Annotated in this window: 103 protein-coding genes, 1 tRNA gene and 1 pseudogene (1 of these 105 cut by a window edge); 36 read left to right on the forward strand and 69 right to left on the reverse strand. The window is 65.9% G+C overall.

Annotated features, from left to right (window positions below):
• The first annotated feature begins 633 nt into the window (after positions 1-633).
• Both RCF13_RS12830 and RCF13_RS12835 read left to right on the forward strand, forming a co-directional pair.
• Positions 634-3,708, forward strand: coding sequence for a TonB-dependent receptor (locus RCF13_RS12830; protein WP_061477819.1), 3,075 nt, complete (start codon positions 634-636; stop codon positions 3,706-3,708).
• A 189-nt stretch (positions 3,709-3,897) separates the two neighbouring features.
• Entirely contained in the window at positions 3,898-4,092 is a 195-nt protein-coding gene (locus RCF13_RS12835) for a heavy-metal-associated domain-containing protein (protein ID WP_049438338.1), read from the forward strand.
• A gap of 79 nt (positions 4,093-4,171) precedes the next feature.
• Here RCF13_RS12835 and cueR read toward each other — a convergent pair whose 3' ends face one another.
• The 18 genes from cueR to hisS form a co-directional block, all read right to left on the reverse strand.
• Positions 4,172-4,627, reverse strand: coding sequence for a Cu(I)-responsive transcriptional regulator (gene cueR / locus RCF13_RS12840; RefSeq protein WP_061477821.1), 456 nt, complete (start codon positions 4,625-4,627; stop codon positions 4,172-4,174).
• A gap of 11 nt (positions 4,628-4,638) precedes the next feature.
• Positions 4,639-7,140 (reverse strand): heavy metal translocating P-type ATPase, encoded by a 2,502-nt coding sequence (locus RCF13_RS12845; RefSeq protein WP_134968757.1) that lies wholly within the window; start codon positions 7,138-7,140, stop codon positions 4,639-4,641.
• A 161-nt stretch (positions 7,141-7,301) separates the two neighbouring features.
• Positions 7,302-10,259 carry a TonB-dependent receptor gene (locus RCF13_RS12850; RefSeq protein WP_134968758.1) on the reverse strand — a complete coding sequence of 986 codons (2,958 nt, stop codon included), beginning with the start codon at positions 10,257-10,259 and terminating at the stop codon, positions 7,302-7,304.
• A 393-nt stretch (positions 10,260-10,652) separates the two neighbouring features.
• Positions 10,653-11,390 (reverse strand): copper homeostasis protein CutC, encoded by a 738-nt coding sequence (locus RCF13_RS12855; protein ID WP_134968759.1) that lies wholly within the window; start codon positions 11,388-11,390, stop codon positions 10,653-10,655.
• Complete coding sequence (locus tag RCF13_RS12860) at positions 11,387-12,385, reverse strand: N(4)-(beta-N-acetylglucosaminyl)-L-asparaginase (protein ID WP_134968760.1); 999 nt, start codon at positions 12,383-12,385, stop codon at positions 11,387-11,389. The genes RCF13_RS12855 and RCF13_RS12860 overlap by 4 nt, the downstream gene beginning before the upstream one ends.
• Before the next feature lie 51 nt (positions 12,386-12,436).
• Positions 12,437-13,459 (reverse strand): glucokinase, encoded by a 1,023-nt coding sequence (locus RCF13_RS12865; protein WP_061477826.1) that lies wholly within the window; start codon positions 13,457-13,459, stop codon positions 12,437-12,439.
• Positions 13,460-13,543: 84 nt separating this feature from the next.
• On the reverse strand, positions 13,544-13,828 hold the full coding sequence (locus RCF13_RS12870; protein WP_005409434.1) for a hypothetical protein: 285 nt from the start codon (positions 13,826-13,828) through the stop codon (positions 13,544-13,546).
• Positions 13,829-13,863: 35 nt separating this feature from the next.
• On the reverse strand, positions 13,864-15,453 hold the full coding sequence (locus RCF13_RS12875) for a calcineurin-like phosphoesterase family protein (RefSeq protein ID WP_134968761.1): 1,590 nt from the start codon (positions 15,451-15,453) through the stop codon (positions 13,864-13,866).
• A 127-nt stretch (positions 15,454-15,580) separates the two neighbouring features.
• Complete coding sequence (hisIE, locus tag RCF13_RS12880) at positions 15,581-16,201, reverse strand: bifunctional phosphoribosyl-AMP cyclohydrolase/phosphoribosyl-ATP diphosphatase HisIE (protein WP_061477828.1); 621 nt, start codon at positions 16,199-16,201, stop codon at positions 15,581-15,583.
• On the reverse strand, positions 16,191-16,967 hold the full coding sequence (gene hisF, locus RCF13_RS12885) for an imidazole glycerol phosphate synthase subunit HisF (RefSeq protein ID WP_134968762.1): 777 nt from the start codon (positions 16,965-16,967) through the stop codon (positions 16,191-16,193). The genes hisIE and hisF overlap by 11 nt, the downstream gene beginning before the upstream one ends.
• Positions 16,961-17,695 (reverse strand): 1-(5-phosphoribosyl)-5-[(5-phosphoribosylamino)methylideneamino]imidazole-4-carboxamide isomerase, encoded by a 735-nt coding sequence (gene hisA, locus RCF13_RS12890; protein WP_061477830.1) that lies wholly within the window; start codon positions 17,693-17,695, stop codon positions 16,961-16,963. Before hisA ends, hisF begins: the two co-directional genes overlap by 7 nt.
• Positions 17,692-18,294 (reverse strand): imidazole glycerol phosphate synthase subunit HisH, encoded by a 603-nt coding sequence (gene hisH / locus RCF13_RS12895; RefSeq protein ID WP_010482586.1) that lies wholly within the window; start codon positions 18,292-18,294, stop codon positions 17,692-17,694. The genes hisA and hisH overlap by 4 nt, the downstream gene beginning before the upstream one ends.
• Positions 18,291-19,364 (reverse strand): bifunctional histidinol-phosphatase/imidazoleglycerol-phosphate dehydratase HisB, encoded by a 1,074-nt coding sequence (gene hisB / locus RCF13_RS12900; RefSeq protein WP_061477831.1) that lies wholly within the window; start codon positions 19,362-19,364, stop codon positions 18,291-18,293. Before hisB ends, hisH begins: the two co-directional genes overlap by 4 nt.
• Positions 19,361-20,455, reverse strand: coding sequence for a histidinol-phosphate transaminase (gene hisC / locus RCF13_RS12905; protein ID WP_061477832.1), 1,095 nt, complete (start codon positions 20,453-20,455; stop codon positions 19,361-19,363). The genes hisB and hisC overlap by 4 nt, the downstream gene beginning before the upstream one ends.
• The gene (gene hisD, locus RCF13_RS12910; protein ID WP_134968644.1) at positions 20,452-21,747 is read right to left on the reverse strand and encodes a histidinol dehydrogenase; all 1,296 of its coding nucleotides are present in this window, start codon (positions 21,745-21,747) and stop codon (positions 20,452-20,454) included. The genes hisC and hisD overlap by 4 nt, the downstream gene beginning before the upstream one ends.
• On the reverse strand, positions 21,744-22,655 hold the full coding sequence (gene hisG, locus RCF13_RS12915) for an ATP phosphoribosyltransferase (RefSeq protein WP_049438529.1): 912 nt from the start codon (positions 22,653-22,655) through the stop codon (positions 21,744-21,746). Before hisG ends, hisD begins: the two co-directional genes overlap by 4 nt.
• A gap of 34 nt (positions 22,656-22,689) precedes the next feature.
• A complete protein-coding gene (locus tag RCF13_RS12920; RefSeq protein ID WP_088497315.1) occupies positions 22,690-22,998 on the reverse strand; it encodes a YerC/YecD family TrpR-related protein in 309 nt (102 codons plus the stop codon).
• Positions 22,999-23,438: 440 nt separating this feature from the next.
• Complete coding sequence (gene hisS / locus RCF13_RS12925; RefSeq protein WP_134968645.1) at positions 23,439-24,833, reverse strand: histidine--tRNA ligase; 1,395 nt, start codon at positions 24,831-24,833, stop codon at positions 23,439-23,441.
• Positions 24,834-24,959: 126 nt separating this feature from the next.
• Between hisS and RCF13_RS12930 the strand changes: the two genes are divergently transcribed.
• Positions 24,960-25,712, forward strand: coding sequence for a helix-turn-helix domain-containing protein (locus tag RCF13_RS12930; protein ID WP_005416324.1), 753 nt, complete (start codon positions 24,960-24,962; stop codon positions 25,710-25,712).
• A 129-nt stretch (positions 25,713-25,841) separates the two neighbouring features.
• Here RCF13_RS12930 and thrC read toward each other — a convergent pair whose 3' ends face one another.
• The 6 genes from thrC to RCF13_RS12960 form a co-directional block, all read right to left on the reverse strand.
• A complete protein-coding gene (thrC, locus tag RCF13_RS12935; RefSeq protein ID WP_134968646.1) occupies positions 25,842-27,131 on the reverse strand; it encodes a threonine synthase in 1,290 nt (429 codons plus the stop codon).
• A gap of 29 nt (positions 27,132-27,160) precedes the next feature.
• Positions 27,161-28,075, reverse strand: a complete 915-nt coding sequence (locus RCF13_RS12940) for a homoserine kinase (RefSeq protein ID WP_134968647.1) — start codon at positions 28,073-28,075, stop codon at positions 27,161-27,163.
• Positions 28,072-30,576 (reverse strand): bifunctional aspartate kinase/homoserine dehydrogenase I, encoded by a 2,505-nt coding sequence (gene thrA, locus RCF13_RS12945; RefSeq protein ID WP_134968648.1) that lies wholly within the window; start codon positions 30,574-30,576, stop codon positions 28,072-28,074. The genes RCF13_RS12940 and thrA overlap by 4 nt, the downstream gene beginning before the upstream one ends.
• A gap of 83 nt (positions 30,577-30,659) precedes the next feature.
• Positions 30,660-30,797 carry a hypothetical protein gene (locus tag RCF13_RS12950; RefSeq protein WP_181357886.1) on the reverse strand — a complete coding sequence of 46 codons (138 nt, stop codon included), beginning with the start codon at positions 30,795-30,797 and terminating at the stop codon, positions 30,660-30,662.
• A gap of 138 nt (positions 30,798-30,935) precedes the next feature.
• Positions 30,936-31,886: a DMT family transporter gene (locus RCF13_RS12955; protein WP_134968649.1), complete on the reverse strand. Its 951-nt coding sequence runs from the start codon at positions 31,884-31,886 to the stop codon at positions 30,936-30,938.
• Between the two features lie 167 nt (positions 31,887-32,053).
• Positions 32,054-32,749, reverse strand: a complete 696-nt coding sequence (locus RCF13_RS12960) for an AraC family transcriptional regulator (RefSeq protein WP_134968650.1) — start codon at positions 32,747-32,749, stop codon at positions 32,054-32,056.
• Between the two features lie 81 nt (positions 32,750-32,830).
• Between RCF13_RS12960 and RCF13_RS12965 the strand changes: the two genes are divergently transcribed.
• On the forward strand, positions 32,831-33,610 hold the full coding sequence (locus RCF13_RS12965) for a DUF6491 family protein (protein ID WP_061477841.1): 780 nt from the start codon (positions 32,831-32,833) through the stop codon (positions 33,608-33,610).
• Here the strand turns inward: RCF13_RS12965 and RCF13_RS12970 are convergent.
• Genes RCF13_RS12970 through RCF13_RS12980 form a run of 3 tightly spaced genes read right to left on the reverse strand, consistent with a single transcriptional unit; the run spans position 33,607 to position 35,574 of the window.
• Positions 33,607-34,659: a linear amide C-N hydrolase gene (locus RCF13_RS12970; protein WP_049413806.1), complete on the reverse strand. Its 1,053-nt coding sequence runs from the start codon at positions 34,657-34,659 to the stop codon at positions 33,607-33,609. The genes RCF13_RS12965 and RCF13_RS12970 overlap by 4 nt on opposite strands.
• Before the next feature lie 43 nt (positions 34,660-34,702).
• On the reverse strand, positions 34,703-35,140 hold the full coding sequence (locus RCF13_RS12975) for a DUF6691 family protein (protein ID WP_134968651.1): 438 nt from the start codon (positions 35,138-35,140) through the stop codon (positions 34,703-34,705).
• Entirely contained in the window at positions 35,137-35,574 is a 438-nt protein-coding gene (locus RCF13_RS12980) for a YeeE/YedE family protein (RefSeq protein WP_134968652.1), read from the reverse strand. Before RCF13_RS12980 ends, RCF13_RS12975 begins: the two co-directional genes overlap by 4 nt.
• A gap of 91 nt (positions 35,575-35,665) precedes the next feature.
• Here RCF13_RS12980 and RCF13_RS12985 point away from each other — a divergent pair, with 91 nt between their 5' ends.
• A complete protein-coding gene (locus RCF13_RS12985; protein ID WP_134968653.1) occupies positions 35,666-35,986 on the forward strand; it encodes a metalloregulator ArsR/SmtB family transcription factor in 321 nt (106 codons plus the stop codon).
• Between the two features lie 15 nt (positions 35,987-36,001).
• Here RCF13_RS12985 and RCF13_RS12990 read toward each other — a convergent pair whose 3' ends face one another.
• The 5 genes from RCF13_RS12990 to RCF13_RS13010 all read right to left on the reverse strand — a co-directional run bounded on the left by RCF13_RS12990 (position 36,002) and on the right by RCF13_RS13010 (position 42,147).
• Positions 36,002-36,430 carry a BLUF domain-containing protein gene (locus RCF13_RS12990; RefSeq protein ID WP_061477846.1) on the reverse strand — a complete coding sequence of 143 codons (429 nt, stop codon included), beginning with the start codon at positions 36,428-36,430 and terminating at the stop codon, positions 36,002-36,004.
• 83 nt (positions 36,431-36,513) lie between these two features.
• Complete coding sequence (locus RCF13_RS12995; protein WP_061477847.1) at positions 36,514-37,647, reverse strand: hybrid sensor histidine kinase/response regulator; 1,134 nt, start codon at positions 37,645-37,647, stop codon at positions 36,514-36,516.
• Positions 37,644-38,219, reverse strand: a complete 576-nt coding sequence (locus RCF13_RS13000; protein WP_049413816.1) for a chemotaxis protein CheB — start codon at positions 38,217-38,219, stop codon at positions 37,644-37,646. Before RCF13_RS13000 ends, RCF13_RS12995 begins: the two co-directional genes overlap by 4 nt.
• Positions 38,219-39,043, reverse strand: a complete 825-nt coding sequence (locus RCF13_RS13005) for a CheR family methyltransferase (protein WP_134969518.1) — start codon at positions 39,041-39,043, stop codon at positions 38,219-38,221. Before RCF13_RS13005 ends, RCF13_RS13000 begins: the two co-directional genes overlap by 1 nt.
• Entirely contained in the window at positions 39,040-42,147 is a 3,108-nt protein-coding gene (locus tag RCF13_RS13010) for a response regulator (protein WP_231352691.1), read from the reverse strand. The genes RCF13_RS13005 and RCF13_RS13010 overlap by 4 nt, the downstream gene beginning before the upstream one ends.
• 178 nt (positions 42,148-42,325) lie before the next feature.
• On the opposite strand from RCF13_RS13010, the gene RCF13_RS13015 reads away from it, so the two are divergent.
• Positions 42,326-43,462, forward strand: a complete 1,137-nt coding sequence (locus RCF13_RS13015) for a PAS domain-containing sensor histidine kinase (RefSeq protein ID WP_134967970.1) — start codon at positions 42,326-42,328, stop codon at positions 43,460-43,462.
• Entirely contained in the window at positions 43,452-43,811 is a 360-nt protein-coding gene (locus RCF13_RS13020; protein ID WP_134967971.1) for a response regulator, read from the forward strand. Before RCF13_RS13015 ends, RCF13_RS13020 begins: the two co-directional genes overlap by 11 nt.
• A 26-nt stretch (positions 43,812-43,837) precedes the next feature.
• On the opposite strand, the gene RCF13_RS13025 is transcribed toward RCF13_RS13020, so the two are convergent.
• Together RCF13_RS13025 and RCF13_RS13030 are read right to left on the reverse strand one after the other, a co-directional pair.
• Positions 43,838-44,302: a GNAT family N-acetyltransferase gene (locus RCF13_RS13025; RefSeq protein ID WP_134967972.1), complete on the reverse strand. Its 465-nt coding sequence runs from the start codon at positions 44,300-44,302 to the stop codon at positions 43,838-43,840.
• Positions 44,303-44,759: 457 nt separating this feature from the next.
• Positions 44,760-45,317 carry a hypothetical protein gene (locus tag RCF13_RS13030; RefSeq protein ID WP_134967973.1) on the reverse strand — a complete coding sequence of 186 codons (558 nt, stop codon included), beginning with the start codon at positions 45,315-45,317 and terminating at the stop codon, positions 44,760-44,762.
• A 685-nt stretch (positions 45,318-46,002) separates the two neighbouring features.
• Here RCF13_RS13030 and RCF13_RS13035 point away from each other — a divergent pair.
• Positions 46,003-46,278 (forward strand): tyrosine-type recombinase/integrase, encoded by a 276-nt coding sequence (locus tag RCF13_RS13035; RefSeq protein ID WP_231352690.1) that lies wholly within the window; start codon positions 46,003-46,005, stop codon positions 46,276-46,278.
• 93 nt (positions 46,279-46,371) lie between these two features.
• On the opposite strand, the gene RCF13_RS13040 is transcribed toward RCF13_RS13035, so the two are convergent.
• Positions 46,372-46,448 (reverse strand) — tRNA-Arg (locus RCF13_RS13040).
• A gap of 183 nt (positions 46,449-46,631) precedes the next feature.
• Here RCF13_RS13040 and RCF13_RS13045 point away from each other — a divergent pair.
• The 7 genes from RCF13_RS13045 (at position 46,632) to RCF13_RS13075 (ending at position 53,274) form a co-directional block, all read left to right on the forward strand.
• Entirely contained in the window at positions 46,632-48,164 is a 1,533-nt protein-coding gene (locus tag RCF13_RS13045) for an aldehyde dehydrogenase family protein (protein WP_134967974.1), read from the forward strand.
• Complete coding sequence (locus RCF13_RS13050; RefSeq protein WP_134967975.1) at positions 48,164-49,003, forward strand: SDR family oxidoreductase; 840 nt, start codon at positions 48,164-48,166, stop codon at positions 49,001-49,003. The genes RCF13_RS13045 and RCF13_RS13050 overlap by 1 nt, the downstream gene beginning before the upstream one ends.
• Positions 49,004-49,163: 160 nt before the next feature.
• On the forward strand, positions 49,164-49,448 hold the full coding sequence (locus RCF13_RS13055) for a DUF4190 domain-containing protein (RefSeq protein WP_005413144.1): 285 nt from the start codon (positions 49,164-49,166) through the stop codon (positions 49,446-49,448).
• Between the two features lie 4 nt (positions 49,449-49,452).
• A complete protein-coding gene (locus tag RCF13_RS13060) occupies positions 49,453-50,223 on the forward strand; it encodes a class I SAM-dependent methyltransferase (protein WP_134967976.1) in 771 nt (256 codons plus the stop codon).
• A gap of 8 nt (positions 50,224-50,231) precedes the next feature.
• The gene (locus tag RCF13_RS13065) at positions 50,232-51,287 is read left to right on the forward strand and encodes a quinone-dependent dihydroorotate dehydrogenase (protein ID WP_134967977.1); all 1,056 of its coding nucleotides are present in this window, start codon (positions 50,232-50,234) and stop codon (positions 51,285-51,287) included.
• Positions 51,288-51,295: 8 nt separating this feature from the next.
• A complete protein-coding gene (gene murB / locus RCF13_RS13070) occupies positions 51,296-52,357 on the forward strand; it encodes a UDP-N-acetylmuramate dehydrogenase (protein WP_005416296.1) in 1,062 nt (353 codons plus the stop codon).
• A gap of 29 nt (positions 52,358-52,386) precedes the next feature.
• Complete coding sequence (locus RCF13_RS13075; RefSeq protein ID WP_005416295.1) at positions 52,387-53,274, forward strand: DMT family transporter; 888 nt, start codon at positions 52,387-52,389, stop codon at positions 53,272-53,274.
• Positions 53,275-53,392: 118 nt separating this feature from the next.
• Here RCF13_RS13075 and RCF13_RS13080 read toward each other — a convergent pair whose 3' ends face one another.
• The 3 genes from RCF13_RS13080 to RCF13_RS13090 form a co-directional block, all read right to left on the reverse strand.
• Positions 53,393-54,397 (reverse strand): aminoglycoside phosphotransferase family protein, encoded by a 1,005-nt coding sequence (locus tag RCF13_RS13080; protein ID WP_061477860.1) that lies wholly within the window; start codon positions 54,395-54,397, stop codon positions 53,393-53,395.
• Between the two features lie 99 nt (positions 54,398-54,496).
• A complete protein-coding gene (locus RCF13_RS13085) occupies positions 54,497-55,531 on the reverse strand; it encodes a heparan-alpha-glucosaminide N-acetyltransferase domain-containing protein (RefSeq protein ID WP_134967978.1) in 1,035 nt (344 codons plus the stop codon).
• Positions 55,528-56,118, reverse strand: a complete 591-nt coding sequence (locus RCF13_RS13090; RefSeq protein ID WP_134967979.1) for a TetR/AcrR family transcriptional regulator — start codon at positions 56,116-56,118, stop codon at positions 55,528-55,530. The genes RCF13_RS13085 and RCF13_RS13090 overlap by 4 nt, the downstream gene beginning before the upstream one ends.
• 144 nt (positions 56,119-56,262) lie before the next feature.
• Here RCF13_RS13090 and RCF13_RS13095 point away from each other — a divergent pair, with 144 nt between their 5' ends.
• Positions 56,263-56,688, forward strand: coding sequence for a DoxX family protein (locus RCF13_RS13095; RefSeq protein WP_134967980.1), 426 nt, complete (start codon positions 56,263-56,265; stop codon positions 56,686-56,688).
• Here the strand turns inward: RCF13_RS13095 and RCF13_RS13100 are convergent.
• Positions 56,661-57,464, reverse strand: a complete 804-nt coding sequence (locus tag RCF13_RS13100; RefSeq protein WP_134967981.1) for an APH(3')-II family aminoglycoside O-phosphotransferase — start codon at positions 57,462-57,464, stop codon at positions 56,661-56,663. The two genes, RCF13_RS13095 and RCF13_RS13100, sit on opposite strands and share 28 nt — an antisense overlap.
• A 278-nt stretch (positions 57,465-57,742) precedes the next feature.
• On the opposite strand from RCF13_RS13100, the gene RCF13_RS13105 reads away from it, so the two are divergent.
• Both RCF13_RS13105 and RCF13_RS13110 read left to right on the forward strand, forming a co-directional pair.
• Positions 57,743-58,459 carry an SDR family NAD(P)-dependent oxidoreductase gene (locus tag RCF13_RS13105; protein ID WP_134967982.1) on the forward strand — a complete coding sequence of 239 codons (717 nt, stop codon included), beginning with the start codon at positions 57,743-57,745 and terminating at the stop codon, positions 58,457-58,459.
• 96 nt (positions 58,460-58,555) lie between these two features.
• A complete protein-coding gene (locus tag RCF13_RS13110; protein WP_134967983.1) occupies positions 58,556-60,502 on the forward strand; it encodes a GGDEF domain-containing phosphodiesterase in 1,947 nt (648 codons plus the stop codon).
• Here RCF13_RS13110 and RCF13_RS13115 read toward each other — a convergent pair.
• Positions 60,499-61,110, reverse strand: a complete 612-nt coding sequence (locus tag RCF13_RS13115; RefSeq protein ID WP_088497299.1) for a TetR/AcrR family transcriptional regulator — start codon at positions 61,108-61,110, stop codon at positions 60,499-60,501. The two genes, RCF13_RS13110 and RCF13_RS13115, sit on opposite strands and share 4 nt — an antisense overlap.
• A gap of 103 nt (positions 61,111-61,213) precedes the next feature.
• Here RCF13_RS13115 and RCF13_RS13120 point away from each other — a divergent pair, with 103 nt between their 5' ends.
• Complete coding sequence (locus tag RCF13_RS13120; RefSeq protein ID WP_134967984.1) at positions 61,214-62,290, forward strand: MBL fold metallo-hydrolase; 1,077 nt, start codon at positions 61,214-61,216, stop codon at positions 62,288-62,290.
• 83 nt (positions 62,291-62,373) lie between these two features.
• On the opposite strand, the gene RCF13_RS13125 is transcribed toward RCF13_RS13120, so the two are convergent.
• A complete protein-coding gene (locus RCF13_RS13125; RefSeq protein ID WP_134967985.1) occupies positions 62,374-62,670 on the reverse strand; it encodes a hypothetical protein in 297 nt (98 codons plus the stop codon).
• A gap of 225 nt (positions 62,671-62,895) precedes the next feature.
• Here RCF13_RS13125 and RCF13_RS13130 point away from each other — a divergent pair, with 225 nt between their 5' ends.
• Positions 62,896-66,015 (forward strand): discoidin domain-containing protein, encoded by a 3,120-nt coding sequence (locus RCF13_RS13130; RefSeq protein ID WP_231352689.1) that lies wholly within the window; start codon positions 62,896-62,898, stop codon positions 66,013-66,015.
• A 59-nt stretch (positions 66,016-66,074) separates the two neighbouring features.
• Here RCF13_RS13130 and RCF13_RS13135 read toward each other — a convergent pair whose 3' ends face one another.
• From RCF13_RS13135 to RCF13_RS13175, 9 genes are all read right to left on the reverse strand, one after another.
• Positions 66,075-67,052, reverse strand: a complete 978-nt coding sequence (locus tag RCF13_RS13135; protein WP_061477870.1) for an ABC transporter substrate-binding protein — start codon at positions 67,050-67,052, stop codon at positions 66,075-66,077.
• 16 nt (positions 67,053-67,068) lie between these two features.
• On the reverse strand, positions 67,069-68,814 hold the full coding sequence (locus RCF13_RS13140) for an amino acid ABC transporter permease/ATP-binding protein (protein ID WP_269217122.1): 1,746 nt from the start codon (positions 68,812-68,814) through the stop codon (positions 67,069-67,071).
• Positions 68,811-69,362: a GNAT family N-acetyltransferase gene (locus tag RCF13_RS13145; RefSeq protein WP_134967986.1), complete on the reverse strand. Its 552-nt coding sequence runs from the start codon at positions 69,360-69,362 to the stop codon at positions 68,811-68,813. Before RCF13_RS13145 ends, RCF13_RS13140 begins: the two co-directional genes overlap by 4 nt.
• Complete coding sequence (locus RCF13_RS13150; protein ID WP_134967987.1) at positions 69,359-70,579, reverse strand: M20 aminoacylase family protein; 1,221 nt, start codon at positions 70,577-70,579, stop codon at positions 69,359-69,361. The genes RCF13_RS13145 and RCF13_RS13150 overlap by 4 nt, the downstream gene beginning before the upstream one ends.
• Positions 70,580-70,583: 4 nt before the next feature.
• Positions 70,584-71,927: an LLM class flavin-dependent oxidoreductase gene (locus tag RCF13_RS13155; protein WP_134967988.1), complete on the reverse strand. Its 1,344-nt coding sequence runs from the start codon at positions 71,925-71,927 to the stop codon at positions 70,584-70,586.
• A 19-nt stretch (positions 71,928-71,946) separates the two neighbouring features.
• Entirely contained in the window at positions 71,947-72,924 is a 978-nt protein-coding gene (locus RCF13_RS13160; protein ID WP_134967989.1) for an MsnO8 family LLM class oxidoreductase, read from the reverse strand.
• A 14-nt stretch (positions 72,925-72,938) separates the two neighbouring features.
• Positions 72,939-73,301, reverse strand: coding sequence for a DUF3088 family protein (locus RCF13_RS13165; RefSeq protein ID WP_061477874.1), 363 nt, complete (start codon positions 73,299-73,301; stop codon positions 72,939-72,941).
• A 156-nt stretch (positions 73,302-73,457) separates the two neighbouring features.
• The gene (gene msuE / locus RCF13_RS13170) at positions 73,458-74,039 is read right to left on the reverse strand and encodes an FMN reductase (RefSeq protein ID WP_134967990.1); all 582 of its coding nucleotides are present in this window, start codon (positions 74,037-74,039) and stop codon (positions 73,458-73,460) included.
• 116 nt (positions 74,040-74,155) lie between these two features.
• A complete protein-coding gene (locus tag RCF13_RS13175) occupies positions 74,156-76,732 on the reverse strand; it encodes a TonB-dependent receptor (protein ID WP_134967991.1) in 2,577 nt (858 codons plus the stop codon).
• Positions 76,733-77,069: 337 nt separating this feature from the next.
• On the opposite strand from RCF13_RS13175, the gene RCF13_RS13180 reads away from it, so the two are divergent.
• The 3 genes from RCF13_RS13180 to RCF13_RS13190 all read left to right on the forward strand — a co-directional run bounded on the left by RCF13_RS13180 (position 77,070) and on the right by RCF13_RS13190 (position 79,175).
• Positions 77,070-78,071 carry a helix-turn-helix domain-containing protein gene (locus RCF13_RS13180; RefSeq protein WP_134967992.1) on the forward strand — a complete coding sequence of 334 codons (1,002 nt, stop codon included), beginning with the start codon at positions 77,070-77,072 and terminating at the stop codon, positions 78,069-78,071.
• 95 nt (positions 78,072-78,166) lie between these two features.
• Entirely contained in the window at positions 78,167-78,610 is a 444-nt protein-coding gene (locus RCF13_RS13185; RefSeq protein ID WP_134967993.1) for a BLUF domain-containing protein, read from the forward strand.
• 97 nt (positions 78,611-78,707) lie between these two features.
• Complete coding sequence (locus tag RCF13_RS13190) at positions 78,708-79,175, forward strand: chemotaxis protein CheW (RefSeq protein WP_134967994.1); 468 nt, start codon at positions 78,708-78,710, stop codon at positions 79,173-79,175.
• Between the two features lie 11 nt (positions 79,176-79,186).
• On the opposite strand, the gene RCF13_RS13195 is transcribed toward RCF13_RS13190, so the two are convergent.
• On the reverse strand, positions 79,187-79,687 hold the full coding sequence (locus RCF13_RS13195) for a hypothetical protein (RefSeq protein WP_061477880.1): 501 nt from the start codon (positions 79,685-79,687) through the stop codon (positions 79,187-79,189).
• A 92-nt stretch (positions 79,688-79,779) separates the two neighbouring features.
• Positions 79,780-80,367 carry a TetR/AcrR family transcriptional regulator gene (locus tag RCF13_RS13200; protein WP_134967995.1) on the reverse strand — a complete coding sequence of 196 codons (588 nt, stop codon included), beginning with the start codon at positions 80,365-80,367 and terminating at the stop codon, positions 79,780-79,782.
• A gap of 234 nt (positions 80,368-80,601) precedes the next feature.
• On the opposite strand from RCF13_RS13200, the gene RCF13_RS13205 reads away from it, so the two are divergent.
• Genes RCF13_RS13205 through RCF13_RS13215 form a run of 3 tightly spaced genes read left to right on the forward strand, consistent with a single transcriptional unit; the run spans position 80,602 to position 81,844 of the window.
• Positions 80,602-81,057 carry an SRPBCC domain-containing protein gene (locus tag RCF13_RS13205; RefSeq protein ID WP_134967996.1) on the forward strand — a complete coding sequence of 152 codons (456 nt, stop codon included), beginning with the start codon at positions 80,602-80,604 and terminating at the stop codon, positions 81,055-81,057.
• Between the two features lie 11 nt (positions 81,058-81,068).
• Positions 81,069-81,383, forward strand: coding sequence for a metalloregulator ArsR/SmtB family transcription factor (locus RCF13_RS13210; RefSeq protein WP_005416268.1), 315 nt, complete (start codon positions 81,069-81,071; stop codon positions 81,381-81,383).
• Between the two features lie 2 nt (positions 81,384-81,385).
• Positions 81,386-81,844 (forward strand): SRPBCC family protein, encoded by a 459-nt coding sequence (locus RCF13_RS13215; protein WP_134967997.1) that lies wholly within the window; start codon positions 81,386-81,388, stop codon positions 81,842-81,844.
• Between the two features lie 38 nt (positions 81,845-81,882).
• Here RCF13_RS13215 and RCF13_RS13220 read toward each other — a convergent pair whose 3' ends face one another.
• Positions 81,883-82,665: a 3-hydroxybutyrate dehydrogenase gene (locus RCF13_RS13220; protein WP_061477883.1), complete on the reverse strand. Its 783-nt coding sequence runs from the start codon at positions 82,663-82,665 to the stop codon at positions 81,883-81,885.
• Positions 82,666-82,751: 86 nt separating this feature from the next.
• Positions 82,752-82,940: a hypothetical protein gene (locus tag RCF13_RS13225; RefSeq protein WP_134967998.1), complete on the reverse strand. Its 189-nt coding sequence runs from the start codon at positions 82,938-82,940 to the stop codon at positions 82,752-82,754.
• A gap of 287 nt (positions 82,941-83,227) precedes the next feature.
• Between RCF13_RS13225 and RCF13_RS13230 the strand changes: the two genes are divergently transcribed.
• Positions 83,228-85,030 (forward strand): hypothetical protein, encoded by a 1,803-nt coding sequence (locus tag RCF13_RS13230; RefSeq protein ID WP_134967999.1) that lies wholly within the window; start codon positions 83,228-83,230, stop codon positions 85,028-85,030.
• Positions 85,031-85,119: 89 nt separating this feature from the next.
• Here the strand turns inward: RCF13_RS13230 and RCF13_RS13235 are convergent, their stop codons facing one another.
• The 4 genes from RCF13_RS13235 to RCF13_RS13250 form a co-directional block, all read right to left on the reverse strand.
• Positions 85,120-85,851, reverse strand: a complete 732-nt coding sequence (locus tag RCF13_RS13235) for a hypothetical protein (protein ID WP_134968000.1) — start codon at positions 85,849-85,851, stop codon at positions 85,120-85,122.
• Positions 85,852-85,958: 107 nt separating this feature from the next.
• Positions 85,959-86,141, reverse strand: a complete 183-nt coding sequence (locus tag RCF13_RS13240; protein WP_231352686.1) for a hypothetical protein — start codon at positions 86,139-86,141, stop codon at positions 85,959-85,961.
• Positions 86,122-86,754: an SDR family oxidoreductase gene (locus RCF13_RS13245; protein WP_231352685.1), complete on the reverse strand. Its 633-nt coding sequence runs from the start codon at positions 86,752-86,754 to the stop codon at positions 86,122-86,124. The genes RCF13_RS13240 and RCF13_RS13245 overlap by 20 nt, the downstream gene beginning before the upstream one ends.
• A gap of 81 nt (positions 86,755-86,835) precedes the next feature.
• Positions 86,836-87,675 (reverse strand): type 1 glutamine amidotransferase domain-containing protein, encoded by an 840-nt coding sequence (locus RCF13_RS13250; protein ID WP_134968001.1) that lies wholly within the window; start codon positions 87,673-87,675, stop codon positions 86,836-86,838.
• A gap of 96 nt (positions 87,676-87,771) precedes the next feature.
• Between RCF13_RS13250 and RCF13_RS13255 the strand changes: the two genes are divergently transcribed.
• The 6 genes and pseudogenes from RCF13_RS13255 (at position 87,772) to RCF13_RS13280 (ending at position 98,223) form a co-directional block, all read left to right on the forward strand.
• Complete coding sequence (locus tag RCF13_RS13255) at positions 87,772-88,689, forward strand: LysR family transcriptional regulator (RefSeq protein WP_231352684.1); 918 nt, start codon at positions 87,772-87,774, stop codon at positions 88,687-88,689.
• A 550-nt stretch (positions 88,690-89,239) separates the two neighbouring features.
• Positions 89,240-89,604 (forward strand): annotated as a pseudogene (locus RCF13_RS13260) (hypothetical protein).
• Between the two features lie 532 nt (positions 89,605-90,136).
• Entirely contained in the window at positions 90,137-92,221 is a 2,085-nt protein-coding gene (locus RCF13_RS13265; RefSeq protein WP_134968440.1) for an ATP-dependent endonuclease, read from the forward strand.
• A complete protein-coding gene (locus RCF13_RS13270) occupies positions 92,218-93,951 on the forward strand; it encodes a UvrD-helicase domain-containing protein (RefSeq protein WP_134968439.1) in 1,734 nt (577 codons plus the stop codon). Before RCF13_RS13265 ends, RCF13_RS13270 begins: the two co-directional genes overlap by 4 nt.
• Positions 93,952-94,265: 314 nt before the next feature.
• Positions 94,266-94,832 (forward strand): Hachiman antiphage defense system protein HamA, encoded by a 567-nt coding sequence (locus tag RCF13_RS13275; RefSeq protein WP_181357877.1) that lies wholly within the window; start codon positions 94,266-94,268, stop codon positions 94,830-94,832.
• Positions 94,819-98,223, forward strand: coding sequence for a DEAD/DEAH box helicase (locus RCF13_RS13280; RefSeq protein ID WP_134968437.1), 3,405 nt, complete (start codon positions 94,819-94,821; stop codon positions 98,221-98,223). The genes RCF13_RS13275 and RCF13_RS13280 overlap by 14 nt, the downstream gene beginning before the upstream one ends.
• Positions 98,224-98,488: 265 nt before the next feature.
• Here the strand turns inward: RCF13_RS13280 and guaA are convergent, their stop codons facing one another.
• From guaA to moeB, 6 genes are all read right to left on the reverse strand, one after another.
• A complete protein-coding gene (guaA, locus tag RCF13_RS13285; RefSeq protein WP_005413109.1) occupies positions 98,489-100,054 on the reverse strand; it encodes a glutamine-hydrolyzing GMP synthase in 1,566 nt (521 codons plus the stop codon).
• A complete protein-coding gene (locus RCF13_RS13290; protein WP_181357878.1) occupies positions 100,051-100,527 on the reverse strand; it encodes a hypothetical protein in 477 nt (158 codons plus the stop codon). The genes guaA and RCF13_RS13290 overlap by 4 nt, the downstream gene beginning before the upstream one ends.
• A 107-nt stretch (positions 100,528-100,634) precedes the next feature.
• Positions 100,635-102,092: an IMP dehydrogenase gene (gene guaB / locus RCF13_RS13295; protein ID WP_005409308.1), complete on the reverse strand. Its 1,458-nt coding sequence runs from the start codon at positions 102,090-102,092 to the stop codon at positions 100,635-100,637.
• 233 nt (positions 102,093-102,325) lie between these two features.
• Positions 102,326-103,204, reverse strand: coding sequence for a bifunctional methylenetetrahydrofolate dehydrogenase/methenyltetrahydrofolate cyclohydrolase FolD (folD, locus tag RCF13_RS13300; RefSeq protein ID WP_231352682.1), 879 nt, complete (start codon positions 103,202-103,204; stop codon positions 102,326-102,328).
• Positions 103,205-103,594: 390 nt separating this feature from the next.
• Positions 103,595-105,427: a monovalent cation:proton antiporter-2 (CPA2) family protein gene (locus RCF13_RS13305; protein ID WP_134968435.1), complete on the reverse strand. Its 1,833-nt coding sequence runs from the start codon at positions 105,425-105,427 to the stop codon at positions 103,595-103,597.
• Positions 105,428-105,749: 322 nt separating this feature from the next.
• Entirely contained in the window at positions 105,750-106,886 is a 1,137-nt protein-coding gene (moeB, locus tag RCF13_RS13310) for a molybdopterin-synthase adenylyltransferase MoeB (RefSeq protein ID WP_231352681.1), read from the reverse strand.
• An 89-nt stretch (positions 106,887-106,975) separates the two neighbouring features.
• Here moeB and RCF13_RS13315 point away from each other — a divergent pair, with 89 nt between their 5' ends.
• The 3 genes from RCF13_RS13315 to RCF13_RS13325 all read left to right on the forward strand — a co-directional run bounded on the left by RCF13_RS13315 (position 106,976) and on the right by RCF13_RS13325 (position 109,357).
• Positions 106,976-107,791 carry an AraC family transcriptional regulator gene (locus RCF13_RS13315; RefSeq protein WP_134968434.1) on the forward strand — a complete coding sequence of 272 codons (816 nt, stop codon included), beginning with the start codon at positions 106,976-106,978 and terminating at the stop codon, positions 107,789-107,791.
• A gap of 74 nt (positions 107,792-107,865) precedes the next feature.
• A complete protein-coding gene (locus RCF13_RS13320; RefSeq protein ID WP_100448379.1) occupies positions 107,866-108,501 on the forward strand; it encodes a LysE family translocator in 636 nt (211 codons plus the stop codon).
• Between the two features lie 94 nt (positions 108,502-108,595).
• On the forward strand, positions 108,596-109,357 hold the full coding sequence (locus RCF13_RS13325; RefSeq protein ID WP_134968433.1) for a lysine transporter LysE: 762 nt from the start codon (positions 108,596-108,598) through the stop codon (positions 109,355-109,357).
• Between the two features lie 132 nt (positions 109,358-109,489).
• Here the strand turns inward: RCF13_RS13325 and der are convergent, their stop codons facing one another.
• From der to pilW, 5 genes are all read right to left on the reverse strand, one after another.
• Positions 109,490-110,887: a ribosome biogenesis GTPase Der gene (gene der / locus RCF13_RS13330; protein WP_005413118.1), complete on the reverse strand. Its 1,398-nt coding sequence runs from the start codon at positions 110,885-110,887 to the stop codon at positions 109,490-109,492.
• An 18-nt stretch (positions 110,888-110,905) separates the two neighbouring features.
• Positions 110,906-112,114: an outer membrane protein assembly factor BamB gene (gene bamB / locus RCF13_RS13335; RefSeq protein ID WP_134968432.1), complete on the reverse strand. Its 1,209-nt coding sequence runs from the start codon at positions 112,112-112,114 to the stop codon at positions 110,906-110,908.
• Positions 112,114-112,752 carry a tetratricopeptide repeat protein gene (locus RCF13_RS13340; protein WP_061477900.1) on the reverse strand — a complete coding sequence of 213 codons (639 nt, stop codon included), beginning with the start codon at positions 112,750-112,752 and terminating at the stop codon, positions 112,114-112,116. The genes bamB and RCF13_RS13340 overlap by 1 nt, the downstream gene beginning before the upstream one ends.
• Positions 112,753-112,817: 65 nt before the next feature.
• On the reverse strand, positions 112,818-113,687 hold the full coding sequence (locus tag RCF13_RS13345; RefSeq protein ID WP_061477901.1) for a RodZ domain-containing protein: 870 nt from the start codon (positions 113,685-113,687) through the stop codon (positions 112,818-112,820).
• A gap of 18 nt (positions 113,688-113,705) precedes the next feature.
• Positions 113,706-114,472, reverse strand: the 3' portion of a protein-coding gene (pilW, locus tag RCF13_RS13350; protein ID WP_134968398.1) for a type IV pilus biogenesis/stability protein PilW. It continues 19 nt past the right edge of the window; 767 of the gene's 786 nt are visible here — the last part of the coding sequence; its start codon lies beyond the right edge, outside the window — the gene reads right to left on this strand; the stop codon is at positions 113,706-113,708.

Consider the following 114,472-nt stretch of genomic DNA (forward strand, 5'->3'; position numbering starts at 1 on the left):
TGCTTACATCCACGGCTTCTACAATCCAGCCCGGCTACACTCGGCGCTGGGCTACCACTCGCCTAACAACTACGCCCGGCAGCTCCGGGCTGCCGCCTGAAACGGCTTCATGGCGTCCGTTTTCAGGGGGCCAGATCACACTGCTTCGTAAGCGCCCGAACGCCCAGCCGCTAGCGGCTGGGCCGGCCTGGGGGTTTACGGCGTCCCCGCAATCCGACACCGTCCCGCCAAACCAGCAGAAAACCAGAGCCGCTTTGGCTTTGGCTTTAGCTTTGGCCGTTGCCCTGGCTTCAAGCAGGTGCAGGGCGCAGCCCTGCCGGCCCCCCTCCCCTGCGCACGAAAACGATTTCACTGTTTTCAGCAAACCGTCATCCCTTCGCCACGCCAGTACCATATTGCGGAGCAGCATGCGCCCAAGGGCGACCCATGCTAAAAATCGCCCGCCCATCGCTTAGATCGATCCAAGAACGACACTGCGATGGCCGGGAGTTGGGGGAGCAGCAACAGGACGTACCAGGCCACCACGCGCGGTGCTCTGCCACCCACATGGCGACACCCGTAATGTCACTTCAAATTAGATCGATTCAAGTTGTCCGAGCCACGTCACCGGATCAATCCAGGAGAGAGGGAGAGATGGGAATGAAGCATTCAACACGTACGCACGGCCAGGACGCATTGTCGCTGGCCATCGCGCTGGCCTTGGCCGCCGCCGTCATTCCGGCTGGCGCCGCCGCGCAACAGGCCACGTCCACCGGCGCGCAGGACGCCACCACCCTGGACAGCGTCCAGGTCACCGGCTACCGCTACGCCATTGAAAAGAGCCTCGAGCAGAAGCGCGACGCCAACGCGGTGGTCGAGGTGATCACCGCCGAGGACGTCGGCAAGTTCCCCGACAAGAACGTGGCCGACGCACTGCAGCGCGTGCCCGGCGTGGTCATCACCCGCAGCGGTGGCGAAGGCAAGAGTGTCAGTGTGCGCGGCCTTGCGCCGGACCTGACCCTGACCCAGTTGAACGGCAACTTCGTCGCCTCGTCAGAGACCAACAACGAAGCGACGCGCTCCTTCAACTACACCCTGCTGCCATCGAACATGTTGTCCAGCGCGGAGCTGTTCAAGTCGCCGGAAGCACGCATCGACGAAGGCGGCATCGGCGGCACGGTCATCCTGCATACCCGTCGCCCGCTGGACATGGAATCCAACTCCGGCTACGTGAATCTGGAGGGCACCACCTCCGATACCAGCCACGATGTCGATCCGCAGGCGTCCGCGCTGTACTCGTGGCACAGCAAGGATGAGCGCTTCGGCGTCCTCGTCGGCGTGACCCAGCAGAAGCGCACCACCCGCACCATGGAAGCCAGCACCGAGGACTACCAGTGGTACGGCAATGGCACCACGGCCCGCGATGCCAACGGCAACCTGCTGGAGCAGGATGGCATCCACTACTGGTGGGGCCAGTCCGGCTTCAACAACCAGGCTGGCAAGAACTACAGCGAATTCTTCATGCCGACCTCGGTGAACTTCGCGGTGAAGGAAGAGAAGCGCGAGCGCAAGGGCGGCCAGCTGACCTTCCAGTTCAAGCCGGTCGACAACGTCACGATGACCGCGAACTACTTCCGCTTCGAGCTGCAGGGTGACTACACCCAGAACATGCTGAAGGTGCCGGAGTGGAACCTGGCCCGCTACAACCAGGACGGCAACTGGGCCGGCGGCCGCCTGCTCAACGGCCTGGATTTCGACCCGAGTGGCAGCATCGTCACCGGTGCGCAGTACCAGAAGCTGGCCGGAAAGACCTATTACTGCAGTGAGGAAGAAGCAGCGGCAGCCGGCCTGGAACCCGGTGGCTGGGGCCCGGACGACTGCACCATCCCCACTCCGCAGCTCACCGGTGGATACAGCAAGGAAAAGGCACTGTCGCAGACCGCCGACCTGACCATCGACTGGGATATCAGCCCGCTGTGGAAGGCCTCGTTCACCGGCGGCCGCACCTGGTCCGAAGGTGGTCCGTCGATGAATTTCCGCATGTCGGCCAAGCCGCGCCGCAAGGTGGGCAACCAGTGGCAGTCCGGCAACCAGTACACCGCCTGGGACCTGACCGGCACGCCGTCGGTGCAGTTCTCGCCGGACCTGCAGCAGCAGTTGATGGCAGGCGTGGCCGAAGTCGATACCGGCTCGACCGATTCGTCCTGGATGCAGACCGAGGTCAAGCAGAACTACTTCCAGGCCGACGTCACCAAGCTGTTCGAGGCCGGCTGGCTGGATTCGATCCAGTTCGGCGCCAAGTACCGCGATGGCAAGGTCCACCGCAACACCGGCAACACCTATTGGGTGTGCCCGGGCCTGGATCCGTCCGACTATGACAACAATCGCTACCAGGCCGGTTGCGATCCGACCGCAGGCGATGCGCAACCGGGCTTCTTCCTGTCCAACCCGATCAGCAACATCACCGGCGCGTTCAACGCCAACGTGTTCCCGGGCATCAACTACCCGGCCTACATCGACTACCTGAACAAGACCTACGGTGGCTCGCACAACCGCACCGAAGAAGACTTCGTCTACGACGTCAACGAGAAGATCCATTCCGGCTACTTCCAGGCCAACTTCCGCACTGAGCGGGTACGCGGCAACATCGGCGTGCGCGTGGTGCGGACCAAGCAGTTCGCCCAGTCCAGCGATTCGGTCGAGCGCTTTAACGACTATTTCGTCGACAACGCCAGCGGCGCGCCGATGAGCTGCGATGATCCGGCCGCCGACCCGAACCTGCGCTGCCAGGGTGGCTTCGTCCGCCTGCCCGACCCGCAGGTGCGCGACAAGGTGTATGCCCTGTCGTCGCTGGAAAAGACCTATACCGACGTGCTGCCCAGCTTCAACATTGCCTGGGACATCACCGACAACCTGGTGCTGCGTGGCGCGGCATCGAAGGTGGTCGCGCGCCCGAGCTACACCAGCATCGCCTATCCCGGTGGCCTGCGTTACATCAGCGAAGAGTACGCCAACGACCGCCGTGTCACCGGCGGCACCGACACGCCCGGCTGGTACGGCTCGGGCAGCAACAAGGCGCTGGAACCGTTCAAGGCGGTGCAGTTCGACCTGGGCCTGGAGTGGTACTTCAAGCCGGGCGCGGTCGCAGGTGTTTCGCTGTTCCGCAAGAACGTGGACAACTTCACCGTGCCGGTGGTGCGCGACCAGCAGATGAACGTCGGCGGGCAGTCGGTCACCGTGCAGAAGTACGAGACTCAGGCCAACGGCCGCGATGGCGTGTCGCAGGGCGTGGAACTGTATGGCCAGTACACGTTCGACTTCGGACTGGGCGTGCAGGCCAACTACACCTACAACGACACCAACCTGGCCTCGATCGTGCTGGATGGCGAGGAAATCGGCTCCTCGCCGCTGGTCGGCAGTGCCAAGAACCAGGCCAACGTTACGGTGTTCTACGAGAACGACAAGTTCCTGGCGCGCGCCTCGTACAACCGTCGTGGTGAAGTGGTCGGCGGCCTGAACAATGGCATGACCACCTACACCAAGCCTTACAGCCAGCTTGACCTGAACGTGGCCTACAACCTCACTCCGGACTGGACGGTGACCGCCGCCGTACTGAACGCCACCAAGTCCGAGCTGCGCAGCTACATCGGCAACGACAGCCAGGCCCGCCTGCTGTCCAACCTGTACGCCGGCCGCCAGCTGTACTTCGGCGTGAACTGGAAGTTCTGAGGCAGCGCCGGGCCTGGCCCGGCGCCGTCTTGCCCGCCCCGGCGGGAATGGTCCTCCACGGCAGCCGCGCTGGTACAGGCGGCTGCCGTTTTCATGGGTGCCTGCGCCGCCGTTCAGCCACCTGCTTGACCCTGCCATCGTTGGAAGGTGCACACTGGTTTCACCTCACGAGCACCGAAGGAGCTACAGATGGAATTCCATGTTGACGGCATGACCTGCGGCGGCTGCGCGCGCAGCGTGACCCGCGCGATCCAGCAGATCGATCCGAACGCCAGTGTGGTGGCCGATCCGCCGACCGGCCTGGTCAAGGTGCAGACCACCGCATCACAGGAGCAGGTGTTCGCCGCGCTGAACGATGCGGGTTTCCCGCCGCGCACTGCCTGATCCCCTGCCTTCTGCCACCGCGGAGCCCGCCCCGTGCACACTGTCACCGAGCGGGCTTTTTTGCATGCGACATGGAAACTCAGCGCTTGCGCGCGCGCCGCCGCACCGCGCCGGTCTTCGCTGCATCGACCGGCAGCGGGGCCTCATCGTCTTCACCCAACCGCTCCAGGATCGGGCACTCCGGGCGCTCGTCGCCCGCACAGCAACGGATCAGCGATTTCAACGTGTCGGCCATCTGCCGCATGCTCTGGATGCGTTGTTCCAGGTCGGCAATGTGCTGCTCGGCCAGGTGCTTGACGTCGGCACTGTGCCGCGCGGTGTCGTTCCAAAGGCCCAGCAGGTCACTGATTTCGGCCACCTGGAAGCCGAGATCGCGCGCGCGGCGGATGAAGCGCAGGCGATGGATGTCCGCCTGCGAATACGCCCGGTAGCCCGATTCGGTGCGATCGGCCGCGGGGATCAGGCCGATCTGTTCGTAGTAGCGGATCATCTTCGCCGACACGCTGGAGGCCTTGGCGGCGTCACCGATGTTCATGCGGATCTCCTTCAGTGGGCGGCAGCGGCGGCATCGGCCATCGGCGGCTGGAAGCGGCGCAGGCGCAGCGCGTTGCCCAGCACGAACACACTGGACAGCGCCATCGCACCGGCCGCGAACACCGGCGACAGCAGCACGCCCCAAGCCGGGTACAGCACGCCGGCAGCGACGGGAATCAATGCGGTGTTGTAGGCGAACGCCCAGAACAGGTTCTGCCGGATGTTGCCCAGCGTCGCCTTGGACAGCGCAATGGCATTGGGCACGCCCTGCAGGTTACCCGACATCAGCACCACGTCGGCCGACTCTACCGCGATGTCGGTGCCGGTACCAATGGCCAGGCCGACATCGGCTTCAGCCAACGCAGGGGCATCGTTGATGCCGTCGCCGACGAAGGCGAGGTGCCCATGCGTGGCCTTCAGCCGGCGCACTGCCTCGACCTTGCCTTCCGGCAGCACCTCGGCCACCACTTCATCGATGCCGAGCTGGCGCGCGATCGCCTGTGCGGTCCCGGCGTTGTCGCCGGTGATCATCGCCACCTTCAGGCCCAACCGATGCAGTGCCGCGATCGCTGCCGGGGTGCTCGGCTTGATCGGATCGGATACCGCGATGATCGCGGCCAGGCGTCCATCGATGGCCACGTACATCGGTGACTTGCCCTGCGTGCCGAGTTCCGCCGCCAATGCTGCGAATTCAGTGATGTCCACGCCCAGGTCGCGCATGAAGCGATCGGCACCGACCTCCACGCGTGCACCCTCGACACTGGCCCGCACGCCCATGCCGGTGACCGATTCGAAGCCGACCATGCCCGGCAACGTGATGCCCTGCCCGGTCGCGGCATCAACAATCGCGCGGGCGATGGGATGCTCCGAGCGCGACTCCACCGCGGCCACTGCCGCCAGAACCCTGTTGCGATCGAAGCCAGCGGCAATCTCCAGATCGGTCAGGCGCGGGCGGCCTTCGGTCAGCGTGCCGGTCTTGTCCACCGCCACCACCTGCGCGTCCTTCAGCAGCTGCAGGGCCTCGCCCTTGCGGAACAGCACGCCCATTTCGGCGCCACGACCGGTTCCGACCATGATCGAGGTCGGCGTGGCCAGGCCCATCGCGCACGGGCAGGCAATGATCAGCACCGCCACCGCATTGACCAGTGCGAAGCTCAGTGCCGGCGATGGACCGAAGATCAGCCAGACTGCGAAGGTCGCCAGCGCGGCCAGCATCACCGCCGGCACAAACCACAACGTGACCTTGTCGACCACCGCCTGGATCGGCAGCTTCGAGCCCTGCGCCTGTTCGACCATGCGGATGATCTGCGCCAGCAGGGTCTGCGCGCCCACGGCCGTGGCTCGCACCGTCAATGCGCCCTTCTGGTTGACCGTGCCACCCACCACGCTGCTGCCCGGCAGCTTCTCGACCGGAATCGGCTCGCCGCTGATCATCGATTCATCGATGTAGCTGCGGCCTTCAACCACCTCGCCATCCACCGGCACGCGCTCGCCCGGGCGCACTTCCACCAGGTCGCCGCTCTGCACTTCATTGACCGGGATGTCGACCGCGCGGCCGTCACGGACCACATGGGCCACCTTGGCCTGCAGGTTGACCAGGCGCTTGATCGCTTCGGAGGTGCGGCCTTTGGCCCGGGCCTCCAGGAAGCGACCGAGCAGGATCAGCGCGACGATCACCGCCGCCGCTTCGTAGTAGACGTTCACCGTGCCCGGCGGCAGCAGCCGCGGTGCAAAGGTCGCTACCACCGAATAGCCGAACGCCGCGGCGGTGCCCACCGCCACCAGTGAATTCATGTCCGGCGCCAACCGCAGCAGCGCCGGGAAGCCCTTCTGGTAGAAGCGGCGCCCGGGGATGGCCAGCACCAGGAGCGTCAGTGCGAACTGCAGGTACCCGCTGGCCTGCATGCCGAGGGTGGACATCACCCATGCGTGCATGCCGGGAATCAGGTGCGAACCCATTTCCAGTACGAACACCGGCAGTGCCAGCGCGGTGGCCACGATCAGGTCGCGCTTCAGCCCGGCGCGCTCGGCATCCTTCTTTTCCGCAGCCTGATCATCGGACTGCACACCCGCCTCGATCACACGTGCGTCATAGCCGGCCTTGTCGATCGCGGCGACCAGCGCAGCCACGTCCGCCATGCCACGCACCGTGGCGCGCTCGGTGGCCAGGTTGACGCTGGCCTGGCTGACGCCGGGCACGGCCAACAGCGCGCGTTCGACACGGCCCACGCAGGAAGCGCAGGTCATGCCTTCGACCGCCAGCTCGGTGGTCGCCGCGGGCACGTCATAGCCCACCCGCTCCACTGCCTGGACAAGCGCCGCGCGATCCACCGGGCCCGACGGACGAATGTCCGCCCGCTCGGTGGCCAGGTTCACCGAGACACTGCCCACGCCCTCGACCTTGGACAGTGCTGCCTCGACCCGGCCCACGCAGCTGGCGCAGGTCATGCCCTCGATGGGCAGGCTGATGGTGGAGGGGCTGGCGGGGGCGGCAGCGGCGCGCGGCGTGCTCATGATCGGATTCCCGGGTTTCCTTCTGGATGCGGACAGGCTAAACCTTGCCATCGTGGGAAGGTCAAATCCAGCCTGTCCGCATGCCTGAAGGGAGCGCCGCCCCCGGCGTCCCGTTTCCGCATCCACGCATGGCGTGGATCTAGCGGCGGAGGTCGGTCTCCTCAGAAGGTGAACACATACTCCAATGCGAACTCGCGGCCGACCGCGCTCAGCAACCGGGTCGGGGCGAAGTCATAGTCCAGCTTGTACGGGTCCTTGTGGTTCCAGCTGGCCGAATTGAACACGTTGTTGACGTAGACATTGACCTTGGCGTGCTCGGTCACCTGGTAACCCACGTTGACGTTCCAGGTGATGAACGGCCCGACCCGGCCGAAGTAGCGCGAGGTCTGCTGGCCCGCGTTGGGGTTCGGGTTCACCGAGCCATCCGGCAGCTGTGCCGGTTCCAGGCAGTTCAGCGACGGGCTGTCACTGGGCACGTAGCCGTCGGCGAACGGCAGGCAGCCACCGGGGTTGTCCAGGCGATCGGTGCCCCAGTGGTAGCGCACGCCCGGCACCGAACCCACGCGGTCGGCATAGACGTTGGCGTTCCAGTTGCCGCGCTGCCAGGCCAGGCTCGCGCGCAGCTTGCTGCGCAGGTCCCGGTCGCGGCGTTCCGGGTTCGGGTCGTTGGCGTAGCGCTGTTCCTTGGTCGAGATCTGGTTGGTGTAGTTCAGGCCCAGCTGGAAGCTGCCCCACTGCGCGGTTTCCAGGCGATAGCGTGCAGTCAGGTCGATGCCGCGCACTTCCCGGCTGGCCAGGTTGAACGGGCCGCGCTCGATCGATACCAGGCGGCCGCTGCTGTCGCGGTTCACGCGGGCCAGGATGCCGGCGCAATAGTCGCCACCGGCCGGATTGGCCCACGGCGTGCCATCGATGTTCTTGCCGGTCAGGCAGCCGGCCTCGCTGGCCAGCACCTCGTCGGCGCCGACGTCGACGATCATGTCTTCCAGCTTGATCGCCCAGTAATCGGCGCTGACCGACAGGTTGGGCATCACGTCCCACACGAAGCCGACCGTCCACGAATCGCCGGTTTCCGAACGCAGCAGCGGCGTGCCACGCCGGTTCACGTCGAAGGTGTACCAGACATCGGTGTTGCCCACGCCGCAGTTGTTGACCAGGTAGGCCCCGCTCTGGATGCAGCGCAGGCGGTCATAGGTCTGCACTTCGGAACTGCTCGGCTGGCCCAGGAGGTAGTGCATGTCCGGCGCGTGGAAACTGGTGGCGTACGAGCCACGCACCAGCAGCGATTCGACCGGGCGCCATTCCAGGCCGACGTTCCAGGTGGTCTCCTTCTGGCTGCCGATATCCAGCGCTTCACTGCTGTCATCGGCCTTGTAGTTGCCGTAGCGGTCGTAGCGGGCCGCCGCGGTGGCCGTCACGCTCTCCAGCAGCGGGATCTTGAACTCGACGCCGGCCGAGTAACGGGTGCGCTCGCCGCCACCGCGATCGACGTTCTGCAGATCGAAGTCGATGCCGGCGCGCGGGTCCGGGCTGAGGTGATAGCCCTGCTGCGCGACTTCGGCCACGGCGGCGAACGAGATCGGGCCGGCCCAGCCCTGGAACAGCTCGCCGGTGATGTCCGCCGAGGCCTGGTTGACCCACGATGACGCGCGGTTCCTGGCCACCGTGCCCATCTGCCAGTACTGGTCAGGCGTCAGCGGGTTCCACCAGCGCGATTCGTTCAACGCATAGATCGCCTCGCCGTCAGCGGTGGTGCCCAGGCGCGGGCCGAGGAAGAAGTCGTACGACTTCTGCTCGTCCACCACGTTCTGCCGTTCTTCCACGCGATAGTAGGAACGCCCCACCGTGGCGCTCCAGTCGAAGCGGTCGGCAAGGCGGCCACGCAGGCCCGCGCTCCAGTCCCATGACAGCTCGCGGTTGGTGTTGCGCAGGGTGTCCAGGCCGCCGACTTCGTTCGGGGTGAACTGGCGCACGCCCAGGATCGGGCGGTTGCGGTTGGCATCCCAGTAATAGCCGTTGTCGTCGTCGATCAGCGAGACGCTGGGCGGGTTGGTGCCCCAGATCGCTTCGGAGCGGTACACCGCCAGGTTGGTCCAGGCCTGCAGGTCGCTGCTGAAATCGAAGGTGGCATACAGGTTGCCGGACACGTTCTCGGCACCACCGGTCAGCAGCCAGTTGGCGTAGTCGGCGCTCATGCCGCACAGGCGGCCGGTGTTGGTGATGCGGTTGGCGGCGTAGTTGTAGACCAGTCGATCGGCCGTGTAGTACTCACCGTCGAACTTCTCGCAGGTGCCGGCGGGTGGCGCCAGGCGCTGGCCCGTCGTCGGATCGATCAAGGCCAGGCCCGAGGTGGGGCGGAAGCCGACCTTGCGCTGCTCCATGTTCCAGGACGCATACGGCGCATCATCGGCATCGTCCATCTGCGGGCGGTCGCGGCCGAACAACGGATCGCGCTTGGTGTATTGCAGCGCATAGGTCACGCTCCAGTTGTCACCCGTCTTGCCGCCGGCCCATGACAGGTCCCAGGTGTCGCGCCCGCCTTCGGTGGAAGTACCGCCGCGCACGCGCACTTCGTCGCCGTCGTAGTTGGTCTTGAGGATGACATTGACCACGCCGGCGATCGCATCCGAACCGTAGATGGCCGAGGCGCCGCCGGTCAGTACTTCGATGCGCTCGACCGCTGCGGCCGGAATGTTGCCGTAGTTGGAGAAATTGGTTTCACCGCCATACGGCAGAGGGTAATCGGCCACGCGACGGCCGTTGACCAGCAGCAGCGAGCGGTTCGGGCCCATGCCGCGCAGGTTCAGCCCGCTGGCATTGGGCGTGTGCGAACCCCATTGCGAGGCGGCTTCGACGGTCCCGGTTGCTTCGGTGAGCGTCTTCAGCGCGTCATACACGCTGACGAAGCCCTCTTTCTGGATCTGCTGCGCGGTGATCACGTTGACCGGGGCCGGGCCTTCGACCGCGGCGCGCTTGATGCGCGAACCGGTAACGGTGACCGCATCCAAGTCCTTGGTGGACGAACTGGCCGCTTCCTGTGCACCCGCAGCCAGGGGCAACAGGGCCAGGACCAGTGCCTGGGACAGCAGGTGACGACGCTTGCGAACGGACTGAGCCATGGGTGGTTGCTCTTGGAAAGTGTGGACGCACGGACAGGTGGTGGCGTAGCACGACGGCTGATCCGGGTGCCGGGATCGGTTCACGACCGTCCCAGCCCCCTCCCCTGTGGATCGATCCAAACTAAAGCACAGCTGAACCGCGCCGGGCATGCGGCGATGCAGCAACACCCTACGCAATGCCGCTATCAGGCGCAGGTATCAAGAACAATCAAAGGGTTGCGAAACATCGCTGAGAGAACAGCGCACACGTCAATGACACGATCGCGACAACCGCGCGCGGAACGGTTTTGTCCGCGTCGTCGCGTGCGACTGTAGAGCCGAGCCCGTGCTCGGCTGATGTCGTTTGCCGCAAAGCGCAGCCGAGCGTTGGCTCGGCTCTACAGCAGAAGCGGGCTACCTTGCGCCGTCCAGCGCCTGCCGCAGCGCGGCCACGGTCGCGGTGGCGGTCTGGCTCCAGTCCGGGTCCAGGCCGCGCAGGGCCGGGTTCTGGAACTGCATGGCCGAGCGGCGCAGGCCTTTTGCGGACGCGTGCAGTTCGGTACAGCCCGTCTGCCGCGCGACGGTTGCGATGTTGCCCGGGGCCAATCCGGCACCTGCCATCACCGTGATACGCCCGGCCGCTTGGGTGACCAGCGCCGCCAGCAGATCGGCACCGGCCTCGGCGCTAACCTGGCCGCCCGAGGTCAGCACGCGCTGGCAACCCAGTCCGATCACCTGCTCCAGCGCCGCCGACAGGTCGCGGGCCGCGTCGAAGGCACGATGGAAAGTCACCTGCAGCGGCCCGGCGGCCTGCACCAGTTCACGGCACAACGCCAGGTCGATACCGCCCTGCACATCCAGCGCACCGATCACCACGCCATCGCAGCCCAGCGCGCGGCACTGCGCGATGTCACGCAGCATCAGTTCGGTTTCCAATGCGTCGTAGTGGAAGTCGCCCGGGCGCGGGCGCACCAGCACGAACAGCGGAATCGACAGGCGTTCGCGGGCGATCGCGATGGTGGCAAACGACGGCGTGGTGCCACCCTCGGCCAGGTTCTCGAACAGTTCGATGCGGTCGGCACCGCCGGCCTGCGCGGCCAGCGCCGAGGCCAGCGAGTTGCTGGCGATCTCCAGGGTCAGCCGCGTGCTCACGCCTGAGTGCTCGCATAGATCGACGGCGAATCGCGCAGGTCATCCTGGCGCTGCGCATCGCACACGGCGTAGACGAAGCCGCGATGCAACGCGTAGGCGCCCACCTCGCCCTGCTTGTTCATGGCCAGGAAGCACACCTGCAGGGTCTTGCTCGCCTCCGGCCGCTTGCGCACCACACGGTCGATTGCCTCGCGGCAGGCCTGGGCCGGCGAGCGCCCCTGGCGCATCAGCTCGACCACCAGGAACGAGGCGGCGTTGCGGATCATCTCCTCACCCACGCCCGACGCGGTGGCCGCACCCACTTCGTTGTCGACATACAGGCCGGCACCGATGATCGGGCTGTCGCCGACCCGGCCGTGCAGCTTCCAGGCCATGCCGCTGGTGGTGCAGGCACCTGCAAGATGGCCCTTGGCATCCAACGCCAGCATGCCGATGGTGTCGTGGTTGTCGCTGTTGCCGGGAATACCACGGCGCTCGGCATTGATCTGCGGCTGATACTTCTCGGTCTTCAGCCACTCGCGCCAGGCCGCTTCGGCCTGCGGCGTGAGCAGGTGCCTGCGCTCGAAACCCTGCTGCACCGCGAACTGCTGCGCGCCCTCGCCCACCAGCAGCACGTGCGGGCTGTTTTCCATCACTTTGCGGGCCACCGACACCGGATGCAGGATGTCGACCAGCGCGGCCACCGCGCCACAACGGCCATCGCCATCCATGATGCTCGCATCCAGGCTCAGCACGCCGTCGCGATCCGGGTTGCCGCAATGGCCGACGGTGGGGTTGCACAGCTCGCTCTCGGCCCAGCGTGCACCGGCTTCAACTGCATCCAGTGCGCTGCCACCCTGCGACAGCACCTTCCATGCGGCCTGGTTGGCCGGCACGCCGAAGTCCCAGGTCGAAACCACCCTGGCCCCACCCTGCGTGCGCGCCTGCACGCCCGGCAAGGCCACCATGCCTGCGGCCAGTGCGCCGGCCTGCAGGAACTGCCTGCGATCCACCATCTTCCCCTCCCAGTCTGCAATGCACGGCCGGCCCGATGCCGGCCACGCCGATCAGTCGTGTGTGGGCTGCCGTGCGGCGTACCAGACCGCTGCGCCGAGAACGCCCAGCTGGCCATGCTCCACGCGCCATACCGGCACCTGGCGCAGCACCTCGGTCAGCACGCCCTTGTTGAGGAAGCGCTCACGGAAGCGACCATCGGCCAGGAAATCCTGCACATGCGCAGAAATGCCCCCGGCCAGGTACACCGAACGCGCACCCACCGCGATCGCTGCGTCGCCGGCCAGGCTGCCCAGCCAGGCACAGAACACCTGCAGCGTTTCCACCGCCAGCGCATCCTCACCGCTGCGTGCGGCACCGATCAGTGCCTCGGTACTGCTCCACACCGGAGTGACGCCACGCAGTTCGCACAGACACGGATACAGGTTCATCAGGCCACTGCCGGACAGCACGCGCTCGTTGTCCACGTGCGGCCAGCGCTGCAGCAGCTTGTCCAGCACCTGCAGTTCCAGCGCGTTGCCGGCGCCGAGCGCGGCATGGCCGATCTCGCTGGCCAGCACCGGACGCTCGCCGTCGGCAAAGCGCAATGCTGCACCCAGACCGGTACCGGCGCCCAGCACCAGCGCCGGGAACGCCTGCGCCGGGTCAGCATCGCCATTGAGCGGCACCAGGGTGTCAGGCTGCAGGTAGGGAATGGCCAACGCCACCGCTTCAAAATCATTGATCAGCTGCAACTCATGCAGCCCGGACTGCAGCCGCGTGGCCGACAGCGAGACCGTCCACGGCAGGTTGGAATTGATCAACACATCGCCATCGAGCAGTCCGGCGATGGCGACCACGGCGGCCTGTACCGGCTGGCCGAGGCCAGCGGTGAAATCGGCCAGGATCGCGGCCAGGCTGGGATGCTCGGCGCAGGCATAGGTGCGATGGCTGCCCAGCAGTGGTGCCTGGCCGGGTTGCGTTTCAGCCAGCGCCAAACGGGCGAAAGTGCCGCCGACATCGGCGACAACGAGACTGCGCGGAAGACCGCCGCGGGCGGAGTCGGTGGAAACCGGGGACGCTGCTGCGATGGTCACGCTGGCCTGCTTGGATCGATTGAATCGCCCCGATTCTCAGGCATCGGGGCGGCTTTGCCTAGCGCGCCGGCGGTTCAGGTTGGCCTACATGCCTTCCTGTTCGGCCACCTGCACGCCATCCACCAGCACGCGCAGGCGCTGCGGGCGGAAGCCGGCGAACAACAGCGGCCGGGTGCGCTCGACCAGCACCTCATGGCCGGCGATGTGGCGCAGCCACGACTGTACCAGCGAGAACGAGAAGTGGGTGCCCGGATGCAGCGGATGCTGCACCCAGACCTTCTCGGTGGCGCTCTGCAGCAGCATCGCACCGGTGAACCAGTGGCGGCTGAGGGTGACTGGCGTGGTGCCGGCCATGAAGCGGATATCCATGCGGGGTCCTTTCGCTGGAGCGGAGATGCGGGGGATCAGGGCTGGGCCGTCTGCAGGCTGTAGCGGGTGGTGGCGGTGAACACTGCACCATCAGGCTGGGTAGAGCGTACTTCGACCTTGTGGCTGCCCACGGCCAGGTCGGTCGGCAGCGCGCCACGCCACAGGTGCGGCGACGCGGTGGCCTCCGGCGAGCGGTCATAGCCACGCAGGCTGCTGGCCAGATCATCGGCCACGTTCTCCACCATCAGGCGCGGGTCGGGCTGGCTGACCTGCTTCATCGGCTGCCAGGCACCGCCATCGACGCGGTACTCGACCACGCTGGCGTCCTCGCCCATGTAGACGTTGGCGTAGACACCCCACGCCGGATAGGCCCCCTGGCGCAGCACCTTCGGCGCATGCAGGCCGATCTGCTCGCTGGCCGGCTTGCCCGCAGCGCGGTACTGCAGCTTGTAACTGCCATTGGCGGCGACGTCCAGCAACGCGTAGCCCTTTGGCGTGCCATCACTCATGGTGCTGTCCGGCACGCCGGCGGCGTCCTTCACCCCCGACCAGAACGCGCCGCAGTTGGCACCGACGTTGTATTCGTGCAGCGGCTTGTCACCGTTCCAGCCGTCGGCCTTGCCGTGGTAGACGTGCTGCTGGGTGTGGCTGTGGCCACTGAGCACCAGCACGTTGCGGAAGTCCTTCAGCAGGTCGAACAGGCGCTGGCGGTCAGCATGACGGAAGGTCTCGCGCCCCGGCGCGGCGTCGAACAGCGGGATGTGCATGCCCAGCACCAGCAGGCGGTCCTTGTGCAGGCCCTTCAGGTAGCTGGCAAGGAAAGCGAACTGGTCTTCGCGCAGGCCACCGACATACTTCGGCCTTGCGTTGGGGTCATACACCACGTCGTCGAGGAACACGAAACTGGCACCGCCCTCTTCCACCGCGTAGGTATCCGGGCCGTAGATGTTGCGCCAGCTGTCCAGCGAATGCTCGTCGCTGGCTGCATCGAAATCGAGGTCGTGATTGCCCGGCACATGGAACCACGGCACGCCCAGCGACGTAGTGACCTTGTTGATTGCCGGATACAGGGTCAGATCGTCGTTGACGATGTCACCCAGGGTGGTGCCCATGCGCGCCTTGGTCTGGCCGACCAGCGGCGACACGATCGACTGCTGGTAGTAGCCGATGTCCTTCAGGCTGGCGGTCTGGGAGTCGGTGAAGACCAGCATCTGGAAGCCGCGACGGCTGTCACGGCGATCCGGCTGCAGCGCGAAATCCCAGTTGCGGGTGACATCGCTGGTGGCGGCGATGCCGCCGTACTTCAGCGCCGGCGAGCCGTTCGGGCGGAAATGGCGCCAGAACGAAGGCAGGCCGTCTGCCGCCTTCGGGAACGAATACGCATCGGGCTTGATCACGAACACGGTCTGGCCATCACGCACCGGCAGGCTGTAGCTGCCGTCGGCGGCGGTCTTGACGATGGCCTCGCCGTTGGAGACCTGCACCCCGGCCAGGCCCGGATCGGTCGCACCGCGGCCCGGCTTGCCGTCACGCTCCAGATAGACCTTGCCGGTGACCACGGTGCCCGCAGCCCAGGCCGGCGAGGTCAGCAACAGGCAGCACAGCCAGGCGGCAGGCAGTTTCATGGGAGGCATCCGGCAGAAAGAGACGCGGTATTGTAGAGCCGAGCCACGCTCGGCTGCATTCAAGAAAAACAGCCGAGCATGGCTTGGCTCTACAGGTAGGTGCGGAGCGCTGCTCCGCACGCCTTCTTCAACGATGGCGTTTTTCCAGCACCGCCCGCGCATCGTCCAGCGACAGACCGCGCGCGCGCAGCAGTACCAGCAGGTGGTACAGCAGGTCCGAAGCCTCACCGAGCAGTGCCTCGTCATCCTGCGCAACCGCCGCCAGTGCGGTCTCCACCCCCTCCTCACCCACCTTCTGTGCGATGCGGCGGATGCCGCCCTCGAACAGGCGGGTCGTATAGCTGCCCGGCGGGCGCTGCGCCTCACGCATCGCGACCAACTGGCCCAGCCCGCCCAGGAAGTCCTTCGGCGCCTGGTCGAAACAGCTCTCCGCACCCGTGTGGCAGGTCGGCCCCGCCGGGCGTGCCATCACCAGCAGCGTGTCGGCGTCACAGTCGACGCTGATCGATTGCACCACCAGCACGTTGCCGGACTGCTCGCCCTTGGTCCACAACCGCTGCTTGCTGCGGCTGAAGAAAGTCATGTGGCCGATGGCCAGCGTGGCCGCCAGCGATTCTGCGCTGACATAGCCCAGCATCAGCACCTGCAGGGTATCGGCATCCTGCACCACGGCCGGCAGCAAGCCGTCACCCTTGCCCCAGTCCAGTGCCTGCAATGCGTCCAACGAAGGCCTGACTTCAATAGACATCCCGCACCTCGATCTGCTGTCCGCGCAGGTAGCGCTTCAATTCTGGAATGGCGATGCCGCCGCTGTGGAACACGCTCGCCGCCAGCGCACCATCGACGTCGGCCTGGTCAAAGGCTTCGGCGAAGTGCTCCATCGCACCGGCGCCACCGGAGGCGATCAGTGGCACCTGGCACAGGGCCCTCGCCTGCTGCAACTGTGCGACATCGTAGCCGCGGCGCACGCCATCGCTGTCCATGCAGTTCAGCACGATCTCACCGGCGCCCCGACGTTGCACCTCGACAATCCAGTCCAGGGTGCGCAGTGGCACCGCCTGGGTCTTGTCCGGGTCTCCGCTGAAGCGGCGCACCCGCCATTGGCCATCCGCTTCGCGCACCGAATCGACACCGACCACCACGCATTGCACGCCGAACTCGTCGGCCAGTTCAGTGATCAGTTCCGGGCGGCCCAGCGCGGGGGAGTTGATCGACACCTTGTCGGCACCGGCGAACAACACGCGACGCGCGGTTTCCACGCTGTCGATGCCCCCGGCCACGCAGAACGGAATGTCGATCAGCCGCGCGATGCACTCGATCCAGGCAACGTCGACCGAACGCGCCTCGGGGCTGGCGCCGATGTCATAGAACACCAGCTCGTCCGCCCCTTGGTCGCGATAGCGCTGCGCCAGCTCGGCGATATCGCCCATGTCGACATGGTCGCGGAAACGCACGCCCTTGACCACGCGGCCATCGCGCACGTCCAGGCACGGAATGATGCGCCGGCTCAACATGCCAGTGCCTCCGCCAGGTCCATGCGCTGTTCCAGCAGCGCCTTGCCGAGGATCGCACCGCCGCAGCCAGCGGCACGCGCCTCGGCCACATCGGCCACGTCACGGATGCCGCCGGACGCCTGCACCGCCACCCCTGGCAGCAATGCCGACAGGTGCTGGTAGAGGCCGATATTGGGCCCGGCCAGCATGCCGTCGCGGGCGATGTCGGTGCACAAGAGGTGGCGCATGCCAGCGCGCGCGTAGCGCTGGGCCAGGTCATCCAGGGTCACCCCGGCGTTCTCGGTCCAGCCGTGCACCGGCAGCTGCCACTGCCCCTGTGCGTCCTGGCGCGCGTCCAGCGCAATCGTGATGCGCTCGGCGCCAAATTCCTCCAGCCAGCCCACCACTTCATCGGGGCGGCGCACCGCCAGCGAACCGACCACCACGCGGCCGGCGCCGGCATCGAGGATGCGCGCCACGTCGTCGCGGCCGCGCACGCCACCGCCGGTCTGCACCTGCAGCGGCGTGTGCGCGCGGATCGCCGCCAGCAGCGGCGCCAGCGTATAGCCACCGGCGCGTGCAGCATCCAGGTCGACCAGATGCATCCACTGCGCCCCCTGCGCGGCGAACGCCTGCGCGCGCGGCAGCGGATCGTCGCCGTAGGAGGTTTCCTGCGCGTAGTCGCCCTGGCGCAGCCGCACCACGCGGCCATCGCGGATATCCAGCGCGGGGTAGACGATGAAACTCATGCAGCAGTGCCCTCGAGGAAATTGCGCAGCATCAGCGAGCCGGTTTCGCCGGAACGCTCGGGGTGGAACTGTGCGCCGTAGTAACGCCCCTGCTCCACCACGGCAGTGAACAGGCCGCCGTGGTCGCAGGCAGCGACGGTGTGGGTATTGAGCGGCGCCGCATAGCTGTGCACGAAGTAGGCGCTGGCACGCTCCGGCACGCCGCGCAGCAGCAGCGATTCGCGCAGTGGCAGCAGCCGGTTCCAGCCCATGTGTGGCACGCGGATGCCGCAGGCCGGCACCAGCTTGCGCACCACGCCGGGAATCAGCCCCAGTGTCTCCACACCCGCTTCCTCGGAGCGCTCGAACAGCAATTGCATGCCGAGGCAGATGCCCATCAGCGGCACCTCCAGCCGCTGCAGCGGTTCCACCAGGCCCTGCGCGTGCAGGCGCTGCATGCCGGGACCGGCGGCGCCGACACCGGGCAGGATCACCCGCTGCGCGCCGATCAGGCCGTCCGCGTCGCGCACCAGCCGCACCGTCGCGCCCAGGCGCTCCAGTGCGTAGCGCACCGAGCCCAGGTTGGCACCTCCGGCATCGATCAGCGCGACGTCGCTCACAATGCCCCCTTGGTGCTCGGCAGTGCCGTGCCCTGCCGGGCCAGCGCCGGGCGCAGTGCGCGCGCCAGCGCCTTGAAGCAGGCCTCCACCTTGTGGTGATCGTTGTCGCCGCGCACCTGCAGGTTGAGGTTCAGGCCGCTGGCATCGCACAGCGAGCGGAAGAAATGCGGCACCAGCTCGGTCGGCATGTCCCCCACCCGCTCGCGCTTGAACTCGCCCTCGAACACGAAGTACGGGCGGCCGCTGAAGTCCAGCGCGGCGCTGGCCAGGGTCTCGTCCATCGGCAGGGTGAAGCCGTAGCGGCCGATGCCGCGCTTGTCGCCCAGCGCCTCGCGCAGGGCCTGGCCCAGGGCCAGCCCGGTGTCCTCGATGGTGTGGTGCTCGTCGATGTGCAGGTCACCCTCGGCCTGGATGTCGAGGGCGAAGCCGCCGTGCTTGCCGATCTGTTCGAGCATGTGGTCGAAGAACGGCAGGCCGGTGGCGATGCGCGCATCACCGGCGCGATCCAGGTCCAGCTCAACGCGGATTTTCGTTTCTTTGGTGTTGCGCTGGACCACGGCGGTGCGCGGCGCGTCGGCCAGCGCGTGCGCGATGCCCGGCCAGTCCCACTCGCCACCGAACTGTTCGGTACGCAACTGGAAGCCCCGGATGTTGAGGTTGTCGGCGAACTGCAGGTCGGTGATGCGGTCGCCAACCATGGCCGAGCGTGCCCAGTCGATGCTGCGGTCCTGCAGGTAGCCAGTCATCAGGCCGATGCCCGGCTTGCGGGTCGGCGCATTGTCCTGCGGCCAGCTGCAGTCGATCAGCACGTCACGGAAGGTGATGCCCTGGCTCTCGAAGATCTGCAGCATCAGGTCGTTCGGGCCATCGAAGCTGGCGCGCGGGTAGCTGTCGCTGCCCAGGCCGTCCTGGTTGGTGACAATCACGAACTGGTAGCCGGCATCACGCAGCTTCAGCAGCGCCGGGATCACCTGCGGCACGAAGCGCAGCTTCTCGTAGGCATCGATCTGGAAATCGGACGGCTCCTCAATGAGGGTGCCGTCGCGGTCGATGAACAGGATCGGGGTCATGCTGCGGCCCTCCGCGCCGACAGGGTCGCAAGCACGCGGTCATTCTCTTCGGGGCTGCCGATGCTGATGCGCAGCGCATCACCCAACTGCGGCGCGGCGCGCTGGTCACGCACCACCACGCCCGCAGCCAGCAGCGTATCGAACGCGGCCTGGGCATCGGCGAAGCGGACCAGCAGGTAGTTGCCGGATGAGCGGTAGACGCGACGCACGCCGGGCAGGCCCAGCAGCGCCACGCGCAGGCGTTCGCGCTCGGCAATCACCGTGGCTACGCGTTCGGCGGTCCGGGCCAGCGCGGCGGGTTGCAGCGCCTGTACCGCCAGTTCCGCGCACGGCGTCGGCACCGGGTACGGCGCCTGGCAGCGGCGCAGCACAGCAATCAGCTCCGGTGCGGCGATCAGGGTTCCAATGCGCGCGGCAGCAAGAGCGTGCGCCTTCGACAGCGTGCGCAGCACCGCCAGATTCGGGTTCGCGGCCAGCAGCGTGGTCGCCGACGGGCGCTGCGCGTACTCCACATAGGCCTCGTCCACCACCACCAGCGCCTGCCCGCGCAGCGCAACCGCCACACGCTCGACCTCCTCCAGAGCGATGTCACTGCCGGCCGGGTTCGACGGTGCGCACAGGAACACCAGCTTGGCTCCCTGCGCCTTGGCCGCGTCGATCACCGCATCCAGATCGGCGCGCAGGCCATCCTCGCTGTCCACCAGCGGCACTTCAATCAATGCGGCACCCTGCAGGCGCGCGCAGACGGCGTACATGCCGAACACCGGCGGCGTGACCAGCACGCCATCGCGACCCGGCACGCACAGCGCGCGTACCAGCAGATCAATGGCCTCGTCGCTGCCGCGGCCGACCAGCAGCTGCTGCGGCGTCACGCCGTACAGCGCCGCCAAGCCTTCGCGCAACGCCAACGGTTGCGGCTCCGGATAGCGCCGGCTGCTGCCAGCCGCATCGGCCGGATTGGCCCAGGCCGACTCGTTGGCATTCAACCAGACCTCGCCCTGCACCACCGCACTGCGCGCCGAGCTGTAGCCGGCGAAGGCCTGCAGATCCGGGCGCACCAGTGCCAGCACGTCATCAATGGCGGCGCTCATGCGGCGGACTCCATGCGCAATGCAACCGCACGCTCGTGGGCATCCAGGCCTTCGGCGCTGGCGATGATGCGCGCGCAGCCGCCGATCGCGGCCAGGCCGGCGGCACTGGCGCTCTGCACGCTGATCAGGTTCTGGAAGCTGGCAACACTCACGCCGCTGTAGGCAAGTGCGGCACCGGCGGTGGGCAGTACGTGGTTGGTGCCGCTGCAGTAGTCACCCAGTGCTTCGGGGGTGTAATCACCCAGGAACACCGAGCCGGCCGCCTGCACCTTGTCCAGCCACGCGCGCGGATCACGCAGTGCCAGGATCAGGTGCTCCGGCGCATAGCGGTTGCTGATCGCGAAGGCTTCCTCCAGCGAATCGACCTGGATCAGGCGCGAGGCCGACAGCGCCTGGCGCGCGATCTGCTGGCGCGGCAGCAGGGCCACCTGCCGCTCCACTTCGGCCTCGACCGCCGCCAGCATCGCGGCATCGTCGGTCAGCAGCAGCACCTGCGAATCCGGGCCATGCTCGGCCTGCGACAGCAGATCGGCAGCCACGAACGCCGGATTGGCACCCGCATCGGCGATCACCAGCACTTCCGACGGGCCGGCCGGCATGTCGATGGCGGCGGCGCCCTCCTGTGCGACCTGCTGCTTCGCTTCGGTCACGAAGGTGTTGCCCGGCCCGAACAGCTTGTCGCAGGCGGGAATGCTTGCGGTGCCATAGGCCATGGCAGCGATCGCCTGCGCGCCGCCCAGCTTGAACACGCGCTGCACGCCGGTCAGCCGCGCCGCCACAAGTACGGCCGGGTCTGCGCTGCCATCGGCTCGCGGCGGCGTGCACAGCACCACCTGCGGGCAGCCGGCCAGCTGTGCCGGAACGCCCAGCATCAGCGCGGTAGACGGCAGCGGCGCGCTGCCGGCCGGCACGTACAGGCCCACCCGACCGATCGGGCGCAGCATGCGTTCGCAGACTACGCCCGGCGCGGTTTCAACCGCGTACCCCTTGCCCATGCCGGCGGCGTGGAAGCGGGCGATGCGCTCGGCGGCGTCCACCATGGCCTGGCGCAGTTCGGCGGGGACAGCGGCCTCGGCCGCCGCGAACTCGGCTTCGCTCACTTCAAAGGACGACAGTTCGACACCATCGAAGCGTGCGGTGATCGCACGCAGCGCGTCGTCGCCCTGCGTGCGTACCTGTGCGATCAGCGTCGCCACCGCGTCGCGGGTCTGCTGCGCCACGGTCTGCACCGGGCGGGTCAATGCCGCGCTGCGCGCGGCCTCATCAAGTCGGGACCAGATCAGACGGTTCATGCCAGCGACCGCTCCACGCTCAGTACCATCAGGCCCTGCGCACCCGCGCGCTCGAGTTCCTCCATGCGCTGCCAGCTCAGCGGGCCAGGGCACATGGTCTGCAGGCGCAGCGCACCGCCATCGGCCGGCAACCGCACCAGCGGCTCGGCATCGGCCAGCAACTGCGCCAGCGCGTCGACGCGGTCCTCGCTGGCGCGGAACATCAGCAGCTTGCGGTCCTGGCGCTGCACCACGCCATCGAGGCGGCGCAGCAGCATCGCGCGCAGCGAAGCGCGTGCATCATCCGGCACCCTTACTGCACCGGCCAGCACCGCCTCGCTGTCGAGCAGGTTGTGTACCGGGGTCAACTGGTTGGCGCGCAGCGTGGCACCGCTGGAGACCAGATCACAGATCAGGTCGGCGGTACCCAGGCGCGGGGCGATTTCCACCGAACCGGACAATTCGACCACCTGCGCGTCCACGCCCTGCTCCGCCAGCCACTGCGTGAGGATGGCCGGGTAGCTGGTGGCGATGCGGGTACCGGCCAGCTGCGCCGGACCCTGCCACTGCCATTCCTCGGGCACCGCCAGCATCAGCCGGCACTGGCCGAAGCCCAGCCCGCGCAGCGCCTGATAGGCGTCAGGCAGGCCGATCTGGCGGCGTGCCGCGGCCTGCTCGTCCAGTTCATTGCGGCCGACGATGCCGAGGTCGCAGACGCCGTCAGCGATCAGGCCGGGGATGTCGTCGTCGCGCACCAGCAGGAGGTCTACCGGCAGCGATTCACCGTAGCAGAACAACTTGTCACGGCTTTCGCGCCAGCTCAGGCCACAGGCGCTGAGCAGGTTGCGGGCGGGCTCGGCCAGCCGGCCACTCTTCTGGATGGCGATACGCAGCCGGTCTCTTGCCGGCGCTGCCTGGGTTGCACTCATGGGGGAGGTCTCGAAGTTCGGAACGGGGCGCGGATCAGCGCGAAGCAAGGCGGTCGATGGCAGCGGCATAGCCTCGATGGCCATGCTCGAGCGTGCGCGCCACCCGTCCGGTGGTGGTCACGCTCACGCCGGTGCGCTCGTGGATCTCGCGATACGGCACGCCCTGCTGCAGCAACGGCACCACTTTCCAGCGGTCGGCCATGGCTTCCAGTTCGGCCGGCGTGCACAGATCGCGCAGGAAGGCTTCCACCTGCTCCGGCTCGCGCAGGGCGGCAAAGGCCAGGGCCAGGGCTTCCAGGTCGGCCTTCGGGTCTTTGGCGGCGATCTCGGGGCGGGCTTTCACGGGGCTGTTTCCATGCATCAATGTAATAGCGCGTTAGTACATTAGCGCATTCTTGCGCAGTGCGTCAAATCGTCAGTTGGGGTACGGCAGGGCTGCTGCCCTGCACCCGCAGAGGCAAGAGCCAGAGCAACAGCAAAGCTGGTTTCCGAGGGTTGGCGGGATGGATCCGCTTGAGGGGGGCGCTGCAAGTACCCCTCCGGGGCCCGGCCCAGCCGCTGGCGGCTGTGCGTTCGGGCGCTTGCGAAGCAGTGCTTCGCAAGCAAAGCGCCCTCACCCATGTAAGCTCGGTCGCCGCATTTATGCGGCTCACGCCCCCTCAACCGGACCCACCCCGCCTTCGACGGTTGGCCGCGAGCTGTCGGGACGGCCGGGGCCCGGAAACGAAAACGCCCACCGGTTGGTGGGCGTTTCCTTGAAGCGTTGCATGCTGCCAGTGGCCGTTACATCACCTTGGACTGCTCCAGCTCGACCTGCAGGGTGCTGGCCAGCTCGTCGCGGGAGACTTCGAACTGCTGCTCGCGCACCAGGTCCTTCACCGCCACCACGCCGCGCGCCAGCTCGTCCTCACCGGCCAGCACCACGAAGCGGATGCCCGCCTTGGCGGCATACTGGAACTGCTTGCCGATCTTCTTCGGCTCCATCTGCACTTCGGTATTGATGCCACCGGCGCGCAGCCGGCGGGCGATGTCCAGCGACTGCGGCATGCCCTGCTCGTCCATCAGCGCCACCAGCGCCTGCACGCTGCTGGCCTCGATGCCATCGATCAGGCCGGCCTCGCGCAGCTGCCAGAACAGGCGCGACAGGCCGATGGAAATGCCCACGCCCGGCAACTTGGACTTGCTGTAGTGGCTGGCCAGGTCTTCGTAGCGGCCGCCCGAGCAGATCGAGCCGATCTGCGGATGGTCGGTCAACGTGGTCTCGTAGACGGTGCCGGTGTAATAGTCCAGGCCGCGCGCGATGGAGAAATTCAGGCAGTACGCGCTCTCCGGCACGCCCAGCGCCTGCACCAGCTGCAGCACTTCGCGCAGTTCGGCCACGCCGGTGCGCAGGATTTCCGAAGAGCCGCCCTCGGCTTCAAGCGTGGCCAGCTGCGCCAGCGCATCGGCATGGCCCTGCGAACGCACGGCCACAAAGGCCAGGATCTTCTCGACCTGCTCGGTCGGGATGTTGAAGCCCTCGCCCACCAGCGTCTCGCGCACGTAATCGGCGCCGCGCTTGTCCAGCTTGTCCACTTCACGCAGCACCGCCAGCTGGCGCTCGCCTTCGGCCACGCCCAGGCTCTCGAAGAAGCCGCGCATGAGCTTGCGGTTGTTCAGCTGGATGCTGAAGTCACCGATGCGCAGTTCCGAGAACACGGCGTGGATGACCGCCAGCACTTCGGCATCATAGCGAACGCTCAGGCTGTCCTTGCCGATCACGTCGATGTCGCACTGGTAGAACTCGCGGAAACGGCCGCGCTGGGCACGCTCGCCGCGGTAAACGCGCTGCATCTGGTAGCGACGGAACGGGAAGGTGAGTTCGTGTTCGTGCTCGGCCACGTAGCGTGCCAGCGGCACGGTCAGGTCGAAGCGCAGCGCCATCTCCGGCAGCGAACGGTCGCCCGATTCGGCCGCATTGGCCAGCGCACCGGTGGACTGCACGAAGTACACCTGGCGCTCGGTCTCGCCGCCGGACTTGGTCAGCAGCACGTCGGACAGCTCGAACACCGGCGTCTCCACCGGCAGGAACCCGAAGCGCTCGTAGTTGCGGCGGATCACGTCCAGCATGCGCTGGAACGCAATCTGCTCGCGCGGCAGCAGTTCAAGGGTGCCGGGCGGGGTACGGGGCTTGATCACGGGCGGAACTCCTGCTGGAACGGGACGTGGGAGGGGGCGACATTCTAGCGCCCCCGCCTCGGGCAGGGTCGAACGGCCGCTTGAAGTATCATAAGGCCCTCCCCGCCCGCGATACGCCCCCGCAACATGTCACGGCCTTCCGGCGCTCCGCCCGCCACCAACGATCCCGCCTCGCCGTCCTGCACCACGCTGGACTGCCTGCACTGCTCGGTTCGCCACCTTGCGGTGTGCTCGGCGCTGTCGCCCGATGAAGTGCAGGCGCTGGAACAGGTCACCGTTTCGCAGCAGGTCAGCATGGGCAGCACGCTGGCCCGCACGGGTGAAGAACGCGACCATGTCTATACATTGACTGCCGGCGCACTGCGCCTGGTACGCACCCTGGCCGACGGCCGCCGCCAGATCAACGGCTTCGTGCTGCCCGGCGACTACCTGGGCCTGAGCGGCAGCGACCATCACCGCTACGACATCGAAGCCATCGCCGACAGCCGTGTCTGCCGCGTCGCGCTGCCACAGATGAAGGCGCTCCGCAGCCGCTTCCCGCACCTGGAGCGCAAGCTGCTGCAGCGTGCCTGCCAGGAACTGGATGCCGCACAGGACGCTGCACTGGCGCTGGCACGCCTGCAGCCGGCCGAGAAGCTGGCTGATTTCCTGCTGCGCCTGGCCGCGCGTGAAGCCAGGCTGGGCGGCGACGGCCTGCGCGTGTCGCTGCCGATGGGCCGAGGCGACATCGCCGACCATCTGGGCCTGACCATGGAAACGGTCAGCCGCACCTTCACCAAGCTGCGCCAGCAAGGGCTGATTGCCCTGCCCCACCTGAACGTAGTGGAGATCCTCGACGAGGACGGGCTGCGCACGCTGGCGGGTGAAGGGTTGATCTGAGGATTTCGCATTTCATGGGGTTGCCGGCCAGCGGCCGGCACTACCCGTGTTGCGCGAAGCGCATTGTAGAGTCGAGCCATGCTCGACTCATCGCGCCGTGCGCGAACAGCAGCCGAGCATGGCTCGGCTCTACATGGGAGCCAACACCTCACGCAACGCCGCGTAATCGGCGGCCAACGGTTCGGCGTGTGCCGGCCGCTGCAACAACGCATCCAATGCCGGCGGCACGGCCACAGGTTCGCCGATCAACGGCTCGACCACGGCCTCGAACTTGGCCGGATGCGCGGTGGCCACCACCGCCCAGTCGCCCTTGGCACCACGGGCGCGCAGGTCCTGCAGCACCTTCACCGCCGTAGCCGTATGCGGGCAGAACAGCTCGCCCCTGCTGGCATGCGCGGCGGCAATGGTGGCCCGGATGGTCACGTCATCCACCGCAAACGCCCGGAAGGCAGCACGCAGTTCGGCATCGTCGCCCTGGTAGAGCCAGCGCAGGCGCTCGAAGTTGCTGGGCGCCCCCACATCCATGGCATTGGCCACGGTCGCCACGCTGGCCTGCGGGTGGTACTCGCCACCGTTGAAGTACGCCGGCAATACGGCGTTGGCATTGGTGGCCAGCACGATCTGTCCGATCGGCACGCCCAGCGCGCGCGCCAGCACTGCGGCCATTGCGTTGCCCAGGTTGCCGGTCGGCACCACCAGGTTGAGCCGGCGACGATGCAACGCGTAGTGGCTCAGTGCTGTATGTGCGTAGTAACTCATCTGCGGCAGCAGGCGACCGAGGCTGATGCTGTTGGCCGAGCTCAGCGGCACCCGTGCCTGCAGTTCGCGGTCGGCCAGCGCCTGCTTGACCATGGCCTGGCAGTCGTCGAAGGCACCGGCCACGCGCAGCGCCTGGATGTTGTCACCGAAGCAGCCGAGCTGGTGCGCCTGGCGCGGTGACACGCGGCCATCGGGATACAGCACCACCACGCGTACGCCTGGCTGGCGATGGAAGGCCGCGGCAACGGCGGCGCCGGTATCGCCGGAAGTGGCGACGACGATGGTCAGATCGCGGTCCTTGCCGGCCTGCAGCCGCGACAGCGTACCGGCCAGGAAACGCGCACCAATGTCCTTGAACGCCGCCGTCGGTCCATGGAACAGTTCCAGCACGTGGTCACCGTCGCCGAGCGCGCGCAGCGGCACCGGGAAGTCGAACGCCTCGCGGCAGATCGACGGTAATCCGGCCTCCAGCGCATCCCCGGCGAAGAACGGTGCCAGTAGATCTGCGGCGGTATCGGCCAGGGTCGCACCGGCTTCCAGCTCACGTGGCGCCGGCAGTGCCTGCGGCACGTACAGGCCACCATCGGGCGCCAAGCCTGCAGCAATGGCCGCGCTGAGGCCAACGGCCGGGGACCGGCCGCGGGTCGAAACGAATTGCATGGGTTCAGTATCCAAAGAGGGAGAAGGATTCAGCACAGCCGGGCTCCCGGCGTATCCAGAGGCGACACCCAGGCATCGCTGTCAAAGCCGGCAGCAGCGAATGCGGCCTGCACCGGCGCCGCGGCAGCGTGGGCCTGGTCGGCATCTTCGAACCAGGCGAATACGCTGGGGCCGGCACCGGAGATGCCCGCGCCCATTGCGCGGGCTGACAACGCCGCATCGCGAGCCACCTCGAAGCCGCCGATCAGACCCGCCCGTCGCGGCTCCACCAGCACATCGCGCAGGCCAGCGCGCACCAGCGCCGCGTCGCTGCGATGGCAGCCGCTGAGCACCAGCGCAAGATTCGCACTCTGCGCCACGAATTCACCCAGCGCATAGCTGCCTTGCAGCGCCTGGCGTGCCAGACGGGTTTCCAGCACCGCGTGCGGGTGCACCAGCAGGCTGTGCCAACTGGCTGGCACAGGGATCGGCAGCAGGCGGTCAGCCGTGCACAACGCCAGCCCGCCGAGCAGCAGCGGCCCCACGTTGTCACCATGGCGGCCCCCACTGGCCACGGCCTCACCATCCAGCGCAAACGGATACAGCGCATCGCGCGAGAGTGGCGCATCCAGCAATGCGTTGGCAGCAACCAGCGCAGCGACGCACGAGGCTGCCGAGCCCCCCATGCCGGAGCCGAATGGAATGCCCTTGTCGATCTCCACCGCGAAGCCGAAGTCCAGGCCCAGCCCTGCGCGCAGCGACATCAACGCCGCACCTGCGGTGTTTCCGGCCGCCTCCAGTGGAAGTTCGACCGCACTGCCACGGATGGCCTCGATGCGCACCACCGGCTCATCGATACGCCGCACGCTCACCGTATCGCCAACGCCTGCAATGGCATGCCCCAGTATGTCGAAGCCCACCGCCACATTGGCCACCGAGGCGGGCGCAAATGCACGTGCGATCACAGGCGTGCTCCCTCGCCAGCGGCTACCCGCAGCAGGTCGGCGAACACGCCCGCCGCCGTCACTTCCGGTCCAGCGCCCGGTCCCTGCACCACCAGCGGGTTGTCGCAGTAGCGGCGGGTACGGAACTGCACCACGTTGTCGGTCAGCCGCAGGTTGGCGAAGGCATGGTCGGCCGGCAGTTCCTGCAGGCCCACCGAGGCGCCGTCGGTGCCCAGCCGTGCCACGTAGCGCAGCACCGCGCCACGCGCCCGCGCATCCTGCAGGCGCTGCAGCAGGCTGGCGTCGGACTCGCCCAGCCGCGCCATGAAGTCATCCACGCTGCCGTCGCGCAGCAGTGCCGGCACCAGGCTTTCCACCTGTACCTGTTCCAGGCTGAGCGCGTGGCCGGCCTCGCGTGCAAGGATCACCAGCTTGCGTGCCACGTCCACACCGGACAGATCATCGCGCGGGTCCGGCTCGGTATAGCCCATCGACCGCGCCTGCGCGACCAGCTGCGAGAACGGCTGGCTGCCATCGAAGCGGTTGAACAGCCAGGCCAGCGTGCCGGAGAAGATGCCCTCGATGGCCAGCACCTCGTCACCGGTATCGACCAGATCGCGCAGCGTGGTGATCACCGGCAGGCCCGCGCCCACCGTGGCCTCGTAGCGGAAGCGCGCACCACTGGCCGCTGCGGCGGCGCGGATGCGCTGGTAGCGCGGCAGCGGCCCGGCACCCGCCTGTTTGTTCGGGGTGACCACATGGATGCCCGCCGCCAGCCAGCCCTCGTAGCGCTCGGCCACCTCGGCACTGCCACTGCAGTCGATCACCACCGCATGCGGCAGGTGCGCAGCCAGCAGGTGCTCGGTGAAACGATCAAGGTCGCTGGATTCACCCGCGTCCCGCAGGGCCTCACGCCAGTCCGCATGCAGGCCGTCCACTTCCAGACGCATGCGCGAACGCGAGGCCAGCGCACGCAGGCGAAGATCCACATTGGCCTTGGCCAGCAGCTGCGGGCGCGCGGCCAGCAACTGATCCAGCAGTGCGGCGCCAACGTTGCCGGGCCCGATCACACCGACCGCGAAGGTCTGCGGCGACAGCCAGAAGCCTGCATGCGCCGCGCGCAACGCACGGGTGGCATCGGCACTATCCACGGCGACCGAGATGTTGCGCTCGGACGAGCCCTGCGCGATCGCCAGGATGTTCACCTGCGCACGCCCCAGTGCCTCGAACAGGCGCGCCGCCACACCTGGCTGCCCGGCCATGCCGTCACCGACCGCAGCCAGTACGCTGACGCCCTCACTGACCTGCACGCGCTGCACCTGTCCCGCTGACAACTCGTGCGCAAAGGCGTGCAGCAGTGCATCACGGCCACGGCCGGCTTCGGCAGCACGCACCACGCAGCAGATTGAATGTTCCGAGGAACCCTGCGAGATCATCACCACCGACACCTGCGCCTGGCGCAGGGCGGCAAACACGCGCTCGGCGGTACCCGGCACGCCGATCAGGCCGGTGCCTTCCAGGTTCAGCAGGGCCAGGCCGGGACTCAGGGTCAGGCCCTTCACCGGCCCGCGCGGTGAGCGCTCGGCGCTGATCCGCGTACCCGGATGCGCCGGCTGGAACGTATTGCGGATGAAAATCGGCAGGCCGAGGCGGATCGCCGGCGACATCGTCTGCGGGTGCACCACCTTGGCGCCGAAGTACGCCAGTTCGCAGGCCTCGTCGTAGCTCAGCGCTTCCAGCTGCACCGCCTCGGGCACCAGCCGTGGGTCCGCCGACAGCACGCCATCGACATCGGTCCAGATGTGCAGCTCGTCAGCGTTGAACAGCGCGGCAAAGATCGCACCGGAATAGTCGCTGCCGTTGCGGCCGAGGGTGGTGATGCGGTCATCGCGATCGCGTGCGACGAATCCGGTGGCAACCAGGCGCGGCTGCGGATGCTGCAGGCGCCACTTGGCCAGGCGGTCGGCACTGGCTTCCCAGTCGACATCCACGCCGAGTTCGCCATGCCCGACCACAAGCACATCGCGCGCGTCGAGTACCGCGCAGTCTTCGCCCAGCGCGCGCAGGTGGGTACCAAGCAGCTGTGCGGAAAACACTTCGCCCAAGCCCTGCACACGGTCCAGCACCTCGCGCGGCAGCTCGCCGATCACTGCCAGCGCGGCCAGTACTTCGGCCAACTGATCGAAGCGGGCGTCGATCCATTCAACCGTCTCGCCCACCTGCTCGCCCAGCAGCGCCACGGCAGCGCCGCGATGGCGTGCGCGCAGGGCATGCCAGGCCTCGCGCCAGCCTTGATCGCCCTTGGCCGCCAGCTGGGCCAGTTCGATCAGCGCGTCGGTGACGCCCTTCATCGCCGAGACAACAGTGACCTGCAACGATTCGGGACGGGCCAGCAGCAGGCCGCCCACATGGCGATAGCGTTCGGCATCGGCCACCGAGGTGCCGCCGAACTTGTGCACGACGGTGGACGGTGCAGCCAGGTCGGCCGGGGCAACGGAATGAGCGGGAGCGTGGGAAGACATGCAGACCTCGGTAGGAGGCCCCGTCGCATGCAGGTGTCGAGTTTCCCCGCCACCTGTAGGTGCGGGGCCGTGGTTTTCGGGAGTTACACGAAGACGACGGGCCGCACCAGGGCAGTGGTGACGGTGGTGGTGGTAATGGTGGTGATGGTCGCGACCGGCGCAGTCGTACTGCCCGCAATGGCGGGGGCGATCAGGCTGGCGTGGGCGGCATCAAGGACCATGGCGCACAGAAAACACCGTGCGCCCGGCCGCTGTCAAGTGCTGCGATGCAGAAAATCGATGCAGCGATCATCGGCCAACGTGCCGGCATTTGGTTGCATCTGAGACCAAGCCGGCATCAGCACGCTTGACGACTGCATTCAGCCGGCATGTTCGGCGATCGCCCGTGGCGTGCGGTGGGCATGCGCGCACAGCATCACACCGGCCACCAGGAACACGATTGCCAGGGCTTCCAGCAGCGAGGGCCAGCGCTGCTGCCATGCAAAGGCGTACAGCAGCGCGAACAGGGTCTCGAACACGATCATCTGGCCAGTCAGGGTCAGTGGCAGCAGACGGCTGGCACGGTTCCAGAATGCGTTGCCGAGGATCGAGGCCACCACTGCCACGCCGGCGCTGATCGCCCAGAACCCGCTCCATTGCGCCGCCGTATGGCTGCCGGTGTGCCCGATGAAGGCCATCGGCACCAGCAGCAGGGCCAGGCCGCCGGTGGTGACGCCGGTCAGCAGCGACCAGTCGTGGCTGGACAGATCCGGTCGGCGCGCCAGCCAGCGGCTGTTGCCGATCGAATACAGCGCCCACGAGAACAGCGCACCGAACGCGCACAGCAGCCCGATCAGGCGCTGCCGCCACGGGGTGGCCAGGTGCTCGGACATCAGCGCTTCCCAGCCAACCAGTCCCACGCCGAGCACGCAAAGGCCCAGCGCCGGCAGCAGCTGCCTCAGCGGCACCGCCCCCTGCTCGCGCACGCCAACGAGGGTGACCACCACCGGTATCAGGCCGACGATCAGCGATGCCGCAGCGCCACCGGCCCACTGCACGGCGGTCGCCAGCAGCAGGAAATACACCAGGTTGCCTGCCAGGCTCAGCCACAGCAGGCCGATCCATTCGGCACGGCCCAGCCGCGGTGCCAGCCGCTTCCACCGCGGCAGCAGCAGGGCGACTGCCATCAGGCCATAGACCAGGTAGCGGCCGGCGGACAGTTGCAGCGCATTGAACGACTGAAGCACGGCAGGCGCGAGAAAGACCACGCCCCATAGTGCGCCAGCGGCCACGCCATTGGCGATGCCCACGGCCATCGGGTTGTTGCGCATTCGGGTTGTCCGGGGGGATGGAACGGGCCGCGCAGTGTAAGCGCTGGCCGGTGGGCACTCTTGACCGAGGCTACTGCCTTGTCACCTCTGTAGAGCCGAGCCCATGCTCGGCTGCGATTCGCCGTTGTGCAGACAAGGGCAGCCGAGCATCGGCTCGGCTCTACAACTCAGCCGGCACCCCTGCGCCACGCAGCGGGGGTCTGGCCACATTCGCGGCGCAGCGCACGGGTCAGTGCGCTCTGCTCGGAATAACCTGCAGCCAGTGCGATATCGCTGATCGGCGCGGCAGTGGTGCGCAGCTGATGCTTGGCCCAACGCAAGCGGCACGCACTGAGCCAGGCCTGCGGGCTCAGCCCGAACTCGCGCTGGAACAATGCGTGCAACCGGCCCTCGCTGACACCGACAAATCCGGCCATCCGGGCAACCGGCCAGGCCCGGCCGGGATCGGCCTGCACCGCCACGCACAGGCCCTGCATGCGCGCCCCACTGCCCGCCGGTGCAAATACCTGCAGCAACTGCGGCAGCAGCGCCGGCATCGGCTGCCCTGCCTGCACGTCGGCCAGACGCTGACGCAATGCCAGCGGCAGATGCAGCCAGCGCTGGCGGCACAGATGCTCCTGCGTGCCGTCATCAAGCACGCCTGGAGGACAATCAACGATCACGAAACCATTGGGGCCGTCCGCCATCTGATCATGTGCTTCGCCGGCGGCGACAAATGCCCCCTGCAGCAGGTCCAGCCGGCCGCCGCGCCCTTCCATCTCGAACTGCAGTTCGCCCTGCAGCGGCAGCACCCACTGCGCGTAGTCATGGCGTTCCAGGCCGGTGGCCTGCCCGTAGTGCCGCAGATGGAAGATGGCGCCCATCCGGGCAGTGTGCGCGTGTAACAACGGCCGTGCAAACCGCTGCTATAGTCGATCCGTCATCCAACGCAGGGAGTGCAGGTCATGACCCATCAGCGGCTGTCCCTGGTGCTTGCCATCAGCCTCGGCCTGGCGCTCACCGCCTCGGCCTCCGCGCAGGAACGTACGCCACCGGCCCCGCACTGCATGGACGCGGTCGGCGTCCAGGAAGTGGAGCAGGCGTCATCGCGTTCAATCGCCCTGCGAGCCGCCTCCGGCCAGGCCTATCGGATCGACTTCAGCGAAGAGTGTCCCGGCGTCCGCAGTGCTACCACGCTGAAACTTGAAGCACCCGCCGGCTGGGCCTGCGGTCGCCCCAGCGAGCGTGTGGTGGTCGATGGCCGCAGCTGCGCGATCAGCGCGGTGACCCCCGTGCAGGATCGCGACTACGCCAGCGTGGCCCGCGACAGCGACCGCCTGCGCATGGCCACCCTGCCCGCCCTGACCATCCGCGAGCGCAGGGACATCCGCCGCAGTTTCGGTGGTTCGCCGTCGTACTGCTTTGCCACGCGCAACGTGCGCGCGTGGTCGTCCGACCCGCAGGGCATGCTGGTGGAGACCAATCCGCATCGCAATGGGGGTCACCGCTACTATCGCGTGGAGCTTGGCAGCCACTGCCGCCAGCTCGACCGTGCGCCACAGCTGAGCTTCCACTCCGGCATGCAGAACGGCCTGATCTGTGGCAATCCGGGCGATCGCATCCTCACCGCCGGATTCGAGAATGGTGACCTGCGCAACGACGCGCTGGCGCCGCTGCCGCAGTACACCCGCGGCGGCTGCACGATCCAGGCGGTCTATCCGGCGTCCAGCCAGGCGTCGAACTAACCGTCGACGCCGAGGAACGCGAACGGTGCGCTGGGCACGAAGTGGCCCAGCGCGTCGCCGGAAAAGGTATTGCGCTGGTCCGGACCGAGATCGAGCTTGAGCACCTTGCCGCCGAAATCGACCTTGTTCAGGTCGACCCAGAAGGTGTTCGGTGTCAGTGCCGATTCGAAGAAGTACAACCGCCGCTTGTGGTCGGCCACGGTGCGCCAGCGCGTGGATGAAATATTCGGTTCGCCCGGGGTGGTGATGCCATACGGTACCGAGGCGTTGCGGATCACGCTGAACACACTGGCCAGCGCCACCACCGGGTCTTCCGCCTTGGGAATGGCGTTGATGTAGAACGAGGCGCGCGCGAAACGGTCGGCTGAGCGGTTGGTGCCCGGCAGCATCACCGTGCCGCCGATCTGCTGCCAGTAGCTGTTGAGTGCCAGCTGCTGCTCGAAGATCGGTGAGTTGGTCATCACCTGGTAGCGCCGGTCATGGTGGATCACCTGGCGACCGCCGATGTATTCGACGATGGCGCTGTCGCCACTGGCATCTGACAGCGACAGATGCAGCGTGGCCTGGCGGTCTTCGCCCGGCACCTTGTCGGTGACGATCGAGTACGGCTCGCGCTGCAGCGCCGCGACCGCCTCGTCTACGGTGGCGAAGTTGTCCAGCACATACTGCGCCCATAGTGAGATGGCCAGGCCCGGCTTGTTGCCGCGCTGCTTCGGATACTCCGATTCGACCAGCCACAGCAGGTTGGCCACCAGGCCTTTCTCGTTCATGCCATCGGTGGTCGATACGTCATAACCGGTGGCCACCACCGAGCCGTAGCGCGCCGTCCAGGCCAGCGACTTCGGCCCGGCCTGGCCGGTGCGCGCGATGCCGCGCGGCAGCACGTAGAGGTTGGTCGCCACATCGACCTTCCAGTCCATGGAGCGAGCGGTGATCACATCACCGTTGTCGCCCAGGTAGACCGCGCGCGTGCAGGCCAGCGCCGGTGCCACTGCGGCAGCCAGCGCGACCGCCAGCAGTGCCCTTTCCTTCCACTTCATCCGTGCCATGTTGTTGCCCTCCTTTCCCCGTGATCCGTGGATATGACGCGATTCAGGGTGATACAGCGGTGAAGCCCCGGCGAACCAGGCGATCGTGCAGCCAGAAACCTGCAAGCATCGCCGGCACGAACCAAAGCGCTTCGCGCGATCCCACCGCCAGCCCGGCGATGGCAGGGCCCGGGCAATAGCCTGCCCAGCCCCAACCCATTCCGAACAATGCCGCGCCCAGCACCAGGCGCACATCGACAGCGCGCGCGGCGGGCAATTGGAAGCGCGTTGCGCATGACGGCCGCGGGCGCCGCAGCACCCAGCGCTGGCCGACCGCGCTGACCAGCAGTGCAGAGGCCAGCACCCAGGCCAGGGTGGGATCGAAATCGCCAGCGATATCGAGGAAACCGAGGATGCGGCGCGGATCGGTCATGCCGGCCAACGCCAGGCCTGCGCCGAAAAGCGCGCCTGCCGCACCGGCGGCCACCATCGCGCGGCTCATGCGAAACCTCCGCCGTGACGGATCAGGAACGTGGTCAGCATGGCGCAGGCCATGAACACCAGCACCGCCAGCAGCGACCGCTTTGAGCCGCGGGCCAGGCCGCAGACTCCGTGACCGCTGGTGCAGCCATTGCCCAACCGCGTACCGAAGCCGACCAGCAGGCCGGCACCGATCAGCTGCCACGCCGGCAAGGCGTCACGCAACAGGTTGCGGGGCGCTTGGCCTGGCACGGCCTGCCAGTACAGCACACCCCCGGCAGCGGCAAGCAGGCCGAGCAGGAATGCCCAGCGCCAGCCTCGATCGCCCGGCGTTGCGCGCACGCTGCCAGCGGCGATGCCGCTGATGCCGGCTACCCGGCCCGTGGTTGCCAGCAAAACCACCGCCGCCGCACCGATCAACGCGCCCCCCGCGACGGCGGCCCACGGCACGGTCATGACCTGCCTCCAGTTGTTCCGTTCATTTCATTCGCTTGCCTTTTGAATTAGCTTTTTCTAAATTAGCGTCTTCTAAATCAAAAGGTCAACCATGGCCCGCATCGAGCTCGACAGCGCCGCCATGGCCGAACACGCCGCCGAGGCTGCAGCCCTGCTCAAAAGCCTGGCCCATCCTGCACGGCTGCGCGTGCTGTGCCGGCTGGTCGAAGGCGAGGCGCCAGTACCGGAACTGCAGGCACTGACCGGGCTCAGCGCATCAGCGCTGTCCCAACATCTGGCGGTGCTGCGCGGACTTGGCATCGTCGCGACCCGGCGCGAAGCGCAGGCGATCCACTACCGGGTGGTGGAAGGGCCGGCGCTGGGCGTATTGCAGGCGTTGCACGCCGCCTACTGCGGAAATGCAGCGCGCTGAACCTTCCACGCGGGTTCAACCTGCGTGCAGCACCGGTTGCACGACCTGATCGAGCAGATCCACCGGGGTCGGCGCCGACAGGTCACCCTGCAACGCGCGGGTGAAACCTGACCAGTCACTGGAAGACAGTTGCCGCAGCAGCGCCTCCTCCACCGGCAACGCGCGCATCGACCAGTACGGAAACTGGCGCTGGCCGAGGCGGCCACGCGCCAGTTCGATGATGTCGATATGGCTACCGGCCTGCAGGATGCGTTCGTACACCGAATCGATACCATCCGGCGGCCCTTCGATGTACTGCAGGAATCGCCCACCGTCATGCAGCAGCACACCGGTCACGCCCGCCATCTTGTTGAAACGGGCTGCATCATCGACCAGCGCCCGCAGCCGTTCAGCGGAAAGATCCGGCAGCGCCTGGCTGACGTAGGCGATGGCACGCAGTGGCATGGCGCTTCCTTGACAAGATGTACACCCACGGTAGCAGCTACGGACGAGTCCGTCTCAGTGCCCGCGGGTGTTTCCTGAAGAATTCAGGTAGCGGCCGCCGGCAGCCCCTCTGTGCGCCTCGGCAACCGGGCTTCGAACACCACCTGACCGGCTTCATTTCGCGCTGCGATGTGCCCGCCGTGCGCGCGCACGAACTGATCGACGATATACAGGCCCAACCCCAGGCCATTGCTGGGATGGAAGCTGGCCTTGAACGGCTCGAACAGGCGCGGCAGCAGCGCGTCGTCGATCCGTCCCGCGTTGCTCACCCGCAGCAGCACGCTGCGCGGATCACGGCCGTCCACCTCCACCCTCGCCTCGCTGCCATGGGTGAGCGCATTGCCGATCAGGTTGGCGGCAACCTGACCCAGCCGATCCAGATCACCCTGCAGGCGGGTATCGCCCTGCATATCCAGATGCAGCCGTGCGTGGCCGTGGGCGCTGCCCGCTTCGGCCACCACCGCACGCGTGACCTCGGCAAGATCACAGGCGCTGGCCTGCAGGCGCAGCCCGCCGCTGCGGATCCGCGAAAAGTCCAGCAGCTGCTCGACCATGCGCGCCATGCGCAGCGTGCTGGCCTCCAGGTGCTTCAAGGTCTGCTGCGCGCCGTCATTGCCCGCAGGAAGCTCCAGCGCCAGCTTGTCGGCACACAGCAGGATCGCCGACAGCGGCGTGCGCAGATCGTGGGTGAGCACCGCCGCCATCGTCTCGTTGAGCTTGAGCGAGCGCTCCAGCGCCTCGTTGCGCGCCTTCAGCAGCTGCCGCTGCTGGTACAGCTCGATGAAGACATTGACCTTGCTCAGGATCACCTGCGGCGCCACCGGCTTGTGCAGGAAGTCGACCGCGCCGGTTTCGTACCCCTTGAACGCGCGCAGCGGGTCGTCCGGCGAGGCGGTCAGGAAGATGATCGGCACATCCCGGCTGCGGTGTGAACCGCGCATCAGCTCGGCAAGGGTGAAGCCATCGATCTCCGGCATGTGCACGTCCAGCAGGGCCAGCGCCACCTCATGCTCGAGCAGCAGTTCCAGCGCCTGTGCGCCCGAGCCGGCCAGCAGCAGGTTCACGCCCTCGCGCTGCAGCAGCGCCTGCATGGCCACCAGGTTCTGCGGCACGTCATCGACGATCAGCAGGTTGACCGGGGTCTGCGACTGCGCAGGGTCCGGCGGCAACAGGTTCATGCAAACAGCTCCTTCAGGCGACGGCACATCAGTTCGAGGGGCAGCACGGCATCGGCGCCGGCGTGCTGCAGGGCGGAGGCCGGCATCATCGATGCCTCGGCCTCCTCGGGACATTGCAGCCAGGCGCGGCCGCCGGCGGCGCGCACCGCGGCCACCCCTTCACTACCATCGCTGCTGGCACCGGTCAGCAGCAGGGCCAGCACCTGCGCGCCGAACACAGCCGCAGCCGACTCGAACAATGGATCGATCGCCGGGCGCGAAAACAGCACCGGTGCGTCCACCGACAACGCCAGCGAACCGGCGTCTTCCACCAGCAGGTGATAGTCCGGTGGCGCAAAGGTCACCGTGCCAGGCTGCAGCGGCTGCTTGTCTTCGGCCTCGCGCACCGGCAGCGCACAGTACGGCGCCAGCACTTCGGCGATGCGGCTGCTGCGATCGCGCGGAAGGTGCAGCACCGCCAGCACCGGCGCCGGCAGAGCCGCGGGCAGCGCGCCGAGCACCGCCTGCAGCGCCGCGACCCCACCCGCCGAGGCCCCGATCACCAGCACCGCCGGTCGTGTCGGCAGTGCCATCAGGCAACCTTCCGGTACAGGCGATGCTCCCGCGAGCAGGTCTCGAACGCGCCGTGGTGGCGCCCGAACTGCAGCGACTCCTTGCTGCCCAGGCCAAGGAAGCCGCGATGCACCAGCGCTTCACGGAACAGGCCCACCGCGCGGTCCTGCAGATCGCGGTTGAAATAGATCAGCACGTTGCGGCACGACACCAGATGCACTTCGGAGAACACGGTGTCGGTGGCCAGGCTGTGGTCGGCGAACACCACGTTGCGGCGCAGCTGGCGATCGAACACCGCGCCATCGTAGGCCGTGGCGTAGTAGTCGGACAGCGAGGCGGTGCCACCGGCCGCCAGGTAGTTCCGGCTGAACTGGGCCATCCGGTCGATGCCATAGGCGCCGGCCTCGGCGTTGGCCAGGGCTGCCGGATTGATGTCGGTGGCGTAGACGATGCTGCGCTCCAGCAGGCCTTCCTCGTGCAACAGGATCGCCAGCGACCACACTTCCTCGCCGGTACTGCAACCGGCCACCCACAGCTTCACCGACGGGTAGGTGCGCAGCACCGGCACCACCTGCTCGCGCAGCTCGCGGAAATAGGCCGGGTCACGGAACATCTCCGAGACCTGCACGGTGAAGAACTGCATCGCCTGCGCGAACAGGTCCGGCTCGTGCAGCAGGCGGTGCTGCAGGTCGGCCAGCCGCTCGCACTCATAGCGCTGCATGGCCTGGCGGATCCGCCGGCGCAGCGACGACACCGCATAACTGCGGAAATCGTAGTGGTAGCGCTGGTACAGCGCTTCCAGCAGCACCTTCAGCTCCAGGTCGAACAGGGCCTGCTCGTTCATTGCCGCGAGCACCAGACCCGGCACAGCGAAACCAGCTTGTCGACGTCGATGGGTTTGGCGATGTAGTCGTTGGCGCCGGCCTGCAGGCAGCGCTCACGGTCGTCCGGCATGGCCTTGGCGGTCAGCGCGATGATCGGCAGGTCCTGCAGGTGGCGCTGCGCGCGGATTTCGCGCATCGCAGCAAGGCCATCCTTCTCCGGCATCATGATGTCCATCAGCACCAGGTCGACCTCGCGCTCGGCCAGCCGATCCACCGCTTCCTGTCCATTGCGCGCGATCTCCAGCGTGACGCCGAGGGGTTCGAGCACGCTGGACAGTGCGAAGATGTTGCGCACGTCGTCCTCGGCCAGCAGCACCGTCCGACCGTCGAGCACGGTGTCGCGACGGCGGGCCTCGCGCAGCAGGCGCTGCTGGTCGCTGGGCAGGCTGGCCTCAACGCTGTGCAGGAACAGGGTCACCTCGTCCAGCAGGCGCTCGGGCGAACGTGCGCCCTTGATGATGATGCTCTTGGAATAGCGGCGCAGGCGCTGCTCTTCCTCGCGACTGAGTGCGCGGCCGGTATAGACGATCACCGGCGGGAAACCGACATCGTCGTTGCCGGCCATGTGCTCGAGCAGGTCGTAGCCACTGCCGTCGGGCAGCGACAGGTCCATCACCATGCAGTCGAACGTGACCGTACTGAGCTGTTCCAGTGCGCCGGCCAGGGTGCCTACGGCGACGATCTGCAGCTGGTCGCGGCCCAGCAACAGTTCCAGGTTGTGGCGCAGCTCGTTGTCGTCCTCCACGATCAGCAGCCGCCGCATGTCGCGCTGGCTGGTCTGTTCCAGCTGTTCGATGGCCGTCACCAGCCGCTCGCGCGTGGTCGGCTTGATCGCAAAACCGATCGCGCCGAGCTCGCGCGCTACCTGGCTGCGGTCCGTGGCCGAGACCACATGTACCGGGATGTGGCGGGTGTCCGGGTTGCGCTTCAAGCGTTCCAGCACGCTCAGGCCCGACACGTCCGGCAGGCCGATATCGAGCAGGATGCCGTTCGGGCGCAGTTCGCTGGCCAGGGCCAGCGCCTCTTCCGCCGTGCCCGCCACCACGCAGTCGAAGTCCAGTTCATGGGCCAGCGCCACCAGCGCTTCGGCGAACGTGGCATCGTCCTCGACCGCCAGGATGAGGCGCCCGGCGCGCTGGCGGCGACCGCGGTCGTCGGCTACGCCGGCCATCGCAGTAACCGGCGCTGCCGCGGTCGCAGTGCGTACGGGCGCGGCCGGCAGCACGGCCGGCGCCGTCGGCGGCGCTGCCACGGGGACCTCGGCAGCGTCGGCTGCGCTCGCCGCGGGCGCACCCTGCAACGGCAGCTCCAGGATGAAGCAGCTGCCGCGCCCGGGCTCACTGTCGACCTGGATGCCGCCGCCCATGCGCTCGGCCAGATCGCGCGAGATCGACAGGCCCAGGCCGGTGCCGCCGTAGCGACGGCGGGTGCTGCCATCGGCCTGGCGGAACGCTTCGAAGATGACGTCCAGCTGCTCGCGGGCAATGCCGATGCCGGTGTCACAGACCTCGAACCGGATGCGGCCGTTGCCGCCGGCACGCACGTGCAGGCTGACCTTGCCATGCTCGGTGAACTTCACCGCGTTGGCCAGCAGGTTCTTCAGGATCTGCTGCAGCCGCTGGCTGTCAACCACCATCTGGGTCGGTGCCAGGGCGTCGGCTTCGATCTGCAGGGCCAGGCCCTTCTGCCGCGCCATCGGCTCGAACGTCTCGCGTAGGCGCTGCAGCGCGCTCTCGACCACCACCACTTCATCGGACAGTTCGACATGGCCGGCCTCAATGCGCGACAGGTCGAGGATGTCGTTGATCAGCGCCAGCAGGTCGTTGTTGGACGACAGGATCGCACGCGCGTACTTCACCTGTTCCTCGGTCAGCGTGCCGTCCTTGTTATCGGCCAGCAGCTTGGCCAGGATCAGCGAGCTGTTCAGCGGCGTGCGCAGCTCATGAGACATGTTGGCCAGGAATTCGGACTTGTAGCGCGAGGTGGCCGCCAGCTCGTTGCTGTTGCGCACCAGCTGGCTCTGCGCAACCAGCAGTGCCTGCTTCTGCGCCTCCAGCTCGTGGGTGCGCTCTTCCAGCTGCACGTTGCTCTGTTCCAGCTCAGCCTGCTGTTCTTCCAGGTGGCTCTGCGACTGCAACAGGCTGCGGCTCTGCTCTTCCAGTTCCTCGTTGGCCACGCGCAGCTCTTCCTGCTGGGCCTGCAGCTCCTCGCCCTGGCGCTGCGACTCTTCCAGCAGCACCACCAGCTGCGCACGCAGCAGCGATGCGCGCAGTGCCATGCCGATGGTGTCGGCGCAGCGCTCCAGCAGCTCACGGTCCAGATCACGCTGTTCACCCGCCCGCGCGCGGCCCAGCTCGATCACACCGACCACCGCACCATCGCTGTTGATCGGCGCCAGGATGCGCTCGCGCACCGGCAGCCGGCCCAGGCTGGTCTGCAGTTCAAGCACGGCAGCATCTTCGCCGTGCAGGTGGCGGATGCGTTCGTCCCGGGCAACCTGCCCGGCAAGTCCTTCGTGCAGGGCCAGGGAGGCCGGCGTCCCAGAGGGCAGCGCCACGCCACCGGTCAGCTGCAGGCGGCCGCCGTCCAGGCGATAGACCGCACCGACCTCTGCATCCAGCTGCCCGGCCAGGCTTACTGCTGCCGCCTCGGCGATCTGCTCCGGCCCGAGGTCACCGCGCAGGCTCATCGCCACGGCGTTCTCGGCCTCCTGCAGCCAGAGCGCGCGCATCGCCTGGCGCCGGGCCTGGATCGCGCGCGAGACGATCAGTGCGATCATCAGGAAGGCGCAGCCACCGACGGTACGGTTGACAAGCGAGAACGACGAATTGTTGCTGGCTGGCGCAACGTTGAAGCCGATCACCAGCAGGACACAGGCGATCACCGCGACCACGAACGGCGCGCGTGCACTGCGCTGGAACACCGTCACGCCGACCGCGAGGAAGTAGGCCAGCCATACCGCGTAGCCGAGCGGAACGACCAGTTCCAACGCGATGGTCGCGGCCAGCAGCACGGCGGACGTCATCCAGATCCAGCGGTCACGCGTAGTCGCACCAGGACGCATGCAGGTCGGTTCCAGAAGGCAAAGGGTGGAAGATGGTACTCCGTGTCGCATTCAGCCGCACAGGACAAATGGCACGTGCCAGGTGTGCACGCATCCTTCACACTTGAGTGCCTAGCTTCACGTCCCTCACAGGGGTAACACTTATTTACACGTGGACGCAGCCGCCTCTACGACGTCCGTGCTGACGGACCCTTCCCGACAACTGCGACTGCTGATCGACAGCGTGCGCGACCATGCGCTGTACCTGCTTGATCCTGAAGGCATCGTGTGCAGCTGGAACCCGGGCGCCGAACGTATCAAAGGCTATTCAGCCAATGAAGTGGTGGGAACGCACTTCAGCCGCTTCTACCTGGCCGCCGACCGCGAGGCCGGCGAACCGCAGCGCCTGCTTCGCGTCGCAGCGCAGCAGGGGCATGTCGCCAGTGAGGGCTGGCGCGTTCGCCGCGATGGCTCGTCGTTCCGCGCCAGCGTGGTCATCGAACCGGTCGTGGAAGCCGGCGAACTGCTCGGCTTCGTCAAGATCACCCGTGACATCACCGAGCAGTGGCAAGCGCAGCGGCTGCTGCGCGATGCCCAGCGTGCGCTGCGCAATACCCAGCAGTTCGAGACGGTTGGCCGGCTCAGCCGCGGCCTCTCACATGAGTTCAACAACCTGCTGACCACCATCGGCAACGCCCTGGACCTGCTGTCGCTGCGTGTCAGCAGTGACGATGCACGCGCAGCCGAGCTGCTGGATGCCGCGCAGGCAGCCACCGACCGCGGCGCGCTGCTGACCCGCCAGCTGCTGGCCTTCAGCACCGGCCAGACCCTGATCCGGGAATCGGTGGACATCAATGCGCTGGTACGGCAGTGGCTGCCGGACCTGCAACGCGCCTGCCCGCCCACGGTGGTACTGGATGCCCATCTCACCCCGGGCCTGCCGCAGGTGAGCACCGATGCGATGCAGCTCCAGACCGCCCTGGCGAACCTGGTGGCCAATGCCGTGGAGGCCACCGCCGATGGCGGCCGCATCCTGATCGGCACCGCGTTGGAACATCGCCTCGACCCGGATGCGGACACCACGCTGCAACGCGGCTATGTCACCCTCAGCGTCTGCGACGAAGGCCACGGCATGGCCGCCGACATCGCCGAGCGGGCCAGCGAGCCCTTCTTCACCACCAAGGACATCGGCAAGGGCAGCGGCCTGGGCCTGAGCCAGGTGTTCGGATTCACTACCCAGAGCGGCGGCTTCGTCGATGTGTCCACCACGCCCGGTGTCGGCACCACGGTCAGCCTGCTGCTACCCGCAACCGAGGAATTTGCCCATGACCGATGACCCGATCCGCGTACTGATGGTGGAGGACCAAAACGATCTGCGCGAGATGATCGGCATGGCCCTGCGCGATTTCGGCATCGAGGTGTCCACCACCGCCGACGGGCATGAAGCCGCTGCGTTGCTGAAGGGCGACGCACGCTTCGACGTGGTGTTCAGCGATGTCAGCATGCCCAATGGCATGTCCGGAATCGAGCTGAGCGAGCACGTCGCCCGCGAACAACCACAGGCGCGGATGATCCTGTCGTCCGGCTACGCACGTTCGCAGCTGCCGCCGCTTCCGGAGCAGGTGGAGTTCCTGCCCAAGCCCTATCGCTTGCGTCAGCTGGTTGAACTGCTCAAGCAGGACTGAAGGCGTACCGGCCTGCGTGGCCATGCTCAGCGCCAGGCCCGCTGCATGAACAGCAGCGCTGGCGTGGATGCAGTGTCCACCGGCTCGAAGCCGAGGGACCGGTACAACGCAACTGCGGCGGCATTGTCCCGATAGACCCGCAAGGTCAGCCGTTCAACGGCATCAGACTGGAACGCCTGCTCGATCAGCGCGTGTACCAACCTCCGCCCGAGACCGCAGCCCCGCGCCTGCGGGGCAACCAGCAGACGGCCCAGATGCATCGTACCCGGCTGGGTGCGCCAGGCCTGGCCGAAACCCACGCGCATGCCGTTTTCTGCCAGCAGCAGCCATCCCGGGCGTTCGCGCAGCTGCAATACGTTCTCGAACTGATCGGGTGGCAGTGGATAGGGCACGCCCGGCCCGGCCCAGCGCAACGTGGCTGCAGCCGAATCCAGCCACCCGGCGATGAGCACGTAGTCGTGGGGTTGCACGGGCTGCAGGCGGTGATCCATGGCGGCCGGTTCGCAGGGTGAGGCGCCAGCCTATCCGAGTGATCTTGCGGGCAGTGCACCCGGACGTGGCGCCGCGTACATGGTGACCCCGGGCCGATTCGAACGGGCGACCTTCGCCGTAGGAGGGCTTCCATTGCGACCTAAGATCAGTGATTTGCAGGTTTGATGGGGTCGCTGCTGGCGTTCGACCTGCGAAAGGACCCTGATCCTCTACTGCCCGGGGACCACGTGGGTGATTTGCGCATTTTCACCATCATCGTCCGTCCGCGACGCCAGAAAATCGGGGCAGAGTTCACTACGCAGCTGACCCAACAGACATTCATGTACTGCGGTTCACCACCAGCAGGATCGCCATAGCCTCTTCGGCGTTCGCTTGAAGAATCACCGCCGCGATCTCTTGGAGGCAGTCGCGTAGCGACTGCCTCCTTATCTGGCCGTGGCACAGATCATCGATAAATCAGAGCCAGATGTAGCCCATGATTCCTTCGTTTACCGGATACTTCACGCCTTCGCAGTTGGCATCCAATGTATCGAAGTGATCTGCCCAGTTGTTCGGTTTCAGACCACCGCGCATGCAGCGGTACAAGGGGACAGTGCCCGGGAGCTGCGCAGCCGCGATGTAACCCGTAATCGGCATGCCGTTCGTGGTCTTCATATGGCCTTCGCAATTCGGATCCATCGAAGAGAAGCTATCCAGCCAGTTGTTGTTGAGGCATGCGTACATTGTCACACTGCCTTCGAATGGATAGTAGGAGATGAAGCCCAAAGTGCCTTCCTTCCTGCCTGGATGCTGCATTCCACCCGGAGTGTTCAGCGGCCGCGCCGAGAAGGTGTCATCCCTACTGCGCCAACGCTCAAGTTCAACCAGCTGAACGCCCGCCGGCAAGTCCGCCGCCTGCGCATTGGCTTCTGCCAAGAGCTTGGGCGAGGCTCCCAGGTAATCCACCTCTTGGGCGGACGCGTTCACGGCCAAAGCTCCGGTCAATACGGCTGCTACAACGATCATCTTCTTCACATCTACTCCTTAGAGAATGGACATACAGATTTCCAGCGGGCGTCTTGCCCGCTCCTCGATTTTAGGACATGGAAATTTGCGTTACCGAGACCCGTATCGAATTTGACGTGCAAAAGAGCCGAGTTTTAGCGGTCGCTCGGCAATACCCCTAAGTGCACCAGCCACATCGGCAACTGCGGCAGGAACAGCAGTAGCGAGCAACACGCTTCGGCCAGGGCCACGATAAAGATCGCAGTGTTCTGCGGCCATATCGACGCATGGCAGGCGGAGGCGTCTTATCCTAATGGTCAACGTCTGCTGCGCCATGCAACCGAGAAACGAGCATCCAGTTTTGGCTCATCCTCTGAAGGCATTCGGCAGGCATCGTGCCTCGGCCCTGAGATGGCGAGTTGTAGTGGACGGGAAGATGCCGCACCACATGCGCGATCTCCTTCCCGGGACGGTCATCTACGGTATGTAGTGCGAGAGCAGGCGCCCCATCATCCGCCCTAAGAGGTGCCGACCATGACTGAGCGCCTGCGCACCGTTCAGCTGGTACCCCAACCGACACGGGAGAGGTCATTTTCGCGCTCGGCATCCTGCCATCCCGCTTGCCGGAAGTTCCTGGCCGCCTGCAACGTTCGCAGCATCGAGTCCACCGTGTTCGCGGAGTCAGGCAAGTGGCGCGAGGTGCTGCCGAACCGGTATGCGCGCTGGGCGCTTCGCCGCCTACCCATCTGCTATTGTCGCGCACAACGACATGCTTTCCGACTGGTTCGCCTCGGATGCCAAGCGTGTGGGAATCGGCGCTAGCCTCGACCGGCTGCGGCACACCTTCTGCGCCCACATGGTGATGGCCGGAGTTCCGTTGCGAAGGGTGCAGATTCTGGCCGGGCACGCTGATTACGCCACGACAGAGAAGTTCTATGCCCACCTGACGCCTGAGGGCGACGATGGCGCGGTGGCGGAGCCCAGGTACTGAGCAGGACCGCTGGGACCACTGGGACCAAATCCTGTGGATATGCGGGAAACAGTGGGAAATGCTCACCACTGAGTCTGCCTAAGCTATTGATTCTGGTGACCCCGGCCCGATTCGAACGGGCGACCTTCCCCTTAGGAGGGGGACGCTCTATCCAGCTGAGCTACGGGGCCATGCAGCAGGGAAGTTTACAGGCAACGTGCCCTGCCCTCCAAGCATTCATGTTCCACCCGGTTCCGCTGGCGCGTTGCACCATGGCCGGTCGGGGCGCTCTGCTACCATCGGCGATTCAGTTCATCGCGTCCCCCACCTGCCCGCGATGGCACCAAACAACGTAACGAAACACAGGAGTCTGCATGTCTTCCGAGCTGCTCAAGTCCCTTGGCCTGGACGCGATCAACGCTGGCACGTACCTGGGCAACGGGGAGTGGTCGAGCGCGACCAGCGGTGAGCTGATCACCCCGGTCAACCCGACCACCGGCGAGCCGATCGCGCAGGTCCGCGCCACCACCGAGGCCGAGTACGAGACCGTCGTCGCCCGCGCCCAGGAAGCCTTCAAGATCTGGCGTACCACGCCGGCCCCTCGCCGCGGTGAAGCCGTGCGCCTGTGCGGTGAAGCACTGCGCAGGCACAAGGACGCTCTGGGTTCGCTGGTTGCCCTGGAAATGGGCAAGAGCAAGCCGGAAGGCGATGGCGAGGTGCAGGAGATGATCGACATCGCCGATTTCGCCGTGGGCCAGAGCCGCATGCTGTACGGCTACACCATGCATTCCGAGCGCCCCGGCCACCGCATGTACGAGCAGTACCATCCGCTGGGCCTGGTCGGCATCATCTCGGCCTTCAACTTCCCGGTCGCGGTGTGGAGCTGGAATTCGTTCCTGGCGGCGATCTGTGGCGACGTGTGCATCTGGAAGCCGTCCAACAAGACGCCGCTGACCGCCATCGCCTCGCTGAAGATCTGCAACGACGCCCTGCGCGAAGCGGGCTTCCCGGACATCTTCTTCCTGATCAACGATGCCGGCACCGTGCTGTCGGAAAAGATGGTCGATGACCGCCGCGTGCCGCTGATCAGCTTCACCGGCTCGACCCAGGTCGGCCGCACCGTCAACGAAAAGGTCGCACGCCGCCTCGGCCGCTGCCTGCTGGAGCTCGGCGGCAACAACGCGATCATCCTGGACGAAACCGCCGACCTGAAGCTGGCCGTGCCGGGCATCGTGTTCGGCGCCGTGGGTACCGCCGGCCAGCGCTGCACCACCACCCGCCGCCTGATCGTGCACCGCTCGATCTACGCCGACGTGCTGGCCACCCTGGTCAAGGCCTACAAGCAGGTGGAAGGCAAGATCGGCGACCCGACCGATGCCGCCAACCTGATGGGCCCGCTGAACAGCGAAGGCGCCGTGCAGCAGTTCCTCGATGCCATCGCCCAGGCCAAGGCAGCTGGCGGCACCATCGAGACCGGCGGCACCCGCATCGACCGCGCCGGCAACTTCGTGCTGCCTGCAATCGTCACGGGCCTGAAGAACAGCGACGCCGTGGTCCAGCACGAGACCTTCGCACCGATCCTGTACGTGATGCCGTACGACACCCTCGACGAAGCCATCGACATGCAGAACGGCGTGCCGCAGGGCCTGTCGTCCTCGATCTTCACCCAGAACCTGAAGACCGCCGAGAAGTTCCTGTCGGCCGCCGGCAGCGACTGCGGCATCGCCAACATCAACATCGGCACGTCCGGTGCGGAGATCGGCGGCGCCTTCGGTGGCGAGAAGGACACCGGCGGTGGCCGCGAGTCCGGTTCGGATGCCTGGAAGGTCTACATGCGCCGCCAGACCAACACCATCAACTATTCGGATTCGCTGCCGCTGGCGCAGGGCATCAAGTTCGACCTGTGATGGCAAACGACGCGGACACGTCTGTGGGTCAGAGTCCCTCCGGGGATCTGACCCATGCCCAGGGTCGGATCCCCGCAGGGGCTCCGATCCTCGATTTCAGCGGCCGCCGCGTGCTCGTTGCCGGCGGCAGCAAGGGCATTGGTCGTGAAATGGCACTGGCCTTTGCTGGTGCCGGTGCGCAGGTCTCGGTCTGCGCGCGCGGCCAGGCCGGCCTGGAGGCCCTGTGCGCTGACGCACAGGCGCAGGGAACGCCATTGCATGCGTTTTCCACCGATCTGGCCGACATCGGCCAGATCCAGGCCTGGCTGCAGGCCGCCGCCGATGCCTTCGGCGGCATCGATGTGCTCGTCAACAATGCCACCGGCTACGGCATGGCCGACAATGAGGAGGGCTGGGCCGCCAGCCTGCAGATCGACCTGATGGCGGCCGTGCGCGCCTCGCGCCTGGTCCTGCCCTGGCTGCGCGCGTCCGGCGATGCCTGCATCCTCAATCTGTCGTCGATTGCCGCGCAGCAGCCGCGTCCCGGCGGCGCGCCCTACGCCGCTGCCAAGGCCGCGCTTTCGCACTACACCACCTCGCAGGCGCTGGCGCTGGCCAAGGACCGGATCCGGGTCAACGCCATCGCACCGGGCTCGATCGAGTTCGATGACGGGCTCTGGGACCGTCGCCGCATCGAGGATCCAGCGCTGTACCACGGCACCCTGGCGAAGATCCCGTTCGGCCGCTTCGGCCATCCGCGCGAGATTGCCGACGCCGCCCTGTTCCTGTGCTCGCCACTGGCGCGCTGGGTTACCGGCAGCGTGCTCAACGTGGATGGCGGCCAGGTGTTGATGGGCTGAATTTGTAAAGCCGAGCCCATGCTGGGCTTGCACGCAAGACGCGGTCGATCCCGCATCAGCCCAAGGGGGCAGCCGAGCATGGGCTTGGCTCTACAGGGCACTGCCCATGGGATTGCCCGGGCAGAGGCACTATCATGTGCACACTGCCAAGGAGGACCCGATGAGCGTGGCACCCCGACAGACAAGCGCCCTGGCCGTGGTCAGCCTGGTCATGGGCATCGCCAGCTGGACCGTCCTGCCCTTCGTGGCCAGCATCGTCGCCATCATCACCGGCCACATGGCCCGCGCCGAGATCCGCCGCCGCCCGCATGAACTGGAAGGCGACGGCCTGGCCGTTACCGGCCTGGTGCTGGGCTGGGTCATGGTCGGCGCCGTGCTTGCCGCCATCCTGGTCTTCATCCTGTTCTTCGGCGGCCTGGCATGGCTGGCGGCGGTGTCGAACTGACGCCATGACCGCCTCCGACAGCACTGAACGCTTCAGCAGCCGCGTCGCCGACTACGTCCGCTACCGGCCCGATTATCCGCCCGCCCTGTTGGAGTGGCTGCATGGCCCGATGGGCGTCAGCCGCAAGGCCGTGGTCGCCGACATCGGCGCCGGCACCGGTATTTCCAGTCGCCTGTTCCTGGCCAGCGGCCATCCAGTAGTCGCGGTTGAACCCAACGCCGTCATGCGGGGCGCGGCCGCGGAATGGCTGGCACCGCAGTACCCGCAGTTCCGTGCGGTGGACGGCCGCGCCGAGGCCACCACACTGGACGATGCCAGCATCGATCTGGTCAGCGTCGCGCAGGCCTTCCACTGGTTCGACACCGTCGCGGTGCGCGCCGAGTGGCAGCGCATCCTGCGCCCCGGTGGCCAGGCACTGATCTACTGGAACTCGCGCCTGCTCGATGCCAGCCCGTTCCTGATCGGCTACGAACAGTTGCTGCTGGACTACGGCACCGACTACACCGCTGTGGCCGAGCGCTACCAGGACGATGCCACCATGCAGGCCTGGTTCGGCCCCGGCCTGCGCGGCAGGGTGGAGCTGCCGAACGTGCAGCATCTGGACTTCGACGCCCTGCGCGGGCGCCTGCTGTCCTCCTCCTACGCACCCCAATCCGGTCATCCTCGCCACGCGGCGATGATCGACGCTTTGCAGGACCTGTTCGCCGCCCATGCGGTGGACGGCCAGGTCGCTTTTGAATATCGAACCCGAGCCTTCCTCGGCACGCTGGACTGAACCGACGCATGTATTCGCTTGCCCGCCCCTTCCTGTTCTCGCTCGACGCCGAGCGCGCCCACGGCCTCGGCCTGTCCGCACTGGACCTGGCCTATCGCACCGGCACCACGCCGCTGCTGGCCGCACGCATCGCGCCGATGCCCAGCACGGTGTTCGGGCTGACCTTCCCCAATCCGGTCGGCCTGGCCGCCGGCCTGGACAAGAACGGCGAGCACATCGATGCACTGTTCGCGCTCGGCTTTGGCTTCATCGAAATCGGCACCATCACCCCGCGCCCGCAGGTCGGCAATCCGCAACCGCGCCTGTTCCGCCTGCCGGAACACAACGCGATCATCAACCGCATGGGCTTCAACAATGCGGGCGTGGACGCGCTGGTGCGCAACGTCGAGCGCGCGCGCAACCGCCGCGGCCTGCTCGGCATCAACATCGGCAAGAACAAGGACACCCCCAACGAACAGGCCGTGGACGATTACATCGCCTGCCTGGACAAGGTGTACCCGCTGGCCGATTACATCACCGTCAACATCTCCTCGCCCAACACCGCCGGCCTGCGTGAGCTGCAGGAAGAGACCGCGCTGCGCCAGCTGGTCAGCCAGCTGCGCGACCGCCAGGAAGACCTTGCTGCCCGCCACGGCCGACGCGTGCCGATGCTGGTGAAGGTGGCGCCGGACCTCAGCGAACGCGATATCGACGCCGCCGCCCGCGTGCTGGGCGAACTGCAGGTGGACGGCGTGATCGCCACCAACACCACCATCGACCACAGCAAGGTGGCCGGCGACCCGCTGGCCAATGAGGCTGGCGGCCTGTCCGGTGCACCGGTGCTGGAGCAGTCCACCCTGGTGCTGCGCCGCCTGCGCGCGCGCCTGCCCGAATCGGTGCCGCTGGTCGGCGTCGGCGGCATCCTGTCCGGCGCCGATGCGGTAGCCAAGATGGCGGCCGGTGCCGCACTGGTGCAGTGCTACAGCGGCCTGATCTTCCGTGGACCGGCGCTGGTTTCCGAATGCGTGGAGGCGATCCGTCGCCGCCGTGAAGCGCCGAGCCGCGGCGCGGTGGCTCCGCTGTGAGCGCGCCCATGGATACCATCGACGGCAACGCCCCGCTGCGCTGGACGCTCACCCGCAATGCGCCGCTGCAGGCGCTGAATACCTTCCATGTGCAGGCCAGCGCCGCGCAGCTGCTGGAACTGCACGATGCCGCGCTGCTGCCGGACGTGCTGGCATTGCCCGAGGTGGCCAGCGGCCCGCTGCTGGTGCTGGGCAGCGGCAGCAACGTTCTGATCGCCGAGGACCTGCCCGGCACCGTGCTGGTGTTCGGCAACCGTGACATCAGTTTCCTTGAACACCGCGCCGACCATGCGGTGATCCGTGCCGGTGCCGGCGTGCCGTGGCATGGCCTGGTGATGTGGTCGCTGCAGGAAGGCCTGTCTGGCCTCGAAAACCTGGCCCTGATTCCCGGCACGGCCGGTGCCGCGCCGATCCAGAACATCGGTGCCTATGGCGCGCAGGTCGGCGAGTTCATCCAGGCGGTCGAAGCGTGGGACTGCCAGGAGCAGGCCTGGGTGCGGCTGGACAACGAACAGTGTGGCTTCGCCTACCGCGACAGCGTGTTCAAGCAGCAACCCGATCGCTATCTGATCACCGCCATCGAACTGAAGCTGCCACTGCTGCATGATCTGCGCATGGACTACGCCGGCATCCGCGAGGAATTGCAGGCACAGGGCGTGGAGCTGCCGAGCGCAGTGGACGTGGCCAATGCCGTGATCGCGATCCGCCGCCGCAAGCTGCCCGACCCGGATGTACTGGGAAACGCCGGCAGCTTCTTCAAGAACCCGGTACTGCCGCTGGAACAGGTCGACGTGCTGCTGCAGCATTTCCCCGACCTGCCGGTGTTCCCGGCCGAGCAGGACGACAAGCGCAAGGTCTCCGCTGCCTGGATGATCGAATCCTGCGGCTGGAAGGGCTTCCGCGAAGGTGATGCCGGCGTGGCGCCAAGCCACGCGCTGGTGCTGGTCAACCACGGCAATGCCAGCGGTGCTGAGCTGCTGGCGCTGGCGCGCCGCATTTCGGCCTCGGTGCTGGAGAAGTTCGGCGTGCCGATCGAACCGGAGCCCCGCCTGCTCGGCGCTCAGTGGTGAACACCCCCGCCCTTTCCCCAAGCGCCCCGATGCGGGCGGCGCTGCTGATGCTTGGCAGCACGATGGCATTCGGCCTGATGGCGGTCGCGATCCGCTACGCCACCCGGTACGTGCCAACCCAGGAAGTGGCGTTCTTCCGCAATGCCTTCGGCTTGCTGGCGTTGCTGCCGATGCTGCTGCGGCCGGGCCGTGCTCCGCTGAAGACGCAACAGCTGCCGCGCTATTTCGTGCGCAGTGCGATTGGCCTGGGCTCGATGCTGTGCGCGTTCTGGGCACTGGGCCACCTGCCGTTGGCGCAGGCGGTGTCGCTGTCGTACTCCACGCCGCTGTTCGTCACGATTGCCGCCGTGCTGTGGCTGGGTGAAACCGTGCGCGTGCGCCGCTGGGCCGCGGTCGTGGTCGGCTTCATCGGTGTGCTGGTGATCGTGCGACCCGGTACCGCCGGCTTCACCGCGGGCAGCCTGGTCGCCGTGGCCGCAGCGGTGCTCAGTTCGCTGGTGGCGATCCAGATCAAGCAGCTGACCCGCGTCGACAGCGCCGATACCGTGGTGCTCTACACCTACGTGTTCTGGGTGCCGCTGTCGCTGGTTCCGGCGCTGTTCGTCTGGGTCTGGCCGAGCGGCATGGCCTGGCTGTGGCTGCTGGCCACCGGCGTGCTCGGCACCATCGGCCAGCTGTTGTGGACGCGGGCGCTGCGCCTGGGTGAAGTCTCGGCGCTGACCCCGATCAGCTTCCTGCAGCTGCCGCTGGTAACGCTGTTCGGCTGGCTGCTGTTCAACGAAAGCGTGGACCGCTGGACGATCATCGGCGCCGGCATCATCCTCGCCGCCAACGCCTACATTGCCCACCGCGAGGCCGTACTTTCGCGCCGCGCCGCCAGCGCAGCCGCCTCGTCAGCGGCGAAGCCCGCCGAGTAGATCCGCGCCACGCGTGGATGACGCTGCACTCCTCTGTAGAGCCGAGCCTACGCTCGGCTGCTCTTCTCGCCTCCACCGTTGACTGAGCGCGCAGGGTTCATCCACGCATGGCGTGGATCTACAGCGCGCGATACACCCGCTCGGCCGCGTCGAACACATTGCCCGGGGCGAACTGTTCGCTGAGGAAATGCAGCGACTGCCGGCGCAGCTGCGGCGACCGGTCCTCTCCATCGCTGCCCAGCAGGACCTGCTGGAACTCGATCAGGTCCTGCAGGATGCGCCAGTGACGGTACCAGGCGATCCAGCGAGGGTCGCCGCGGTCACCGCCATAGCCCTCCTCGAATCCCACCGGGTTCTCGCGGCCCCAGCGCCCGCCGACAGCGCCACCGATGAACATCAGGTCGCGCTCGCGCGGTGCCAGCGACAGGCCATCCCAGTCGATCAGGTGCAGGCCGCCGTCATTGCCCATCAGCAGATTGCCGGCATGAAGGTCGGTGTGGCACAGGTGCAGCCGCACCGGCACATCCTGCAACGCCGCGTGCAGCTGCAGTGCCTGCGCGTGCAGCGCCGCGATGCGCGCGTGCTGCTGGTCCCAGACGGAGACGAAGGCACGGCCCAGCCCATCCTTGGCAGCCGCCAGGCCTTCGCCGGCCAGCCACTGCCCGACGGTCTCCAGTGCCGCGGTTTCCATCCGGATGCTCGGCAGCGCTTCCTGCAGCGCCGGTGGCGGGCACGCCTCGTGCAGGCGCCGCAGCACCTCGCCCAACCGTTGCCATTGCGTGCGGCTCAATGCCGCCTCGAAACCGGACTGGCCTTCCACATACGGGAACAGGGTGAACTGCAGGCCCCAGCGCTGCACCGATGCCCCGCCGGCCAGCGCCGGCCAGGGCGCAACGATTTCCTCGATCCCCAGCGTGCCGCGCAGCCAATGCAGGGTGTCCCAGACGGCTGGGGCCACCTGGTAGCTGCGGCATTTCAACCACCACTGCCCGCGCCGTGCATCGATGCGATACACGCTGGCGTTGGCATCGGCGCCAACCGGGCGTGGCACCACAGCGGTCGCGGTGATGCCATAGGACTGCTGGAGGACTTCGCCGAGATGCTGCGCCGAAGCGGATGACATGGATGCAAGCGGAAAGTGTTATCTGCGACAACTATCGCAGATGTGCCCGCCACGACACAGACATGTCCGTCACAACATCGTGCCCGCGCGACCAACGTGCTAGCCGGCGACGCGTCGCATCACTGCTTCCAATGGCCCCCGCGTGAACCGCCACGACCACAGCCACGCTGCGCCCGTGGCCAGCATCAGGAACAACAGCGCCCACAGCAGCACGGTCGGTAGCGACGCGCTGCCATCGAGCAGGCCCAACCATTCCAGCGTCCCCATGCCCAGCAGGATGTGGCCGACGTACAGGGTCAGGGTCATTCGCCCTGCTGCAGCCAGCGGTTCCAGCCAATCCCCCGGATACCGGCGGCTGACCCAGAGGCATGCGGCAATCGCGCTGCAGGCTGCGCCCGCACCGGTCAACACGTAGGCCGGTCCCGGCGGCATCGGCTGCGTTCCCAGCCACGGCTGCCAGGGCGTTCCCTGTGCAAGGTGCTGCACGGCCTGGCCTGCGCCGATCAGCAGCAGGCCCACCAGCAGCAACGCACGCTGCACCCGCGGTTGTGACAACGGCAGGTGCGCCAGCAGCATGCCCAGCAGGAAGAAGCACATCCAGGGCAGCAAGGGATGGAAGCCGTTGAACAACAGGTTGCGCGCGGCACCCGGCCATTGCCAGAGACCGGCATATTCCAGCGTCTGCCAGTTCCAGCCCTGGCTGTAATTCCAGTGCAGCAGTGCCCAGAACGACCCGGCCGCGAGGCCGGCGATGCTGGCCAGCAGCACCCGTGGCGACGCACGCAGCCACAGCACCGCCAGCGCGAAATACACCGCGTAGTAGTGCAGGATGTCGGCCGGGAACAGGGTCAGGTTGAGCAGGCCCAGCACCAGCAGGAACAGCGCGCGCCGGCAGGTCTGCGCGCTGGCCGGCATCCAGCCAAGGCGCTGCGTGGCCAGTACCAGGCCAAGTCCGGCCAGGGTGACGAAGGTCGCAGAGGCCTTGCCTTCCAGCAGATGGAAGAAGCCGGCCAGCCAACCCTCACCCTCTGCCGGCACGGCCATCGCCAGGCGGAAGTTGACCAGCACCATGCCGGCCAAGGCCAGGTAACGCGCCAGATCAACGCCGAGCAATCGCCGCTCAACCGCGCTCATGCGCGTGCACCGAGCAGCAGCGCGAGCAGGCCAGGGTCCAGCGGAGCCTCATCGGTGCCACCGGCTTCGCCCAGCCCCCGGCGCAGCGCATCGCTTTCGATGGCATCCAGCAGCACCTGCGCCTGCAGTGCCGGGGCCAGTACGGGACGCCGGCGTTCACGCTGTGCCACCTGCTGCAGGGCTTCGGCCAGCACAGCCTGCAATTGCCTGCGATTGGCCGCAAATGCCTCGGCCACGGCCCGATTGCGTGCGCTCTCGGCCAGCACTTCGACGGCGAGCGTCGCCCATTCCGGCTGGCTGCACAGTGCGTGGAAGTCCTGCAGGAACGCCAGCACCTGCGTGCGATCACCGTCGGCCGCGGCCAGCCGCTGCAGCAACGGCGCCAGTTCCTCGCTTTCGGCCACGGCCACTGCAAGGATGATCGCTTCCTTGCCGGGGAAGTGGTTGTAGAGATTGCCCAGGCTGACGCCGGCCGCCTGCGCGATGTCACGCATGCTGGTCTGGTGGAATCCCTTGGCGAGGAAGCACTGCAGGGCGGCCTGCAGGATCTGCTCGATGCGTTGCGCGTTGCGGTCGGCTCGGTTCATGGCGCCAATAGTGAACGAACGTTCGTCCAACTTGAAGATGGCAACCCGTTCATCAGCGAGCTCCGTTCAGCCGGCCCTTGACCTCAACTGCGGTTGAGGCCCGATGCTGCGCGGCCCGTTCCAAGCCCAAACCGGAGAGACTTCATGCCACGGATGATCACCGCCCTGCTCGACAGCCGCCTGCTGTGGTTCCTGGCCCGACTGCTGCTGGCGGTGGTGTTCCTGTCATCGGGTCTGGCCAAGCTGCTGGCGTGGGACAACAGCGTGGCCGAAATGCAGGCGGCCGGGCTGCAACCGCCTGTGCTGTTCAACCTCGCCAGCGCCGTGCTGCTGCTGGGTGGCTCACTGTGCCTGCTGCTTGATCGCCTGCTCTGGCTGGGCAGCGGCGCGCTGGCGGTATTCATGCTGCTGACCATCGCCATCGTGCATGCCTTCTGGACCAAGCACGGCACGGAACAGCAGCTGGCCCTGTTCTTCGCACTGGAACACCTGAGCGTGGTCGGTGGCCTGATCTGCGCGGCCATCGCCAGCCGCGCGCGGGCTCAGAAGAACTCGTCGAGCAGCCGATAGAAAGCCAACCGGCGCTCGTCGGCCACAGCGCCGTAGCGTTGGAACAACGGTGTGACCCAGCGCGTATCACCGAAGTTGTGGACCAGGCTGCGCGCGGCCAGCGCCAGGTCCTGGTAACGGTCGGCCACGCCCAGTCGCCCACAGTCGATGAACCCGCTGAAACGCCCCTCGGCCACCATCAGATTCGGAAGGCAGGCATCGCCATGACTGACCACCAGATCTTCATGATCGGGCCGTGTGCTGCACAGTTGGGCGAAGACCTGCTGTGGACTCTGTCCCAGGCGTTCGTCATCGAAGTCATCGGCGTCCACGCGCCCCGCCTCGACCCGTGCCTGCGCGGCCGGCAGGCGCGAGGCCAGCCGCTGATCGAACGGACAGGCTGCTACCGGCAACGCATGCAGCCCGCGCAGCGCGTCGGCCAGTATCTCCACCCGTTGCTGCGGCGCGAGTTCCGGCGACGAGGCCAGATCGCGGCCAGGCAGCGCGCTCATCAGCAACCAGCGCCGGCCCGTTTCTTCGGCCGTGGCAATCACCGTTGGCGCCGGTTGTCCCTGTGCCTGCAACCAGCGCAGCCGCGCGATCTCATCGCCCAGCTCACTGAAGGCGTCGATCAGTTCCGACTTGAGAAAGGCATCGGGGCGGCCCTGCCGCAGCACGCGGGCAACGTCGGCCCGCGAAACACCCATCGACTGCCGCTCGATGCGCGCATCCGCCAACGCCTTCTGCCACGCCAACGGCAGCGGCATGCCATCAGGGGTGGCGTTGTGCTCGTCCATGCCAGGAGATTCCTGTTGCCGGTGACCCTACGCATTCTCGCTCATGCTGGCGCACATCGCCCCGCGTGCGGGAGGCAGCCTGAGCGAGCTGACCGGGCCGTCGGCGGCCACTGCGTCCCAGCGCATGCAGCAGCGACGGCTGCTGCCACGGCACCGGTGCCAGTTCGACGACACGGCCTCGACCCTTACCGCCGAACGCGGCGGCCTGCGCGCGTTCGCCAAGTGGAGCACCGTTCTGGCAGCCGATCGTGGCTGCCGCAGTACAACGAGGAAGCAATATGAAATTAATGGTCATCGGCGCCAGCAAAGGCCTGGGACGCGCGTTCGTGGAAGGCCTCTGTGCCAAGGGTGACACTGTGATTGGCGTCTCGCGCAACCGCCCGTGCGGCATCGCCTGCCCTGACGGCGTCACCCTTCAGTGGATCGAAGCAGACCTGTCCCGGCCGACCGTGGCTGCCGACCACATCGCAGCGCAGGCACCGGCCGATATCGATGTGCTGATCCACAACCTGGGCATCTGGGAAGACAAGGCCTTCAGCGGCGAGTACGCCTTCCTCGATGAAAGCGACGCTGCACTCACGAAGCTGGTCGACGTCAACATCACCGCGACCCTTGTACTGCTGCAACGCCTGCTGCCCCGCGTACTGAGCGCAGCGCGCCCGCAGCTGGTGCTGACCGGTTCGACCTCGGCCCTGCCTCGCAGCGGCCGCCCGGAAGTGGCGTTCGGCGCCTCGAAGTTCGCCCTCAACGGCATCGCCGATGCGCTGCGCGAGGGCTTCCGCGATCGCCGGCTGGCGGTGACCAGCCTGCAGTTGGGCTACCTCAACACCGATGACGCCTTGTCGGTGCCGGTGGCCGAGGCCGCAGCGCGCGGCGACGGTGAGCAGGTGCCGGTCCACGATGTCGTGGCCATGGTAAGCGCCCTGTTGCAGCTGTCATCCTCCGGCTTCGTGCGCGAACTGGTGCTGCCCGCCATCGCCGACCCGCGCTACTGACCTTGCCGGCCGCCGCAGAGCACCCTCAGTGGCCGCGCGCGCGGTCGTGGTTTACCCTGCTGGTCACTGGCCGTCGGTCACAGGCGGGAACCTGCTATGGATGCGCTTTCACGGGTCTCGGCCCAGGTCCTGGACAGCGCCCTGCCCAGCCTGCCGCTGTATCTGCTGCAGGCCACGGCAGTGATCGGCATGATCGGCGTGCTGCTGATCGCCACCCGTCGCGCCGGGCACGCCATAGAAGGCCGTCGCCTGTATATCGGCGTAGCGCTGGGCCTGATCTACCTGTTCAATTCCTGGTTCGTGGCCCGTTATTCCCAGGGTGTCGTCAAACTGCACCTGGGCTTCGACATCCTGCTGGTCAGTGGCCTGCTGGGCGGCTGGCGCGGCGGCCTGGCCTGCCTGGCTGCCGCCCTGCTGGCCCGCTACCAGTTCGTCGGTATCCCGTTCTTCCTGCCTGCCAGCCTCGAGGCCGTGTTGCAGATGGTGGCGGGCGTCTGGCTGCGCAGGCACCTGTACCCGCGCATGCTCAACGAGCTCTCGCCGCGCATGATCCTGCAGGCATGGTCCGTGCGCATCGGGGTAACCGCTCTGGGTTTGGCGCTGGGTGTGGCGATCATTGGCGCCGATCAACTGCCGGTGGCCGAGCTGGCGATCCAGCGCGTGCTGGCACTGCCGGTCTCGCTGCTCGTGCTCGGCGCCGTATTCGCGCTGGTCTACAACGATGCCCAGATCGATGCGCAACGCCAGCGCGAACAGGCCTGGCTGCGCATCGATCCGATCAGCGGGCTGCCCAACATGCGTGCGCTCGGTGAACGCCTGCAGCAGTACTGGCGGGATAACGACGGCACCGGCAAGGCCTGCCTGATCGTGGCCGAGATGGGCAACCTGCGCGATCTGCGCCTGCGCTACGGGCCGTTGCAGGACAACGGCCTGTGGCAGCGCGACAGCACCGAAGAGGTGCATCGGTTGCTGCCCTCGCTGCCGGCTGCGCAGCTGGAGATCTACCAGTTCGGTGATGCCGCGCTGGCGATCCTGGTGCGCGGCCTGACCTTGTCCACACTGCGCACGCAACCGCCGATCACCGAGCTGGCCAGCAACCTGGCTGATCGGGTCGGCCGCGATTGGCCGGGCTTCCGGCCGCTGTTCCGCTGCGCAGTGGTTGAATTGAAGCCCCCTGCTGATGCCGACGAAGGACATCTTCCGTTCCGCGCCATCACCGTGGCACTGAGCGCGATCGAGTCGGGCGTGGTGTTTTTCGATGACCCGATCCAGCGCGACAGCGAGATCGACGCCCTGATCGAGGTTGCCCTTGAGCACTGGCTGCAGCAGGGCAATGCGCCGCTGTGCTACCAGCCCAAGCATCGCCTGCAGGACCGCCAACTGGTCGGCGCCGAAGCACTGCTGCGCATGCGCGACGGCGAAGGCCGGCCGATTGCCCCGATGCGGGTGATCTCGCTGCTGCGCCGGCAGGGGCGGCTGGCAGACCTGGAATGGGCCACGCTGCGGTCGGCGGTGCACTTCCTGCAGCACTGCCGGCGGGACGGCGCGGCGCTGACCATTGCAGTCAATGTTTCAGCCGAATCGCTGCGCCTGCCCGACTTCGGCCTGCGCCTGCAGGAGTTGCTGCAGCTGCATGACATCCCCGGTGCGATGCTGCGCCTGGAGATCGTCGAATGGACCGAAATCGTCGAGCGCGACGTGGTCGATGCCAACTTCGCACAGCTGCTGGCAGCCGGGGTCACCCTGTCGCTGGATGATTTCGGCGCCGGCTATTCAACCCTGATCCTGCTTTCGCAGCTGGCCATCGCCGAGGTCAAGATCGAGCAGGCGCTGATCGCCACGCTGTCCGACGCCAAGTCGCAGTCGATCGTGCGCTTCATCGTCGAGGTCGCGCACCGCTGCGGCGCGATCGTGGTGGCCGAGGGTACCGAGACCCTGGCCCAGGAACAGAAGCTGCGCGCACTCGGGGTGGATGTCGGCCAGGGCTACCTGTACTCGGCGGCGCTGCCGGCCGACGAGTTCCGTCGCTTCGCAGCCGGCTAGACCGCGTAGAACCCCAGGAACATCGCCACCGCCGATTCGGCCACGCGCGCACGTTCCTGCGCGGTCAACGGTGGCTGCCCCATCGTGACCTGCGGCCAGAACGCGAAGCTCTTCACCAGCCCATGCAACTGGGCGCCGGCAAAGTCCGGATCCACCTCGCGCAGGCGGCCATCGGCAATTGCTGCGCGGATCCAGGCACTCTCGCCGCTTTCCTTCTCGCCCATGCGGCAGACGATGGCCTGCGCGCGCTCCGGTGAATGGATGATCTCGGCCATCGCGACCCGCGCCAGATCGATGAAATTCCCATCGCTGAGCAGGTCCAGCTTCTGGCCCAGCAACTGCAGCAACTGCGTCTGCAGCGGCTGGTCGGCGCGGTATGGCAGTGCGTCGCTGGCCACGCTGCGCTCCCACAGCTCCTCCAGGATCATCGAGAACAGTGCTTCCTTGCTCGGGAAATGGTTGTAGACGGTGCGCTTGGAGACCCCCGCCGCCTCGGCGATGCGGTCCATGCTGGTCGCCTCGTAGCCCGATGCACGGAACTCCTCCACCGCCGCGCGCACGATGGCGTCACGTTTGCGGTCGGTCAGGCGTTGCGGGGCACGGGACATGGCGGAACCGGATAACTGAACGGATGCCTCCATTTTACACTCGACAGTGTACTTTTGAAAAACACGAAACTACACTGTGCAGTGTACTCAGCGGACGTCACCCATGAAGCGCCTGCTCCTTGTCCTCCTGCTCGGAATCCTCGCCGTGACCGCCTACACCTTCTGCAAGTCCTGGTCCCTTCCCGACTTCCCCGATTCGCCGCAGTACCGTGATGGCAAGTTCCGCAATGCCCTGCCCCGTCCGGCGATGGGCCTGCGCGACGGCGCGGAGATCTGGTGGACGTTCCTGTTCAACAAGCCCAAGGGCACCGTGCCCGCGCACCCGATTCCGGTGAAGCCGCTGGACCGCGCCACGCTGGACGCCGCACCGGATCGCAGCCTGTTCCGGCTGGGGCACTCCACGATCCTGCTGAAGCTGCGTGGCCAGTACTGGCTGACCGATCCGGTGTTCTCCGAGCGGGCCTCGCCGGTGCAGTGGATGGGGCCGGCACGCTTCCATGCACCGCCGATCAGCATCGACGCGCTGCCGCCGATCGCCGGTGTGATCCTCTCGCACAACCACTATGACCACCTGGACCATGCCGCGGTCATGCAGCTGGCCGGCAAGACCGCGCGCTTCATTGCACCGCTCGGCGTCGGCGACCAGCTGGTCGCGTGGGGGGTGGATGCGCGCAAGGTCGAGCAGCTGGACTGGTGGCAATCCACCGAAGCCAACGGCCTGCGCCTGACCGCGACCCCGGGCCAGCACTTCTCCGGCCGCGGGCTGGGTGACAGCGACCGCAGCCTTTGGGCGTCGTGGGTGATCCAGGACGGTGACTTCCGCATTTTCTTCAGCGGCGACACCGGCTACTTCGACGGCTTCAAGGCCATCGGCGAGAAATACGGTCCGTTCGACCTGACCATGATCGAGACCGGCGCCTATGATCCGCGCTGGGCATTCGTGCACATGCAACCGGAACAGACGCTGCAGGCGCACCTGGACCTGCGCGGCAAGTGGCTGCTGCCGATCCACAACGGCACCTTCGATCTTGCCCTGCATGCATGGCAGCAGCCGTTCGAGCGCATCACCGCATTGGCGGCCGCAAAAAATGTACCGGTGGCCACGCCGATGATGGGCGAAGCGCTGGACATGCAGGCACCGCAGGCGGGTACGCGCTGGTGGGAGACGGTGGAGTTGTAACCGGCGTGACGGGGCGTCATGTATCCCAAGGCCCTGTAGAGCCGAGCCATGCTCGGCTGCTTCTGAAACGTGTTCAGTGGAAGTCAAGCAGGCTCAGCTCTGGCGAAACTGCAGGTAGAGACGCTGGCAGCATTGCTGACATCAAAATGCACCGCTATCAACTCGGCTTCCGGGAGCGCCTTCTGGACCTGCGCGCATGTGTCACGCACGACATCGTTTGCGGCCGTTCCCTCTCGCCAGAATCGCAACGCCAAGATGCCCGGCAAACCGCTGCCCAGCAATGCATCGTCACATCCCGACTCTGCAAGACATCGCTCAAATGCACTGAGATCTTCTCCGGTATCGGGCACCCGATACATCAGCGTGAAGCTGAATTCCATCATCAATCCATTTCAGACCTGAGGTCGCTATCAATCAGCGTATGACCTAGCCGGCAGGCGTCCAGAGCCACATGCGTCAGTCCCATCGATGAATCGTGACTCAAGCCCACGAAGGAGGCGACCGGGGATCATCCGCAACCTATTGCAGCGCGTCATGTAACCGATTACATCCCTTGCTAGCGTAGCGCTCGCCCGATACCGGCAGAACCTGCGAGGCTGTACGTAATGACATTGCGCGCCGAACGCCCCAAGCTCTCCCGCTCAGCCATTCCATGGCGAGCTGCCGCCACCCTGCTGTTGGCCGCCCTGGCCTCCAGCGCACAGGCACAGCCCCTTCCCCCGCGCAGCCAATGGCAGGCCAGCAGTTCCTCCCAGCAGGTGCCGGCGATGGCGATCAGCCACCTGATCGACGGCAACCCGAAGACCGTTACCGGCGGTGCATTCAGTCCGGGCCACTGGTTCCAGATCGATCTCGGCACGCCTGCAACGCTGGCCGGCGCGCGCCTCACCTGGGATGTCTCCAATCCGGAAGGCTATTCGCTGCAGACCTCACTGGACGGCAGGCAGTGGCAGACCGCGTACACGATGGCCGATTCGCTGGGCGACGTGGAAACGCTGTACTTCGCGCCGCGCCAGGCGCGCTACCTGCGGCTGGCCAGCCCGCAGCGCACTTCCGATTGGGGCGTGTCGATCTTCGAGATGGAGCCGCTGGACAGCACGCTCGGCGCACGCATCAGCGGTATCGATGCAACGCAGGCAGCGGCGCTGTGGCTGGGCGGCGCTGCCGTCGCGATTCCCGTCGGGAAGCCAGGCGCCCATGCGCTCGAGATCACGCTGCCGCAGGCCCAATCAACGGCTGGCCTGGTGGTCGACTGGGCCGATGGCGCACGAGGCGCCGCCCGACTACAGGCGCAGGATGCACAGGGCCGTTGGCAGGACCTCGCACACGATGCACAGGCGGCCAGTCACCGGCAAAGCTGGCTGGCCGCCACTGCAGCACAACCATTGCGTGCTTTCCGCCTGAGCGTGGACGGCGCTGCGCCGCAGATCGCACGCCTGCGCCTGCTCGGTCCGAAAGCCGTGATGACGCCGATGAAGCAGTATCAGATCGTCGCCAGCGGCGCCCAGCGCGCATTGTTCCCGGCCTCGCTGCAGATGCAGCAGACCTACTGGACGGCCGTGGGTGTGCATGCAGGACGACAGAAGTCGATCTTCGATGAGTACGGCAACCTGGAAGCCTTCAAGGGCGCACCGCTGGTGCAGCCCATCTGGCGCAATGCCGATGGCCAAACCGCCGGCGCCGCCGGGCAGGCCATGCAGCATGCCCTGCGCGACGGCTGGAAGCCGATGCCCTCCGCCACCTGGTCACCGCAACCCGGCCTGCAGCTGCGCAGTGAAGTATTCGCCATCGAGCGCGATGGCCAGCCGGTGACCTTCCTGCGGCATCGCCTGCAGAACACGGGAAGCACGAAGATCGAAGGCACGCTCAGCCTGGTCGTGCGCCCGATGCAGATGAATCCGCCATGGCAGAACGGCGGGCTGTCCCCGATCCGCGAGGTGACCATCGACGGGCAGGCCCTGCGTATCAATGGGCGCACGCTGCTGCAGTCGCTCACGCCGGTGGCTGCGTCGGGCGCGGCGCCATTCGGCAAGGATGGCGCAACGGAGATCACCGCGACCCTCGCTGCCGGCCAGCTGCCTTCCACGCAACAGGCGCGTGATGACCAGGGGCTTGCCTCGGCTGCATTGAACTACCGCGTCTCGTTGGCGCCGGGAACCAGTGATGCCATCGTGGTCGCGTTCCCGTTGGGCACCGCCGCCGCCGATGCCAATGGCGTGCTGCCCGAAGCGCCTGCGCTGGATCTGGCCACGCTGCCCCGCGATGCCAATGCGGCGTTTGATTCACTGGCCACGCAGGCGTCTGCGGACTGGCAGGCACGGCTGGGCCAGGTCGGCCTGCGCCTGCCCGATCCGTCGCTGGTGGACATGCTGCGCGCGCAGGCCGCCTACATGCTGATCAACCAGACCGGTCCAGCCATGCAGCCCGGCCCGCGCAACTACAACCGCTCCTTCATCCGCGACGGCATGGCCACCTCGGCGGTGCTGCTGCGCATGGGCGAAGCGCGTGTCGCGCGCGATTACCTGGCCTGGTACAGCGAACACGGCGTGCATGCCAACGGCCTGGTCTCGCCGATCCTCAACGACGATGGCAGCGTCAACACCGGCTTTGGATCGGACATCGAGTACGACAGTCAGGGCCAGTACGTCGCGCTGGTGGCCGATGTCGCGCGCCTGGACGGCGGCCCCGAGTCGGTGCGTGGCTATCTGCCGAAAGTGAAAGCAGCGCTGCGCTTCCTGCAGGAACTGCGCGAACGTACGCTGGTGCCCGGTTACAAGGCTGACCAGCCTTCGCCGGAACGGTTCGCGGGCATTCTTGCGCCGTCGATCAGCCATGAGGGCTACCCCTCGCCCACCCACAGCTATTGGGATGACTACTGGGGCCTGAAGGGCTGGCACGACGGCGCCTGGCTGGCCGAATCGCTCGGCGACCACCAGACCGCAGCCTGGGCGCGCGAACAATACAAGCTGCTCTACGACGCACTGCATGCCTCGATCCGGGCGACGATGGCGTGGAAGGGCATCGACTTCATTCCCTCCTCGGCCGACCTGGGCGATGGCGATCCCACCGGCGTTTCGATCGCACTGGACCCGACCGGCGCACAGAGCGTGTTGCCCGCCGAGGCGCTGCGGACCACCTTCGCGCGCTATCTGGACGATGTGCGCAAGCGCAGCCAGCCCGGTGCGCTGTATGCGTACACCCCGTACGAGATCCGCAACGTGCTGAGCTATGTGCACCTGGGCCAGCCGCAGGTCGCCGATGAGCTGCTGCAGGGGCTGCTGCAAGACCGGCGCCCGCTTCAGTGGCAGGTGCTGGCCGAGGTCGTGCACTCACGCCTGCGCTTTCCTCGCTACCTGGGCGACATGCCGCACACCTGGATCGGTGCCGAATACGGCCGCACGCTGTTCGGCATGCTGATGCGCGAGGACGATGATGCGTTGTCATTGCTACCGGGCACACCGCCTTCGTGGGTGGCGGGCGATGGATTGGCGGTGGAAGGCCTGCCCACCGCGTATGGCACGTTGCAGATGCAGGCACGGCAACGCGACGGCACGCTATCGATCACGCTGGGCGAGGGCCTGCGCAGTGGGACGGCGGTGAAGGTCTGGTGGCCGGCGCGGACGACGCCGAAGACCGTGCGTGTGGATGGGCGCGACGTTACCGCGTTCGATGCGGAGGGCATGCGCCTGGCAAGACCATTCAGAACGCTGGAGGCGCGTTGGTAGAGCAGCCGAGCATGGCTCGGCTCTACAGAAGCAGCGGTAGCGCCGGGCCACGCCCGGTGTCATTGCAGCGTCGGCAAGCCCGGCGGATTGGTCTGCGATTGCGGCACCGCCTCCTCGGCCACGTTCCAGCGCTTCAATGCCTGCGCATAGGTGCCGCTGCCGATCTGGGTGTTCAACGCCTGCGTCACCGCATCGGCCAGGCCGCTGCCCTTGCGCGTGGTCACCGAGATCGCCGCAGCGTTCGGCCAGCCCCCGGGGAACAGGCCCACGCGCCGCACCTTGCCATCGCGTGCCGAGTAGGCGCCGGTGGCATTGGGCTCGAACGAGACATCGGCGCGGCCAGTGATCACCGCCAAGCGGCCGACCACGGCGTCATCGAAGTACTGGTACTCCACCGGTTTCAGGCCGGCCGCAATGTTCTGCCGGTCCCACTGCCGCAGGATCTGGTCCTGGTTGGTGCTGGCGCCCACCACCACCTTCAGCCCGGCCACATCAGCGGGTTTCTCGATCTTCTGGATGGGCCCATCGCTGCGCGTGTAGATGCCCAGAAGATCGTAGCGGTAGCTGGAGAAGTCGAACTTCTTCTTGCGCTCTTCGGTCACCGTCACGTTCGACAGCACCGCATCGTACTTGCCCGATTCCAGCCCCAGCGGCCAGTCCGCCCACGCGACCGGCACGATCACCAGCTTCAGGCCCAACGCATCGGCAATCAGCCGCGCGATGTCGGGCTCGATGCCGACCACGTCCTTGCTGTCCGCGCCGTAGTCGGCCAGCGGTAGCTGCCCCGGATGGGTGGCTACGGTAAACGCACCAGGGGTGACGAACTGATAGCCGGCGGGGATCAACGCCTGCGCCTTCGGGTCAAACGTGCCCTTCAGCACGGCCGTGTTCGCACCGGCCAGGCTGGTCGCGGCCACGGTGCCGGCATCCGGTGCCTGGCGTACGCGCGAATAGACGATGCCGGCAATGCCGATGACCAGCACCGCCACGATCAACAGGGTGCTGCGCGAGGGGCGACGCGGTGCTGCAGGGCTCATGGTGTTCCTTCCGGGGTTACAGGGTCTTGGCCAGGAAATCGGCGGTGCGTTGCTGGCGCGGGCGCTCGAACAGGGCCTCGGGCGTGCCCTGCTCGATCACCCGTCCCTGGTCCATCATCACCACGTGGTCGGCCACGCGGCGGGCGAAGCCCAGCTCATGGGTGACGATCACCAGCGTGGTGCCGGAACGGGCCAGCTCTTCGATCACGCTGAGCACTTCGGCCACCAGCTCCGGGTCCAGCGCCGAGGTCGGCTCATCGAACAGCAGTACCTTTGGCTGCAACGCCAGCGCGCGGGCGATCGCGATGCGCTGCTGCTGGCCACCGGACAGCTGGCGCGGGAAGGCATCGGCCTTGTCGGCCAGGCCGACCCGTTCCAGCAGCGTGCGCGCCTGCTGCTCGGCCTGCGCGCGCGGCACACCGCGTACTGCCATCGGCGCTTCGATGATGTTCTCCAGCGCGGTCAGGTGCGGGAACAGGTTGAAGCCCTGGAACACCATGCCCACTTCGGCACGCCGACGGCGGATCTCACGCTCGGGCAGTTCGTACAGGGTGTCACCGTCACGGCGGTAGCCGATCAACTGGCCGCCGACGGTCACGTAGCCGCTGTCGGCACGCTCCAGGTGGTTGATCAGCCGCAGCAGCGTGGACTTGCCGGCGCCCGATGGGCCGATCAGCACCGTCACGCTGCCGGCGCGCAGGTCCAGGTTCACGTCTTCCAGCACCGGCTGATCGCCGAACACCTTGCCAACGCCATGCAGCGACACCGCCGCACCCTCGCCCGCTTCGACCTGGGTGGCGATGCGCGGTCGGTGGATCACGCGCGGCGCAGCATCACTCTGCACGCGCAGCAGCGATGACACGTGCGATGCCGAGCGCTCGCGCTGCAGCTGGCCGCGCGCGAAACGCTGCTCCACGCGCCGCTGCAGCAGTGAAAGTACGGTCAGGATCACCAGGTACCAGACCGTGGCCACCATCAGCAGCGGCACCACCTCCAGGTTGCGGCGGTAGATCACCTGCACCGTGTAGAACAGCTCAGGCAGCGCCAGCACGTAGACCACCGACGTGCTCTTGGCCAGGCCGATCACATCGTTGAACGCGGCCGGCAGGATCGAGCGCATCGCCTGCGGCAGGATGATGCGGCGCACCTGGCGGCCACGTGGCAGGCCCAGCGCGGCCGCGGCCTCGTACTGGCCGTGGTCAACCGACAGAATGCCGCCGCGGATCACTTCGGCCGAGAACGCGGCTTGGTTCAGGGTCAGGCCCAGCACCGCGGCAGTGAACACACCGATCAGCTGCGTGGTCGGGTACGAGAACAGGTTGATGCCGGTGAACGGCACGCCCAGCTCGATGGTGCTGTACAGGTAGCCCAGGTTGTTCAGTAGCAGCAACAGCACCAGCAGCGGGATCGAGCGGAACAGCCACACGTAGCCCCACGACACCGCCGACAGCAGCGGCGAGCCGGAGACGCGGGCCAGCGCAAGCAACGTGCCCAAGGCGAAGCCGAGGCCAGTACCGAGCGCGGTCAGCAGCAGCGTACGGGCCAGTCCCTCAAGCACTGGGCGCGCGAAGAACCATTCGGCGAAGGTACCCCAGCCCCAGCGCGGATTGCCCAGCACGGACTGCAGCCCGATCAGGATCAGCGCCAGTGCCAGCACCGTGCCGAAGACCTGCAGCGGATGCCGGGCCGGCACGATCTTCAGCGCCGGCGCTGGCGCCGGCCGGGTTGCAATGCCATCCAGCGCGGTCGAAGGCGTGCTCACGCGTGGGCTCCTTGCAGCTGGGTCTGCGCAGGCACGATGGGGGGCGCCGGTGCCCGCAGGTGCTTTTCGAACGGCAGATGCGCAATGGTTTCGGTATCCGCATCCAGATCGAACAGCGCGGTGTAACCATGGCTGAGGTACAGGCCAACAGCTTCAGGCTGGCGGAAGCCCGTCGTCAGGAACACCCGCCGATACCCTTGCCGCGCCGCCTGCTCTTCCAGCTCCTGCAGCACGCGCCGCGCAATGCCCTGGCGACGCAGCCCGGGCAGCGTCCAGATGCGCTTGAATTCGGCGGTATACGGATCACGGTGCGGCATGAACGCACCGCCGGAAATCGCAACCCCGTCGCGCAGCAGCAGCACGAAGGCGCCCACCGGGGCCGCAAAGGCCTGCGCCGGATAGCGCTGCAGCTCCTCGCGGGCGCTGCCACCGATGCGTCGACGCACGTCGGCGTAGCGGCTGTCGTACTCCTGCTCCAGGCCGTCGAACAGCGGCCGCGCCAGTGGGTCATCCACCGAGGTGTAGAGGAAGCGTTCGTTGCTGCTCATGCCACGTCCTTCACCAGATAGTCTTCGGCCAGCCGTGCCCACAGGCTGGCAGCGGGTGCAATGGCGGCGTCGTTGAACACATAGCGTGGGCTGTGCAACGGTGCGCTGTCGCCGTTGCCGACGAACACGAAGCTGCCGGGCCGCGCCTGCAGCAGGAAGGCAAAGTCCTCACTGGCGGTGCGCGGTGCGAAGTCGGGCACCACCTGTTCGGCGCCGAAGCCCTGCAGCGCCACCTCGCGGATGTACGCAGTCTGCTGCGGGTGGTTGATCACGCTGGGGAAGCCGCGCGGGAATTCAATCTCGGCGCGCGCGCCGAATGCAGCGGCGGTCTGCTCGGCAAGTTCAGTGACCCGCCGCCGCAGCGTGTCGCGCACTTCCGGCAGATAGGCGCGCACGGTCAGCTTCAGCTCGACTACGTCCGGAATCACGTTGGCGGCCTGCCCGCCGTGAATCGAGCCAACCGTAACCACGCCCATCTGCCGCGGGTCGACATTGCGCGAGACCACGCTCTGCAGCGCGGTGATGATGTGTGCAGCCACCAGGATCGGGTCGACGCTGCCCTGCGGCTCCGCACCGTGGCCGCCCTTGCCGATCACCTTCAGCCGCGCCCAGTCCACCGACGCCATCGCCGGGCCATCGACGAAGCCGAAATGACCCACCGGCACGCCCGGCCAGTTGTGCAGCCCATAGATCGCATCCACCGGGAAGCGTTCGAACAGGCCATCGGCCATCATCTTCGACGCGCCCGAACCCGTCTCCTCTGCAGGCTGGAATACCAGCTGCAGGGTGCCGTCGATATTGCCGTGATGGGCGAGGTAATGCGCGGCGGACAGCAGGATCGCGGTATGGCCATCGTGACCGCAGGCATGCATCAGGCCGTCGGCCTGGCTGGCGTAGGCCAGCCCGGAGTCTTCGTGGATCGGCAAAGCATCGATGTCGGCACGCAGGCCCAGGCGACGGCTGCCCTGCCCGCGCTGCAACGTGCCGACTACGCCGGTGCCGCCGAGGCCGGTGGTGACCTCATAGCCCCATTGCTGCAGCAGCTCGGCCACGCGGGCACTGGTGCGATGCTCCTCGAAGGCCAGCTCCGGGTGCCGGTGCAGATCATGACGGATCGCAATGGCGGCCTCGGCGCGTGCTGCGATTTCCGGCAGCACGCCGATGGACGCGGAATCCCGCCGGGCATGGCCCGGCGCTACCGAGTTCTCTCCGCTCATCGCCTTATCCCACCTTCCGCGCCGGTTCGGCGTCGGTCGCATACCGGCTGGCCTTGTACGGCAGGCCCAGATGCTCGCGCAGCGTCTGCCCTTCCAGCGCGCGCTGGTGGTAGCCCCGCGTCTGCAGGATCGGCAATACCTGGGTCACGAAATCGTCCAGGCCCTCGCGCTGCGCGGCAAAGCCGAGAATGAAGCCATCGCTGGCACCGGCATCGAACCAGCGGATCAGCTCATCGGCCACGTGCTCCGGCGTGCCGATGAAGTTTGGTCGCGGGCTCACCGCTTCCAACGCCACCTGGCGCAGGCTCAAGCCCTTCTCACGCGCATCCTGCTTGATGCGGTCGGTGGTGGAACGGAACGAGTTGCTGCCGATGTCACCCAGCTCCGGGAACGGTGCATCCGGGTCGTACTGGCTGAAATCGTGGTGATCGAAGAAGCGCCCCAGGTACGCCAGTGCATCCTCCAGCGTGGCCAGTGTGGCGATCGCCTGGTACTTGGCTTCGGCCTCCTCGGCAGTACGGCCGACGATGGGGCCGATGCCCGGAAAGATCTTCACGTCATTGCCGCTGCGGCCATGCGCGATCGCCGAATTCTTCACCTTCTGGGTGAACGCGCGGGTTTCCTCCAGCGACGGCGAGTGGGTGAACACCGCGTCGGCGTACTTGCCGGCCAGCGCGATGCCGTCGTCGGACGAACCGGCCTGGAAGATCACCGGCTGGCCCTGCGGCGAACGCTGGATGTTGAGCGGCCCTTCCACCTGGAAGAAGCGGCCCTTGTGGTCGAGGCGGCGGAACTTTTCCGGCGCGAAGAAGATACCGCTGTCGCGCTCGCGCACGAAGGCGTCGTCGTCCCAGGAATCCCACAGCCCCTGCACCACCTCCAGATACTCGTCGGCGATCTGGTAGCGCAGCGCATGTTCCGGGTGTGGCCGGCCATAGTTGCGGCCCGAACCCTCCAGTGGCGAGGTCACCACGTTCCAGCCGGCACGGCCGCCGCTGAGCAGATCCAGCGAGGCGAACTGGCGGGCCACGGTGAACGGATCGCTGTAGGACGTCGACAGCGTACCCGCCAGGCCGATCTTCTTCGTTGCCGTGGCCAGCGCCGACAGCAGCGAGATCGGCTCGAAGCGGTTGAGGAAATGCGGGATCGACTTCTCGTTGATATACAACCCGTCGGCCACGAAGCCGAAGGCGATACCGTTGTCCTCGGCCGTGCGTGCGATGTCGATGTAGAACTGCAGGTTGACGCTGGCATCAGCCGGATTGGACGGATGCTTCCAGGCATGCATGTGGCTGCCGGGGCCCTGCAGCATGATGCCGAACGGAATGTGGCGCGGGGTCGTGCTCATTGGGAATCGCTCCTGCAGGTCAGGCCACCGCCGCGCGCGGCGCAGGCGACAGCAGTTCGAGGGATGTCAGGCGTGCGTCAAGGTCGGCCACCGGCGCGTCGAGGATGAACTCGCCCACGCCGAAACGCCGGTGCAGCGCGTCCAGTTCGCCGCGCACATGCTGCGCATCACCGGACAGCACGCTGGGGCGCGTTTCCTCGATGCGGAAGTCGGCCACGCCCACCTGGCGCGCGTACTCGGCAGCCGCCCCGGGGCTGGGCAGGTTCACCGCCTGCCCCGGACCAAGGTGCAGCTTGTAGACGCGCAGCGCGCCGATATGACGCGCTGCTGCTTCGGCAGTCGGTGCGGCGAAGGCCACCGTGGCCAGCAGCGGGGGCTGCGAGGAGACGCTGCGGTAAGCGTCGAACGCAGCCTCGATATGTTTCGGGTCGCCATCGAAGTGCGCGGCGTACACGAAGCGCCAGCCCAGCTCGGCTGCTTGCTTCGCGCTCTGTGGGCTGGCCCCGAGCAGGAAGCGCCCAGGCGCCTGCTGTGGAATCGGGCGCGCCAGCGCCTCGGTCGCGGCACCGGACAGATAGCCCTCCAGGTCGCGCAGCTGCTGGTCGAAATCGGCGAATGCCGGGCGTCCCGCCGCCAGCGCGGCAGTCGACGCTGGCAGGCCACCGGGCGCCTTGCCCACCCCCAGATCCACGCGCCCCGGCGCCAACGCCGCCAGCAGGTTGAAGCTCTCTGCAACCTTGTACGGCGCATAGTGGCGCAGCATCACCCCGCCACTGCCGATGCGGATGCGCCGGGTCTGCGCCAGCACCCAGGCTGCCAGCACTTCCGGCGCCGGGCTGGCAAGCGCCGGGGCAGCATGGTGCTCGGCGAACCAGTACCGGTGGTAACCCAGCTGCTCGGCACGCTGCGCCAGCTGCAGGCTGTTGCGCAGCGCCTGTTCGGGCGAGGCACCCTCCGCCACCGGGCTCTTGTCCAGCACACTGATGAGATAGCTCACGGTCGCGTCCTCGCTCAGGGGTGGGCCACAGGAATGCCAAGCAATCCGTTCAGCGCGGCCAGGATCGGCTCGGCACCGGAGATGTACTGGCGGTCCTGATGCACGCCACTGGCCAGCTCGCTGCGCACACCCTGCGGCAGCACCAGCTTGGGCAACGACTGGTCCTGCTCGCCGATCTCGGCGATCACCTCGCGGCGTGGCCGCGCGAAGCCGATGCGGCGCACATCCAGCTGCGCGTCGAGGCCGTCGATGCTCGACAGCGCCCCTTCCAGCAGCAGGCTGTGCCGGCAGAAGAAACGCTGGCCAGGAATCTGGCCATCCTCGAACTCGCGGTCGAGCAGGAACAGGATGGGTTTGCTTGCTGCGTCCAACGCCACGGGAGTGTCCTCATCAGGGCCGGCAATGCGATGCCGCTTCGATTTCGATGCTAGGGATGCCGGTGCTTGCGGTGGCGATACCAGGCGACAATCGGCGGTCAGATCCGGCCATGCAGATGCGCCTTGGCCATAAGCAAAGCGCCGTCGGTTATGCCGTCAGGCAATGCGTCGCAGCGGCGCCGGTACCGCCGGCGCCTGCACGGCCAGATGCCCGGCCGCACGCTCGGTCGCCAGCGCGATGCGCGCCTGCAACGCTGCACTGTTGATGTGTTCGCCATCGAAGTCGGCCGGCGTGGCATACACTCCGATCGGCAGGGTGTGCGCCTGCAGGAAACTGAACAACGGCCGCAACTGATGGTCGATCACCAGTGCATGGCGCTCGCTGCCACCGGTCGCCGCCAGCAGCACCGGTGTCTCCACCAGCGCCTCCAGCCCGATGAAGTCGACCAGGTGCTTGAACAGCCCCGGATACGACCCCCGATACACCGGCGCGGCCACCACCAGCAGCTCGGCCGCCTCGATCGTCTGCAACGCCTGCTCCACCGCAGGCTCCGCCTCATCGCGCGACAACGACTGCCCCAACGAGCGCGCGATCGGCGCCAGCTCCACCAGCTCCACGCTGGCGTTTACCCGCTGCTGCAACGACGCCAACAGGTGCCGCACCAGCAGCAACGTGCGCGACGTCGCCGAGCTGGTCGGTGACCCTACCACTGCAACCACCCTCAATGCAGAAGACATGAACTGCTCCTCGATGATGCCGGACTACCGCCGGCCGCCTTTCGCCTTTTGTAGAGCCGAGCCATGCTCGGCTGCTGTTGCCTTTGTAGAGCCGAGCCATGCTCGGCTGCTCCACCTCAGAACCGGTAATTGATCCGCCCGTACCAGAACGCCCCGATCCCGCTCAGCACATCGCCCGAATCCCACGTCGTCTCGATGCTGGCCACATCGGTAGCACTGCGCGCGTACTCCGGCACCTTGCGCGTGCGCTTGTCGAACACGTTGTTGATGCCCAGCGCCGCGCTCCAGCCCGCACCCAGCTCCACCGCACCTGAAAGGTTGGTCACCAGCACCGGCGGCTGCCTGTATTCCACGCCGTTGTTCAGGCGCTTGATCGGGCCGTAGTAGGTGAAGTCGACATTCGAGCGCCAGCGCCCGTTCTGCCAGCCCAAGCCCGCCACCTGGGTGTAGCTGGGCGTGCGGAAGCGCAGTGCGTACTCGCTGCTCTTGGTCAACAGGTTGATGTTGGGCAGTCCCTGCAGCGCCGCCGGAATATCACGGACCTTCCGGATCGTGGTGCGGCCGACGTTGGCCGCATAGCTCCAGCGCAGCTTGCCCCACGCCGTTTCCTGGTTTGCTTCCAGGGTCAGCTCCACACCGCGTGTGCGGGTATTGCCCACATTGGTGAAGTAACTGGCGTAGAACGCATCACCCGGCAGGATGCTGATGCCGGCTGAACCCAGCAGCGCATCGATGGTGTTCTTCTGCGCCGCACTCAACACCGTACCGCTGTTGTCGGTGATGCGCGCCGGGTCCTGCGCGTTGTAACCGATCTGGCTGGACTGGCCGAGCTGGCCGCGGATGTCGATATGGTAGGCATCCACGGCCAGGTGGAACGCCGGGCTCGGGTCCCAGGTCACGCCCAGGCTGTAGTTGGTGGCTTTCTCGGGCTTCAGCGGCGTAGCACCCAACGCAATCGCCGCCGGCGAAGACACCTGTGCCACCAGCGTGGTGCCGCACGGGCAGCTGCCGGTGGCCTGGTAGAACTGCGCGCCCAAGCTGGGGGCATGGAAGCCGTTACTGACCGTCGCGCGTACACCCAACGCGTCGGTGAAGTCGAAGCGCGTGGTCAGGCGGCCCGTGGACACGCTGCCGAAGTCGGAATGATCTTCCCAGCGTGCAGCGGCATCCAGATACCAGCGCGCGGTGATGTTGCTGGCCGCACCCACATAGACCGCCTTGCTGTTGCGCGTCGCCTTCACCGCATCGGCGGTGGAGTAGCCCACGAACGCGGCGGCACCGAAGCCGGTGTAGGACTCCCACTGCCCTGCCCCGCGCTCATACTGTTCATGCTGGTACTCGGCGCCGGCGCTCACTTCCAGCGGTGACGCAAAGGCGGCCACCTCGAAGCCACGGCGCAGGTCCAGGTTGGCGATGCCCTGCTGGTAGTCCAGCTTGCCGTCATAGAAGTCGGTGGGCGAACCGGGGTACGGCAGCGAGTAGTTCACCGAATTGCGGGTATAGGTGCGTACCGTGCTGCGGTTGCCGGTCAGGCTTGCGTCGTAGTCCCAGCCCGCGATCTGGCCCTTCACGCCCGCGGTACCGGTGTACTGCTTCTCCTTGGTCTCCAGCACGGGCAGGAACCCGTCGGGGAACACGCTCAGCACACCCGGCGCCTTGTAGGTGGTGAAGATGGTCGCCGGCAGGCGGAAGTTCTGGATCGCCTGCGCGGTGCGATCACTGGCGGTGGCATTGGCGTAGAACTGCGCGCTCTCGCCCAGGCCATGGCCCACGTTCACCGCAAACGCCTTCAGCGCATACGATGGCGAACTGAGGATGATGTTGGCCTCGGCATCGCGGTCGGCCTCGGCCGGGTTCGGCGACGCACCCGCGGGCAACCGGTTGTTCGGGCGCAACGCTACCCGATTGCCATTGGCATCCACCGCCGGGTAGCTCAGGTAGCCGTCGATGTAGCGGCGGCTGCGGATGGCATGATGCTGGCGGGTGGTTTCACCGGACAGGTTGACGAAGCCATCGGCGCCCCATGGCAGGCCCACGTTGGCACGCACGCTGGTGCGCGAGCCATCGCCATCAATGCTCTGCCCGCTCTCAACCGACAGGTCACCGCCATGCGCCTGCGACTTCAGGATCACGTTGACCACGCCGGTGATCGCGTCCGAACCATAGATGGCCGACGCGCCATCGCGCAGCACTTCCACATGGTCGATCGCCGAGACTGGAATCAACGCCAGGTCAGCCCAGGCATGGCCGGGGAAACCGCCGCCGTTGGCACCACTCACATAGGCACTGGCATTGCGGCGCTTGCCGTTCACCAGCACCAGCGTGTAACCCGGCGAGAGATTGCGCAGCTGGTAGCCACGGATCAGGCTCTCCTGGTCGCTCTGGTAGCCGCCGATCTGGCTCAGCGACGGCAGCGAACGTTGCAACGCTTCCAGCAGGTTGCCCTGGCCAGTTGCAGCAAGGTCCTCTGCGGAAATCACATCGATCGGGGTGGAACTGTTCTTCACCGTGCGCGTGCTGGTGCGCGACCCGGTGACGACCACCGCATCCAGCGTGGACGCTGCCACGTTGGCCGTTGCAGCGGTGGCAGCAGGATCCGCATCGGCATCAGCCGCATGGCCAGGCGATGCGGCCAGAACGCTGGCGATCAGGACGGCGAGAGTGTTCAGCACAGGGGCATGGGCAGCAGGCATGGGGGCTCGTGGGGGTGGGCCGGAAACACGCTGCCATTCAAGGGCCTGTTCACCCACCGCGACAGGCGCGATCGCGTCACCCAGCCGTAACATCCGGCCACCCACATGACCGCTGGTAATGACGTTAGGCGGCCGCAACGGTGCGCGGCTGCCTGTAGAGCCGAGCCCACGCTCGGCTGCTCTTCGCGACGGCGTCAGATGCATCCCCCCGCCGGCACTGAACCGAGCGTGGGCGCGGGTCTACAGGAAGGGAGCGACCGCTCCATATGCCTGCCCGGCATCACCTCATGCCCGCGCACCACGCAGCGCCACGCATCTCCACCCGTAGCATCAAGCCATGCCCAGCCCACCCGCCGATCCCAGCGCACCGCTCGTCGCCATCGTTGCCTGCCACGGCCAGGGGCTGTTCGAATTCGGTTGTGCGGTTGGCCTGTTCGCACCGGTGCGGCCAGAACTGGGCGTGGCCTGGTACCGCACCCAGCTGTGCGCGGGTGAACCCGGTGCACTGCGCATGCTCGGCAATGCACAGGTGCAGCTGCCCTGCGATCTCAGCACGGTTGAGGACGCCGACATCATCGTCATTCCCGGCTGGCGCGAACCCAGCGAGCGTCCGCCACAGGCGCTGCTCGATGCACTCGTCCGCGCCCACGCGCGTGGTGCGCGCATCGCCTCGATCTGCTCCGGTGCATTCGTGCTGGCCTGGGCCGGGCTGCTCGACGGTCGCCCGGCCACCACCCACTGGCGCCTCACCGAAGCGCTGGCGCGCGACTTCCCACGCATCGATGTGCGCGAAGATGTGCTGTACGTCGATACCGGCAGCATCATCACCTCGGCCGGCTCGGCCACCGGCATGGATATGATGCTGCACATGGTGCGCAAGGACTACGGCGCGCGCGTGGCCAACCTGGTGGCCGAGCGGCTGGTGCTGGCGCCATGGCGTGATGCCGGGCGCAGCCAGCGCGTCAGCCGCGCCATTCCCCATGGCGAGCCCTCGCGTCTGGCAAAACTGATGGAATGGATGCGCCGCAACCTGCGCGAGCCGCACTCGCTGGGCAGTCTTGCCGAGCAGGCCGCGCTCAGCCAGCGCACGCTGCAGCGGCAGTTCCTGGAAGCCACCGGCCTGTCGCCGATCGACTGGCTGATCCGCGAGCGCGTGGCATTCGCCCGCGAGCTGCTGGAAACCACTGACCGGCCGCTGCAGTGGATTGCCGAGCAGGCCGGCTTTGGTTCGCAGGAGTCGTTCCGCCGGCACTTCCGCGGTCAGGTGGACGCCAGTCCTACCGAATACCGCAGCCAGCATCGCGGCGGAATTGGCGCGGACCGGCTGGTGGGCTGCTGATCCAACGCATCACTCCCCGGTGATGCGTGAGGAAAGGCTCACGGCAGGCTACGGCGCCCCACGTATAGTGACGGGCGTCACAAGAAGCCCCTTCCATGCTCCACGCATTTGCCTACTCCAGCCACATGTCGGCTGCGCTTTCCGATGAAATGCTCCGGCAGATCGTCTCCCGCTCTGCCACGTTCAACCGTCGCGTGGACGTCACCGGAGCGCTGCTCGTCGACGGGCAGCGGTTTTTCCAGTACATCGAAGGTCCGCCCGACGGGCTGGAAGCGGTCAAGCGCCGCATCCAGGACAGCCGATCGCATGCTGCCGTCGTGCCGGTACTGGACATGGCGATCAGCACGCGTGCTGTTCCCTATTGGGCCATGACCCGCATCGAGACCGGGCAGGTCGTGGTGTCCGGCCTGGTCAATGCGCGATGGGACGAATTCGGCCATTCCGTTCCGGGCATGGATCAGCTCGTCGGCCTGCTGGGTCCGCACTTTCCGCGCATCGGCGCGCTCAGTGCCCGCCATGCGCCCGTCGGATCCAGCTGAACCGCCGCCTTGCGCGCGTAGTCCCACGCGGCCGCGTGCTCCCTGCGCACGTCATCATTCAAGCCGCGTTACCCATCGTTCCTGCCAGATCCACAGCATGCCTGTACCTGCTCAACCTTCAACGGAAACACGTGCCTCGCCCGCCGAGTTGTTCGAGGTTGTCGTCCTGCGCGCAGGCACCGCCCTGTTCGCGATCGACGTACAGCTGGCCGTGGAAATACGCGGCCCAGAGACCTTCGGCCCTGCGGACCAGCATGGCAGGCGGAGCCTGGAGGTACGGGGGCAGCCGTTGCCGGTGGCCGACCTGCGCAGGCTCAGCGGGCAACCGGCATTCGATGGCGGCAGCCCAGCCATGCTGTTGATCAGCGCCGGCACCGCAACCCTGGCGCTGGCGGTAGATGAAGTGCTGGAAATCGAAACACCGGACGCATCTCCAGACGCAGCCTCGCCGGCGCAGGGTCGACCGTTCAACTTCTGCAGCCGGCACGTTCGGGTGGATGCCACACGTTCGGCTGCGCTGATCGAACCGCAGTCGCTGCTGGCCGCGCTCGCGGTGCGGGACTGAGGCGCCTCTGCTCAAGGGCGCCTGCGAACCGGTTGAACCCGCATGCGCCAGCACTGCGCGGCAAAGCCGATCACAAACACCACCGCCAATCCCAGCAGCGTGTGCAGCACCACCGGCGCCATCGGCGCCGCAGCAATCGGATGCGCTGCCGGCAACCGTGTCAGCGTTTCATTCACGCCCGGCACCAGCGACAGCAGGAAGCTGAAAGACAGCGCAAATGTCGACACGTAAGGTGCGGCGCCACCCAGCCAGCGCAGCCGGGCCGCCAGCACGCCGCCGAACGCCACCAGCAGCACAATCACTCCGAATGCGTGGCCCGGGTTGATCCCGCCCGTACTGGAGACGGTGAACGACGTTGCCACCGACAGCACCAGCCCAAGCAGGTACAGCTTGCCGGAGCGTGTCGCGGGGTCGATCGCGCGATGGCGAATGAAGGCATACAGGCCGGCGAACACCGGTACAAGGCTGACGGCCGTGTGGATCACGCCCAGCGTGGACAGAGAGTGCGACATGGAACATCTCCAAGGGTTGATTGAATCTACTAGTAGGTAGACTTCTGAATCAAAGAAAAGGCCTACGTTGCCGCAGGCCCACCACACATCTATCAGGCAGCCGCGCTCACCCGCGCGATGGCCAGCCGTGCCAGCGCAGCAAACGTCGCCGCATCGCCGAAACCGCGCGCGGCCAGCATCGCGCCATGCACCGATGACATGAACGCTCTGGCCTCATCGGCCACCGGACCCTGCAGGCGCAGTTGACCCAGCGCCGCGCCCTTTTCCAACGTGAGCGCCAACCAGCCACTCAAGTCCTCGAAATGCCCGCGTACTTCTTCGGCAATCTCCGCAGGGATCATCGGCGCCTCTGCCGCCAGCATCGCGCAGATGCAGAACGAAGACGTGCCACCGGCAATACAGCTCGACCAGTAGTCCACATAGGCGTTGAGCTCCTGCAGCGGGTCGTCCAGCTGCCGGTCCAGCAGCGCCAGGCCTTCGCGCGCCTCGGCCCGGTACAGCTCAACCACCGTGCGCACCAGGTCCACCTTGCTGGGGAAATGGTGATGGATGCTGGCCTTGCTGATGTTCACCCGCGCCGACACGTCGGCGTAGCTGAAACCGTTGTAGCCACCAGCCTCCAGCAGCGAACGGGCGTGGGCCAGGATCTCCTGGGCCTTGGGCGAGAGCGGCTCTTTCATGCCGTCAACCTACTAGTAGGTTGATGCCCTGTCAACTATCCGCGGCCGGGTGGGCATCATCTGGTGGTGCCGGCCACTGGCCGGCAACTGCACGCACCCAACTCCACCGGGATGCCGGCCAGCGGCCGGCACTACCACGCCCGGGCATTCGTGGCGGGATTTGACATGCAGGCATTTACCTGCATATAGTCCATCCCAAGGGGGTCGCCTGCCTGCCCATGCGAGGAACCTGCAATGGTGGATATCGCACACCGGGTCGGCATCAAGGCCCCCGCAAGCCAGGTGTATCAAGCACTGGCCACCCCTGAAGGCGTCGCCGCCTGGTGGGCCGAAGACACCCATGGCGACTGCAACGTCGGCGGCACGGTAAAGGTCCGTTTCACCAACAGCGGCCAGGAAATCGGCGCCATGGAAATGCAGCTGGAACAGCTCGTTCCTGGCGAACTGGTGCTCTGGCAGTTCCTGGCCGGCCCCGCCGAATGGATGGGCACGCATGCGCGCTTTGCGCTGAAGCAGGAAGGCGACTACTGCATCGTCCTGTTCACCCACGAAGGCTGGAAGGAACGCGTCGAGTTCACCTCCCACTGCAGCACCCAGTGGGCGGTCTTCCTGCTGAGCCTCAAGGCCCTGCTGGAAACCGGCAAGGGCCAGCCCAATCCACACGACATCAGGATCGACAACTGGAACTGAAGACGCCCCGCATGAATGCAGACAAGGTGTTCAAGGCACTGGCAGACCCCACGCGTAGAACGCTGCTGGACCTGCTTTGCGAAGACAACGGCCAGACCCTGGGCCAGCTCTGCGAACACCTGGACATGGCCCGGCAATCGGTCACCCAGCACCTGGGCCTGCTGGAAGACGCCAACCTGATCAGCACCGTGCGCCGTGGCCGCGAGAAGCTGCACTTCATCAACCCGGTGCCGCTGCATGAAGTCTACGAACGCTGGGTACGCAAGTTCGAGCAGCAGCGCCTGAGCCTGCTGCATGACCTGAAACGCGAACTGGAAGGAGAATGACGATGTCCGTAGAGTCAACCCGCTTCATCCACGTGATCTACATCGCGTCCACGCCACAGAAGGTGTTCGAGGCCATCACCCGCCCCGAGATCGCCAGTCGCTACTGGGGCCACGAGAATGTCTCGGACTGGAAACCCGGCTCGCGCTGGCAGCACGTGCGCGCCAACGAAACGCGCTCGGTCGAGCTGGTCGGCGAAGTGGTGGAAAGCACCCCGCCCTCGCGGCTGGTCATCACCTGGGCCGCCGCCTCGCAGGCCGACAATCCCGATGCCTACAGCCGGGTCACCTTCGAGATCGTGCCCTACCAGGACATGGTGCGGCTGACCGTTACCCACGACGAGCTGGAACCCGGCAGCGGCATGGATACCGGCATCCGCCAGGGCTGGCCGATCGTGCTGTCGAGCCTGAAGTCGCTGTTGGAGACGGGCAAGGGATTGGATGTGTTTGCGAAGCCGCAGTAAACGGCGGCGGCGTCGGCAACGCGGCCGATGCCGGCCAGCTAGCGCGCCGTCCAGCCCCCATCCACCGGCAGCGCCGTGCCGGTGATCTGCGCTGCAGCATCCGAGGCCAGGAACACCACCATTTCGCCCAGTTGCTCGGGCGTCACGAACTGCAGCGAGGGCTGTTTCTCGGCCAGCAACTCGCGGGCAGCGGTCTCTTGATCGGTGCCTTCGCGCTCGGCCAGCGCAGTGATCTGTTGCTCTACCAGCGCGGTCCGCACCCAACCCGGGCAGATCGCATTGGCGGTGATGCCGGTGCCCGCGTTCTCCAACGCGGTCACCCTGGTGAACCCGACCACGCCATGCTTGGCCGCCACATAGGCCGACTTGTTCACCGAGCCCACCAGGCCGTGTACCGACGCGATGTTGATGATGCGGCCTGCGCGCCGCTGCTTCATGTGCGGCAAGGCCGCTGCCGTTGCATGGAACACCGCCGACAGGTTCAGCGCCAGGATCGCATCCCACTTCTCGATCGGAAATTCCTCGATCGACGCCGTGTGCTGGATGCCGGCATTGTTCACCAGAATGTCGATGCGCCCCATCTTCGCAACTGCGCGGTCGATCATGCCTCGCACTGCCTCGCCCCGCGACAGGTCAGCACCGTCATGCGCCACGCGCACGCCGAACTCAGCTTCCAACCGGAAACGGATGCGTTCGATTTCCGCCGCCTCGCCAAAGCCATTCAATACGATATCGGCACCCTGCCGGGCCAGCGCCGTGGCGATGCCAAGACCGATACCGCTGGTGGAGCCGGTGACCACCGCAACCTTTCCGGAGAACATGGGCGAGCTTCCATTAGGCGTAGGAAGCCAGTGTAGCTCCACGGGCCAGCCCTTGTTGAATGGCATCGGCACATACCGGCCCACCGCTAGAATCGGATGCTCGCCCAGTCAACGCTCGCCAGCGGATTGGCCTTCCGTATCGCCTCCAGGAAGAGCACGAAGTCGCGGTTGAACGGCGACAGGTCGTCGGTGAACGTGACCTTCTGCCTGACGCCTTGCTGCTCGAATGCATACCCGGCAGGTACAGCAAGCCGCCGCAGGTTCCAAGCGCTCAATGTTCTCGCAGCTTGAGGCGTGTTCCTCCGAGCTACCGGCACAGCCGGCCAGCAGAACCCGGTACAGGGCGAAGAGATGAAGAACCGCGTTGCATGTCATGTGCGAGGGCTTGCCTGGAAAAACGCACCTCGTCCAGAAGGTCCTGGCCGGTGCCCTGTTCCATCGGCGTGGGCTGCCGAATCCATATCCTCACAACTTCGTACAGATCTGATGGAGCAATGCCACACCGGGCATCAATCTTGTCGTCCCTGCAAGGCATCGCCGATGCCGCGTTTCCTGGACCCGAATGAAATACTCCTGCATCGCAGCTGCCATCCTGACCCTATTGGCCGCAGAACCCGCAATCGCGTTCCCGGACTGTCCGACCCAGTACTGGTCGCCATCGTCCGTCGGTCACAAGGAACAGCTGCCCAATACTCATCGCCCCAATGAAAACAACTGCAAGATAACGGAATTCAGGGTTGATGATCATCAGTGGATGAACAGCGTCCGGCTTCCCTCGGAATTCTCATTGCTGAGAATCATCAACAGCTCCCTCGATTCCGGCAAGACGCTCAAGATTTACGGCGCAGTTCAAGGCGTGGCGGGAGATCCACTGAAGCTCGCCGCAGGCAGGTCAATCGATTTCAGGGGGAGAAGCAAAGGCCACGCTGCGTGGCTGCAACATCCGGAGTTGCACACCGCCCCCAATCAACCACAATGGCAGATCCCGCGTAACAGCGGACTGATCTCCAATGTCACACTGCGTGACGGTAAACACGCTGGACAACTTATCCTCCCGGCAACCGGCTCAGCGTTCGACACCATCACAATTCACAACGCCTCCTCGACAGAAACCAACGTACTGGGAACACACACTGCCTTTCCTGGTCAACGCATGACCGTGCTACCGAACAGCACCGCCCGCGCCGAGTTCGATCCCGTTGCAAGGCAGTGGGACTGGGTCCACACGCCCTATTCCGTGAGGACGCTCGCGCAAAGGTACCAGCGCATTTCTTCCCGTTCCATCCTGGAGCTGTACGACGGCGAATGGATCGGAAGAGTGCCTCTGCCGCTCACGCGTTATGATCGTGATAGGCACATCATCCTCTCCGACGCAGACTGGGACTCGTTGATCGACCCCAATCGCGATGCGACCTACGCACTGCGCAAAGGAGATGAGTACGAATTCATCTATATCTCCGAATGGGGACGTTGGCATGTTCTTCGCCAACCCGTCCAGCAAGAGATCCTCAGAGAGCTGAAGAACGGGCGGCTGACAGACGAAGGCTACCTGCTGACCAAGGTCTCAGCAGACGAGGGCACCGCGGCCAACAGCCAGCTCAGGCTCCCTGCTCCCCGGCAGGGTGCACGCATTGTCCTGACCAACACGTCGTCCCATACCATCCCGGTAACCTACGGTACGTTCCGTGCCAACGCTCGCCCGCGCGAACAGATTGTGTTTCGTTCCGAAAATGGCTCCACGTGGCAGCGCGAAACGGTCACCATCGACCTGGCGTTCCTTATTGATCTTAGCGCTGAAGAGGTTGAAAACAGCTGGGACGCGCACATGATCATGCGCGAGAATCTCAGGCTGGCCAACGAGGCCCTTGAGAACTCCGGCGCCACATACCGCTATAGAGAAGCCGCTGTGCGCGTCAGCCAACCCGGCGAGTTCGGCTACTTCCCGCGCAAGGAACTCTGGCGCGTGCCAACGCTGCTGTTCGATGACCGGCATGCCCTTCAATTCATGAAGGACCATGACGCCGACGGCATCTACTACGGCGGAAGCCACAGGTGGAGCAAGAATGACTGCGACTGGTATCGCTACTCCTCTGCGGCGAAATCGCTTGTCATTGCAACGTCGCTGACCTGCCCGACAACCACCTTCCGCCAGGGGGCCGGTTATGCGCACGGACTGCCCGTTGTGCTCAACCCCCGGCAACCGATACCGGTTATCGGCGCGGGGAATCAGCTCCCCTTCTACCCCACTCCCCATAAGCTGCTTCCCGATAACCGCATCGCCGTCAACCCGGGACAGGAGCACATCCTTCAGAAGATGAACGCAATGGGAGAACAGTTCTCAAAGTACTCTGAGCAGCGCAGGTAATCTCGTCCCGCGCAATCAGAAAGTTCGCTTGTACCCGATCCGTGGCGCCCGCAGCTTGCCTTCGGGCGCCACGGTAGCCCAGCGCGCCATCACTTCCAGTGATCCGGCCCCAGGAATGGCAGGCTCAACACAAACACCGGAACCGCCACCGGCACCAACGCCGCCCCCAGCACCTTGCCCGCCGCCGAACCCACACCCGGCTTGTCCTCCCTCTCCGGCAGGATCCGCTGCGCCCGCGCATTGATCGGCTGTGCCAGCTTCCCTTTCTCCGCCAGCGCAGCAGCATCGGGCAACTTCACCCGCTCGCCGTCGCCCTCGAACAGCGCGCTGTAATAGCTGCCGCCCTTCCTTGAAAGATTGCAGGCGCGGTCAAAGGCCAGCGCGTAACGGGTCCGCTCCATCGGCAGGTAGTAGCGCGCCCGCTCCTCCACAGCCTTGGCCTCACGCGGGGGTACCTCAATCCGCTCCAGCTTGAACTGCTCGGCCTGTTGCGGCGTAACCTGCTCCGGCTGCAGCAGCAGCGCATAGCTGCCGTGCACCTTGGCCTTGTCGGCCGGGTCGCGCCAATCCTCATGGAAGTACATCTGCGCGCAGGCCACCGCCTCGCGTAGCGGGCTGTCCATCAGCGCACGGTACTCGCGGAACGGCGCGGCATTGAAGCGCATCGGCTCGTCATAGCGCGGCAGCAGATACAGCTGGCCGTCGTCGGCCACAAAGGCGCTGGTGACCTCACGGTTCCAGACGTGCTCCTCCGGCCCGCTGGCGCAACCACCCAGCAGGCCAAGGCACAGAGCGGAGAGAATGAAGTAGGACGTTCGCATGTCGTGTTCGAGGGCTTCCCTGGGAAAACGGCCCCGCCCAATGAGCGAGGCCAGTTCGCCATGGTGCCACGCGCTACATCACGCGCCAAACCGGCCCAACCGCAGCGTCACAGGATGGATCGGTAGGTCCCACCCTCTACGCGCACTGCTGCACCATTGGAGGCCGCGCCCAACGGGCTTGCCAGCAGCGCCACCATCGCCGCGATCTCGTCGGCCTCGATCATCCGCGCGATCAGCGAACTGGGCCGGTAGGTCTGGAAGAAGTGCGCTTCAATCTCTGCATCGGTCATGCCCGGTCGCGGCGCGGTCTGGCGCAGGTATTCCACAATGCCGTCCGAGCGTGTGGCCGATGGCAGCACGCTGTTGACCGTCACCCCGGGTACCCCGGGTCAGCTCAGCCAGGCCACGCGACACCGCCAGCTGCGCCGACTTGCTCACCCCGTAATGCACCATGTCCGGCGGCGTGAACGCACCTACCTCGCTGAACATGAAGATCACCCTGCCCCAGTTGCGCTCCAGCATGCGCGGGAAGTAGTGCCGCGACAGGCGCACGCCGGACAGTACGTTGACCTCCAGCATCCGCATCCAGTCATCGTCGCTGATGTCGGCAAAGGCCTTCGCTTCGTAGTAGCCCAGGTTAGTGATCAGGATATCGGTATCGGGCTGTGCCGCGATCACGGCCGCCGCGCCGTCGGCGCTGGCCAGATCAGCCACCACCGTAGCCAGTTGCGCGCCCGGCGCCCCAGCGCTGATCTCGGCCATGGCTGCCTGCAGCTTTCCCGGGTCACGCCCGGTGAGGGTCACGCTTACGCCTTCGCGTGCCAACGTGCGCGCGATAGCCAGGCCAATACCGGCGGTCGCGCCGGTCACGAGTGCGGTCTTGCCCGCCAGTTGAAGATCCACGAGGTTTATCCATTGAGTAGGAAGTGGGCGTCCCGCGCGCCGAGCGCAGGACTCACCGAAAAGACAGATGTGCTGTCTGGCTTACTTCAACCGCTCCACCAACCGCTGCCCCACCTCCAGCGCCGACGCCGGGTTCTGCCCGGTAATCAGCTCGCGGTCCACCACCACATGCCCGGTCCACGGCGTGGCATTGCTGCTGAACTTCGCCCCCGCCCGCTGCAGCGCGGTCTGCGGGTAGAACTTCATCTCACCGCCGCCCAGCAGTGGCTTGGCCTGCTCTTCTTCCTGGTTGCTGATCACCGTCATCTGGTAGCCGCTGTAGATCCACTTTGGCGTAGCCGGCGTTGCACCCGCTTCCAGCTTCGCCACGAAACCACCCGCATCCGGCAGCGTGGACAGCAGCGCGATCGGCCCGTGGCAGACCAGCGCGGTGGTCTTGTTGCGCTGGTGGAAGTCGGCCAGCAGCCGGCCCAGCGCCGGGCTCTTCAGCAGGTCCTGCATCGGCGCGTGGCCACCGGGAATGTAGACCGCATCGAAACGCGCGTAGCCCTGCTGCTCCACGCGCGCCAGGCTGACCACCGGCGAGGCGGTTGGCGAGGTCAGCGCCAGTTTCTCCAGCAGGTCCTTGTGCAGCGTCAGCTGTGCGGCATCGTCGCCGAAGTACGCCGGCGTCACCGAGGACGCATCCACCGTGGGCGCCCGCCCCTGCGGCGTGGCGAAGGTCACCTCGTGGCCCGCATCCAGCAGCAGCTTGACCGGCTGCATCAGCTCGTTGAGATAGAAGCCGGTGGACAGCACCTTGCCATCCTTCAGGTCCAGGTGGTTCTCGTCGGACAGCACCACCAGCACGTTGGCGGCCTGCGCGCCGGTCGCGGCCAGGGTGAGGGCCAGCGCGGCGGCCAGCTGGGTCATCAGGTTCATGGGGAGCTCCTATCGGGGAATGGCGGCCACTTTATTCATCGCCCCAGCGGCGATAAATTGGCCCCATCGCAAAACATCTGTTCCCCGGAGAGCCAAATGAGCCGCAAGTTCGACTACCTGGGCGATGTGGAGGTGTTCCTGGCGGTGGTCGAGCACGGCTCGTTCACCGCCGGCGCGGTGGCGCTGTCCACCACGCCCTCGGTGCTGAGCCGCGCGGTCACCCGCCTGGAAGCGCGGCTGGGCCGGCAGCTGCTGCAGCGGACCACCCGCCGCGTGGGCCTGACCGACGCCGGGCGGCTGTATCTGGAGCAGGTGCGCACCGCCTTCGGCCTGCTGGACGACGCCGAGCGCGACGTACTGGCCCAGGATGGTGCGCTGGCCGGCCGCGTGCGCCTGAGCGTGCCCACCACCTATGGCCACTATCGGCTGCCGCCCGTGCTGGCGCGCTTTGCGCAGCAGTACCCGCAGGTGCAGGTGGAACTGAACATCACCAACCGCAACGTGGACCTGGTGGCCGAAGGCTTCGACCTGGCCATCCGCCTGGGCCAGCTGCCGGACAGCGGGCTTGTGGGGCGAAAGCTGGAAGACGCGCCGCTGCTGTTGGTGGCTGCGCCGGACTACCTGCGGCGCCGCGGCACGCCGCAGACGCTGGACGATCTGCAGCAGCACCTGTGCCTGCCCTTCGTGATGCCGCGCACCGGGCGGCTGGCGCCCTGGATCTTCCGCGACGACGGGCGCGACGTGGACTGGCTGCCGCGCTCGTCCATCGAGACTTCCGACGATGTGCTGGGCGTAGTGTCGCTGGCCGAACAGGGCATTGGTATCTGCCAGAGCTATGAATTCATCGTGCGCGAGCGGTTGCAGCGTGGGCAGCTGGTGGAAGTGCTGCCGCAGTTGCGCGGGCGGTCGCGGCCGTTCTCGGTGATCTATGCGCCGCATCGGCGGCAGTCGGCGGCGGCGCGGGCGATGATTGAGTTGCTGGTGGAGAATGCGGCTGAGACTGGCGTTGGTTGAAGCCGGGGTTCGTTAACGGTGTCGGGATTGAACCGTTTTTCGGGGTGTGCGGTTGATCGGGCGCCGTTGCTTGGCGAGGCGAACTAAGAACTGTTGCAAAGAAGGCCGTCGCGCTATTCGCTTGTGGCATGGGCGATTGCGCCACTTTGAATCGCAATTGGCAGAGCAGCTGCGCGAATGCGTCTGCTTGCGTCGCGTGCTGCACGAAAGGTGCGTGCAACAATAGTTCTTCGCTCTCGGATTCCGCGATTCCTTCGCGAACTTCTATTGGCATTCGAAGCGGCCGCGTAAACACCATGGCGTGCCACCGGAAAAGGGTGGCAACGGGTCTGCAAACCCGTGATGAGAGATGCACCTGTAGTTTGCGCTTGCCCGTCGGCACCGTCCTTAAACGGTGCCGGCGGGCAATCCGTCGGCCTTTCTGGCGGGCGGTGCGTGGGGGCCCTCGGGCCCACCGGTCTATGGTGCTATTTCATCCCGGTTTGCAGCCACGCATCGTCCGCCACCCTTCGCGGTGGCGCTGTTAAGCACAGCCACGGAAGCCGACGCCATGAACGAATCCGACACCTTCTCCTCGTACACCGTTGTTGAACCCATCAACGACGACACCCCCTGCCCGACCTGAACTACCTCCTCGGCATCCTCAAGCGCATGCGCGGCTGCGAGGGGGCAGATGGGCACCCTTGGCCAGAAACCGATGTGTCACCTGGCCGGCGTGTGAGCCTGGCAAGGACCGAGCGCGCAATGGTGGGAGCGCTGACGGTGCTGGAACTGCTGCATGCGGCGGATCGCTGCAGGGTGGCTGCGGACCCGGAGCGACATCTGGATGAGGGAGTTGTGGATGGCCTGTTCTTGGCTTGCCGGGGGCTGGTTGAGTGGGCTTGTCATGAGGTTAGGCCGGAGTGCCTTCCATAATCTGTCGCAAATTCAAACGGGCGCCCTCCGCCCGCACGTTCAATCAACCCTATTCAATCATCATCGATCTGGCGCACCAGACCACGTCGCTTAGGGAAACGGGTGCGCTTGGCATCCATGCGGCGATGCCAGCGTCTTCCCCTGACCGTATTAATCTTCAGGCGACGTCCACACATACTTTCACACCGCACTCCAAAATCCTAGATCCGGAGCCCGGCCTTTCGGCTGCGATGTGCGGTTGGCACAAGTATCCCGGCTGACCCTGTTGCCACCGCCTTTCCTCGCGACCGGCCGTCCCGTGGCCGGGGACGCCTTGCTGTCTGGAGGTACCTGAAAGCCACTTGCGCAACAGTCACCACCCGAGTACGCCGCCAGATCCTCAATACAGGCCCACGTAGCGAACTCCGCTCCTACCGCAGATCATGCGCATGCCGCCGGCACCCATGAGCCCTGCCCCGCGAGCGACATTCCCATAAGGGAAAGACTACATGTATCCTTAGATTACTGGCTGTCATACTTTTCAGGGACTGAAATGCGAATTGAGAAAGTCAAGGTTGAAGGTTTCCGACTTCTTCAGAACGTCGAGATCATGCTGGAAGAGAATTCGACCGTGGTAGTCGGGCGCAACAACAGCGGAAAGACCTCCCTTACCGACGTCTTTGATCGATTCATCGGGCAAAGCGGGCCTCGATTTCGGCTAGAAGACTTTTCGGCTGCTTCGCGGGCAAAATTCTTCAAAGCAAGAGCATTGAGGGAGAGTGGAGCAAAGCCAGAAGAAGTGCTCGCGGCGTTTCCGACAATTGCACTCACCCTGACATTCGCATACGACATCGTCGATCCGAATCTGGGTCCACTTGCTCCATTTGTCATCGACTTGGATATCACGTCTACCAAGGCACTGGTCCGAGTAGAGTACAAGCCGACATTGGCAACACTCCATACGCTTCTCGATGTTGCCGCGCCTGCAGAGGGCGTAGAGCAAAACACCCATTTCCTCAGGTCATTGCGCGACACGATCCCTAAGTCATATTCCGTATACGTCAGCGCCATCGACCCGACGGATTCAACCAATCGTCGTGATTTTGAGGGAAGCTCTGCACTATCGGCGCTTGTCCAATGCGATTTCGTTCGAGCACAGCGCACTCTTGATCATGCTGGCCATGGCGACGCCGATGTGATCGGAAAATTGCTGAGTACGCTTTTCAAGACGGCTACGGCCCCAACAGCCTCAGCCGCCGACCAACAACTGGCAGCGAAGCTGAAGACTTCTGTGGAAGAGATCGAGCGCGGCGTTCAAGGGGACTTTGACGCCATGCTGAAGAAGCTTCTTCCGACGATGGAAGCTCTGGGCTTTCCGAGTCTCAATGACACCGAGCTGAAGCCAGAAACATCGCTCAACGTTGAGGCACTCCTTTCCGACCACACAAGGGTGGTATACGCAGGCGCAGACGGCGTTCACCTACCAGAGGGCTACAACGGACTCGGAACGCGAAACCTCATTTATATGCTCTTGCAGTTAGAGAGCTACCACAAAATTTATCGCGCAAAGCCAACCCGCCCTGTCACGCACCTGATCTTCATCGAAGAACCAGAAGCTCATCTGCATCCTCAGATGCAGGAAGTTTTCATCAACCAACTGAACGCCGCAATCAAAAGACTTTCCGCCAATTACCCCGATGAGCCCGGATGGAAAGTGCAGTTTGTGATCACGACACACTCACCACACGTTGCAAATGCAGCCTCATTCGAGGCCGTGCGGTATTTCTTGAACGAGCTGCCTACGACGCCGAATGCGCGGCAGACGAAGATCAAGGATTTCAAGAAAGGGATGGCAAACATATCCCGTGATGATCAGGATTTCCTCCATCAGTACATGACATTGACCAAGTGTGACCTCTACTTTGCTGACAAGGCAATCATGGTAGAGGGGGCTACTGAGCGACTTCTGATGCCACGGCTGTGCGATCTCGTGGACAAGTCATTGGACGACAAACACAAGCTGGCCAGACAGTACATCACCTGCGTTGAGGTGGGTGGGGCGTACTCTCATATCTTTTACCCATTGCTCGACTTCCTTGAACTCAAGACGCTGGTTGTCACCGATTTGGATTCCACCAAGCCGGTTGAGAAGGAGAACAAGAAGGGAAAAATGATCACAACCTGGGAGAAATGCCCCGTAGCTGAAGGTCAGCGCACTTCAAATGCCGCAATCAAGGATTGGTTCCGCCCGACCAGTACAGAGGTTGGGGACGGCTGGCAGATATCACCGGCCCAGTTGCTTGCAAAGTCTGAAGAAGAAAAGATTAGCGCCTACCGGCGCATCGCGTATCAAATTCCAGAGGACCCCAAAGCTGCCGCCTGCGCGCGGAGCTATGAGGACGCGCTCGTGCTGGCCAACCCGGATCGATTCGAATGGCCCAAAGAGCAAGACGAGGCCACCGAAGCATGGGAAATCGCCAAGGGACTCGCGAAAGCAGATACCGCATTGCGATTCGCGATTCGCGAAAAGGAGTGGAAGGTGCCGCGATACATCGAGGAGGGTCTCGCTTGGCTTTCCGAGCCGCCACCACCGCCAGCACAAGTCCCAGAAGTGCAGAACGCCGCGGTGATCGTATGACAGGTCAAGTCGAAAATCCCGCACTTGAGGCAGCGAAACAAGCGCAGCTGAAAATCGACGAAGCCCTTGACGCGGGCCGTAGCTTTAGGCTTGAGGCCGGTGCGGGCGCAGGGAAGACATATTCTTTGGTTGCAGCCCTACAGCGGCTGATCCAAGAGCGCGGACCCGCTCTCGTTCAATCCGGACAAAAAGTTGCCTGCATCACCTTCACTGAAGTGGCGCGAAACGAGATCGCACAGAAAATTGAGGATCATCCCGCCATTCTCGTCGACACCATCCATGGGTTCTCCTGGGCATTTTTGCGCCAGTTTCAGAAGGCATTAAGAGATGCCCTGGCGGGGATGGAGGAGCGAAGGGAGAAGATCGAGCAAGGCGGCGGCGTCGGTACAAAACCGGTGGACTACGACTTGGGTTTCTTTGGGGTTGATGAAGACAAGATAACGCTGAGCCATGACGACATCCCGGAGCTGATGGCAAAACTCTTATACCAAGAGAAATTCAGGCGAATCTTAGGGCAGAAATTTCCTGTAATTTTTATCGATGAATACCAAGATACGCATCGCCAGTTCATGAATTCGATAACGGAGAATTACCTTAAGCCCGCCGCCGGCCCGCTTATTGGACTCTTCGGAGATCACTGGCAAACCATTTATCGAAGCGAGTACGAGCTGGCGCAGTATCCAATCGAAGAGATCGCCAAAGGCTCGAACTTCCGATCTGCGCCAGCCATCGTGAACGTACTCAACAGGCTGCGCCCTGAACTACAGCAGGCGGAGCATGACCCGGAAGCAAAGGGCGAAGCCCGGTTCTTTCACACGAATTCCTACCGAGGTGAGCGAACAAGTGACAGACATTCTAAAGAGGACCTGCCACCACAATTGGCGCGAGAAACCCGAGAGGCTCTGACGCGGCGCCTTCGGAACGAAGGGTGGGATATGAGTAAAACAAAGGTACTTATGCTCACTCACAATGTCTTGGCAGCGGAGCAAGGCTATCCAAATATCGCAGAGATCTTTAGCGGGCGCACCGACCTTTTCGCAAAAAAGGAAGACCCAACGATCAAGTTCTTCGCTGAAGTTGTTGAGCCGATGTGCGCTTCTTACGCCTGTTCGCGCTATGGAGAAATGTTCAAGATACTTGGCTCGGGTCCAGCGATTACCAGACATGAAGACAAGGAAAATTGGCGTCGGGATATGGATGCTCTTCAGATGCTACGGACGGAAGGCACGATCGGCCAAGTTATCGATTGTTTGCAATCAACCAAGCGGCCGCCCATCCCCGACCGCGTCCTGCGGCGTGAAGAAGAACTTAGGCACTTGGATGGCGCCCCGATTCCCGAGGAGTCGTCGGTGCTCCAACGGCACAGCAAGCTGCGCGACGTTCCATATCGTGAAGTCATCGAGGTAGTCAAATTCATTGAGAAGCAAACCTCATTCGCAACCCAACATAGCGTCAAGGGCGCTGAGTTCGAGAACGTTCTTGTCGTACTGGGTGGCGGCTGGAATCACTACAACTGGCCGCAGCTTCTTGAATTGATTCATACTAAAGCGTTAAATGCCAAGAACAGCAAAGGCTTTTACCGCGCCCGCAATCTCTTTTACGTATCCATATCCCGACCCATGACACGTCTCGCTGTACTTGCGACCCAATCCATTCCCCCCCGCGCGCTCGAAGCAGCCAGTCATCTGTTCGGGGCTGTTAACGTTGAAGAGCTTAAGGTGGGGACGTGAGGCACGCTCGGGTTTGTAGAGGGACTGCATCTTGCGAACATTTGATTGGTCTTCAGCTTTCTCCATCGGCTTAAGGGAGTGCTAGCATAATAATTGGGAGCTTTTGAATGCTATATCCAGCTTGGTGCGACGTAAATATCCAGGACCAGAACAACAAGCAGCTGTGGAGACTATCCGAGCGAGATGGAGGAAGAGCTGCCATCGAAGCTACACTCACTACTCGGATCCGATCTCACTACGACAATCTGGACGCGATAGCTGAGGACGTCCGTGAGCTGGGATATCCAGGCGCGGCGGCAATTTTGGCTGAGCGCATGCCGCGCTCCCCGCGCGCACGTTCAGGAGAGCTTGGCGAGATCCTCGCGACCGAGTTGGTCGAAGAACATCTTGAGTTCGAGGTCCCGGTCCGTCGCCTTCGATACAAGGATGGTAGAGAGATGGCGCTGCGTGGCGATGACTTCGTCGGTCTAAAGCTCGATGCTCAACAAACTCTGCACTTCTTGAAAGGCGAATCGAAGAGTCGCGCAAACCTCGCCAATGCCACCATTTCGGAGGCACGAGAAGCGCTATCCAGAGACGATGGGAGACCTACAGCTACATCTCTCCTCTTCGTCGCGGATCGACTCATGGAGGGCGAAGGCGAACGCCGGCAGATGGGCAGACTGATTCGCAACGAAGTCTCCAGTCGAGCCGCGCCTCCGGGGCGGACTAGTCATATGCTGTTTACCTTGTCCGGCAATGCCACGCCTCAGGCGCTACTCGACGATCTTGCGGCGGCGGATCTGGTTCGTCCCCATCTTTCTGCGCACCTGCGCATAGAAGACCATCAGGCATTCATCCAAGCCTGCTACGAGAGGGCCCTGGCGCTTGGAAACGACTGAAGAACTTACTGCATTCTTGCGCGACATCACGCAGGACGGATATCGAGGCCGCCTCCAGGCCCGGGGTCAAGCTAGGGCCCTGATTCGCCATGAAGGAAACTTGCCACCCGACGCTCCCGCTTTCAGCGAAGAGATCGATTCCGATCTTGCGGACTATGGCCTCTCAGTACTACGCGCTTCCTTAGCGCTGCGCGAACTTGGAGGCGATGCAGAAACTTGGCGAAAGGGCTTCCTGCAGGCGGCCGGAGCCTTTGAGGCCTTAGTTCAGAACGGATCGCCGGCCGACGCATCTCGAGGGTTCTACCGGACGGCAGGGGCTGCTTCTTATCACTTGGCCAACTACTCTGCGCTGGCATTTTCGCTTCTGACACAAGCTCAGGCCGATCAGAACCGTTCGCCCGTGGAGGATGCGCTCACGCTTCTCATCGTGCGCGATCTTCAAGGTCTGGGCCAGCGTGCGAGGGCGTGGCTTAGCAGCCCAGCTAACCGCGATGAGGGAATCGCCAGGGAAGCGGCCGAGGGAGCGCTTGACCCCGACGGGATCGTCTCGCGTGTGGCGACGTCGACAATGTTCAGAGCGTTGGTGTTCTTTGAGTTTGCTCTGCAAACCGGCCAAGAGTCCCTAGTCGTAGAAGCTCGAAACCTGCTGAGGCGGTCGATTTCGTTGACCAAAGCGGCAAGCGCGGTGTCACTCTGGTGGATTCTTCGGATCACTGCGAACCTGATCGATGATCTTTGGTCAAGCAGTCTGCACAAGGTTCTTCCCTCCGAAGGCCCACCAGGCTCGCGAGACTACGCGCAGCTCCGGAAGCTTTTTGTGGCCGAGTTGTACAGCAGGAAGTCCTCTGAGGTCGAACTGTGGCCTTCTCAACTGCAGGCGGCACAACGAGCCGTCGACGTGTCCGACGACCTAGTGGTGGCTCTCCCCACAAGCGCCGGCAAGACGCGGATTGCAGAGATCGCCGCATTGATGGCTCTGGCGTGTGGTCGACGCGTTTTGATCGTCACACCACTCAGAGCATTGTCGGCTCAGACCGAACGTTCCTTCCGCAAGACGTTCACACCTCTTGGATTTTCCGTCTCGTCACTGTATGGAAGCAGCGGCATAGCGGGAACTGACGAGGATGCGCTGCGGGAACAGAGCATCGTCATAGCGACCCCAGAGAAGTTGGACTTTGCTTTGCGGAACGACACAGACATCATCAATGACGTCGGCTTGATCGTGCTAGATGAAGGTCATCTGATCGGCCCAAGCGAACGCGAGATCCGCTACGAGAATCTGGTGCAGCGGTTACTGCGGCGCACGGACCACGGCGAGCGCCGGATTGTTTGTCTTTCGGCAATTCTGCCGGCGGGCGATCAACTCAACGATCTAACTGCGTGGATTCGCAGTGACACACCTGGCGATCCGATCCAGTCTAGTTGGCGCCCCACACGCCAGCGCTTCGGCACCCTATCTTGGATCGGAAATTCCGCTCGGCTGGGCTTTGACCTTGAGCCTGATGGCCCGTTCATTCGACACTTTGTGCCAGAAGCTCCGCCTATTCGGCCTCGTCGGAAAGCGTTTCCCAAGGACAACAAGGAACTGACGCTCGCAGCCGCGTGGAGGTTCTCTGAGCAAGGCAAACGAGCTCTTGTCTTTTGTACCCAGCGAGATCATGTTGAAGGATTTGCGAAGACTGCCCTAGATCTGCAGCGACGGGGCTTTCTGCCGTCCCTGCTTGCCATTGCCAAGGAGGTTGAACGTGCGATGGCCGTAGGCAGGGAGTGGTTAGGCGCTGAACATCCGGCAGTACGCTGTCTGGCCATCGGTGTTGCGATTCATCATGGGCGTCTTCCTGGCCCCTTCTTGCGGGAAGTGGAGGGACTGCTTGCCGCCGGCGTCTTACGCGTTACCGTGGCATCGCCCACCTTGGCGCAAGGTTTGAACCTCAATGCGGCGGTGCTCCTGATCCCGAGTTTGTACAGGGCGGGCACCCTGATCACGGGTGAGGAATTTGCCAACGTCGCAGGTCGCGCTGGTCGCGCGTTCGTGGATCTCGAAGGGCTCGTGATCCACGTCATGCATCAACCGGACAATTGGCGCCACCAGCAATGGAGGCAGTTGGTCACGTCGGCGAAGGCCCGGTCACTCTCTAGCGGCATCATTGTCGTGGTCAACGAGGTCGTGCGGCGCCTCGCCACGTCGGGTGTGTTTTCGCGTGAGGATGCCATGGAGTACCTGTCTAGCACGCGAGATGCTTGGTTTCCGGAAGCAGCTGATGGCGAGCTGGAGTCAGACTCAATGGAGAGCCTTATTGAGCGGTTGGATGCAACCGTCCTCGGGCTCATTGAAGCGCTTGACGCGCAAAGCGCGGATCTACCAAGGCTGATCGACGAAGCCCTTTCGGGCTCACTTTGGGCGAGGCAAATCGCCCGTCTTGGCGCCGTCGAGAAGCAGAATCAATTGTGGATTCTCCTCAGCAGAGCACGACTCATTTGGAACAAGACAACGGTCGAGCAACGGAAAGGGCAGTTCGCGATGGGCGTGGGACTGGAATCGGGCCTCGCAATCGATGCATTGGCTGCCGAGCTGACTCAGCTTCTTGACCGTGGCGATGAGGCCGCTCTCGCCAGCGACGCAGATGCCCTCATCGCTGCACTTGTCGGAATGGGAGAACGGCTTCTTGCCATCCGCCCCTTTGTGCCAGATGACCCGCTGCCGGCGAACTGGAGAGACTTGCTGGCCACTTGGGTGCATGGTCAGGATGTAGCGGCCATCGGCCAAGAGGCGATGCGAATTGTGGACGATGCATTTGTCTATCGCCTGGTCTGGGCGATTGAAGCGCTCCGGATGAATCGGCGCATCAATGGAGGCGAGTCAGAACTGCCCGTAGAAGGAGCCGCTGCCGCGTGCCTGGAAGCTGGACTACCATCCAACGCCATGGCCATGCTTGTTCGAGCCGGACTGCCCTCACGGGTTGCCGCCAAGACAGTCGTAGAGCAGCTCGCGCCCGGGTTCACGAATCGCGCAGAAATGAAAGCCTGGCTACGATCGGCAGAAGTGGCAGCCTTCGACCATGCTCCTGAATGGCCCACGATTGAGACGCACGCAATCTGGCAGCAATTTCGACGCGACGCACTTTCAAGCGTGGACGGCAAGTGGACGTCACAGGAGTGGACCATGCAATGGTCGACAGACTCGGCAGTGCCTCTGCGCGTCGAAGTTGACCCTCAAAGTGGGCAAGTCTCGATCACGACGCCTGACTTTTCTCAGCTCACCACGATCAACCAGAGGCTTCGGACTGAAGCTCCAAGCCTATTTGAAGTCGCAGCGCTGCGGGACGGCACAAATGTCAGCATACGCCGCATTGGTCGAGGCGAGGCCCACTGGGTGGAAGAAGGGGAGTGAGCTGACGCGGATGTAAAGACGAGCTCATCTACTTTGCAGTAGATCTTTCAGCTGCTTCTAGGCAAGAGCTGGCAAAGACCTTCTGGGTCATAAAGGTCGAGGCCGGGAGATATGCTCCGGTCCTCGATCCTTGCCGTCAGTTCCAAAGCCGACCAATTCCGCTGACCGGCGATATTTATCGATAGCCGCCATGACGCGTTGACTCATAGATCAACGCGCGGCGTCGCACTCTCAATAGCTCAATATAGTCCTCAATGGACTTATTTCACTCCCATTCAATAGTCGCCGGCGGCTTCCCCGAGATGTCATAAACAACCCGCGACACCCCCCGCAACTCATTGATGATCCGGTTGCTCACCGTCCCCAGGAACTCATACGGCAGATGCGCCCAATGCGCCGTCATGAAATCAATCGTCTCCACGGCCCTTAGCGCAATCACCCACTCATAAGCGCGCGCATCGCCCACCACGCCCACCGACTTCACCGGCAGGAACACGGCAAACGCCTGGCTGGTCTTGTCGTACAGATCCGCCTTGCGCAGCTCATCAATGAAGATGGCATCGGCCTTGGCCAGCAGCTCGGCGTACTCGCGCTTCACTTCGCCCAGGATACGCACGCCCAGGCCCGGGCCCGGGAACGGGTGACGGTAGACCATGGTGCGCGGCAGGCCCAGCTCCACGCCCAGGCGGCGCACTTCGTCCTTGAACAGCTCGCGCAGCGGCTCCACCAGGCCCAGCTTCATGTGCTCCGGCAGGCCGCCCACGTTGTGGTGGCTCTTGATCACATGCGCCTTGCCAGTCTTGCTGCCGGCCGACTCGATCACGTCCGGGTAGATGGTGCCCTGCGCCAGCCACTTGGCGTTCTTCAGCTTGTTCGACTCTTCGTCGAAGATCTCAACGAACAGGTTGCCGATGATCTTGCGCTTGGCTTCTGGGTCGCTCACGCCTTCCAGCGCGGCGAAGTAGCGGTCGGCGGCATTCACGCGCACCACCTTCACGCCCATGTGCTCGGCGAACATCGCCATCACCTGGTCGCCTTCCTGCCAGCGCAGCAGGCCGGTATCCACGAACACGCAGGTCAGCTTTTCGCCGATGGCCTTGTGCAGCAGCGCAGCCACCACGGACGAATCGACGCCGCCGGACAGGCCCAGGATCACTTCGTCATCGCCCACCTGCTCGCGCACGCGGGCGATCTGGTCGTCGATGATGTTGGCGGCGGTCCACAGGGTCTGGCAGCCGCACACATCCACCACGAAGCGGCGCAACAGCGCCTGGCCCTGCAGGGTGTGGGTCACTTCCGGGTGGAACTGCACGCCGTACCAGCGCTTTTCTTCGTTGGCCATGGCGGCCACCGGAATGCGGTCGGTGGTGGCGGTGATGGTGAAGCCCGGCGGCGCAACGGAGACGTGGTCGCCGTGGCTCATCCAGACATTCAGCTTCGGCTCGCCGCCGTGGTCGCTCAGGCCCTTGAACAGCGCATCGGGGTTGATCACGTTCACTTCGGCGTGGCCGAATTCGCGCTGGTCAGCGGCTTCGGTAGCGCCACCCAGCTGCGCGGCCAAGGTCTGCATGCCGTAGCAGATGCCGAAGATCGGCAGGCCGCTGTCGAACACTTCCTGCGGCGCGGCCGGCGCACCCGGCAGCGTGGTCGATTCCGGGCCACCGGAAAGGATGATGCCCTTGGCGCCAAACGCGGCGATCTCGGCCGGGTTGTGGTCCCACGCCCAGATTTCGCAGTAGACGCCCAGCTCGCGGATGCGGCGGGCGATCAGCTGCGTGTACTGCGCGCCGAAATCGAGGATGAGGATCTTGTCGTTATGGATGTTGGTCATGGTGCCGTTCCAGTGGTGTTTTTCGCAGCGCCCGGCGCTTCAAGGCTCTGCGTCAGCGTGGCGATGAACGCCTCGCGTTGTTGAATATGTGAGGGGTCTTCCTCGTCCCAGCGCAGCATCAGCAGGCCGTGCGGTGCGTCGGGGTTGGCGCGGTCGGCGCGCGGCAGCTCGGCGATTTCCTGCACTTCGGTGCCGGGCACGATGCGCCGTTGCAGCGCAGCCATCGAGACGCCCGAATCCGTAGCGCCCCAGGACGCCCAGCGCACGCTCATCCGCGCGGGCTCCAGCGCGCCAAGTACCGGCGTCAGCACCGGATCATCCGGCCCGTGCAGCAGCTCGGTAATGCATTGCAGGATGACCTGCAGCGGGCGCTCGCCGGTACCTTTCAGCAGCCAGCGCTGTTCGCCTGCGGGCTGCACCTGCCAGCCCTTCGGCAGCGAGAACGCGTTCTGGCAGGCCTGCACGTCCTGCAATTGCGAAACCGCCGCGCCCGGAGACCCGGAGCGCGGCGGCGGTTCGGACAACGAACAGCCTGCCATCAGCAGGCTGCCCGTAATCGCAAGAGCAGTTCGCAAGCGCATCAGGCGCGGTAGTTCGGCGGCTCTTTGGTGATCGTCACGTCGTGGACGTGGCTCTCACGCTGGCCGGCGCCGCTGATCTTCACGAACTTGGGCTTGCTGCGCATGTCTTCGATGGTGGCGCAACCCACGTAGCCCATGGTGGCGCGCAGGCCGCCCATCAGCTGGTGGATGATGCCGCCCACCGGGCCGCGGTACGGCACGCGGCCTTCGATGCCTTCCGGCACCAGCTTGTCGGCGGTGGCGGCGTCCTGGAAGTAGCGGTCCTTCGACCCCTTCTCCATGGCAGCCAGCGAACCCATGCCGCGGTAGCTCTTGTACGAACGGCCCTGGTACAGCTCGGTCTCGCCCGGCGATTCCTCGGTACCGGCCAGCAGGCCGCCGACCATGATGGTCGAGGCACCGGCGGCCAGCGCCTTGCCGATGTCGCCCGAGTAGCGGATGCCACCGTCGGCGATCAGCGGGATGCGGTCCTGCAGGGCTTCGGCCACCAGGTCGATGGCGGTCACCTGCGGCACGCCGACGCCGGCGACGACGCGGGTGGTGCAGATCGAGCCCGGACCGATGCCGACCTTGACCGCGTCCGCGCCGCTGTCCAGCAGCGCCAGTGCGGCTTCGCCGGTGCAGATGTTGCCACCGATGACCTGCACGTTCGGGAAGTTCTTCTTGACCCAGCTGACGCGGTCCAGCACGCCCTGCGAGTGGCCGTGCGCGGTATCAACCACGATCACGTCCACGCCGGCGGCGACCAGCGCTTCCACGCGGCGGTCGGTATCGCCACCCACGCCGACGGCAGCGCCGACCAGCAGGCGGGTCGACAGATCCTTGGCAGCGTTCGGGAAGTCGGTGTTCTTCTGGATGTCCTTGACGGTGATCAGGCCACGCAGCTCGAACGAATCATTGACCACCAGCACCTTTTCGATGCGGTTGCGGTGCAGCAGCTGCAGCACTTCGTCAGACGCGGCGCCTTCCTTGACCGTGATCAGGCGATCCTTCTTGGTCATGATGTGGCGGACCGGATCGTCCAGCTCGGTCTCGAAGCGCATGTCGCGGTGGGTCACGATGCCGGCCAGCAGGCCGTCGCTGCCCACCACCGGCACGCCGGAGATGTTGTGCGCCTGGGTCAGGGCCAGCACGTCGCGGATGGTGGTTTCCGGGCCGACGGTGATCGGGTCGCGGATGACACCGGCCTCGAACTTCTTGACCTTGGCCACTTCCGCGGCCTGCTGTTCCAGGCTGAGATTCTTGTGGATGATGCCCATGCCGCCGAGCTGGGCCATGGCGATGGCCAGGCGGGCTTCGGTGACGGTATCCATGGCTGCGGACAGGATCGGAAGCTTCAGCTTCAGGTCTCGGGTCAACCGCGTTTCGAGGTTGACGTCCTTGGGCAGGATGGTCGAGTGGGCGGGGACGAGCGAGACGTCGTCGTAAGTGAGTGCTTCAGCCTGGATGCGCAGCATCGGCATACCCGAGATGTGGGGAAGCGCGACATTTTACCCCTTTTCAGGGGCCAAGAACAGCATTTTTGGTAGCCAGAATTGGAACTTCGCGCGACACAGTGTCGCACCCGCTCACCTGTAGAGCCGAGCCCACGCTCGGCTGCTTTCCGCCAGACCGCGATGAGCCGAGCATAGGCTCGGCTCTACAGCAGGCCCAAGGCCCGGTGCCGCCTTTGGTAGGTGCCAACAGCAGGTCAGCTCAGCGCTTCCGCCGCTTCCAGGGTGTTCTGCATCAGCGTGGCCACGGTCATCGGGCCCACACCACCCGGCACCGGGGTGATCCAGCTGGCCCGCTGGGCAGCCGCTTCAAACCCTACGTCGCCCACCAGGCGGCCGTCATCCAAGCGATTGATACCCACATCGATCACCACCGCGCCCGGCTTCACCCACTCGCCCGGCACGATGCCCGGGCGGCCGACCGCCACCACCAGGATGTCGGCGTTGCGCACGGCCTGTTCCAGCACGTCCTTGGGGGTGAACTTGTGGCAGCTGGTCACGGTGCACCCGGCGATCAGCAGTTCCAGGCCCATCGGACGGCCGACGTGGTTGCTCACGCCCACGATGGTGGCGTTGCGGCCGCGCACCGGCTGGTCGGTGTGGCCCAGCAGCGTGGTGATGCCGCGCGGGGTACACGGGCGCAGGCCGAACTCGCGCAGGGCCAGGTGGCCGACGTTTTCCGGGTGGAAACCGTCCACGTCCTTGCGCGGGTCGATGCGCTGGATCAGCCGGCGCGCGTCGGGGATCCCCGGCAGCGGCAGCTGGATCAGGATGCCGTGGATCTTCGGGTCGGCGTTGAGCTGGTCGATCAGGTCAAGCAGCTCGGCTTCGGTGGTACCGGCCGGCAGATCGTAATCATGTGCTTCGATGCCGACCTTCTCGGCGGCACGGCGCTTGTTGCGCACGTACACCGTCGAGGCCGGGTCGCCACCGACCAGCACCACGGCCAGGCCCGGGCGGCTGCCACCGGCGGCCACGCGGGCGTCGACGCGCACCTTCAGGCTGTCGAGCAGGTCCTCGGCGATGCGGCGGCCATCAAGGATGCGGGCAGGATGCTGGGGGGCGGAATCGGTCATCGGAGGCAGGCGTGGGGCGGCGGGGACGCTATTGTCCCCGATTCAGGCCCCCTCGCCCACCGCCACGGTACCAATCCCACCCGCCCTTGTAGAGCCGAGCCTACGCTCGGCTCACGCGCGCAGCGCGGCTTTTTCGCAACCTGACCGAAGAGCAGCCGAGCATGGGCTCGGCTCTACAACCGTCCGGCCCGCCCTTGTAGAGCCAAGCCTACGCTCGGCTCACGCGCGCAGCGCGGCTTTATCGCAACCTGACCGAAGAGCAGCCGAGCATGGGCTCGGCTCTACAACCGACCGACCCGCCCTTGTAGAGCCGAGCCTACGCTCGGCTCACGCGCGCAGCGGGGGGTACATCGCAATTTGGCCGAAGAGCAGCCGAGCATGGGCTCGGCTCTACTCTTCCTCTTCCGGCACATCCTGCGGGTTCAACGTCTTGCTTGCCCGCTTCGGCGCGGTGAACGGCGTCGGCGTCGGCACGCCCTGGCCGGCGTTGCCAAACACCATCTTGGCGCCGGCATTCAGACCACCACCAGCAATTTCCAACTCGAAACGCTCGGCATCGCGGCGGCGGATCTGCTCGGCAATCTCCACCGCGTCATCCTCATCCGCACCCAGTTCCACCAGCGCGGCCTGGCCAAACAGCACCGCCGATTCAAACGTCTCGCGGATCTGGAAATCGACACCGGCATGGATCAACCGCAGCGAATGCTCGCGGTCGAACGAGCGCACCATCAGCTTGGCCTGTGGGAACTCGTGCGACACCAGTTCGACGATGCGGTCGGCGGCCTCGGCCTTGTCCACGCACACCGCAATCGCACGTGCGGTGGCCGCGCCCGAAGCATGCAGCACATCCAACCGCGTGCCGTCGCCGTAATAGATCTTGAAACCGAAGCGCGCCGCGCTCTGGATCATCTCCACATCGTTGTCGATGATGGTCACGTCCACGTCGCGCGCCAGCAGCGACTGGCTGGCGACCTGGCCGAAGCGACCGAAGCCGATCAGCAGCACGCTGCCGGACAGGCCGTCGGCCTCGTCCACGCCGTCCATGTTCACCGTCGGCTTCGGCGCGATGCGCTTGTAGACCAGCACCACCAGCGGGGTCAGCGCCATCGACAGCACTACCATGGCGGTGAAGTTGGCATTGATCTCCAGGTTGATCACGCCGGCCGATGCCGCGGCGGAGAACAGCACGAAGGCGAACTCGCCGCCCTGCGCCATCAGCACGCCGCGGTCCAGCGCCTGCGCGTGGTCGCTGCCCATGACGCGCGCGACCACGTAGATGCACAGCGCCTTGGCCGCCATCAACGCCAGCACCAGGCCGAGGATCAGCTGCCAGTTGCCAGCTACCACGCCCAGGTCCAGTGCCATGCCCACGCTGAGGAAGAACAGGCCCAGCAGGATGCCGCGGAACGGTTCGATGTCCGCTTCGATCTGGTGGCGGAAGGTCGATTCGCTCAGCAGCACGCCGGCCAGGAACGCGCCCATCGCCATCGACAGGCCGGACAGCTGCATCAGCAGCGCCGCGCCCAGCACCACCAGCAGCGCGGCGGCGGTCATCACCTCGCGCGCCTTCGATTCGGCCAGTACGCGGAACAACGGGTTGAGCAGGAAGCGGCCGACCAGCACCAGGCCGACGATGGCACCGACGCCGATGGCCACCGACAGCCAGCGCGAACCCTCGCCATCGGCACTGCCCGCGCTCGGCGCCATCCACGCCACCAGCGCCAGCAACGGCACGATCAGCAGGTCTTCGAACAGCAGGATGGAGACGATCTTCTGCCCCGACGGCAGCGCGATGTCACCGCGCTCGGCCAGCAGCTGCATCACCACCGCAGTGGAGGTGAGCACGAAGCCGGTGGCGCCGATGAAGGCCACCTGCCACGGCAGGCCGAACAGCTTGGCGATGCTGGTCAGCACCAGCGCACAGGTGACGATCTGCAGCGTGCCCAGCCCGAAGATCTCCTTACGCAGGCTCCACAGGTGCGAGGGCCGCATTTCCAGGCCGATCACGAACAGGAACATGACCACGCCGAGTTCGGCGGTATGCAGGATGGCCTGCGGGTCGGAGAACCAGCCCAGCCCGAACGGTCCGATCGCCAGGCCAGCGGCGAAGTAGCCCAGCACCGAGCCCAGGCCGGCCCGGCGGAACAAAGGCACCATCACCACCGCCGCGCCCAGCAGGGCGACGACCTTGACCAGCTCGCTGGTCGCTGCTTCTACCGCCATGCGGTGTGTTCCCCAAGATCCAGAATCGGGTTCAACAATAGAGCAATGCCGATGACGGCAATAGCACGCATGTTGCGCCGGATTGTCTTGAAGGTGGAACGATGGCGGGGCCCGCCCCAGCATCATCCCGAAACCATGCACATGCTTGGGTGGGCGCCATGACCTGTAGAGCCGAGCCTACGCTCGGCTGCTCTTCGTGCCGAGGCCAGAAGCAGCCGAGCATGGGCTCGGCTCTACAGTAGATCCACGCCATGCGTGGATGACGCACAGCCGCCGCGCCCCGGTAGATCCACGCCATGCGTGGATGGATCCCCGGCCAGCCTCACCCCCCCCGGCAGAACGCGGCGTAATCGATATACCCCGGGAATGGCACACCCGGCGCACATACCGGGCACTGCGGGTCCGGGCGGATGCCGGTCTCGCGGAAGCGCATGCCCACCGCATCGAAGCGCAGCAGGCGCCCCACCAGCGGCTCGCCAATACCCAGCAGCAGCTTCAGCACCTCGGTGGCCTGCAGCACGCCGGCCAGGCCAGGCAGCACGCCCAGCACACCGGCCTCGGAACAGTTCGGCGCGAACTCCGGCGGCGGTGGCTCCGGGAACAGGCAGCGGTAGCACGGCGCCACGCCACGCTGGCGGCCAGCGTCAAACACGCTTACCTGGCCGTCAAAGCGCTCGATGGCGGCATAGACCAGGGGCTTGGCGTGCTTGATGCAGGCGTCGTTGAGCAGGTAGCGCAGCGGGAAGTTGTCCGAGCCGTCCAGCACCACGTCCACGCCGTCCAGCAATGCATCCACGTTCTCAGAGGTCACCCGCTCCGGCACCGCCTCGACCTCGATGGAGGGATTCAGCGCCAGCAGGCGCTCGCGAGCGGAATCGACCTTGAGCTGGCCGACGCTGGCTTCGGTATGCACGATCTGCCGGTGCAGGTTGCTGCGCTCCACGCGGTCGTGGTCGGCAAAGCGCAGGTGCCCTACCCCGGCGGCGGCCAGATAGAAGCCGGCTGGCGCACCCAGGCCGCCCGCGCCCAGCACCAGCACGCGTGATTGCTGCAGCCGGCGCTGGCCGGCCTCGCCGACCTGTGGCAGCAGCAGATGCCGCGAATAGCGATCAAAGAAATCGCGGTCGGCGGCGCTGGCCAGCGGCTGCACCAAGGGCAGCGACTGCTCGCGCCAGGCCACGGTACCGCCCGTCACGGAAGCGACGTTTGTGTAGCCGGCCTCCAGCAGGAACTGCACGGCATCGGCCGAGCGCTTGCCGCTCTGGCAGATCAGCAGGATCTCCTGGTCGCGCTGCGGCAGATGCGCGGCCGGGTCGGCCTGCAGCTCGCCCTTGGCCACGCCGCGCGCGCCCTCGGCCATGCCGCCGGCCCGTTCGTGCGCCTCGCGCACATCGATCAGCACGGCGCCGTGGGCCAGGCGCTCGCGCGCCTGCGCGGGGGAAAGCTCTTGGATGCTCATGGCCGCATTATCGCGCAGACGCCTTCGCCGCGCCTTGCCCCGAACATGGCACCATGCGGGCGTTGCCCCCTGCATCCCGGAACCGCTGCATGCGTGATGCCACCGAATTCTGGCGTGACCCGCGCATGCCCTTCGTCGAAAGCCGACGGGCGTGCGACAGCCGCGCCTGCCACCGCCCGCACAGCCATGACACCTTCTCGATCGGCGCCGTGGACGCCGGCAGCAGCCTGTTCACCGGTGCTGCGGAAGGACCGCGCCTGCTGCAGCCCGGCAGCCTGGTCGGCGTGCCCGCAGGCCGCGTGCACGCCTGCAACCCCCTGCCCGGCCAGGTCTGGAGCTACCAGATGCTGCATCTGGACGCGCGCTGGATGGCCGAGGTCCGCGCCGAGTATGACGACCTGCCCGAACCCGACTGGCAGCAGGAACCGATCCGGATTTCCAACCATCGCCCGCGCTACCAGCAGTACTGCCAGCTCAACCAGACGCTGTTCTCCGACGATCCGGTCAGCGTCAAGGAAGCTGCCCTGATCGCGTTCGTCGGCGATCTGGATGAACACGATGGTGTAGCCGTGGCTGGCCCGCCTGAAGATGCCGCATTACAGCAGCGGCTGCAGCCGGTGATGGACGTTCTGCGCCAGCGGCTCGAACACACCCCGGCCCTGCAGGAGCTGGCATCGCTGGCAGGCATGAGCCGCTACCAGCTGATCCGCGCCTTCCGGCGTGCCACGGGCCTGACCCCGCACGCCTGGCAGATCGACCAGCGCATCCAGGAGGCCCGGCGGCGGCTGTGCGAAGGGCAGGCACTGGCCGTGGTCGCCCATGCATTGGGGTTCGCCGACCAGAGCCATTTCCAGCGGGTCTTCAAGGCCCACGCCGGTGCGACCCCGGGCCAGTACCGGCGCTGAGCCTGCAATAACGTTCAATACCATCGCGCGGCGCATCCCCACACTGGCGCCCCCGCCAGCCGCCGCCGGACCCGATGGAACAGTTCCTGGTCATCGCCACCGTACATTTTCTCGCCCTGCTCTCACCCGGCCCCGACTTCTTCCTTGTTGCGCGCACTGCGATCACCTCTGGCTGGCGCACCGCCAGTGGCGCCTGCGCAGGCATCGCCCTCGGCAATGGCGTCTTCATCGTGGCCGCCTTCACTGGAATGGCCATGCTGCGCGCAGGTAGCGCAGGGTTCATTGCGGTGCAGTTGGCGGGCTGCGGGTTCCTGCTGTACCTCGGCACGCTGTTCCTGCGCCATGCGGGTTCGACGACGCTGCAGGCATCTGACGCTGCCGCCGGATCGCGAGCGGACGGTGCCCACGGATGGTGGAAGGCGGCAGGGCTGGGCGCCCTGTCTGCGCTGCTGAACCCGAAGAATGCGCTGTTCTACGCAACGTTGGCGGCAATGCTCAACGGCCCGCAGGCCAGCACCGCAACGAAGTTCTTCTATGGCGCGTGGATGTTCGGCATCGTCCTGCTATGGGATCTGCTGGTAGCCGCGCTGGTCGGCCACCCGTGGGTGCTGGGCCGATTCGCACGCGCCCTGCCTTGGCTGGAGCGCGCCGCAGGGCTCCTGATGATTGCGCTGGCGCTATGGATCGTCGTGTCGCTGTGGGTGGGCTGATACCGGCGATTCGCGCCTGTCGCAATAGCGTTCAATACGGCGCGTCCGCACCAGCCCACACTCGGCACTTTCTGTAGGTCGGTGGCAGGTTTACGTGCAGCAGTTCTTCATCGTCGCGGTGCTGTACGGCTTCGCCATGCTCCTGCCTGCTTCCAATCACGCGAAGATCCTGCGCACCGCAATGGGCGCGGGCGGGCACGCCGCCATGGCCGCGTCGTTCGGTATCGCCATCGGTACGGGCGTCATCTGCGCCATGGCTTTCGTTGCAGCGGCCATGCTGGGAAACCGCGGCCTGTGGACGCTGGCGATGCAGTGCACGGGCTGCCTCCTGCTGTTGCGCCTGGCGGGCATGTGCCTGCGCGATGCCGGGCTGACCACCCTCTCTCCGCTTTCCCTGCAGATACCCTGGGGCCTGAGGGCCCGCTCCCGTTGGCCGCACGCCGAGGCTGGATGCCTGTTGGCGCTCGCCAGCACCAGCAACTGGATGCTGCAGTTCGCGGTGGCTGCCCTGCTTTCCGGCCTCGTTGCCGACACTGGCACCAAGGCCGCTTACGTGGCCGGCCTGAGCGGCGTCGCGCTGTCGCTCGGCCTGCTGATGGCATGGCTCGGCAGCCATCTGCGCTGGGCACGGAGGTATTGCCGACTCCTTCCGTGGCTGGAGCATGCCGCAGGCCTGGTGACCGGGGCGGTGTCGGTGGCGTACCTGGCAGGAGCATTGGGTACCACCCTGGTCTGGGCAAGCATCACGGGGCAGGCGCGGCTGCCGGAATCGATGATGGCCGCACCCCGCAGCATCCCATGCGCCTTGCCACATTGCCGCGCACGTCGCGGCGGTCGCCCAGATCGAGATCTGTAGAGCCGAGCCCATGCTCGGCTGACGCACGCAGCGCGCCTCGTCAATCCGCGAAAAGCAGCCGAGCATGGGCTCGGCTCTACAGACCGGTTCGCCGCAACGAAAAAGGCGGCCCTGCGGCCGCCTTCCCGTGAATCACTTGCCCTTGACGTGCTTCATCAAGCGCCGCTTGGCCTTGACCTGCCGCTCGGTGAGGACGTTCTTCTTGCCCTCGTACGGGTTGGTCCCCTCGCGGAAGATGAAGCTCACCGGCGTGCCGATCAGCTTGAAGCGCTTGCGGAAGAAGTTCTCCAGGTAGCGCTTGTACGACTCCTGCAGCTCCTTCAGGCGGGTGCCGTGCACGATGAAGGTCGGCGGGTTGGAACCGGCCGGGTGCACGTAGCGCAGCTTGGAGACATGGCCGCGGATGGTCGGCGGCGGGTTGGTCTCGTAGGCCACTTCCAGCGCCTTGTTCACTTCGCTGGTGGTGAAGGTCTTGTTCGCCGATTCGTGCGCACGATGCACCGCGCGGAACAGCTCGCGCAGGCCCGAGCCGTGCTTGGCCGAGATGCGCACCGATTCGGCCCACGGCACGAAGCCCAGCTTCAGCGACAGCATGGTTTCGGCCTGCTCGCGCTGGTACTCGGTCAGGCCATCCCACTTGTTGATGGCGATCACCAGCGCGCGGCCGGCGTCGAGCACCGCACCGAGCACGGTGGCGTCCTGGTCGGTCACGCCTTCGGTGGCGTCCAGCATCAGCACGGCCACCTGGCACTGTTCGATCGACTGCATGGTCTTGACCACCGAGAACTTCTCGACGACCTCGTCCACGCGCGAACGACGGCGCAGGCCGGCGGTGTCGATCAGGCGGTACTCACGGCCGTCGCGCTCCAGGTCCACCGCGATCGAGTCGCGGGTGGTACCCGGCACGTCGGAGGCGATCATGCGCTCCTCGCCGAGGATGCGATTGACCAGGGTCGACTTGCCCACGTTCGGGCGGCCGACGAAGGCGATGCGGATGCGGTTCGGGTCGTTGTCCAGCTCTTCGCCGCTGCCTTCTTCCGGCAGGCGCTGGATCACTTCGTCCAGCAGGTCGTCCAGGCCCTGGCGATGCGCGGCCGAGACGGTCAGCATCTCGCCGAAGCCGTAACGGGCGAACTCGGAACGCACGCTGTCCTCGTCGGTGCCGTCGATCTTGTTGATCAGCAGCAGCGTCGGGCGCGACAGCTTGCGCAGCCAGGCCAGGATCTCGTCGTCGAGCGCCGAGGTGCCCTCGCGCGCGTCGACGACGAACAGGATCAGGTCGGCTTCGGCCGCGGCCGCACGGGCCTGGCGCGTGGTGGCGCCGGCCAGGCCTTCGTCTTCCCCGGCGATACCGCCGGTATCCACGACGAGGAAATGGTTGTCCTCGTCGAGGCGGCAGACACCGTAGTTGCGGTCGCGGGTGACGCCAGGCTGGTCATGGACCAGCGCGTCACGGGTGCGCGTAAGCGCATTGAAAATAGTCGACTTGCCGACATTCGGCCGTCCAACCAGGGCGACCAGAGGCAGCATCGCGATTACTCCAATTTTTTAGTTTGCCAACCGGAAGGCGGTCAGCTTGCCATCCACGTTCTGCACCAGCAGCACCCCGTCTGCGACGACCGGCTGGGCCAGCAGGGCGTCGCCGCCACTTTTTGCCCGTGCCGCCATCGCACCATCGGAGGCCTGCAACCAGTGCACGTATCCCTTGTAGTCACCGACCACGACGTAGTCGCCGTGCAGTGCCGGGCCGGTCAGGGAGCGACGGGCCAGTGCCGTCTGCGACCACATGGCTGCGCCGCTGGCCTTGTCCAGGCCGAACACGCCGCCCTTGTTGTCGGTCACGAACACATTGCCGGACGATACCGCCACGCCACCTGCGCCGCCATGGTCGCGCGCCCACAGCGGGCGACCGGTCGGGCCTTCGAAGGCCATGGTCTGGTTCTTGAAGCTGCTCACGTACAGGGTGTTGCCGTCGAGCACCGGTGCGCCGTCGACGTCCGCCATGCGCTCCAGCTCGGTGCGGCCTTCGCCGTTGCCGAGGTTCTGTTCCCACAGCGTGCGGCCATCCTGCTGGGCCAGGGCCGCGACCGCGCCCTCGTCCTTGCCGATGAACAGCACGCCCGGGCCGGTCACCACCGGCGCGTTGCCGCGCACGGTCAGCGCCGGCAGCTCGCTCGGGTTGAACCACTTCTGGGTGCCGTTGCCGACATCGAAGGCGGTCACGCGGCCGTCGTTGCTGCGCACGTAGACCATGCCCTGGGCAACGGCCGGCGCGGCGATCACTTCACCCGGAACACGGGCGCGCCACTTCTCGCTGCCGTCGTTGATGTCCAGCGCGATGACCTGGCCATCCAGCGTGCCGATCACGACCAGGTTCTCACCGACACCCGGGCCGCCGGACAAGCGCAGCTTGGCCTTCTTCTTTTCCTTCTTCGGCTCCCAGGTCCAGACCTTCTTGCCGGTCTGCAGGTCGATGGCGTGCACGCCACCGGTGATCGCCGCAGCGAACACGTGGCCGTTGGCCACCGCCGGGCCCTGGCGCACACCGATGCGACGCTCGCCCTTGCCGAGGTTGACCGACCAGATCTTGCTGACCTTCACGGTCGGCTCGAACTTGACCAGCTCAGCCGGTTCCTGTGCCTTCTTCGCCGCCGCGTCCTTGCCGGCGAACCAGCCCTTCATGGTGCCGCAGCCGGTCAGGGCCATGCCCATCAGGAGCACGGTGGCGACGCGGGTGATCATGACCTTCTGACTCATCAAACCGACTCCGCAGGGGCGGCAACGGTGCCGCCGGCGTCCATAACCTTGGTTTCCAGCAAGCGCCGCTGCGGCGCTGCCACGTCCAGCGTCTTCAGCGCCTTCTCGTACTGTACGCGGGCCTCATCGCGCTTGCCCTGCGCCATCAGCGCATCGCCATGGATTTCCAGGCTGCTGCTGTCGGTGGCGCTGCCCAGCAGCTTGATGGCCTCGTCGCTCTTGCCGGTGGCCACCAGCAGGCGGGCCACACGCTGGTCGACCACGCGCTGCAGGTCACCTTCGACCTTCACATTGCGCAGGGTGGCCAGTGCCTCTTCGTTCTTGCCGGCGTCGACCTGGGCCTTGGCCAGCTGCAGCGCCGCGAGGTCGCCGTAGATGCTGGACGGGCCGGCTTCGAGCGCCTTGACCGCCTTGGCGGCGTCGTCAAGCTTGTTCTGCTGTAGGCCCTGCAAGGCCTTCTGGTACTCGACATTGGCCGAGGCCAGCTTGCTGCCCTGATCCTTCTGGTACCACTGCCAGCCGGCAATGGCACCGATGGCGATGACTACGCCACCGAGGATGCTGGCGCCATTCTTCCGCAGCCAGCTGCGGACGCGTTCACTTTGTTCGTGCTCGTCGAGCAGATCGTCGATCGCCATGCGTACTCTCGCCCCGCCCGTCGGGAGGGACCATTGGGTTTAATCGAAGGTGGTGAAACCGCGCCTCAGTGCGAAACCGGGACTACGGAGCCTTCAGAGGATACCTGAAAGCGTGCCACGTTGGCTCGCTGGTAGGGGGTCAGATCGACGATAGCGCCGTTCTGCTGAACCTGGACCGCCGAGGCGTTGCCCAGGGTCACCCGGGTCACCTGGCCCGGCGTGAAGCTGCGGGTCTCGCCGGACTTGATCAGTGCCTTCTCGACGGTGCTGCCGTCCGGGCCGCCGATGTCGACCCAGCTGTCGCCGCTGAACTGCATTTCCAGCGCATTGCCGGCAGCCGGGGCCGGCGCCGGGCGCGGCACCGGGGCCAGCGAGGCGACGTAAGGGGTGGCCGCCGGCTTGCTGGCCGGGGCCGGGGTCGCTTCGGCCGGGGCGGCCGTCTCGCTACCGGCTGCGGACGGCGTGACCGGCACGGCGGCCGGGATCACGTCCAGCGAGGCGGTGCTCGGCGACGGGGTCGCGCTGCCGTCGAAGTGGCCACGGGTGGCGAACCACACCGGCACCGCCAGCACGGCGGTGATGCCGACATACAGCACGCGCCGGCCGAGGTTCTCGGCAATACGGCGCGCACGCGGGGTATGGGTATGGCTGACCAGGGTGGGCGGAACCACCGGGCCGACCTGGGCCTGCTCCAGCAGCTCGCCCACGTCCACGTCGAGCAGGCGCGCATAGCTGCGCAGCTGGCCGCGCACGAATACCGGCGCCCCCAGCTTCTGCCATTGTTCCTCTTCCAGGGACTTGACCACCTGGACCGGCATGCGCAGGCGCGAGCCGACATCTTCGAGGGTCAGTCCGGCCGCTTCACGGGCCTGGCGCAGGCGGGTGCCGCAGCCGGCCGCAGTCTCGAGAGCGCTCACAGTCTGGTCATCAATCACAATGCATCAACCCTGGAGTTAGGAGCCCGCATCCTGCGGAAATTCCTGTCGAATCCGCTGCAGATAGCGATCAGATGCCGCCCGATCGCCCAGCCTCGCTTCGATTTGAGACGCAAGTTGTAACACGGAACGCGTTGCGGGTGCAGCCGCAATCCTACGTTCGGCGAAGGCCCGGGCCTCCATGTAGCGGCCCTGGCGGAAGCTCAGCTGGGCCATCGACTCCAGCGCAACCGGGTTGGCCGGCGCCGCGACGAGTGCCGCGCGCAGGTCGCGCTCGGCACGTTCGAGCTGCCCAGCGTCCAGTGCGCAGCTGCCGGCATTGGCCTGCGCTTCGCCCGGGGTGGCATAACCCGGCGCCTGCAACGCGCGGTCGAACCAGACCAGCGATTCGGCCGGCTGGCCCTGCTGGCACAACCAGGCACCGTAGTTGTTGAGCACGTCTCCGCGCTGCGGCGCCAGCTCGGCGGCCTTGCGGAAATTCTCGCCCGCCTGGCGGGTGCGGCCACGACGGTCATCGATGCCGGCCTGCAGCACCAGCGCGTCGGGCGCCTCGGGCGCCAGCTTCAGCGCTTCGCGCACCTTGCGCTCGGCGGCGTCGAGATTGCCGACCTGCATGTCACGGGTCGCCAGGGTCAACAGGTCGCGCCAGCGCACTTCGCGCCGCACGCTTTCCGGGTCACCCACCGAATAGACCGGTGCCTGGCTCGGCCCGAGCTTGGCCTTGGGATGGGATTTGCAGCCGCCGACCGCAACGGCCAGCACGCCTGCGAACAGAACCAGCCAGA

The organism is Stenotrophomonas maltophilia group sp. RNC7, from assembly GCF_030910085.1.
Lineage (GTDB): Bacteria > Pseudomonadota > Gammaproteobacteria > Xanthomonadales > Xanthomonadaceae > Stenotrophomonas > Stenotrophomonas sepilia.

Excerpts from the sequence above, each read along its gene's own strand:
- RCF13_RS13175 (WP_134967991.1), bottom strand. The coding sequence starts at position 76,732 with ATGCCTGCTGCCCATGCCCCTGTGCTGAACACTCTCGCCGTCCTGATC.
- RCF13_RS12930 (WP_005416324.1), top strand. The coding sequence starts at position 24,960 with ATGTCACGGCCTTCCGGCGCTCCGCCCGCCACCAACGATCCCGCCTCG.
- RCF13_RS12830 (WP_061477819.1), top strand. The coding sequence starts at position 634 with ATGGGAATGAAGCATTCAACACGTACGCACGGCCAGGACGCATTGTCG.
- RCF13_RS13035 (WP_231352690.1), top strand. The coding sequence starts at position 46,003 with ATGCGCGCTGGGCGCTTCGCCGCCTACCCATCTGCTATTGTCGCGCAC.
- bamB (WP_134968432.1), bottom strand. The coding sequence starts at position 112,114 with ATGAGTCAGAAGGTCATGATCACCCGCGTCGCCACCGTGCTCCTGATG.
- RCF13_RS13320 (WP_100448379.1), top strand. The coding sequence starts at position 107,866 with ATGGAACAGTTCCTGGTCATCGCCACCGTACATTTTCTCGCCCTGCTC.
- RCF13_RS12995 (WP_061477847.1), bottom strand. The coding sequence starts at position 37,647 with ATGAACCTGTTGCCGCCGGACCCTGCGCAGTCGCAGACCCCGGTCAAC.
- RCF13_RS12850 (WP_134968758.1), bottom strand. The coding sequence starts at position 10,259 with ATGGCTCAGTCCGTTCGCAAGCGTCGTCACCTGCTGTCCCAGGCACTG.
- moeB (WP_231352681.1), bottom strand. The coding sequence starts at position 106,886 with ATGAGCATCCAAGAGCTTTCCCCCGCGCAGGCGCGCGAGCGCCTGGCC.
- RCF13_RS13075 (WP_005416295.1), top strand. The coding sequence starts at position 52,387 with ATGCGGGCGGCGCTGCTGATGCTTGGCAGCACGATGGCATTCGGCCTG.
- thrA (WP_134968648.1), bottom strand. The coding sequence starts at position 30,576 with ATGTCTTCCCACGCTCCCGCTCATTCCGTTGCCCCGGCCGACCTGGCT.
- RCF13_RS13215 (WP_134967997.1), top strand. The coding sequence starts at position 81,386 with ATGTCCGTAGAGTCAACCCGCTTCATCCACGTGATCTACATCGCGTCC.
- RCF13_RS13220 (WP_061477883.1), bottom strand. The coding sequence starts at position 82,665 with ATGTTCTCCGGAAAGGTTGCGGTGGTCACCGGCTCCACCAGCGGTATC.
- RCF13_RS13090 (WP_134967979.1), bottom strand. The coding sequence starts at position 56,118 with ATGAACCGAGCCGACCGCAACGCGCAACGCATCGAGCAGATCCTGCAG.
- hisB (WP_061477831.1), bottom strand. The coding sequence starts at position 19,364 with ATGACCCCGATCCTGTTCATCGACCGCGACGGCACCCTCATTGAGGAG.
- RCF13_RS13305 (WP_134968435.1), bottom strand. The coding sequence starts at position 105,427 with ATGGCGGTAGAAGCAGCGACCAGCGAGCTGGTCAAGGTCGTCGCCCTG.
- RCF13_RS13115 (WP_088497299.1), bottom strand. The coding sequence starts at position 61,110 with ATGTCCCGTGCCCCGCAACGCCTGACCGACCGCAAACGTGACGCCATC.
- RCF13_RS13100 (WP_134967981.1), bottom strand. The coding sequence starts at position 57,464 with ATGGACGAGCACAACGCCACCCCTGATGGCATGCCGCTGCCGTTGGCG.
- folD (WP_231352682.1), bottom strand. The coding sequence starts at position 103,204 with ATGACCGATTCCGCCCCCCAGCATCCTGCCCGCATCCTTGATGGCCGC.
- RCF13_RS13150 (WP_134967987.1), bottom strand. The coding sequence starts at position 70,579 with ATGAGCGGAGAGAACTCGGTAGCGCCGGGCCATGCCCGGCGGGATTCC.
- RCF13_RS13340 (WP_061477900.1), bottom strand. The coding sequence starts at position 112,752 with ATGGCGATCGACGATCTGCTCGACGAGCACGAACAAAGTGAACGCGTC.
- RCF13_RS13020 (WP_134967971.1), top strand. The coding sequence starts at position 43,452 with ATGACCGATGACCCGATCCGCGTACTGATGGTGGAGGACCAAAACGAT.
- RCF13_RS12980 (WP_134968652.1), bottom strand. The coding sequence starts at position 35,574 with ATGACCGTGCCGTGGGCCGCCGTCGCGGGGGGCGCGTTGATCGGTGCG.
- der (WP_005413118.1), bottom strand. The coding sequence starts at position 110,887 with ATGCTGCCTCTGGTCGCCCTGGTTGGACGGCCGAATGTCGGCAAGTCG.
- RCF13_RS12960 (WP_134968650.1), bottom strand. The coding sequence starts at position 32,749 with ATGGGCGCCATCTTCCATCTGCGGCACTACGGGCAGGCCACCGGCCTG.
- RCF13_RS13130 (WP_231352689.1), top strand. The coding sequence starts at position 62,896 with ATGACATTGCGCGCCGAACGCCCCAAGCTCTCCCGCTCAGCCATTCCA.
- guaA (WP_005413109.1), bottom strand. The coding sequence starts at position 100,054 with ATGACCAACATCCATAACGACAAGATCCTCATCCTCGATTTCGGCGCG.
- RCF13_RS13025 (WP_134967972.1), bottom strand. The coding sequence starts at position 44,302 with ATGGATCACCGCCTGCAGCCCGTGCAACCCCACGACTACGTGCTCATC.
- RCF13_RS13200 (WP_134967995.1), bottom strand. The coding sequence starts at position 80,367 with ATGAAAGAGCCGCTCTCGCCCAAGGCCCAGGAGATCCTGGCCCACGCC.
- RCF13_RS13155 (WP_134967988.1), bottom strand. The coding sequence starts at position 71,927 with ATGAGCACGACCCCGCGCCACATTCCGTTCGGCATCATGCTGCAGGGC.
- RCF13_RS13085 (WP_134967978.1), bottom strand. The coding sequence starts at position 55,531 with ATGAGCGCGGTTGAGCGGCGATTGCTCGGCGTTGATCTGGCGCGTTAC.
- RCF13_RS13010 (WP_231352691.1), bottom strand. The coding sequence starts at position 42,147 with ATGCGTCCTGGTGCGACTACGCGTGACCGCTGGATCTGGATGACGTCC.
- RCF13_RS13095 (WP_134967980.1), top strand. The coding sequence starts at position 56,263 with ATGCCACGGATGATCACCGCCCTGCTCGACAGCCGCCTGCTGTGGTTC.
- RCF13_RS12970 (WP_049413806.1), bottom strand. The coding sequence starts at position 34,659 with ATGGCACGGATGAAGTGGAAGGAAAGGGCACTGCTGGCGGTCGCGCTG.
- RCF13_RS13210 (WP_005416268.1), top strand. The coding sequence starts at position 81,069 with ATGAATGCAGACAAGGTGTTCAAGGCACTGGCAGACCCCACGCGTAGA.
- RCF13_RS13240 (WP_231352686.1), bottom strand. The coding sequence starts at position 86,141 with ATGACCGATGCAGAGATTGAAGCGCACTTCTTCCAGACCTACCGGCCC.
- RCF13_RS13145 (WP_134967986.1), bottom strand. The coding sequence starts at position 69,362 with ATGAGCAGCAACGAACGCTTCCTCTACACCTCGGTGGATGACCCACTG.
- hisG (WP_049438529.1), bottom strand. The coding sequence starts at position 22,655 with ATGAGTGCAACCCAGGCAGCGCCGGCAAGAGACCGGCTGCGTATCGCC.
- hisIE (WP_061477828.1), bottom strand. The coding sequence starts at position 16,201 with ATGTCTATTGAAGTCAGGCCTTCGTTGGACGCATTGCAGGCACTGGAC.
- RCF13_RS13120 (WP_134967984.1), top strand. The coding sequence starts at position 61,214 with ATGAAGCGCCTGCTCCTTGTCCTCCTGCTCGGAATCCTCGCCGTGACC.
- RCF13_RS13125 (WP_134967985.1), bottom strand. The coding sequence starts at position 62,670 with ATGGAATTCAGCTTCACGCTGATGTATCGGGTGCCCGATACCGGAGAA.
- RCF13_RS13195 (WP_061477880.1), bottom strand. The coding sequence starts at position 79,687 with ATGTCGCACTCTCTGTCCACGCTGGGCGTGATCCACACGGCCGTCAGC.
- RCF13_RS12870 (WP_005409434.1), bottom strand. The coding sequence starts at position 13,828 with ATGGATATCCGCTTCATGGCCGGCACCACGCCAGTCACCCTCAGCCGC.
- RCF13_RS13250 (WP_134968001.1), bottom strand. The coding sequence starts at position 87,675 with ATGAACCTGATGACCCAGCTGGCCGCCGCGCTGGCCCTCACCCTGGCC.
- RCF13_RS13060 (WP_134967976.1), top strand. The coding sequence starts at position 49,453 with ATGACCGCCTCCGACAGCACTGAACGCTTCAGCAGCCGCGTCGCCGAC.
- RCF13_RS13185 (WP_134967993.1), top strand. The coding sequence starts at position 78,167 with ATGCTCCACGCATTTGCCTACTCCAGCCACATGTCGGCTGCGCTTTCC.
- RCF13_RS13065 (WP_134967977.1), top strand. The coding sequence starts at position 50,232 with ATGTATTCGCTTGCCCGCCCCTTCCTGTTCTCGCTCGACGCCGAGCGC.
- msuE (WP_134967990.1), bottom strand. The coding sequence starts at position 74,039 with ATGTCTTCTGCATTGAGGGTGGTTGCAGTGGTAGGGTCACCGACCAGC.
- RCF13_RS13055 (WP_005413144.1), top strand. The coding sequence starts at position 49,164 with ATGAGCGTGGCACCCCGACAGACAAGCGCCCTGGCCGTGGTCAGCCTG.
- RCF13_RS13105 (WP_134967982.1), top strand. The coding sequence starts at position 57,743 with ATGAAATTAATGGTCATCGGCGCCAGCAAAGGCCTGGGACGCGCGTTC.
- hisD (WP_134968644.1), bottom strand. The coding sequence starts at position 21,747 with ATGAACCGTCTGATCTGGTCCCGACTTGATGAGGCCGCGCGCAGCGCG.
- RCF13_RS13000 (WP_049413816.1), bottom strand. The coding sequence starts at position 38,219 with ATGGCACTGCCGACACGACCGGCGGTGCTGGTGATCGGGGCCTCGGCG.
- RCF13_RS13190 (WP_134967994.1), top strand. The coding sequence starts at position 78,708 with ATGCCTGTACCTGCTCAACCTTCAACGGAAACACGTGCCTCGCCCGCC.
- RCF13_RS12975 (WP_134968651.1), bottom strand. The coding sequence starts at position 35,140 with ATGAGCCGCGCGATGGTGGCCGCCGGTGCGGCAGGCGCGCTTTTCGGC.
- RCF13_RS13110 (WP_134967983.1), top strand. The coding sequence starts at position 58,556 with ATGGATGCGCTTTCACGGGTCTCGGCCCAGGTCCTGGACAGCGCCCTG.
- RCF13_RS13050 (WP_134967975.1), top strand. The coding sequence starts at position 48,164 with ATGGCAAACGACGCGGACACGTCTGTGGGTCAGAGTCCCTCCGGGGAT.
- RCF13_RS13270 (WP_134968439.1), top strand. The coding sequence starts at position 92,218 with ATGACAGGTCAAGTCGAAAATCCCGCACTTGAGGCAGCGAAACAAGCG.
- RCF13_RS12985 (WP_134968653.1), top strand. The coding sequence starts at position 35,666 with ATGGCCCGCATCGAGCTCGACAGCGCCGCCATGGCCGAACACGCCGCC.
- RCF13_RS13265 (WP_134968440.1), top strand. The coding sequence starts at position 90,137 with ATGCGAATTGAGAAAGTCAAGGTTGAAGGTTTCCGACTTCTTCAGAAC.
- hisC (WP_061477832.1), bottom strand. The coding sequence starts at position 20,455 with ATGAGCGCCGCCATTGATGACGTGCTGGCACTGGTGCGCCCGGATCTG.
- RCF13_RS13235 (WP_134968000.1), bottom strand. The coding sequence starts at position 85,851 with ATGCGAACGTCCTACTTCATTCTCTCCGCTCTGTGCCTTGGCCTGCTG.
- RCF13_RS13135 (WP_061477870.1), bottom strand. The coding sequence starts at position 67,052 with ATGAGCCCTGCAGCACCGCGTCGCCCCTCGCGCAGCACCCTGTTGATC.
- RCF13_RS13045 (WP_134967974.1), top strand. The coding sequence starts at position 46,632 with ATGTCTTCCGAGCTGCTCAAGTCCCTTGGCCTGGACGCGATCAACGCT.
- guaB (WP_005409308.1), bottom strand. The coding sequence starts at position 102,092 with ATGCTGCGCATCCAGGCTGAAGCACTCACTTACGACGACGTCTCGCTC.
- RCF13_RS13275 (WP_181357877.1), top strand. The coding sequence starts at position 94,266 with ATGCCGCGCTCCCCGCGCGCACGTTCAGGAGAGCTTGGCGAGATCCTC.
- RCF13_RS12845 (WP_134968757.1), bottom strand. The coding sequence starts at position 7,140 with ATGAGCACGCCGCGCGCCGCTGCCGCCCCCGCCAGCCCCTCCACCATC.
- hisF (WP_134968762.1), bottom strand. The coding sequence starts at position 16,967 with ATGTTGAGCCGGCGCATCATTCCGTGCCTGGACGTGCGCGATGGCCGC.
- RCF13_RS13255 (WP_231352684.1), top strand. The coding sequence starts at position 87,772 with ATGAGCCGCAAGTTCGACTACCTGGGCGATGTGGAGGTGTTCCTGGCG.
- RCF13_RS13180 (WP_134967992.1), top strand. The coding sequence starts at position 77,070 with ATGCCCAGCCCACCCGCCGATCCCAGCGCACCGCTCGTCGCCATCGTT.
- RCF13_RS13080 (WP_061477860.1), bottom strand. The coding sequence starts at position 54,397 with ATGTCATCCGCTTCGGCGCAGCATCTCGGCGAAGTCCTCCAGCAGTCC.
- thrC (WP_134968646.1), bottom strand. The coding sequence starts at position 27,131 with ATGCAATTCGTTTCGACCCGCGGCCGGTCCCCGGCCGTTGGCCTCAGC.
- RCF13_RS12860 (WP_134968760.1), bottom strand. The coding sequence starts at position 12,385 with ATGGTGGATCGCAGGCAGTTCCTGCAGGCCGGCGCACTGGCCGCAGGC.
- cueR (WP_061477821.1), bottom strand. The coding sequence starts at position 4,627 with ATGAACATCGGTGACGCCGCCAAGGCCTCCAGCGTGTCGGCGAAGATG.
- murB (WP_005416296.1), top strand. The coding sequence starts at position 51,296 with ATGGATACCATCGACGGCAACGCCCCGCTGCGCTGGACGCTCACCCGC.
- RCF13_RS13315 (WP_134968434.1), top strand. The coding sequence starts at position 106,976 with ATGCGTGATGCCACCGAATTCTGGCGTGACCCGCGCATGCCCTTCGTC.
- RCF13_RS12955 (WP_134968649.1), bottom strand. The coding sequence starts at position 31,886 with ATGCGCAACAACCCGATGGCCGTGGGCATCGCCAATGGCGTGGCCGCT.
- hisA (WP_061477830.1), bottom strand. The coding sequence starts at position 17,695 with ATGAGTTTCATCGTCTACCCCGCGCTGGATATCCGCGATGGCCGCGTG.
- RCF13_RS13005 (WP_134969518.1), bottom strand. The coding sequence starts at position 39,043 with ATGAACGAGCAGGCCCTGTTCGACCTGGAGCTGAAGGTGCTGCTGGAA.
- RCF13_RS12875 (WP_134968761.1), bottom strand. The coding sequence starts at position 15,453 with ATGAAACTGCCTGCCGCCTGGCTGTGCTGCCTGTTGCTGACCTCGCCG.
- RCF13_RS13205 (WP_134967996.1), top strand. The coding sequence starts at position 80,602 with ATGGTGGATATCGCACACCGGGTCGGCATCAAGGCCCCCGCAAGCCAG.
- RCF13_RS12835 (WP_049438338.1), top strand. The coding sequence starts at position 3,898 with ATGGAATTCCATGTTGACGGCATGACCTGCGGCGGCTGCGCGCGCAGC.
- RCF13_RS13230 (WP_134967999.1), top strand. The coding sequence starts at position 83,228 with ATGAAATACTCCTGCATCGCAGCTGCCATCCTGACCCTATTGGCCGCA.
- RCF13_RS12965 (WP_061477841.1), top strand. The coding sequence starts at position 32,831 with ATGACCCATCAGCGGCTGTCCCTGGTGCTTGCCATCAGCCTCGGCCTG.
- RCF13_RS12950 (WP_181357886.1), bottom strand. The coding sequence starts at position 30,797 with ATGGTCCTTGATGCCGCCCACGCCAGCCTGATCGCCCCCGCCATTGCG.
- RCF13_RS12990 (WP_061477846.1), bottom strand. The coding sequence starts at position 36,430 with ATGCCACTGCGTGCCATCGCCTACGTCAGCCAGGCGCTGCCGGATCTT.